Consider the following 115,343-nt stretch of genomic DNA (forward strand, 5'->3'; position numbering starts at 1 on the left):
GTGCACTTTTTTGGTGGTAACGAGAGGAAACCCCTCCTGCAGGTTAAAGCGCATCTGGTGACCAAAAATACTGATGGTGCCTGTACCCGTTCTGTCTTCTTTCTTTACCCCGTGGTCGAGGATGTGCTGCATCAGGTCTAAATATTGTTTCATGCGGTATATGTGCTTGTGTGGAAAGTTAAAGATAGAAGATTTTTAAATTAGTTCTGCCTGCGGATTTATACTTGCCCGATAGGTTTAGAGCTCGCACAGCAGCTGCAAATGCTTAGTGCCCTGACATACCATACTTCAGCAATGAAAAAAATTAAAAGCGCCGAAGAATACAGGTTCGAACAAAAAAGACAGATTGAGGTTAAATGAGCGTTATCTAAGACAAATAGCACAAGCTTCCATCTCCTTGAACTACAGAAAAATAAGTTACCTTGTTCTGCTTGGTGTAGCCCTGCTCACTGCCTGCAGCATTTACTTTGCCTCCCGCCTGCGCTTCGACTACAACTTCGACAACTTTTTCCCAAAAGGCGACCCGGACCTGGCTTACTATTTCAGCTTTCGCGAAAAGTTTGGCAACGACAACGACTACCTGCTGATTGGACTCGAAAACAAAGGCAAAAGCCTGTTCGACAAAGATTTCCTGACAAAAGTTGACAGCCTGACTTCTTTTCTGCAGCGGCAGCCGAACGTGGAGTCGGTGCTCTCCCCCACCACCGTGGCCAGTCCGGTAATTGAGCAATTCGGCTTTTTCGAAATCCCGTACCTGCACCCCGAAGAGCCGGAGCGGTACCAGCAGGACTCCCTCAATATTTATTCCTCTAAAGAATTGATCGGCACTCTTTTCTCGGAAGACGCGAAAGCCGTTTCGCTGTTTGTGCAGACAACGGATGATTTGGGCAAAGGAGCCAGTGACACACTTATAACGGCGCTGCACCAGAAGTTGGAGCAGCTGCAACTAACTGAGGAGCACGTGGCAGGAAAGGCGCTGGCGCAGTCGGTCTTTGTAGATAAGATGAAGATTGAACTGGCGGTGTTCATGTCGGCCTCCATTGTGCTGGTGGTGTTCTTTCTGTGGCTCACCTTCCGGAGTGCCTGGGGCATTCTGGTGCCGCTGGTGGTGGTATTGCTCTCTGTGCTTTGGGCGATGGGCGTAATGGGCCTTTTCAATAAGCCAATCGACCTGATGACGGTGCTACTCCCAACCATCATGTTTGTGGTGGGCATGTCAGATGTCATACATATTCTCTCGCGCTACATTACAGAGACTGGTAACGGCATGGAAAAAATTCCGGCCCTGAAACTGACGCTGCGGGAAGTGGGTCTGGCCACATTGCTTACCTCCTTCACCACGGCCATCGGCTTTCTCACGCTCCTGACAACGGCCATTACGCCTATTCGCAACTTTGGCCTGTACACCGCCATCTCCATTGGGTTGGCTTTTATACTTGCTTTCACGGTTCTGCCGGCAATCCTGTTACTCATTAAGCGACCAGCCACCACGCCGGCTCAGAAGGCTTCCTTTGCCTGGCCGGTGCTGCTACGCCGCATGTTTCGCTGGGTGCTCGTGCATCCCAAAGCCATACTTGCCAGCAGCCTGGTGGTGGTGCTGTTAAGTATAACCGGCATCAGCCAGATAAAATTGGACACTACCATGCTCGAAGATCTGGGAGACGATGACCCTATCCTGCGGGATTTCCAGTTCTTTGAGCAAAAGTTCTCGGGTGTTCGTCCCTTCGAAATGCACTTGATGGCTGCAGAAGGCCATACCATGTACGACCTGGAGGTGCTGCAGGAAGTAGACCAGCTGGAAGATTACCTCTACCAGACGTACGGTCTTAACTTCATCACCTCCCCCACTACGGTGGTGAAAACGCTGAACCGCGCACAGAATGGCGGTTTACAGGAAAGCTATACTTTACCAGAGTCGGAGCGGGAAATGCAGCGCATCAAACAGCGGCTGCAGGCATTTAAAAACCGCAGTGAGCTCCGCAGCTTTGTGACGGCCGATGCCACCGAAGGAAGGTTAAGCGGCAAAATGAACGACATTGGCAGTGCCAGTGCAGCTGAATTGAACGACTCCCTTATGCAGTTCATCGCGCAGCAAATTAACCCCAACCTGCTCCAAACCCGCCTGACAGGAAGCTCCCTGCTGCTGGACAAGAACAACACCTACGTTACCTCCAACATGATGCAGGGCCTGCTGATAGCCTTTGCCGTAATCGCGGTCATTGTCGGATTGATTTTCCGCTCCTTTAGAATGGTGGTCATCTCACTGATTCCGAACATCATTCCGCTCCTGATGATCGGTGGCCTAATGGGTGTGATGGGCGTAAAGCTCACCGTTTCCATCTCCATTATTTTCACCATTGCCTTCGGTATAGCCGTGGACGACACCATCCACTTTTTAAGCAAATTAAAACTGGAACTGATGGCAGGAAAGTCGCTGCCCTACGCCATGAAGCGCACCTTTATTTCGGCAGGCAAAGCCATTATCATCACCTCCTGCATCCTGGTGGCCGGCTTCCTGACGCTGGTGCTCTCCACGTTTGATGCGACCTTTTATGTAGGCCTTTTTGTCAGCCTCACGCTGGTGTTTGCCGTGGTGGCCGACCTTTTCCTGCTGCCCGTGCTGGTGCTCCTCTTTTACAAGCCAAACAAAAATAAATTGGCCTAATACAGGAAGGATAACCATATTTGCATGTAAATTGAGAAAAAGGACGGAGAGCAATGAAGAAGAAACTGTTGGCATTGGCTATACTTTGCCTGTCGCTGGTACAGGTGCAGGCGCAGGAAGATGACAAGTTATCGCGGCTGATGAGTGACCGGGAGCAGCTGATATTGGAATACCAGTACTATAACCAGCAGAACAGCAGTTTCTGGGGCACTCAGTCCAAAAAAGACCTGATCAGTGTCATCGAAACGCTGAAGAAGATCATCAATAAGGATTCTGAGCTGATTGGCGCAGTGAAAGAGGCCAGTATTCGTAAAATAGCCCAAAGTACGGTGCAAAGCCAGCGCGAGGGAAAGCTCACCCTCGAGGACCAGCGCAATTTCGAGCGGCAGATCAGCAGCCTGAAGAGTGAGGTGAAAATCATGGAGGTGGCCATGAAAAAGCGCGAAAAAACCCTTGCCGACCTACAAAACCAACTCGAGTCGGGAGAAGAACTGCGTTACGGAAAAGACAAAGTGATTACGGTACTGGCGGTGGCAGCCTTTATCCTGCTGCTCTACGCAATTTTTCTGCAGGTGCGCGTCAACAGCCTCAAGGCAAAGACAGTTCGCCGTAAAAAGAAAGTATAAAATCAGCAAGTATGGATTTTCTGCCGTATATCTTTTGTTATACTAGCTGCAACAGATTAAGAAATAAATAAATAAGCAAGTTAAGCTAACTTTATACTTGCACTTCCATAAAAGCACAAAGGCTGGGGCATATCGACCAGCCTTTTTTATTGACATTCATGAGCGAGATACTATACGAACTGAAGCAGGTACAGGAACTGCTTAAAATTGAACAGGAGGAAGACCGCCAGCAGTACAAAATCAAGAGCCTGAAGAGCACCATTACTGAGCGCAAGGCCATGGGCTTTTGCTGGTACCCTGTGGTCATATCAAAAGAGGAGCTTGGCTTTGGCAATAAAGTAGTGCTAGAGCTTGAGCGCACAAAAGACCGCGATCACCTGCACCTGTTTCAGGTAGGTAAAACGGCAGCTTTGTTCAGCAACGGCGGAGAGCGGCAGAACCTGAACGGGGTCATTGTGGGCCTCAAACGCAACAAAGTGCTGCTGGCCACAAACAAGGAAGACCTGCCGGATTGGATTGACGATGGCCGCCTTGGTATTGATCTCACCTTTGATGAGATGAGCTACCGGGAGATGGAGATTGCCATGAAAAAGGTGATGGAAGCCTATAAAACGCGTCTGGCAGAGCTGCGTGACATCCTGCTGGGTGATATGCCTGCTCGTTTCACTGACGTCACCATGGATGAAATTCCGTCGCTGAACCCCTCGCAAAACGAGGCGGTGCGCAAGATTGTGCAGGCAAAGGATGTAGCCATTATTCACGGACCTCCGGGAACGGGCAAAACCACTACGCTGGTGCAGGCCATTCTTAAATCTTTGGAAACACAGACGCGCCTGCTCGTAACGGCTCCCTCCAACACAGCAGTGGATTTGCTGACCGAGAAGTTGGCTAATGAGGGCGTGAATGTGATACGGATCGGCAATCCCTCCCGCGTGTCAGACGTGCTGCTGGAGCATACGCTGGATGCGCAGGTAATGGCGCACCGCTCCTATAAGAACCTGAAGGAGTTTCGCCGCACGGCCGAGGAATACCGCCGCATGGCCTTTCAGTTTAAGCGAAAGTTTGGGCACGAGGAGCGGGCGCAGCGGCAGCTCTACAAAATGGAAAGCAAACGCCTGCTCGAGGAGGCTGACCGGGTGGAGGAATACATTACCGAGGACCTGCTGAACCATGTGCAGGTGATCACGTGCACGTTGGTGGGTGCAGCCAACAGAACCATCCGTCACCTGGAATACGATACGGTATTTATAGACGAGGCGGCACAGGCCCTGGAGCCTGGCTGCTGGATACCGATTTCAAGGGCAAAGCGTGTGGTGCTGGCCGGCGACCACTGCCAGCTTCCGCCAACGGTCAAGTCGTTTGAAGCGGAAAAGGGGGGCCTCGGAAAAACGCTTTTTGAGAAGTGCATCGAACGGCAGCCGGATGTAGCCGTGATGCTGAAGACGCAGTACCGCATGCACCACCAGATCATGCAGTTCTCGAACCAGCAGTTTTACAACGGCGAGTTAACAGCCCATGAGAGCGTGCACAGCAGCGACCTGCACTCCTATGATCCGCATTTTGCACCGGGCCTTGCCGTGGAATTTATCGACACCGCCGGCTGCGGCTACAACGAGGTGGAAACGCCCGAGAGCAGCAGTTCGGCCAATCCCGACGAGGCAAACCTGCTCCTCAACCACCTGGCGCACCTGCTGAAGGATTACAACCCGGATGAGGAAACGGAGCCGTTGCGCATTGGCGTGATAGCCCCTTACCGGGCGCAGATAAACTACCTCGAGGACCGCGTGGAGCACATGCCGCAGTTGCATGATCTTCGGATAAAGCGCCAGTTGTCTGTGGGCACGGTGGACAGTTTCCAGGGCCAGGAGCGCGATATCATCTACATCAGCATGACGCGCAGCAACGAACAGGGCGAGATTGGCTTCCTGGCCGACATCCGCCGTATGAATGTGGCCATGACGCGTGCGAAGAAAAAAATGGTGGTTGTAGGCGATAGTGCCACATTAAGTAACAATTCCTTCTACGCTTCCTTCCTGGAATACGTAGAGCAAATAAATGCCTACCGCAGCGCCTGGGAACTGCAGGACCTGATGGTGTAGGACTAGAAAAGTTGTACAACGGTTAGAGGTCTGGATATAAATTCCTAACTTTCTAATCTCGCTAACAAAAGAACACGAAATGAAAATTGAAAAAAACAAAGTAGTAGCACTTACTTACGAGCTAAGCATAGCCGGCGAAAACGGCCAGAACAACCTGGTAGAAACTGCCGACACAGCCAACCCAATGACGTTCATCTATGGAATGAGCGGCCTGCCGGAGCAGTTTGAGGAGCAGCTGGATGGATTGGAGCCGGGCAGCACGTTTGACTTTAAACTGGAAGCCGAAGAAGGCTACGGCGATTTGGATGAGAACGCATTGGTGGACCTGCCAAAGCAGGCGTTTGAAGTGGAAGGCGCCATCCCGCAGGACATGCTGGAGATAGGAAACTTTATTCCAATGACAGACAGCGAGGGCAACCAACTGCAGGGCCGCGTGGTGGAAGTTACGGATGATACCGTGAAGATGGACTTCAACCACCCGCTTGCCGGCAAAGATTTATACTTCAAAGGCAAAGTGGAAAGCGTACGGGATGCTACTCAGGAAGAGATCGCCCACGGCCACGTGCACGGCGAAGGCGGCCATCACCATTAAGACCACACTTCATATGGATACATAAAAGAGCAGCCTTCACAGGCTGCTCTTTTGATTTAGTGATGTTTAGTGGTTGTGAAGGAAATGCCTGTGAAAAGATCACTATTGCAAACCCACCCCAGCCCCTCCGAGGAGGGGCTGGGGTGGGTAATCCACTGCTGAGAATTAATGCATACTAAATCATCACCTTTTTGCCGGTTCTCGCGGCCTCATAAATGGCCATAAGTACACGCACGTCCCGCAGTCCCATTTCGCCGGGCACACTTGTCTGTTTGTTCTCAAGAATACAGTTGGCAAAGGCATCCATCTGCCGGGCCTGCTGGTTCACGTTGGGCAGGTTCATGGGGCCTTCGCTGGTTTTGCCCTGTATGCCCGAGTAACTGAATGCTGGATTAAGCTCCCAGGAACCTTTCGTGGCTCTGCCAAAGAGGCGGTTGCCGCGCCCATTGTAGCTGGTGCTGCAGTTTGCCACTGCGCCCCCCGGAAACTCCATCTGCCAGGTAATTGTCTCCTCTACTTCATCAAAAAAGGTTGGCTTTGTTACCTTCCCAAACTGAGCGGTAACAGCTGCAGGCGTTTGCCCTACGGTGTAGGTGGCTCCCTGCACGCAGTAGATTCCAAGGTCCATGAGTGGGCCACCGCCAGCCAACTCTTTATCGAGCCGCCACTGGTCAGGGTCATCCGTTACGAAGCTGAAATTAGCCTCTATATTTTTAACCGGCCCGTAAACCTGCTGCTGCCCGAGTTCCATTACCCGCTGGTGGTGCGGCTCAAAGTGCAGGCGGTAACCGATAGAGAGCTTCACGTTGTTCTTGTTGCAAGCATCAATCATACGCTGGCAATCTTCTACGGAGGTAGCCATTGGCTTTTCGCAGATCACGTGCTTCTTTGCCTGGGCTGCCCGTATGGTATACTCGGCATGCAGGGCGTTAGGCAGCACCACGTAAACAATATCTATATCCTTGTTTGAGGCAATTTGGTCGAAGTTATCATAGTTATAGACGTTCTTATCCGGGATGTTATACTTCTGCTTCCATTCCGTGACTTTGGATGGCGTGCCGGTAACAATTCCTGCCAGGTAGCAGTAATCAGTTTCCTGCAGGGCTGGCGCCAGTTGCCCGGTACTGTAGTTGCCCAGGCCAACCAGGGCAATGCCAAGTTTCTTACGTTGTGGGGAGGTTCCAAATTGGCCAAATGCAAGGGGAGCACCTAAGGCCGCAGTGCCCATAGCCAGGGAAAAAGTCTTCAGAAATCTTCTGCGGTTGTTTCGGAAAAGGAATTCGCTTGTCGTCATAGGTCCGTTGTTAAGAATCAATCCATGAAGTATAAGGGGTGCAAGTCAAAAGGTTCTGAAAAACGGCTGGAATTTACAGCTGCTCCCTTACTTCAGCCACATACTGTTCCAACTCCGGAAAAAAAGCCCTGAAGTCTGCTAAATAAAAATCATAATTCACCTGCAGTTCGGCTACTGCCGTTTCCATGCCTGAGGCAAAGGTGGTGCGGCGGCTCATGCCTTCCAGCGCCTGCCCGATGCCCTGCACCTGGGCATAAGACTCCAGCCAGTTTTGCCGCTGCATGTAGGGGAACAGGTACTGCATGCGCGGCGGCAACAACGCGAAGTGCTTTTGAATGATATGATAAGCCTGCGCGACAAAATCTGTCAGGGAAACACTGGCATAGGCATTGAAGTGGCGGGCAAGAAAATGGTCGTAGTACATGTCGGCTACCACGGGGGCGTATTTTTTATACTTTGGCCGGAGGCGGATCTTGGTTTGTGTTACTACAGGGTGCGTGTCGGTGTAGGTGTCGATCAGGCGGTGCAGCCGGATGCCTTTGGCAATGCCCTCCGGGTAATTTTCAACTTGTTTTCCCTTCACAGCATCAGCCATGAAATTGCCCAGCAGTAGCTGCTCGTCGGTTCCGGAAAGGTATATGTGCGCGAGGTAATTCAAATCAAAACGGGTAAGGTAAGAAGTATAAACAGGCTGCCGTGCTGTTTGTTTTTGGTTTTTTTGACGCTTTCCTAAGTATAAACCCTAGGCCTTGGTGCCGCGTACTCAAACAGAAAAAGAACATAAAATTATGAACAACGACCATAATACGCAGGAAAACCTAAAAAACCTGCTGGATAAAATTAAAGACGTAAAAATTGCCATGATGACCACCGCGGAAGCAGATGGCAGCCTGCGCAGCCGCCCGATGAAGACGCAGCAGAGTAAGCCGGACGGAAACCTGTGGTTTTTTACGGGCTATGAATCAGGCAAGACACATGAAATAGAGAATGACTTCCACGTGAACCTTAGCTATGCGGAGCCCAGCGATAACCTGTACGTGTCTGTAACCGGTAGAGCGAGGGTGTTGCGCGACCAGGAAAAGATAAATGAGCTCTGGACAGCAGATATGAAGGCCTGGTTTCCGGATGGCAAGGAAGACAGTAACATCGGCCTCATCAAAGTAACAATCGACAAAGCCGAGTATTGGGACACTCCTAACAATACATTGGTAACCCTGTACGGCATGGCCAAGGCAGCTGTTACCGGAGAGCCAGCCAAAGGCGGTGAAAACAAAAAGATAAACCTGTAGGCAAGCTTCAGGCAATGTAAAATGACACCACGGCACCTGCTGAACATTTCTGTTTGGCAGGTGTTTTTTATTTTTGAACAGAAGTATACGTATTTTTTTCGCTCTTTCTGTACATCGAATCAAGTATAAAAGAGCTTATTTAGCCTTTTCACAAGTATAGCCGGACCAGCTGTTTAATATCACCCTAAACGTACTCCACCCTGTGGCTCACACCTCACCCCGCCTTACCACCCTTACCCTATTCGGCATCCGCAGCGGAAGCATGCGCTGGGGGCTGGCACAAATGGGCACTTCCGGTCCGCACCTTAAGAAAGTGCCGGGGCTGTTGTTTTACAAATTGCTGGGTAGCGGGCATGGCAGGGGGTTCAGCCTGAAGCCAAATTTCTGGCGCTACGGCCTGATGTGCACCTGGGAGAGCGAGGAAGCCGCTGATGCTTTTCTGCAGCAATCAGGATTAATTGAAGAATACCAAATGCACACGGAGGAGATTTGGACGGTAAAATTACTACCGTACCAGCAACACGGCCTCTGGGACAAGCAAGCCCCTTTTGCCCCTGCCCTGCCGGAAAAATACAGCAGCGGCCCGATTGCCGTGCTGACGCGGGCAAGTATAAACTGGCTGGCGCTGCCGAGCTTCTGGCGCTTTGTGCCTAAAACAAGTGCAGGCCTGGAAACGGCAGAAGGTTTGATTTGCTCTATCGGATTGGGTGAACTGCCGCTGGTGCGGCAGGCAACCTTTAGCGTGTGGGAATCGGGGGAGGCAATGAAACAGTACGCCTATCGGCACCCGCTGCACCAGGAAGTGATGCGGCGGACACGGGCCGAAAAGTGGTATGCAGAAGAACTGTTTGCCCGCTTCAAACCCATCAGCAGTCAGGGCACCTGGAATGGTGTTGATCCGCTGCAGGAGGTGCTGGCACAGCAGCTTTGATCTAAGTATACTTTTATTTGTGCTTCTTGAATTTCTGTGAGATCTCTCCTATCGTCGAGAAGACAATGGTATAGGAAGAAAAATCTTGTGTCTTACGTCCTGATACTTGTGTCTGATTTAGTCCTTCAGCGGGTTTTCGTCAGGAGCCAATTGCTGCAGCACACGGTTCAGGTGCGCCTGCATGCCCTCGTAGGGTCGGTATCCCCGCGCGATCAGGTGAATGTTTGTGCCATTGAGCAAGTATAAACTCGGGAATGCTGTGGCCTGCAAGTGTTTAGCAATAGTGAAATCCTGCTGCGTCTTTTCCTTCATTTCCTCCGACTCGAATTTCTCTAAAAACGTGTCTTCATCCACACCGAAGGTACTTGCTATGCTTGCCAGCACCGCGGGTTTTGTTACGTCGTTGTTGCGGGCATAAAAAGCGCTTTGCACTGCGGCGGCCATTTCAAACTCCTGCTCAGGCTGCAGGTAGCGCACAGTCACCGTAGCGCGGCAGGCAGGCTCAGTGTCGTAGACAAAATCCTCCCGCTCAAAAAAAGAATAGTCGAATGGCTGCCCTGTTACCTGCTCCACGTCCTCCCAATGCTGGCGGATGCTCGCTTTCAAATGATCATCCAGCGGCTTCTCGGTGCCGGGGCGCAGGCCGCCCAGTACCAGTTTGAACTGCAGCTTTCCCTCCTGCTCCGCCACCAGGCGCTTAATCACCGGCGCAAAGCCGTAGCACCACGAGCACATCGGGTCCATCACATAAATCAGGTGCATGATATCGAGTAGGTCGTGCTTCTTTTCCATGGTATGCCGGTTTTTACGCAAAGGTAAGATTTTTGCTTTTTTTGCTTTCATGTTTATACTCCATTTTAAACTTGTAAACGGGCCTCAAAAGCAATTTTGCCCCGACTGCAGTCAACATTTAAAAGATTAACAATTATCTTAGCAGCTTAACCAGGAATCAGATAACACAGCTATACCAAATGTCAGAGTATAATTTCAAAGATATTGAGAAGAAGTGGCAGCAGTACTGGGAAGAGAACCAGACCTTCAAAGCGACTGCCACCAGCGATAAACCAAAGTACTACGCCCTGGATATGTTCCCATATCCTTCTGGTGCCGGCCTGCATGTGGGCCACCCGCTCGGTTATATTGCCTCTGACATCGTGAGCCGCTACAAGCGCCTGAAAGGATTTAACGTGTTGCACCCGATGGGCTTTGATGCCTTTGGTTTGCCCGCCGAGCAGTATGCCATCCAGACAGGCCAGCATCCGGCTATCACCACAGAGCAGAACATCAAGCGCTATGTGGAGCAGCTGAAGAACATCGGTTTCTCATTTGACTGGGAGCGCGAGATCCGCACTTCAGAGCCCGATTACTACAAGTGGACTCAGTGGATTTTCATGCAGCTGTTTAACTCCTACTACAACTACAGCACCGACAAAGCCGAACCGATTGATGCGCTGGTGCGTGTGTTTGAGCAAAGCGGAAACGAAAAAGTAAACGCCGCCTGCGATGAGGATACGCCCGCTTTCTCGTCTGCCGACTGGGCTAGTTACAGTGAGCAGCAGCAGGCCGAAATGCTGTTGAAGTATAGACTGACATACGTGGCCGAGGCCGTGGTAAACTGGTGCCCTGCCATGGGCACGGTGCTCGCCAACGACGAAGTGGTGGGCGGTGTGTCGGAGCGCGGCGGCTATCCGGTGGAGCGTAAGAAAATGCGCCAGTGGATGATGCGCATCACTGCCTATGCCGAGCGCCTGCTGCATGGCCTCGATGACATCGACTGGCCGGAGCCGATCAAAGAAATGCAACGCAACTGGATCGGCAAATCAGTGGGTGCCGAGCTTGATTTTAAGGTAGAAAATGCTGCGGATAAGATTAAGGTATTCACTACCCGTATCGATACGATTTTCGGAGTTTCGTTTGTGGTGCTGGCGCCGGAGCATGACTTAGTAGCGCAGATCACCACAGATGCACAGCGTGCCGAAGTGGAGGCGTACGTGAACGTGGCTAAAAACCGTTCGGAGCGCGAGCGCATGACGGACGTGAAAGCTGTGAGCGGGGTGTTTACCGGCGCCTATGCCACCAACCCAATCTCGAATGAGCGTGTGCCGATCTGGATTGCCGATTACGTGCTGGCTGGATACGGTACAGGTGCCGTGATGGCCGTTCCGGGTCACGACTCCCGCGACTACGCCTTTGCGAAGCATTTTAACCTGCCGATCCCAGAAGTGGTGGCCGGCGGCAACCTGGAAGTGGAGGCCTACGGTGCAAAAGAAGGCAAGATCATCAACTCCGGTTTCCTGAACGGCATGGACGTAAAGGAAGCTATACTTGCCGGAATTGCCAGAGCCGAGGAATTGGGCGTGGGCAAGGGCCGCACCCAGTTCCGCATGCGCGACGCTGTGTTCAGCCGCCAGCGCTATTGGGGGGAGCCGGTGCCAGTGTACTACAAAAACGGTATCCCACACCTGATCAAGCAAGAGGAGCTGCCGCTGGAACTGCCGAAAATAGATGCGTATCTGCCAACTGAAACAGGTGAGCCGCCGCTTGGCCGCGCTGTGGATTGGAAGTATGAAAACGAATATGAGTATGAGCTGAGCACCATGCCGGGCTGGGCTGGCAGCAGCTGGTACTGGTACCGCTACATGGACCCCCAGAACGACAGCGCCTTCGCTGATGAGGATATCGTGAAGTACTGGCGCAATGTGGACCTGTACATCGGTGGCTCTGAGCACGCCACGGGGCACCTGCTGTACTCGCGCTTCTGGAACAAGTTCATGTTCGACATGGGATTGGTGGTAGAACAGGAGCCTTTCAAGAAGCTCATCAACCAGGGCATGATCCAAGGGCGCTCTAACTTTGTGTACCGCATCAACGGCACAAACAAGTATGTTTCATTTGGGCTGAAGGAGCAGTATGAGACTTCACAGCTGCACGTGGACGTAAACATCGTGGAAAACGATGTCCTGGACCTGGAGGCGTTCAAGAACTGGCGCCCTGAAAATGAGGATGCCGAGTTTATATTGGAGGACGGCAAGTACATCTGCGGCGTGGAGATCGAGAAGATGTCAAAATCCAAGTATAACGTGGTGAACCCGGATGACATTGTGGAGCGCCAGGGAGCCGACACGCTGCGCATGTACGAGATGTTTCTGGGACCGCTGGAGCAGTTCAAGCCATGGAATACCAACGGCATGGACGGCGTGCATAAATTCCTGAAGAAGTACTGGAGGCTGTTCTACGACCAGGAAGGCAACCTGCAGGTAACCGACGAGCAACCGACAGCACAGGAATTAAAAGCATTGCATAAGACGATCAAGAAGGTGGAGGACGACATCGAGCGGTTCTCCTTCAATACCTCCGTTTCTACCTTCATGATATGCGTGAACGAGCTAAGCCAGCTTAAGTGCAGCAAACGCGCCATCCTGGAGCCGCTTACGGTTATACTTTCACCCTACGCGCCGCACATTACAGAAGAGCTGTGGCAGCAGTTAGGCCATAGCGAAAGCATCAGCTACGCCAGCTTTCCGGAATTTAAAGAAGAGTACCTGTTAGAAAACACGTTTGAATACCCGGTGTCGGTGAATGGCAAGATGCGTGCAAAGCTGGAGTTTGCGTTGGATGCGCCACGGGAGGATATAGAAAAAGCCGTGCTGGCTGAGGAACAGGTAACAAAGTTCTTTGAAGGCAAGGCTCCTAAGAAAGTCATACTTGTGCCCGGCAAAATCATTAACATTGTAGTATAAATACAGCTTTAGCTAAACAAAAAAGCCGTACAGGATGAACCTGTACGGCTTTTTTGTTTAACCTGATCAGGAGAGATACGGCAGGTAAAATGTATGCCGCTCTATGATCAGAAAAAGAGGTTAGATTAGTTTAGAATAGATCAGGCGTTTATGCTCTCTGTAGTAATTGTTTTTTCATCCGCTGCATTTATAGATTCTCTTACTTTGTAAAGAAGGTGCACCAAGGTTGTCGCCTCTTCTTCTGTGAGCCCCTTCAATAAGTTATCCAACTCCCCCAGGTCAGCATCAATGTTATTTATTAATTCCTGCCCCACCGGAGAAATGAGGATGTTAACCAAACGCTTATCAGCGGGATTCTGGGTAACTGTTACAAGACCTTTTGCACTTAATCTGCTTACCAACCGCGACGCATCCGACATCTTATCAAGCATTTTTTCACGCATGAAGGAAGTAGAGACAGGTTTTGGATGTTGATCGCGAAGAATACGCAACGCATTGTACTGTTGCGAGGTAATGTTATGTCTTTTAAAAAAGGTTTCATACCCATTGCTCAGAAAGCCATAGGTGTACAGGATGCTAACACTGGCTTTCTGCCATTCATTCCGGAAGCTTTTGATTCCGACTTCGTTCTCTAGAATCATATTATTTGTAAGGTGAGTTTCTCAATAATAATAAAAAAAAACCTTTTTTCTGAGCCTGTCAGCAGCTTTTTTTATCCTGCGGTAAGGTACGGCGAAAGTTATTTAAATCTCTTTCCAGCAAAAAGCACCTGATAAGCTAATGTATGTACATAAAATAGCCATTGATTTAAACGCGGCTTCCCGCTACAGTACTACTGAAAAACAGGCGTTTCTTGTTTATTGGGTGTTATAAAGATGCAGAAAACGCTATTTTTAAACATTTAATAGTAGCTGAAACACCTCAAGTTCTGCTCGTACCACAAAAAAATCCCCGGCTGCTAAAACACGTAAGCAAACGGGGATTTCTGTCTTAGAGCACTTAAGGCTAAATATGTGTCACAATAAAATAAATAATACCAGCCAGAAACATCAACATCGAAATTTTATTGATGGTGTGCATGGTGCGCAAATTGAAATTCGTCTTGCGGTTTGGGTCTTTCTTTCGGAAGAAGTAGTTGGCCACCTCCGACAAATCAAACAATCCCTTTTTCATATATTAGGTTTAAGTTGTTACGTAGTTGCTCCGGGCACTAGCAGTTAAACTCCTGCCCTACTGTTACATTAACAAAAAAATGAGGCAAACTATTTAAAAAAAATCAATTATTTAGACAGTTTATTCCTCCAGATGGATGGGTTCAATCCACTTGTCATCCTCCCGAATAAGGTCAATCAACTCATCCACGGCACGATCAGCCGGAACCGCCTTTTTGATTACGTTCTGCCCGCGGTACAAGGCTATTTTGTCTTTACCAACGCCTACATACCCATAGTCTGCGTCAGCCATCTCACCGGGGCCGTTTACAATGCAGCCCATAATCCCGATTTTCACTCCTTTCAGGTGATCGGTGCGCTTACGTATCATCGCGGTGGTCTCCTGCAGATCAAAAAGGGTGCGGCCGCAGCTCGGGCAGCTGATATACTCGGTTTTGCTCATGCGCGTTCGCGCCGCCTGCAGAATACCGAAGCTTAGGTTGTTCAGTTGCTCAATTGTCTGCAGTTCCTCCGGCTTCTCCTGCAAGGGCAGCAGTTCGGTACCCAGCAGCACGCCATCACACAGTCCGTCAATCAGCAGGCCGCCCACGTCGGTAGCGGCATATAACTGCACTTCGTCAGGCGTTAGCTGGCCATAAGCGCGTTTGATAATACACGGCGTCTGCACCCCATTGTTCACGAGCCTGAAGAAGCACTTGCGCAGCTCCGGCATGGCGTGCTCGTTATGCGTGTGCAGCACCAGTACTGCAGTTATATCACGCTTTAGTTGCTCCAGCAGTTCCGGAGTTAGCTCGTGTATGGTGGCAAGTATGAAATTCTGTGTCGGATGGCGCTCAGCGTTGGAGAGGTAGGTTGCCGTATCCATCAGCGGATGCCGTCCTTTGCGCTCCTGAATTTTGGTCCAGGCAGTATAATTAACAATCTCCTGCAGGCCGTTGGGCAGCATAAAATTAATGGCGGTATCACCTGTATAAATAAAATCCGCCCCCAGGTCGTTCATGTTAAATTTGTCGAGCAACATGGAGTACAGGTGACCCACGCTTTTCAGGTCCGCATACTTTACATCCTGCAGTCGGCTAAGATCCGCCACCACGCGGGGAACATTCAGGGCACCGATATTCTCCACTTCCGTTGTCTCGCGGCGGTGGTATTGAAAAGGATTGATCGGCACATGGCAGATCGGCTCGATGGGCTGGGCTTTCTCGGCACGGTGAGTATAACGATTGATCAGCGCCTGGGCAACTGGTGCCTCAGCCTCCGGTGCCTCTGTCAGCGATACACGCACGGTGTCTCCCAATCCATCCTCGAGCAGGGTTCCTATTCCAACGGCTGATTTGATTCGACCGTCCTCTGCCTCTCCGGCTTCGGTTACCCCAAGGTGCAGCGGATACGGCTGCAGGCCTTCCTCTTCGAGCTTCTGCACCAGCAACCGGTAGGCCTGCACCATTACCTGTGTGTTGGAGGCCTTCATCGAAATCACGATGTCGTAATATGCTTCTGCCTCGCAGATACGAATAAACTCCAACGCACTCTCCACCATCCCCAGCGGCGTATCGCCGTAGCGGCTCAGGATGCGGTCGGAAAGGGAGCCGTGGTTGGTGCCGATGCGCATGGCCGTCCCATACTCCTTGCAAATGCGCACCAGCGGCTCAAAACGCTCCCGGATGCGGTCCAGCTCTGCCTGGTACGAAACATCATCGTATTCTATTACCTGAAACTTCTTTTTATCGGCATAATTACCTGGGTTCACGCGCACTTTCTCAATAAGGCGGGCAGCCACCTCGGCGGCATTCGGAGTAAAGTGTATATCGGCGATAAGCGGCACACTGTAGCCGCGCCGCTTCAGCTCGTCTTTTATATTCTTTAGATTTTCAGCCTCTTTTATACTTGGGGCCGTGATACGGATGTACTCACAGCCCGCCTCGATCATGCGAATGCACTGCTCCACAGATCCGAGCGTGTCCATGGTGTCCACGGTCGTCATCGACTGCACGCGAATGGGATTATCGCCTCCCACAGGTACTCCCCCGATATTAACCACGCGCGTTTTCCTGCGCTCGTACGCCACCAGGCTCGGGCTATAGGTTTTATTCATTTCTTGCAATTGCTGCTCCATCTGTTTCTTTAACTAAAGTCGCATGTGCTTTGTTCAAAGGGCAAAATACGTAAATTTATGCGCAACCTCCCGCAGATTCTGCTATTTCCGCAGCCTGTGGGCCGCTGCTGAATTTATACTTATCAAGAACATACATTTATGGCAGAAATCAAGCCGGATAAAAAGCCGCTCGTACTGCTCGCCAGTGCCCGCTACGCTAGTGCTACAGAGCGCCTGGTGAAGCTGTTGCTGGCGCAGGAGAAGTATACTTGCATTAACCTGCTTGACTTTGAGATCAATTCTTACTCCTATAGTGGCGAGTATGCGGAAGCAGATGCGTTTCTGAAGGTGGTACGGCAGATGCAGCAGCACGAGAAGCTGATTTTCGCTACGCCTGTGTACTGGTACGCCATGAGCGGCCTGCTCAAAATTTTTTTCGACCGGCTGACGGACCTAGTAACAATAGAAAAGCAGATGGGCCGCAGCCTGAAAGGAAAGGAAGTATACGTACTTGCCGTAGGCTCAGACGAAGCTTTGCCCCTTGGTTTTGAGGAGCCTTTCCGGTTAACCGCCGCGTACTTCGATATGACCTATGCAGGCTGTTACTATCGCCCTGAAGCAAAACTGATAGCCCCTCTTCCCGGTTCGGCCGATTTTTTGCGTAGGTTATACTTGTAAGCGGGCTATATTGTAAAAGATCGGGTAGTTTACTTATTGCCTACTATAACTTCTCTTTTCAGTGTCTTTCCTGAAGTTATACTTTAAGTATACGCAAAAAAGCACGGGCATCCTGTTACAGATGCCCGTGCTTTTTCAACCTAAATTATCTCTTTGTACTTTCGGCTCTTAATGGCGGAACAGGAGCTCGCGGTACTTCACCAGCGGCCAATCCTCATCGTCCACCATCAGTTCTAACTTATCAACGCTGTAGCGGATTGTGTCGAAAAAGCCGAATATCCTCTCATTGTACATGATGGCACGCTCACGGGGATCATCGATTTTATTTGCAACCTTACGTGCCTCGATCATCTCATTCACGTTTTTCTGAATGGCCGTGATGTGGCGCGACATGGTTTTGATTGCCTCGATGGTGCTGTCGGTGTATGCATCCTCCAGGCCGATTTCCTTCAGACCGCGAACATTCTGGATCAGTTTGTTCTGGTAAGCAATAGCTGTGGGCACCACGTGGTTTACAGCCAGGTCGCCCATCACACGCGATTCGATCTGAATTTTCTTCACATACTCCTCCAGCAATATCTCATGGCGCGCCTCCAGTTCCACCTCGGTGAAGATCTGGTGCTTCGTGAAGATATCTTTCACTTCCTTGCTTGCCAGCACGTCGAGTGCCAGCGGTGTTGATTTGATGTTAGACAAGCCACGAGTTGCCGCTTCGTCTTCCCACTCCTTTGAGTAGCCGTTGCCTTCAAACCGGATAGCCTTGGAGGCAGCCACGTAATCCCGCAGCACCTGAATAATGGCTATTTCCTTTTTCATGCCCTTGTTGTTGATGAGCTCCTCCACAGACTGACGGAACTCGAACAGCTGATCTGCCACAATGGTGTTCAGCACCGTCATCGGCGAGGAGGAGTTGGCAGAGGAACCCACGGCGCGGAACTCAAACTTATTACCCGTAAAGGCAAAAGGAGACGTGCGGTTGCGGTCTGTGTTGTCGCGAAGCACTTCCGGAATGCGGTCGATGCCCAGTTTCAGGTACATGTTATCACCTTTCTCGATAGGCACTTTGGAAGTACGCTCAAACTCATCCAGAATGGCCGTTAGCTGCTGCCCGATAAACACCGACACGATGGCCGGCGGCGCTTCGTTGGCACCCAGGCGGTGATCGTTACTGGCAGAGGCAATTGAGGAGCGTAGCAGATCGGCATGCTTGTGCACCGCCATAATGGTGTTGATAAAGAACGTCAGGAACTGGAGGTTCTCTTTCGGGCGCTTGCCAGGGCTGAGCAGGTTAACACCTGTGCTCGTGCTCATGGCCCAGTTATTATGCTTTCCGCTGCCGTTCACGCCCTTAAATGGCTTCTCGTGCAGCAACACTTTCAGGTTATGGCGGTCTGCCACACGGCCCATAATATCCATCAACAGCTGGTTGTGATCTACCGCCAGGTTCGCATCCTCAAATGTGGGAGCACATTCAAATTGGTGCGGAGCCACCTCGTTGTGGCGGGTGCGCAACGGAATACCCAAACGAAGGGCTTCTTTCTCGAACTCCAGCATGTACGCGTGTACACGGCCCGGGATGCTGCCAAAGTAATGGTCTTCCAGCTGCTGCCCTTTGGCTGGTGAGTGTCCAAACAGCGTGCGGCCAGACACTACCAGGTCAGGTCGTGCCTCATACAGGGCCTTATCCACCAGAAAATATTCCTGCTCAATGCCGAGCGTGGTATTTACCTTCGTTACTTCTTTATCAAAGTACTGGCAAACCGGCACAGCTGCATCGTTCAACAACTTCAGCGACTTCAGCAAAGGTGTTTTATAATCCAGGGCTTCGCCAGTGTAAGAAACGAAGATAGTAGGGATACAAAGGGTTTTGGTGCTGGCATTTTCTATAAGAAAAGCCGGCGAGGAAGGATCCCAGGCGCTGTAACCGCGGGCTTCAAATGTATTGCGAATACCGCCACTTGGGAAAGAGGATGCGTCCGGCTCCTGCTGCACCAGGGCGCTGCCCTTAAAGCTTTCAATGGCTTCCCCGTCACTTGTCAGGTCGAAGAAGGAATCGTGCTTTTCGGCAGTGGCACCGGTTAATGGCTGAAACCAGTGCGTATAGTGGGTGGCCCCTTTGCTGGTAGCCCACGTTTTCATGGCGGCTGCAACGGCATCGGCTAATTCCCGATCCACTTTGTCGCCGGTGTCGATGGTGCGGAGCAGGCGCTTGTAATTTTGCGAAGACATGGTAGAACGCAATGCGTCCTTGGTAAATACGTTCTCTCCGAAATAGTCTGATATTTTAGGGGAAGGCAGAGAAACCTCCTCTACTTTGCGCTGGCTTACAATCTCCAGTGCCTTGAATCTAAGAATTGCCATGGGGTTGGTGGGTTTGGGTTGTTTTCTATGGCAAAGATAGAGATAAAAGAACAACTCCAAATAAAAGGGTGTTAATTTTGAAGGGTATTTTTAATAAATTATCAAAATTTCAAAAATACCCCCTGTAAAATTATGGGCTAAAGTTCTTTCAAGCTTATATATTCCTGGAACACCCCCTCTATTTTAAACCCACCATACTTCAACTACAATTTTTAGCTGTGTTATAGAAGGCGTACTTATACGTTATATTTGCACTGTGAAAAAGCGAATTACTTTTCAGCCTTTATACTTCCTGTTCTGGGTCCTGTATTTTTTGGTGGCTCGGGCCATTTTTCTGGTCTACCACCTGGATAGCACTGATGAGTTGACTTCATCAGAGGTTATATCCACCTTTCTCTACGGCTTGCGGCTAGATGCCTCATTTGCAGCTTATATCAGTGCACTGCCGTTTCTGCTGGTGTTGCTAGGCTCTTTCTGGTCTAAACTTCGGGCAGCCCCAGTAATACGGTACTATACTATCCTACTGCTGGTTATACTCTCACTCCTGCTGGTGGCCGACCTGGAGCTCTACAGCCACTGGGGCTTTCGGTTAGATGCCTCTCCGTTGCAATACCTCAACTCACCCGCTGAAATGGCCGCATCTGCCGGAGGAGCACCGGTTTTCCTGCTGTTTCTGGTTGCTTTTACTGTCTCGGTGCTGTTCCTGCTGCTACACAGGAGCTTTTTTGATTTTAAAAGGTTCTCACGAGCTACAAATAAATGGCAGGACTGCGGCCTTAGCCTGCTTTTCCTGGCGCTGCTCGTGTTGCCCCTGCGTGGCGGCTGGCAGCAGATTCCGATAAACCAGAGTGTTGTATACTTTTCTGATAAGCCATTTGCCAACCATGCAGGCCTAAACATGCCCTGGAACCTGATGCATGCATTGCTCAAGTATGACCAGACGAGCCATAACCCTTACCAGTACATGGCTGCTGAAGAGGCTTCAGAACGCGTGCAGGCATTATACTCAGCCGTAGCAGCTGATTCAATACACAGTCTGGTGGATGCAAAGCGGCCAAATGTGCTTTTTATTATACTGGAGAGTTATACGGCAAAACTGATCTGGAGCCTTGGCGGTGAGGCTGGCGTTACGCCCACGCTGGACAGTTTAGCCAAGGCCGGCGTTAACTTCACCAACCTCTACGCAGCCGGCGACCGCAGTGAGAAAGGCATGGTGGCGCTGCTGAGCGGCTATCCGGTGCAGACAACCACGTCCATCATTAAATATCCGCAGAAAACGGAGAAACTGCCCCAGTTAAGCCAGATGTTTGAAAAACAAGGCTATAGCACAAGCTTTTTCTATGGCGGCGAACTAGAGTTTGCCAACATCAAATCTTACCTGCGCAACGGGGGCTACACCCGTCTGGTGGACAAATATGATTTTGACCCCAGCACCTACAACTCCAAGTGGGGCGCGCATGACCATGTGCTGTTTGAGCGGGTACTAAAGGACCTGAAGCAGGAAGAGAAGCCATTTTTCTCGACGGTTTATACCTTGAGCAGCCATGAGCCTTTCGAGATCCCCATACCAGCCAGATTCCCCGGCACCACCGATGAGGATCAGTTTAAGAACAGCGTTTATTATACTGACTGGGCTTTAGGCAAATTTATAAAAGAGGCAAAGAAACAGCCCTGGTGGCAAAACACGCTGGTAGTGATCACCGCTGACCACGGACATCAGCTGCCCGGCCACGACCCAAACCACCTGCCCCGGAGGTTCAGGATTCCTTTTATACTTACTGGCGGCGCCCTGACTAAAAAAGAAGTTATTGTAGATGCTATCGGAAGCCAAACAGATATAGCCGCCACCTTGCTGGCTCAGCTGCAGTTGCCACACGAGCAGTTCAAGTGGAGCCGGAATATAATGGCACCATCCACCTCTCCTTTTGCCTTTTATGTATTCAAGGATGGTTTTGGCTATGTAACACCGCAGGGAATCCTTACCTACGACAATGTAGCTCAAAAGCCGATCTCTTCTGACGAGGGGGTAACGGAGGAACAGATTCAGAATGCAAAAGCGTACATGCAATACTCTTTTGAAGACTTCATACAGAAATAGGCTCAATGCAAGAGAGTAGAAACCGTGCTCGCAAAAGTTATTTGATAAACTGACTTTCAGACTATTAGACCCTTTACAGCTTTTGTGCCTGCCGCTACTCAAATCATCTAATCATATGGCTTGGTATCAGGCCTTTCAGAATTAAATTTCGTATCTTTGCCCCCTGATTATGAAAAAAGTAGCATTTTATACTTTGGGCTGCAAGCTCAACTACTCCGAAACCAGCACGATTGGGCGTATTTTCCAGGAGCGTGGTTTTGAGAAGGTGGAGTTTACCGATACACCGGACATTTATGTGATTAACACGTGTTCGGTAACTGACAATGCGGATAAAAAATGTCGTAAGATTGTAAAGGAGGCGTTGAAGCATTCTCCTGACGCATTTATTACGATAGTGGGCTGTTATGCGCAGTTAAAACCGAAGGAGATCTCTGACATACCTGGCGTGGATGCCGTTCTAGGCGCTGCCGAGAAATTTCAGCTGGTGGATATTCTGGAAACGTTTGAGAAAAAGGACAAGGCACAGGTTTTTGCCAGCCCGATTTCCGAAGCAAACACCTTCCACAACTCCTACTCTTTCGGCGACCGTACCCGCACATTCCTGAAGGTACAGGACGGCTGCGACTACTCCTGCTCTTTCTGTACCATTCCGCTGGCACGTGGCAACAGCCGCTCCGACAGTATTGCGAACGTGGTTCAGTCAGCGAATGAAATCGCGGAATCTGGTGTGAAGGAAATTGTGCTGACAGGTGTGAACACAGGCGACTTTGGCTTGAAGGATGGAAAACGCGTAGAGTCATTTTACGAACTGGTGCAGGAGTTGGATAAAGTAGAAGGAATTGAGCGCTTCCGCATCTCCTCCATCGAACCAAACCTGCTGAAAGACGAGATCATCCAGTTTGTGTCGCAGAGCCAGCGCTTTATGCCGCACTTCCATGTTCCGCTGCAGTCAGGCTCTAACAAGATCCTGAAACTGATGCGCCGCCGCTACCAGCGCGAATTGTATGCCGACCGAGTGGCCACTATCAAGTCGCTGATGCCGCATTGCTGCATCGGGGTGGATGTGATTGTAGGTTTCCCGGGCGAAACAGAAGAAGATTTTCTGGAAACATACAACTTCATCAAGGAGCTGGATATGAGTTACCTGCACGTTTTCCCTTACTCAGAGCGCGAAAATACGCTGGCCCCTGACCTGGCAGGCAAGGTAAGTATAAAGGACCGCAACCGCCGCGCGGACATGCTACGCATCCTTTCAGAGAAGAAAAAGCGCCACTTCTACGAGCAAAACATCGGGCGTGAGTTTACGGTGCTGTTCGAGGATGATGTGAAAGACGGCGTGATGGAAGGCTGGACAGAAAACTATGTGCGCGTGGCGGCCAAGTATGACCCGGTGCTGGTGAACGAAACGAAGCACGTACGCCTGACGCAGTTGAATGCCAACGGGCTAATGGAAGCCGAAGAAACTTACCAGGAAGTGCTTAGGCATTAGGTTTCTGTTCGAAAATACACTTATATTTAAGCTGCTAAATCTTCCAACCAACCAAAAATTAGATAAAGCGTGAAAGTTTTAAAGATGACTTTAGGATTAGCTGCAGTTTCGGCCATGATGGTTTCCTGCGAGCAAATGCCTAAAAATGACACGGCCACTACCGCAACTACAGCGACTGCCGCAGGCACACCGGAAATAGTATATGTAAACTCTGACTCGCTTCTAAGCAACTACGAATACTTCAAGGATGTTCGTGACCGCCTGCAGGGCAAAGCACAGCAGAAAGAGAAAGACCTTCGTGCCCAGGCAGAGTCTTTCCAGAAAGAAGTACAGCGCTTTCAGCAGAATGCAGCTGGCATGTCGCAGCAACAGGCACAGGCCACCGAGCAGCGTTTGATGCAAAAGCAGCAGCAGCTGCAGGCCCTGCAGCAAAGCTCCGGCAACGAGCTGGTGAGCGAAGAGTCGGAAGAAATGAAGAAGATATACGATCGTGTGGAAGAGTATCTGAAGCAGATCAGCCAGGAAAGAGGCTACAAAATGGTATTAACGTACCAGCGCGGCAACAGCGCCATCCTCTACGGTGATTCAACGCTTGATATCACCGAAAGTGTGGTAGAGGAGCTGAACAAGAACTACCAATCTGAAAAAGCGGAAACGGCTAAGCCTAAAGAAGAAGCCGCAGCCAAGAAGAAATAGTAAAAGCTGAAGCTATCAAGTATAAAAAGCCCTCTGCTGATTTCAGCAGAGGGCTTTTTTGACTAAGTAAACACGCATCATCAAGATACAGGGCGCTTTAGCTTGATTGGCCCGTAGCTTCTCTTTTTCATGATGATTGGAGCAACATACAACGCTGGAATCAGGACTAGCAAAAGTAAAGTACTGTAAGGATAAATGTAGGTTGTTTCACTTAACTTGATCTTCCACAAACTATTAAGGTAAGCTCCAAATGGCTTGAACAGGATAATGAGTAGTATATGAAAAGAAAATACCTCTAAAGAATGTTTTCCTAAATAATTGATAGGCTTATACTTAAACCAGCTTCTGAACCTGAAGGAAACAAAGGTTACAATGGTGAATATTGCTGCAAAATTCAGTAGCCTTAAAGGTCTTAAATGCCCTTTCTCTGTCCAGAATCCTAAGTTAAAGTTAAGGAATGAAACATCCAGCAACTTCAGTAGGAAAAGAGTAATAGTTATAATCAAGGCTACCGTAAGCAGGGGTATGTTTTGCTTTAGGCGTTCTACCTTTTTGTAGTAGGCTAGAAACCCTATAAAAATTCCTATTACAAACAGAAACTGCCAGCTCAGCAAGTTAAAGTAGCCGAGATTCACACGCACCTGAAAGAAGTTTGGCCCCATCAAGGGAGACACTAATTCGAATGTACCTATAAGATAAAGCAGGAAGGAAATGGAAAGGAGTAACAAATGATTCCCATTTCGAAAAGACCTGATTGCCAGCGGAACGAAAAGCAGAAATACAGCATACATCGGCAGTATGTCAAGATAAAGCGGCTGGTAAAGCAATAAAAATCCTTTCAATGTAGCTAACATAGGCTCATGCACTATGTCGCTGAAAGTACTCATCCAGAAGAGCCGAATGGGTTTATGTGAAAACAAGATCAGCAGTGTCAGCAGGAACAAAATTGTGTGGTATTTATAAATATCCAATGCCCTTTTTGTAGCTGCTTTTTTAATGTAGGCCTCTCCTTTGTCTGCAAGCTTATAGGTATAAACCAAGCCTGCCGTTAATCCCGACAAAAAAACAAACGCCTCTGCCGCCGATACCCAACCTATGAATTCGGAAGTAAACTTCATCACTAGGTTGTCCCATGTCAGGTAGTGATCTACAAGGATGAGGATGAGAAAAAGACCCCTAAAGAAGTCTAATTGGTGGCTTCTGTTCATATATAATTTCATATATAGATATTGCCACATCTATACGCAAAAATTATAATATGTTTTTATTTAATTAATACGTTTTTTAAGTGATAAAAAAGAGAGCCATTGCAGGGTATACAATGGCTATCTAAACGTTGATCATCAGAAAAGACTATAGACTACTCGTAGCGCAGCGATTCGATTGGATCTAGCTTGGAAGCTTTGAAAGCGGGATAGTAGCCGGAGACAACCCCCACTAATACGCAGATAGTAAGGCCGGAGAATACCCACAGCCACGGCACAAAGAAGCCGCCACCCTCTGCTATCAGCGCGGCGATGGCGTTCCCCATCATAATGCCCAGCATGATCCCGACGATGCCACCAAGCAGGCAAATTACGATAGCTTCGATCAGAAACTGCTGCCGGATCTGGAAAGCAGTTGCCCCCAGCGCTTTGCGCACCCCTATCTCGCGCGTCCGCTCGTTTACCGATACCATCATAATATTCATCAAACCCACAGAGGCACCGAGCAGAGTGATCAGCCCAATAACGGAGCCGCCAATTTTAAGGTAACCGGAAATCTCCTCCAGGCTTTGAAGGGCCGAGTCAGAACGGCGAATCTCAAAGGAGTCTTCCTGGCCCAAAGGGTCCTGCCGGATGCTGCGCATTTTACCGGTGGCCTCGCCCATCACATAATTCAACTCCTCTGCTTTATATATGCCGGTTTTGATGTCAAAGTTAAGCTGGCTGTTGCCGTTGCGGGGAATCTGACGCCCTGTTTCCAGCGGTATAAGAATGCGTCGGTCGCTGCTGCCGCCCATGCTGCTGCCTTTGGTTTCTAGTTTGCCGATAATTTTGAAGCGGCGCCCCAACATGGTAATGTACTCTCCGATAGGATCCTGGTTTTTGAAGAGGGCTTTAACTACCTCACTTCCCACAATGGCAACGTTCGTTCCCTGCTCCTGCTCAAAGGTGGAGAAGTCACGGCCGGTTTCGAGGTTGATGTTGTTGTTGAGCATGTAATTCTCATCCACACCCACCACACTGATGTTGGGATTGGTCTTCTCCGTCGCGCTTTTCACCACTGTTGCCCCCGAAACAAAGGCAGCAAGGCTGACGCGGGCTTTATCCTCCATCATTTCCTTGTATTTCTTTGCCTCTTCGTACGAGATGTTGGGGTATACTTTACCCGCGCGCCCATCCTGGTTGCCACGGTTGTTGCCTCCCTTCTTGCGTATATCAAAAGAGTTAGCGCCAAGGCTGGAGAAAGTTTGCGTCAGGGAGTACTTCATACTATCCACCGCCGTAAGTATACCCACCAGCGACATGATGCCTAGGGAGATAATAAGGCCGGTGAGCACAGTGCGGAGCAGGTTGCCTTTTATGGAGCGTAGGCCTTCGCGTATATTTTCAAGTAGATTCATCTGTGGGAAAAGATGTGCGGTTTTGTTAACTTAAGCGTTAGTAGTAAAAACTGGCAGCAATGCTTCTAAGATAGAAGCAATTTCTGAAAGATGAAGCAGTTTTAGACGTTTCATTACAATTTAAAGACGAACCTGATGTTTTTCCGTACCACTGCGCTTTTGCTCTGCCTCCTGATGCTGTTTTTACCCGCCTGGGCCAGCACGATTCTGGTGCCGATGGATGAGGTGCAGAAAGACCATTTGAAATCATACGGAGCGGCCTACTGGGTACTCAGCAAGGATGTGCCCGTAGACTGGCTGCTGAACTACCGGGGCGGCAGCTTTGCCTTCCAGCATGTGCCGCAGCTGGAGAACGAGCTGATCGTGCGGGGCATCAGCTACAACGTAATCTCAGATGCCCAGTACAACGGGATCCTGACCCAGATCAGCAACCCGGATGCCAACATGGACATCATGAAGCTGGAGAAAGTACCTAAAGTAGCCGTTTACTCCCCGAAGTCTAAGATGCCTTGGGATGATGCAGTTACGCTGGTGCTAACCTATGCCGAGATTCCGTATGACGTGATTTACGACAAGGAGATTGTGCAGGGCGAATTGCCAAAGTATGACTGGCTGCACCTGCACCACGAGGATTTCACCGGGCAGTATGGCAAGTTTTACGCCAGCTACCGCCACTACCCTTGGTACCAGGAGCAACAGCGCGAAGCTGAGGAATCTGCCACTGAACTGGGCTTTGCCAAAGTATCGCAGTTAAAGCTGGATGTGGTGAACAGGATAAAGGAGTTTACAGCCGGCGGGGGCTTTCTGTTTGCCATGTGCTCAGCCACCGACACGTACGACATTGCACTGGCTGCCGAGGGGGTGGACATTGTAGAGGCGATGTTCGATGGGGATGCCGCCGATCCAAATGCCCAGAAGAAACTCGATTACTCTAAAACATTCGCTTTCCGCAATTTCAAGCTGTCGCGCAACCCAATGGAGTATGAGTACTCTGACATTGACATTCAGCCACAGGAGCGCCCGGTAACTGAGGCGAACGACTATTTTCAGCTGTTCACCTTCTCTGCCAAGTGGGACCCCATCCCGACAATGCTCACGCAAAACCACACCAAGACGATCAAAGGATTTATGGGACAGACAACCGGCTTCAGAAACAGCCTGGTGAAACCGGAGTCAATCATACTTGGAGAGAATAAAGAATTGGGTGAAATACGCTACATGCACGGCACCTTCGGCCGCGGTACCTGGACCTTCTACAGCGGCCACGACCCGGAAGATTACCAGCACCTAGTGGGCGAAGACCCAACGGACCTGGCGCTGCATCCGAACTCTCCGGGCTATCGCCTTATCCTCAACAACATCCTTTTTCCTGCAGCCAAGAAAAAGAAGCAGAAAACCTGATTTCAGTTATCATTTGACAATTAACAATTATCATGATATAAAAATAAAGTGAGGTCAAGATAACCCTACTTTGACCATCCTATGATGATTGATAAATGATCAATGTTAAATGATTAGTGCATTCTATCTGCCCGTGGTTCCAGGTTGCGGATAATGTCGGCTTCGATGGCCAGAAGCTCATTCAGGCGTGCGTCTACCTCTTCGGCGGGCATGTACTCTTTGGCCAGCTTCACAAAGCTTACATAGTGGCCGGCCTCAGAAACCATCAGCTCATAATAGAACTTCTGGAGCTCCTCGTCTTTGATGTTCTTCCAGAGCAGCTTGAAGCGCTCACAGCTCCGTGCCTCGATTAGGGCATTCACCAGCAGGTGGTCCATGAGCTGGCGCTCGCGCTTGTTGCCTTTGCGTATATGCTTTGTCAGTTCCGCCACATACTCATCAGGTCGGTTGCGGCCAAGGCCGAACCCACGCTTTTTCAGCTGCTCCATCACGCGTTCAAAATGGCTCCACTCCTCTGCCACCAGCTCTGTCATCTCCTCCACCAGCTTTGTTTTGTCCGGGTACTTCACAATGAGTGAAATACCGGAGGTAGCAGCCTTTTGCTCACAGTAGGCATGGTCCACTAGAATCTCCTCTATGTTTTTCTCAGCAATATTCACCCAGCGCGGGTCGGTCGGGAGCTCTAGCCGAAGTATGGTTTTGGTTGGTTGTGTAGTAGACATTTTCTAAAGAATAAATACTTTATTTCTGAAGACGTGAAGTATGGCTTAGTCAAAAAAGCGCCACTGCACCCCAAATACAAAGCTGCGGCGCATGCCCGGGTAGTAAGGCGTGATAAAGTTAACAGGCTCGGTGAGACCATAATTGATATGACTCATCTTCAGAAACACGTTAATGGTTTTAATATCAGCATTCACGAAAACGTCAACTACCGGATAAGCCTGCACCTGAAAATCGTTCTGCACAAAGAACTGCTGCGTCACCGGCATGTAGCCATAGGCATAGTAATCGCTGTTGATGGTGCCGTGCAGGCCAAGCTGAGTGTAAAGCGCTCCCTTGAAGAGGGGGCCTTCTATGTATACTTTCGAATCCCAAAGCCACTCTGGAATTATTACTTTGTCGGCTTCATCCGTGTTGGTGTACGAAACAAAGTTCTCGAAATGCACCGGCCCGAAATTAATGTTGTGCGATAAAAGGCCTCCCCAGAAACGTTGGTTTTCCCCTGCACGCTCAGGCTGGGCTCGCTCATTGAAAAACACCCAACGCTTAATGTTGGTGTAGTTGGCATTGAATTTAAAATACTGTCGTTTGCCGATCCTTTGGTTTATCCCCGCCTCAATGCGATCAATTACCATGTTGCTGCGGTCATCGTCCCACTTATAGTGATTGCTTAGCATATAGCGTTGCACCAGCGAGGGCGTGTACAACACCCGCTCCAGGGAACCGTAGGCCCCGCCCAACCTGGCCATCCCCTTGATTTTATAATCACCCGCTAACTGATACTCCGCATTACCTGTAAGTTCGGCCAGTTCCTTGTAAAAGAGCCTTATACTGCCTCCTAAAAAAACCTGGTTGTAACTGCTCTCACTTGTTAGTGTCTGAAAATAATTTCCTTTTGCACGCACCGTGTCAGGCAACCCCTCAATAGAATCTAAAACACTATAGAGAATACTGGAATTTCTGACTCTCATGTAGGCTTTGTAAGAGGAAAGCCTGTTGTTGCCCGTCATTCCTACCGTGTTTTCCAGCTCCTTGTACGCTGTAGCATCTTCGGTGCGCTCTTTACTGTAGTAGAAATTGGGATAAAGGTAAGATTTGCCGTCCAGTAAGTATGAAGGGATATCGTTATCGGAGTACTCGTTGCGCTGTCGGTAATAGTCTAAGGTATGGTAGGCCTTCAGGTTCTCCTTTGCTACTCTGTAGATGTGCGTGAGGTGCAGGTTATTTCTGGATTCCTCGTTGGCTGCCTGTGTCAGGTTTACATTTTCCTGCTGATAACCGGCTATATCTGCCTGTACATTATCGTCTTCTCCAGGCCTTATGCCGCCTGTCTCGATCTGCTCTACCTTCATGAAAGTATAATTGAAGAACAGGTCATACTTTTCGTTCTCGGAGCGGTAGTGGGTAAAGAGCTTTACGGCCTGGTTATCCAAAAAACCTTTGTTTCGCCGATCCTGAGATGCCGGACCAATCTGCTGATCGGCGGAAAGTATCTGATAGGCAAGACCGAAATTCCAGCGTGGGTTAATGTTCCGGGTGTGCAGTGCCTCAAAGGTTTGCTCTCCGCGGCCGCCCTGCACGTAGTATAGGTGCGTGTAAGGCGATCGCGTGTTATAGTAGTTGATCCGCTGTGGATCGTAAGCATAGCGGTCGAAGATGTTCTTGCCCAGCCTGACTCCTATTTTATCCGGCATCTGGAAGAGCATAGGCGTGGCGGCGGTGCCTACATTGCCGAGGTGCTGGTAAAAAGTGGTGTCGTTAAACCAGTAGCGCTCGTTCTGCATGTTGTTCAGCGAGGTATCAATAGGGAGTTCGGTATAGTCTCCCTCCAGAACATTTCGCTCGTATAACTCCAGCGTTGTTTTGGGGCTGTAGAGCAATCTGGTGGAGTCATCTATGATCTGGGCAACAGCAGCCTCTTTTGCCAGCAGCAGAAGCAACGTTACAAGTATAAATGCGGATATTCTTCTTTTCACGTTTCAAAAATAAGGAATTAATACGGGAAATTACGCGCCCCGGCGGTTAAGCGAAATCCTGCACATGCCCCAGCACCAAGCCATCAAAAGCAGCCTGATCAGCCAGAAACTGCACCTCAATGGGCACATAGAAAACAGGCAGTTGTTCCGTTAGGCTTTTCAGTGAAGCATCAGTCAGTTTAACGGCATCTTTGCGGGTAGTTAGTATAGCAGCACCTGCATTTGCCGGATTTTGCAGCAGGCGCTGCAGCGAACGCAGGTTTTCTGCGGTGTAGGTATGGTGATCGGGGAAAGCCAGGTGCTCCACCACCTGCATGTTCTGTGCTGTGAGGTACTGCTTCAGCGGCTTGTCATTTGCGATGCCCGTTACAAGTATAACTTTAACTGAAAGATTATTGCTGCTGCCTATGCGTACAGGCTGGCCATAGGCAAAAGTCGAGAAGAAAACAGGAACGCCAGCCGAAGTATACCTGGCTACCTGCTGCTTTATTTTCTCCTGCTCCTGCTGGTTCAGCATGGGCGGGCACTTGCTAACAATCACCGCGTCTGCCCTTTTTGCCCCACTTCGCGGCTCGCGCAATCGTCCCGCCGGCAGCACAAAGTCTTTGTAAAAAGGTCGGTTGAAATCAGAGATCAGGATGTTGAGCGAGGGCTGTACCGGACGGTGCTGCATCGCATCATCCAGCACGATTACGTCCAGTTCCGGCACCCTTGCCTGTAGTTCAGCAATGCCCTTCACGCGTTGCTCGCACACTGCCACCGCCACCTCCTTAAAGTCAGCATGATACTGGTAAGGCTCGTCTCCTATAATTGCGGGAGTTGCCTGGGCATCGGCAAGTATAAAGCCTTTGCTTTGGCGTTTGTAGCCGCGGCTAAGGGTAGCCACTTTATAGGGCTGTAGCAGGCGCAGCAGGTATTCTACATGCGGCGTTTTGCCTGTTCCGCCCACCGTCAGGTTGCCCACCGCTAGCACAGGCAAACCGAAGCGCGTGGAGGCGAGCAGGCGCTGGTCGTAGAGGTAATTGCGCAGGCGCGTGATGCCGCCGTAGAGCTGCGAAAAGGGCCTGAAGAGTATTTGTGCCGTTTTTTGCATAGTTTGTAACGAAAGCAAAGTTAAACTAATTTTAACGTGCCGCTGCGAACGGCACGACGAAAGAAAAAAACTATGGCAAAAATACACGAAGTAACGACGCTGCTGGAGCAACTCGCTCCCCTGCGCTACCAGGAAAGCTACGACAACGCCGGCCTGCAGACAGGTGATGCCAATGCTGAGGTAACTGGCGTGCTGGTAACACTGGATTGCACGGAGGCCGTGCTGGACGAGGCACTGGAGAAAGGCTGCAACCTGGTGGTCGCCCATCACCCCGTCATCTTCAAAGGACTGAAGCAACTGACAGGGCGCAGCTACGTGGAACGCACCATCATCAAAGCCATCCGACACAACATCGCCATCTATGCCAGCCACACGAACCTGGACAGTGTTGTGAATGGCGTGAATACCAAAATTGCAAACAAGCTCGGTCTGCAGCAGCAACGGATGCTGATTAATAAGCCAAACACGCTGCTGCAGCTTGTTACTTTCGTGCCTGTCGCCCATACCGAAGCAGTGCTGACCGCCTTACATGCAGCCGGAGCGGGAAATATTGGAGAATACAGCAGCTGCAGCTTCAGTGTTACCGGAACGGGCCGCTTCACCCCTTCCGAAAGCGCCAACCCTTCGATTGGCGAGAAAAACAAGCCGGAGCAGGTGGAGGAAAACCGGCTGGAACTGATCTTCCCCGCCGCCTTGCAAAGCAAAATTATGGCAGCATTACAGCAGGCACACCCTTATGAGGAAGTAGCGCACTACCTCTACAACCTGGAGAACCAGAACCAGGAGGTGGGCATTGGCGTGATAGGTGAACTGGAACAGGAAAAGACTGAGCAGGAGTTCTTGGCTTACCTGAAGGATTGCATGCAGCTGCAGGGCCTCCGCTATACTTCCATCGGAGGCAGAAAGGTTAAAAAAGTAGCTGTTTGTGGCGGCTCTGGCAGTTTCCTGATTAAGGATGCCCTCCGGCAGGGGGCTGATGCCCTGGTAACGGGCGACGTGAAGTACCATGAGTTCTTCGATGCTGAAAACCGCCTGATGATCGCAGACATCGGCCACTACGAAAGCGAAGTGTTTACAAAGGAGATATTTTATGACACTATTTCAAAAAGTTTTGCTAATTTTGCAGTCTTAATATCAGAAGTAAACACAAACCCCGTCAGATACACTTTTTAATACATGGAAAGTACTGTAGCCAGCAAATTAGAAGCGCTTTCAAAGCTTCAAAGCATCGATTCGCAGCTTGATGAAATTAGACGCGTAAGAGGAGACCTGCCGGAAGAGGTGCAGGATCTGGAAGACGAAATTGAAGGCTATGAAGTGAGGGTTCGTAAGTTTGATGATGAAGTTGCCAACCTGAACGAGTCGATCGCACAGCGCAAGCAGGCCATCAAGGATTCCGAGAGCCTGATCAGCAAGTACGAAGACCAGCAGCAAAACGTACGCAACAACCGTGAGTACGACGCTATCACTAAAGAAATAGAACTTCAGAAACTGGAAATCCAGATCTCTGAAAAGAAAATAAAAGAGGCGCACTACCAGATCGACCAGAAGAAGAACGAGATCGAAGGCACCAAGAATCGCCTGGAAGAACGCCGCAAGGATCTTGAAAATAAGAAAAAGGAGCTGAACCAGATTGTTGGCGAAAGCGAGGAAGAAGAGCAGCACCTGGAGCAGGACCGCGCAAAAGCGGCCAGCAACATAGAAGACCGCTTGCTTAGCGCCTATAGCCGCATCCGCAAGAACGTGCGCAACGGCCTGGCTGTTGTTCCGGTAAAGCGTGATGCTTGTGGCGGTTGCTTTAACACTGTTCCGCCTCAGCGCCAGGCTGACATTGCCGCACAGAAGAAAGTTATCGTTTGCGAGCACTGCGGCCGTATTCTGGCTGGTGTGGAGCAGCGCGTATTCTAATAATACCTTGACATTGGGCGTTCTACGCTTGTATACAATAGTAAAAAGGATGGCTAAACCCCATCCTTTTTTTTTGCTGACCGGGCTTTTCCTCCTAAGCCTTCCGGCCATGGCCGCTCCTGCCCTTTCGCAGCAGCAAAAAAAGATATACCAACAGGTAATCCAGCTGAAAGTGCACCAGGTAAGGGCGTTGGCTCAGCAGCAGCTGCAGCAGGCGCCCAATAGTGCAGTAAATTTGCTGCTGGCAAACTACCCAGACTTCTTTGAGCTTTGTGTGCAGCAGGACCAGCGGCTATATGCGGCATTGCTTGGAAAGCAGGAGGCGCGCCTGGAAAAGCTGGAAAATATGCCGCAAAACAGCGCCTGGACATCTTACGCTACAGCTGAAGTGGGAATGCAAATAGCAATGTGTAAGCTGTTATTTGGCAACCGCTTATCTGCAGCCTGGGGATTCAGAAATGCTTATCAGCAGTACCGCCAAAACGTGCAGAAGTACCCAGACTTCATTCCCAACAGAAAAAATCTGGGCGTGCTGCAGGTGCTTATCGGCTCGGTGCCGGACCAGTATAAGTGGTTCCTTAACATTATTGGATTGAAGGGAAGCGTGCAACAGGGAATGCAAAATCTGAAATTGGCCGCCACTTCCGAAAATCCTTTTCAGCAGGAAGCACAATTGCTGTACGTGGTGCTGCTGCACATGACTGAGCAGGAACAGGAACCACACGCACTGGAAAAAGTCACCCGTTTGGCCAAGGCGCAAAAGGATAACCTGTTAACAAGCTTTGTAGCGATGCATCTGCTCAAGAAAAGCAAGCAGGGAGAGGCAGCGCTACAGGTGTACATGAACAGACCCACTGGGCCAGGTTATCTTTCGTTCCCCTACCTCCATCACATGGCCGCAGATTTATACTTGTATAAAGGGTTATACGAGAAATCGGTGCAGGAAAACCGTTTGTTTCTGGCCCAGCACCAGGGGCGCCATTACCTAAAATCCGCCCATTTCAAGTTATACTTAGCTTACGCCCTGGATAACCATCTCCCGCAGGCGGCCTGGTACCTGCAGCAGATTCAACAAGTAGGGATCGCGGAGGCAGAGGAAGACAAGTATGCCGACCGCTTTGCCGTAAACAGGGAGCCGCTTGTAAAGCCCCTCATGCAGGCACGGCTGCACTCAGACGGCGGCTATTACGACCAGGCACTACAGGAACTGCAAGAATCAAAGTTGAACGGCACTAGCCCCCCCGTCATACAGGCGGAGTATTACTACCGAAAGGCGCGCATTTACCACGGGCAGGAGTTGCTGCAGCAGGCAATTACTAACTACGAGAAAACGATTTCCCTTTGCAAAGGGACAGATTTATACTTTGCACCCAATGCGGCGCTGCAACTGGGGTACATTTACCAGCAACTAAAACAGCCGCAGCAGGCAAAGGCGCACTTTCAGCAAGCCTTGAGCTTTAAAAACCACGCGTATAAAAATAGTATCGACGCCAAGGCAAAGCTGGCGCTGTCGGCTATGTGATTTATGATGTGCAAGACGGAAATATTTGCGGCTGATCTTCCCGTAAGTTTGGAGGAGCTCCGGCTGAAGGCATTGGCCTGGGCGGATGCTTTTCCACTGGTTGCCTACTACAACTCCAATAACATCCCATACCCGCACCAGGGTTTTATGCACTTACTGGCTGTTTCAGCCGGAGAGGTGTTAGAACTGGAGCAGGGTGCAGCTTTTGAAAGCCTGCGTCACGAATTGCAGCAGCACCCGCTTCTCTGCGGCTATTTAACTTATGACCTGAAGAACCAAATAGAAAAACTGCATAGCAACAATACGGATCATCTAGGATTCCCTCTGTTGACATTCTTTATGCCACAGGTGTACGTATACTTCAACACAAAAAGTATAACTATTTACACTTCAGCGGATAATGAAGAAGCTGTGCTTGCAGCCATACTCTCTTCTTTGCCTCCCGTTCCTGCCGCCCCTGTCGGGCTGGAGATAAAGCAGCGTGTGTCAAAAAACAAGTATAAAGAACAGGTAGAACAGATCAGGCAGCACATACTGGAGGGTGATGTGTATGAGTTAAACTACTGCATGGAATTCTATGCCGAGCAGGTACAGGTGCAGCCGCTGGCTTTGTACCTAGCCTTAAATGAGGCCTCGCCCACTCCTTTCTCCGGCTACCTTAAGTTGCAGGACAAGTACCTGCTGTGCGCTTCACCGGAGCGCTTTCTGAAAAAGGAAGGGCAAAAGCTCATTTCTCAGCCCATCAAAGGCACCATCCAACGTGGCCAAACGCCAGCAGAAGACGAACAACTGCAGCAGCAGCTGCGGCATGACGAAAAAGAACTAGCCGAGAACATGATGATCGTGGATTTAGTGCGCAACGACCTAAGCCGCTCCTGTGCCACCGGAACCGTGCAGGTAGAAGAGATGTTCGGCATTTACGGCTTCCGGCAGGTGTCGCAGATGATATCCACAGTGGTTGGAGAACTGAAGCCAGAAAAAAACCTGGTGGATGCGCTGATCGGCACTTTCCCTATGGGAAGCATGACCGGTGCGCCCAAAATAAGCGCCCTGCAGTTAATTGAGGCGTTGGAAGACACTAAACGCGGGCTGTACTCGGGCGCTTTCGGCTATATTACCGATACCGGCGACTGCGATTTCAACGTGGTGATCAGGAGCATGCAGTACAATGCCAGCAACGGCTACCTTAGCTTCATGGTCGGCAGCGCCATCACCTACGACTCTGACCCGGAGCGCGAGTACGAAGAGTGCCTGCTGAAGGCGCAGGCAATCCTGAAGGTGCTTGGCGCTGGAAATTATGTGTGATAGTATGGAGGTGCTGGTTGTAGCGCTTGTTGTACTTGCTCTATTTCGTCATTCATAATTCTTAATTCATCATTGATTAAAGCTGCCATTCTGTCACACTTTTGAGAACATTATAGTATATTTGCAGCTGTAATAGATAGTAACATGGAGCCAATACTAGATTTAAATTTCATAGATAACCGCACACCCGAGCAAGCGGCCGCCTGCGACACGCACGTAACACAGGAGACAAATACCGGAAAATCACGCAAACTGTACATTGAGAGCTATGGTTGCGCCATGAATTTCTCAGATAGCGAGATCGTTTCGTCCATCATGCATGAGCAAGGCTTCGATACCACTTCAGAGATTGAGCAGGCGGATTTGGTTTTCCTGAACACCTGCTCCATCCGTGAAAAGGCCGAGCAGACGGTGCGCAACCGACTGGCCCAGATCAACTATCACAAAAAGAAAAAACCGGCTATGATGATCGGGGTGCTGGGTTGTATGGCTGAGCGACTGAAGAAATCACTGCTGGAAGAAGAAAAAATTGTGGACCTTGTAGTGGGCCCTGATGCGTACCGCGACCTGCCCAACCTGATCAGTGAAGTGGATGGCGGGCAGAAAGCAGTGAATGTGCTCCTCTCCCGTGACGAAACTTACGCCGATATCAGCCCAATTCGCCTGAACAGCAACGGCGTAAGTGCTTTTATTTCTATCATGCGCGGCTGCGACAATATGTGCTCCTTCTGCGTGGTGCCGTTTACCCGAGGCCGCGAGCGCAGCCGCGACGCGCATTCCATCGTGCGGGAGGCAGAAACACTGGTAGCGCAAGGCTACAAAGAAGTGACGCTGCTTGGCCAGAACGTAGACTCGTATAAATGGACTTCCGAGGATGGCGCAGAGCACGTAAATTTTGCCCAACTGCTGGAGAAAGTGGCCCTGGTTGATCCGAACCTGCGTGTGCGTTTCTCCACTTCACACCCGAAAGACATCACAGATGAAGTGCTGCATACCATCAAGAAGTACGACAACATCTGCAAGTACATCCACCTACCGGCACAAAGCGGTAACTCCCGTGTGCTGGAACTCATGAACCGCACCTACGACCGCGCCTGGTACATGAACCGCGTAGATGCCATCCGAACTATACTTGGAGAGGACTGTGGTATTTCTTCGGATATGATTGCGGGTTTCTGCACCGAAACCGAGGAGGAGCACCAGGATACGCTGTCGCTGATGGATTATGTACAGTACGACTACTCCTATATGTTCTTCTATTCCGAGCGACCGGGTACACTGGCGGCACGGAAGTATGAAGATGATATTCCGCTGGAGGTAAAGAAACGCCGCCTGGACGAGATTATCACGAAACAGCGCGAAACATCGCTTGCCCGCAATAAGCGCGACGTAGGCAAAGTACACCGCGTGCTGGTAGAGAATTTCTCTAAAAAATCTGATGAGCAACTGAGCGGCCGCAACGATCAGAACAAAGTGGTCATCTTCGACAAAAAACACTACAAAAAAGGCGACTACGTGAATGTATTCGTGCACGACTGCAGTGTAGGCACCCTCTTCGGCGAAGCGATAGATTAAATTTGTTTGGAAATTTGAAGATGCTTAAGCTGAATTAGAAGGCATCTTCAAATCTCTACATTTCCTGATCTGCAAATTCAACTAATGCGCAATATCGATATTCAAAGTATAAAACAGCGCTTCGGCATCATCGGCAACTCGCCCCTGCTCAACTACGCCATACAGGTGGCGGTGCAGGTGGCCCCAACCGATATGACCGTGATGATTACGGGCGAGAGCGGCAGTGGCAAGGAGTCCTTCTCTAAGATCATCCACCAGCTGAGCCCTCGCAAGCACGGGCAGTTTATTGCCATCAACTGTGGCGCCATTCCCGAAGGAACCATTGACTCAGAGCTGTTCGGGCACGAAAAGGGCTCCTTCACTGGCGCACAGGATGCCCGCAAGGGTTATTTTGAGGTAACGGATGGCGGCACGATTTTCCTTGATGAAATCGGTGAGATGCCGCTCGGCACTCAGGCACGCCTGTTGCGCGTGCTGGAAAACGGTGAGTTTATCAAGGTAGGTTCCTCTAAGGTGCAGAAGACGGATGTGCGCGTGGTGGCTGCCACCAACGTTAACCTGATTAATGCCGTGGAGAAAGGTAAGTTTCGGGAAGACCTCTATTATCGCCTGAACACGGTGCCGCTCACAGTTCCACCTTTACGTGAACGCGGCGATGATATCTACCTGTTATTCCGCAAGTTCGCAGCCGATTTCTCTGACAAGTATAAAGTGCAGCCCATTGTGCTGACACCTGATGCCATTCAGAAACTACAGGCTTTCCGCTGGCCCGGCAACATCCGACAGTTGAAAAATATTGTGGAGCAGATTTCGGTGCTGGAGTACGAGCGAGAGGTTAGTGCCGAAACACTGCAGCGCTACCTGCCCAACAACCAGGGCTCCCTCCTGCCAAGTATCATCGCGAAAGAGCAGGGCGCAGATGGACAGTTTTCAGAGCGCGACCTGCTCTACAAGGTGCTGTTTGACATGCGCCGCGATATGTCGGATCTGAAGAAGCTGGTGTTTGAGATGATCACGCACCAACCCGATGATGAAGACCTGCTTCGGGAACACGGCCACCTGTTCGAGAACATTGAAACAAAGCCTGCCGCCGCATACAATGGCCGTGGCTACCAGCCACAGGAGCAAACACAGAAAGAGCCTTACTACCTTCCTATTAAACATGCCCATGCTAATGAGCCCGAGTATGAGGACCAGAAAGTGGAGGACATTGCGCATGAAACAGAGGAAGAAAGTTTATCTTTAGAGGATAAGGAAAAAGAGCTTATTTTAAAGGCGCTGAAAAAGCACAATAACAAGCGCAAGTATGCTGCCCAGGACCTGGGGATTTCGGAGCGTACTCTGTACCGCAAATTAAAGCAGTATGACATTGAAGAATAATTTTCGTCGCCTGTTAGGCCATACTTTACCGCTGCTGTTGCTGCTTGTTTGCAGCAGCTGTGGCATCTACTCCTTTACCGGCACTACCATCTCGCCGGATATCAAAACAATATCCATTCAGACCATCGAGAACAGCACGGGCGAAGGCCCATCGAACCTGACGCAGGTGGTAACGAACAACATGATCGATTACTACCGACGTAACACCAACCTGGCGGTAGTACAGGATGAGGGCGACTTGCAATTGGAAGGCCGTATTGTTAGCTTTACTTACTCGCCGGCCGCGATACAGCGCGAGGGCCAGCAGGACCTAGCTTCCCTGAACCGCCTGACATTGGGCGTGCAGGTTCGGTTTGTGAACGTGAAGCAGCCGGAAAAAGACTTTGACCAAACATTCACCATCTCGCAGGATTTCCCGCAGAACGTGGAGATTACGCAGTTGAGCACAGCACAAATTGAGCAGCTTTCGGAGCAGCTGGTGGTAGATATTTTCAATAAAACGGTGGCAGATTGGTAAGCCGATTCTATTTAAACGACAGGCACGCATGAACAAATCCGCTTTTCTACAACTAATACAGCAGGTAGCCAACATCTCGGACCAGCAAACGGAAGAGCTGGAAAAGGTGGCTACCACTTTCCCCTATTGCCAAACCGCCCACTTATTACTCGCTAAATCAGCTTACGACAAAGGCAGCATGCTCTCTACGCAGCGTATGCGCCGTGCCTCGGCCTACGCCACCAACCGGCAGTTGCTCAAACGTATTATTTATACTTCTCCGACGGCAGCCCCGGTTTTCGATGAGACAGCCGTAGAAGTTCAAACTGTCGCCGTTGCTCCAGAGCCAGAGGTTCAAGCCGCTACTCTACTTCCAGTGAAAGAGGAAGTAGTTATAGTTAACGCTCTTGAAGAAGTGTCTTTTATAACGCCTGACGACGAAACCTCTATAGTAGCTCATGAGGAATACGCTGAAGAGTTTTCAAGTGACATGGCGGAAGAGCCACAGGAATTGGCACAACACTACCTGCCGCATGATCAGCTGGAGCAGGTGGAGACGCCGGAGCCTTCACAGCCAGAGGCAAGTATAGAAACGGAGTCGCGCCAGGAGGAGGTGCAGGCAGATGTGCCGGAAGCCAACATGGACCTGCCTACAGACTTAAACTTCCTGGAGCAGCCCATGGAAAAGCTCGATTCAGAGCTTGCCCTGCTCCTCACCATCAAAAGCCTGAGTCCCTCCTTTACCGATTTGCTCACCCAAAAGCCTGATGTAGATTCAGAGATTGCGCCGGAGCATGAAAATGGTACTGTGTCAGACAAACTCCACGCATTCTATGCGAATACGGCATCAGAGGCAGAAGCACCATCAAGCATAGAAGAAATTACTGGTTCTGAACTGGAAGCGCCTGAAGAGGCTCTTCAGGCGGATTATACTTCAGAAGATAGTTTTACAGCTTCCTCTACCGCTGAAACTGCGATAGAAAACGAAGGGCCTACTGCACATGCTGTGATTGCCAGTGCCCCGGCAGAGGCTGAAGTAAAGTATGTTTTTGATGAGATTGAGCAGATGTATGCTCAGGACGTGCTAGGGTACTGGATGGCCTCCAGCCGGATGGGCGAAGCACTTCAATTGAAGGAAACAGAGGAAGTTACAAGAGCGAGGCCGCAGGGCTTCCATCCAGAACTGATCCTGGAGTATAGCAAGACGCATGAGATTCTAAAACAGGAAACACAGGCGCAACCCACTTTGCACGCTCAGATTGATCTGATCGATCATTTCCTGAAGCTGAATCCACGGCTCAAGGCTATGCAAAACATTAAGATGAAGCCTGAACCGCAGGAAGACCTTTCATTGAAAAGCTCAAAGATTAAACGCGGCCTAGCCTCAGAAAGCCTTGCCAATATCTTTGTGCAGCAGGGAAAGACAAAAAAAGCCATCAAAATATATGAGCAGCTCATTTTGAAAAATCCGGAAAAAAAGAGTTACTTTGCCGAACAGATCGAAAAATTACAAAACCTAAGTTAACATGTATATCGCCCTTATTAGTATCATTATCTTTATTTGTGTGCTGCTTGTACTGGTGGTACTTGCGCAAAATCCAAAAGGAGGCGGACTCTCCAGCCAGTTTGGCGGTAGCACAAGCCAGCTAATGGGCGTAAAACGCACTGGAGACTTGCTGGAGAAACTCACGTGGGGTTTTGCCATCGCCTTGGTAGTGCTTACACTTGGAACGCACATGGTGCGTGACGCTGGAACAGACACCATGCGCAGTGTAAACGAGGAACGCGCACGTCAGTCACAGTTGCCAGCGGCTCCGGCAGGAGCTTTGCCAGGCGTTGTAGACAGCACTGCGGTTATTCCTAGTGCAGCCGAAATTCCTGCAATGATTGACACTGCCAACGACTAATCAAGAGATACCGAACTATACGAAGCCGATCCATTGGGTCGGCTTTTTTGTTTATTTCTTGTTCCAAAGCCTGACAGTTTAGCGAGAAAAAGTTCCCGAACCTGACAGAATTTGTCATGACTGACAGCGCAGAAAGTGCCATAAACTGAAAATTTGGCTTATTCAGGCTGCTTTAGACACTTGGCACAGGAAATGATAAGACACCTATGGATTACAGAACATAACAACATAATTAATAATCATAAACTATGTCAATCAACATCAAACCATTAGCAGACAGAGTAATTATAGCTCCTGCTGCAGCAGAAGAAAAAACCAAATCTGGTATTATCATCCCTGACACTGCGAAGGAAAAACCACAGCGTGGTGAGGTTGTAGCCGTTGGCGAAGGCAAGGTATCTGAGCAAGGTGCGCTAATGAAGCCGCAAGTGAACGTGGGCGATGCTGTGTTGTATGGCAAGTATGCCGGTACTGAAATCTCCGTGGACGGTAACGATTACCTGATCATGCGCGAGTCGGACATCCTGGCAATTCTTTAATTTAAAACTGATCAGTTTAACCTAATCTGAAAATCATAAACTATGGCTAAGAACATCACATTTGATACAGACGCGCGCTCAAAAATAAAGAGTGGCGTTGACAAACTGGCGAATGCCGTTAAAGTAACTTTAGGCCCTAAAGGCCGCAACGTAATCATCGACAAAAAATTCGGTGCTCCAACCATCACAAAAGACGGTGTTTCTGTTGCCAGAGAAATCGAGCTTAGCGACCCTATCGAGAACATGGGCGCGCAACTGGTAAAAGAGGTTGCCTCTAAAACAGCTGACCAGGCCGGTGACGGTACTACTACGGCCACTGTACTTGCCCAGGCAATATACACAGCTGGTATCAAGAACGTAGCCGCTGGTGCCAACCCAATGGACCTGAAGCGTGGTATCGACAAGGCGGTACACGCCGTTGTGGAGAACCTGCGCAAGCAGTCTAAGAAAATTGAGAACTCTTCCGAGATCTCCCAGGTAGGTACGATCTCTGCCAACAACGACGCTGAAATCGGTAAAATGATTGCCGATGCGATGGATAAAGTTGGCAAGGACGGCGTTATCACGGTAGAAGAGGCAAAAGGCACTGAAACTGAAGTGAAGACAGTGGAAGGTATGCAGTTCGACCGCGGTTACCTTTCTCCATACTTCGTGACGAACGCGGAGAAAATGGAAGCTGACTTCGACAACCCATACATCCTGATTTACGACAAGAAAGTTTCTACCATGAAAGAACTGCTTCCAGTATTGGAGCAAGTTGTTCAGACTGGTAAGGGCTTAGTGATCGTGTCAGAGGACGTGGATGGCGAGGCGCTTGCTACACTGGTAGTGAACAAGCTGCGTGGTTCTTTAAAAATCGCTGCCGTGAAGGCTCCGGGCTTCGGCGACAGAAGAAAAGCTATGCTGGAAGACATCGCCATACTTACAGGCGGTACTGTTATCTCTGAAGAAAGAGGTTACAAGCTGGAGAACGCTACGCTGGAATACCTTGGCCAGGCTGAGAAGGTGATCATCGACAAAGACAACACTACTATCGTTAATGGTGGTGGTACGAAAGATGATATCGTTGCCCGCATCAACCAGATCAAAGCTCAGATGGAGACTACTACATCTGACTATGACAAGGAGAAGCTGCAGGAGCGCTTAGCAAAGCTTTCTGGTGGTGTTGCCATCCTTTACATCGGTGCTTCTACGGAAGTGGAGATGAAAGAGAAGAAAGACCGCGTAGATGATGCTTTGCATGCGACACGTGCTGCCGTTGAGGAAGGTATCGTAGCCGGTGGTGGTGTTGCCCTGATCCGTGCAATTGAGGCATTGGAAAACCTTGACCTGTACAATGCTGACGAAAAGACTGGTGTGCAAATCATCCGCACAGCCCTGGAGGCACCGCTAAGAACCATCGTTTCTAACGCTGGCGGCGAAGGCTCTGTAGTAGTTCAGGCCGTGCGAGAAGGCAAGACTGACTATGGTTACAATGCTCGTGACGACAAGTATGAGAACATGTTTGCAGCCGGTATTATTGACCCTACTAAGGTAACGCGTCTTGCCCTAGAGAACGCTGCCTCTATCGCAGGTCTGTTGCTGACTACCGAGTGTGTGGTTTCAGAAGATCCTGAAGAAGAAAAAGGTGCTCCAGCTATGCCAGGTGGCATGGGTGGTATGGGCGGCATGATGTAATCAGCCAACCGCACTTAACCTATAAAAGCCCCGGCACCACAATGGTGCCGGGGCTTTTCCTTTTATCGCTCAAGAAGCTGCTGCAACATACCAGACAAGTTGGGCCTTACTTCCGTGTAAGGCTTCTCTATACCTGGAAACTAAGTTAACCAAAGCAGCAAGAGCAAGGCCTGTCGCATTTTAAGCTTCTACTGCTGCTCCTTTATCTTGATAGTTATAGCGTGGGGCGCTGTTTCGTCACCACCGAAGTATGGATACAACTGGTAGCCCACCATATCACCGTCACAAGCCCTTGGCATAGATACCGTTTTGCCATCCATGCTGAACGTATACTGCTGGCCCTCTGCCTTTATTTCGCAGGCTACTGCTTTACCGATAGGCACAGCTCCAAGCAACCTGTACTCCCACTTTTTGTTTAGGTAAGTATAAGCCAGCAGTTCGAGCTGGTTTTTGTACCAGCGCCATCCAAAGCGTGCGCTGTTGGTGTGGTGGCTGCTGTTACAGTCAGACAAACCAAAAAGCTTATTGATATCGCCTTGATTGCCAGCCAACGCCGTAGTGTACACAGCCGAACTATCGAAAATTACTTCAAACTTAATGTAGTTGGTCCGTACTTCTTTGTACGTGTTCTTATCGCAGTAATGCGCTCCTTCCGGAATTGTATAAAGCACATGCGTCTGCGCGGTTTCTGTTTCTTTTGGGCTGATTTCAGTGATGGTATCACAGGAAGTGAGGGCACAGCAAAGTACCCCAAAGGACGCTAGAAATCGCCCGCAGTTAATGGTAAACATGAAATAAATGTATTTTGGCTAAAAGTTATTGTCTCCTTCATCAGAAGATAATGCTAAAGTATATCACGCTAGCCACCTACACAAGAAATATAACAAAATAAAGCATATTCATCTCATAGTGCCATGGATATATAACTTAAGTTATACTTCGCCACATCAAGGGCAAGTTTTGAGTGACCGTTTCACAATAAATACTACAACAATGCTGCACAACATTAATCAATGGAGCAGCCTGCATGAAATCAAAAAAGGCAAAAAAAGAAGGGCTACCAGATACTGCGATCTGATAGCCCCTTTTGTTTAGTTAAAATTGAGATTAGCTAGCTTCTGCCTGTAGCAACTGGCCGGTCTGGGCCTGCTCCTCGTCCTTATGATTGTCTTCCCTGCCGTGGGTTAACTTATTGATGCGCTTGGTCAGCACCATCAGTAAAATACCGAGAACAATGGTAAACCCTGCGATATAGGCAAAGATCTCCAGCTCACCCAGGCGCTGTGCCCAAATTCCGATCCAGGCGGCTACGTAGTTACCTGCGCCTGTCACAGCGAAGTATAAGCCCATCATAGAAGCCACGATTCGCTTCGGAGCCACTTTGGTGATGAATGACAGGGAAACAGGAGACAAGGCAAGCTCGCCTAAAGTATGGAACAGGTAAGCAAACACCAGCCAGTGCAGCGATGACAAGCCATCGGCTGATGAGTTACGCTGTAGCGAGGCGAACACCATAAAAATAAAGCCTATACCCAGCACAGCAGTACCTAAACCCATTTTGAAAATAGAAGGAGGATTTTTACCTTTTCTAGCTAGGGCCATCCAAATAGCAGCCACAACACCACCAAAGGTAAGTATAAAGAAAGCGTTCAAGCCTTGCAGCCATGCTGTAGGAACTTCCCATCCAAACACAAAGCGATCTGTGTACTGCAGCGCGTAGAGGTTCATTAGACCGCCTGCCTGCTCGAAAGAAGCCCAGAACACAAGCACGATGATAAAGGAGATCAGGATAACGATAATACGGTCCCACTCATTTTTGTTAAAGCCAAGGAAGCCTGAAGAAACACTGGAAGACTCCTCTTTGGTAAATATTCTATCAACATCCTTTTCATTCTTCACCAGGTTACCCACGCCTTTCAGGTATTTGCGGCCCCAGATAAACACGGCTTGTCCGAGCATCATACCAAAGCCTGCCAGGCTGAACCCGTAATGCCAGCCGTACGCTTCGCCCACATAGCCCACGATAAGCGAAGCCAACAGGGCACCCAGGTTGATACCCATATAAAAGATGGTAAAGCCTGAATCGCGGCGACTGTCGCCCTCGTTGTAAAGACCGCCAACCATGGTAGAAATGTTTGGCTTCAGCAAACCGGTACCTGCCACAATAAGGCAGAGTGCGGTATAGAAAGCCCACTCTGGCGGGTATGCCATCAGCAAGTGGCCAGCTACGAGTGTAAAGCCACCAATGATAACGGCCTTTTTCTGTCCTAAGAATTTATCTGCCAGAATACCTCCAGGAATGGACATAAGGTAAACGAGCGCCGTATAGGTGCCGTACAGTTCCAGCGCCTCCACGTTCGACCAGCCGTAACCGCCGTTGGTGGTTGATACCAGGAAGAGTACGAGAATACCCCGCATGCCATAGTAACTGAAGCGTTCCCACATTTCAGTGAAGAACAGAATCATCAGGCCCTTTGGCTGTCCAAAAAAAGTGCCTTGCGAATCTACAAAACTGGGGGCCCGGCCTCCAGAGATATTCTGATGTGTTGACATAAATGTGATTAGTTGCTAAGAATTTATTGAGCACTCAAAACTAAAAATACATTCCCTGAACCATTAAAACAAATTTCATTTCCCGCTGTAGACACCTATACAGGGTTTAAGTCAAGTTATGACACAGCACTTACAATCCGGTGCAACTTCATTCTTAGGCGCCAACTAAACGCGTATCAGGCAATTGCCAAGTTGCACAAAGGAGAGATAAGTACGGCAGCGAAGGGTATAAATCCCTATATATATTTTATGTGTTAATATGCGCCGATAATAAGAACTAAGGCAAAGCAGAACACGTAAAAAAAAAGCTACACGAACAGTGAAGCCAAAAAAAGTGAGTAATCAACTACTATTTATGCCTTACATACGCTAAGAATATCCAAATTTCTCTATTTTTGTATCAAAATTTCGTTACATCCTCAACACTATTCAACCTAAATCATTAATGAAACAATCTGGAAATAAATCAAATACAGTAGGCCTGGAAAGCATAGGCATTACAGCGGCAAAAGAGGTGCTATGGAATCTTAGCCCTGCCGAGCTGGTAGAAGAAGCCTTGAAAAACGGTGAGGGCCTGCTTACTGATTCAGGAGCATTGATGTGCGACACCGGCAAATTTACAGGGCGCTCTCCGAAAGACCGCTTTATCGTAAAGGATGCGAAAACAGAGAACTCTGTTTGGTGGGGTGATATCAATATCGCTTTTGACCCTGATAAGTTCGACAAACTGCATGAGAAGATGGTCAACTTTTTAAGTGACAAGAAGCTTTACGTGCGCGACGCCTACGCAGGTGCCCATCCGGACTACCGCCTGAACCTTCGTGTCATCAACACACAGGCTTGGCACAACCTGTTCTGCAACAACATGTTCCTGCGTCTTTCTGCAGAAGAAGTTAAAAACCATAACCCTGAGTTTACCATCATCTGTGCACCTGAGTTTGAGGCAGATCCTGAAGTAGACGGAACACGTCAGGCTAACTTCGCCATTATCAACTTCACTAAGAACATGATCCTGATTGGCGGCACAGGCTATGCCGGCGAAATGAAGAAAGGTATTTTTGGCGTATTGAACTACATTTTGCCACACGAGAAGAACACGCTTTCTATGCACTGCTCCGCCAATGTGGGCGCGGATGGTGATACGGCTATCTTCTTCGGCTTATCCGGAACCGGCAAAACAACACTTTCGGCCGATCCTGACCGCGGCTTGATTGGTGACGACGAGCATGGCTGGACAGAAGACAGTGTGTTTAACTTTGAAGGAGGTTGCTACGCCAAGGTGATAGACCTCACCCGCGAGAAGGAGCCGCAGATTTGGGATGCGATTCAATTTGGCTCTATTGTAGAGAACACGCGCTTCGTAGAAGGTACGCGCCAGGTTGACTACACGAATAAATCCGTTACAGAAAACACCCGCACCGCCTACCCTATCAACTATATTGATAACGCAGTAGAGCCATCAAGGGCTGACATCCCCAAAAATATCTTCTTCCTAACAGCGGATGCCTTTGGCGTGTTACCTCCGATCTCCAAACTCAATGCCAGCCAGGCCATGTACCACTTTATATCTGGTTATACGGCAAAGGTAGCAGGCACAGAAGTAGGTATTACAGAACCTCAGACAACGTTCTCGGCTTGCTTCGGAGCGGCTTTCCTACCTCTTCACCCAACTCAGTACGCCGAGATGCTAGGAAAGAAGATGGAGGAAAACAACGTAAACGTGTGGCTGGTAAATACTGGATGGACAGGTGGCCCATACGGTGTAGGGCACCGCATGAAACTGCCTTATACCCGTGCCATGATCACAGCCGCACTTAAAGGAGAGTTGGAAAACGTATCTTATACCAAGCACCCAATCTTTGGTGTAGAGATGCCGAACTCCTGCCCGAATGTTCCGGAAGAAATTCTGAACCCGCGCAATACCTGGAAGAACAAGGAAGAGTATGACACCAAGGCTGCAAACCTGGCTTCTAAATTCGTAAATAACTTCCAGAAGTATGCCGAGTATGCGAATGACGATATTTTGGCAGGTGCTCCTCAGGCAGAAGTAACTGCTTAGGTATACTTACCATATAGGAATTAAAAGCCTCTTCGCCCTGTGCGGAGGGGCTTTTCCTTTTATCAGATTTTATAAGGAAGTCCATTTTGTGTAAATTCGTATCTGCTAATTCCTTTTGAAGCAGTTATCAGTCTTAAATTTAACCAACGGCACGTGCATCTATTTTTCACCCCAGATATTGTTGCGGATACTTATACGCTAAGCGAAGAGGAGTCAAAGCACTGCACCCGTGTTCTTCGCTTGGGCCATGGAGATACGGTTTACCTGGTGGATGGCATTGGTGGCAGGTATACAGCCATCATACAGGACGCGAACCCAAAGAAATGTCAGCTGCAGATCATCGATAAGCAACCTGAGTATGGAAAGCTATCTTATACTTCTCACATAGCTGTGGCCCCAACTAAAAACATGGACCGAATGGAGTGGTTCGTGGAGAAGGCTGTAGAAATTGGCATTAGCGAAATAACGTTTTTGCTGTGTGAGCATTCTGAACGAAGAAATCTACGCCTTGATAGATTGGAAAAGATAGCCATCAGTGCCATGAAGCAGTCACAGAAAGGCTATTTGCCCCAGCTGCACAACATGACGCCCTTCCGGGATTTCATTCTGAAGTGTGAGCCAAGCCATACATTCATCGCTCATTTAGAAGATGATGCCACAAAGGGCATAAAAGACTACTTTAAGTATGGCCAGCCGCATTGCATAATGATTGGTCCTGAAGGCGACTTTTCGGCCGGTGAGATTGCTGCCGCGTATAAAACAGGTATAAAGCCTGTAACACTGGGCCAGAGCCGGCTGCGCACTGAAACGGCTGCGCTTGTCGCTTGCCATACGCTCCACGTACTGAACGACCTGTATGCACCGTTATAGAAGTATAGCTTTTAACTCAAGCCTATGAGACACCTCCTCCTGCTGTTTGTACTGCTGCTTTCTACAGCATCCCTCACCCATGCCCAAACGCATAACTTTAAAATAGCGAAGCTGAAGTACAACGGCGGTGGGGACTGGTATGCCAACAAAACCTCATTGCCCAACCTGATCAAGTTCTGCAACCAAAACCTGAACATGAACATTGCTGCTGAGGAAGCTGTTGTGGAGGTGGGAAGCCCGGAGTTGTTTTCTTACCCATTCGTACACATGACTGGGCATGGGAATGTAATTTTCTCCGATGCTGAAGCTCAAAACCTTCGAAATTACCTGCTAAGCGGCGGCTTCCTGCACATCGACGATAACTACGGCTTGGATAAATTTATCCGTAAGGAAATGAAAAAGGTGTTTCCTGAGTATGAACTTGTTGAGTTGCCCTTTGATCACCCTATCTATAGCCAGAAGTATAATTTCTCTAGTGGACTTCCAAAAGTGCATGAGCACGACAGCAAGCCACCCCAAGGGTTTGGAATTATACACGAAGGGCGGCTAGTATGCTTCTACACGTATGAGACTGACTTGGGTAACGGTTGGGAAGACAGGGAGATACACAATGACCCAGAGCAAATAAGGCAACAGGCATTACGAATGGGTGCAAACATTTTAACTTTTGCTCTGGTCCATTCAGAGTGAAAACATTGAAGATCAATTAAATAAAAACCTTTCCTTTACTTGCCTGCAAAAGTTATTAGGACTTTCTTGTGCAAAAACAAGCTCACATGTTAGGCAAAGCGTTGAAGAGAAAAGTGTCGTTGCTCACTGATACAGGAAGAAAGAAAAGGCTCCGCCACGACATCCTATCCTATTATAGTCAAGTTCCCGTCCTGCAGCTGTCTTCCGAAGAAACAGAGGCAATTGATTTCCTGAAACGAAATCGGCTGCACGTGTTTCCCTATCCTTTTGTAAATACCTACACCGGTTCAGAAGTAAATGTACTTGAGGATAAAGCCCTGGGCCTTAAATTCGTGATACATGAAGGCAAGAAGTTATACTTTAAGCGGAAATGGGGTGTGCGAAAAATAAAGCGTAATTATTCTTACCTTCTTCTGGAGCAGGATTTAGCCTCTCCGCACCGGTACCTTACCAAAGAATTCAAGGTATTACCTGGTGATGTTGTGGCTGATGCTGGCGCGGCAGAAGGAAACTTTGCTTTGAGTATCGTTGAAATTGCCCGTAAAATTTATTTGTTCGAAACAGACCCGGAATGGGTAGAGGCGCTGGAAGCTACTTTCGCGCCTTGGAAAGAGAAAGTGGAGATCATCAATAAGTTTGTCAGCAACCGAGATGATGCAGAACACCAGTCGCTGGACTCTTTTTTCTCAGAGAAAGAAACTGTTAACTTCATCAAAGCAGATGTGGAGGGTGCAGAAGCACAACTGCTTCAAGGTGCCGCTCATTTACTTTCCCAATCCTCCCCTCCCCACGTTGCCATTACTACTTACCACCAGCAACAGGATGCGGAGGACTTATCTCAACTGTTGTTAGAGCGTGGCTATCGCATTGAATTTTCAGATGGCTTCATGATCTTTCATCATGACAAGCACTTGAAAGCGCCATACTTGAGAAGAGGCCTTATCAGGGCTTCATATCAATCAAATTAAAAAGCTGTAGCTGCAACGGGGTTGTCTAATTATTTATACTTCCTGTTAAAGATCTCAGAAAGCACAAAGGCATCGCGTGCCGAGCCGGGCTTGCTCAGCATTTCAGCATAACGGTTAGGTTTAACTACCCTACCTACATCAGAAGGGGCAAAAGCAATCTTTTGCCGCAATCTGGATTGCTTGGCGGCTTCCATGGCCTCTGCCGGCTTTTCCCAGGAAAGAGCTCTGGCAGGCTTGTCTTCATACGTGTTGTATTTGTTGGCTGCTGGTGCCAACGGAGGAAGCACCTTTTCCTGTACAAACTCCTGTGCCTGCTTTACCATTGGCTTCACAGTTTCTTTTGCCTGCTCAGCTTTTGGTTGCAGTTCCCGAAGAATGTCCTCAAAAGAAGTAACCGGCTGCGCTGGCCGTGCCTGTTGCTTGGGGCGTGGCAGGTTCTCCACCTGGTCTTCTCTTTTATTGGGAGATTTAAAAGCTTTGCGCCACTGTGTAATCACAAAATATGCGACTGCAGCAAGTATGTACAATATGATTTTATAATCTTCCATGGCTTTAGCTCCTTTATCAAATATAGCGAAGTATAGGTAAAAAGAAAAATGCCATATCTGCTGTTCTTTCTACAGCAGATGATTAAACCTTTCCGATACCGGGTGCTACACAGGTTTGCGTTGTCAAGCCTACGTCTTTCTCTAGGCACAAAGCTTGGCCTGCTTTTATTCCTCTTTCTTTTCAGAAATTGATAAAAAATAGCCTTTCAAAAAACTAAGCAATATAGAGTAGCAGGTATATTACCTTTACATAAAGTCTTCTGCTTAACAAGGCCTGTTATTATGAAAATTCGTCTTATTTTTGAGTTTAGGATGAGGTTTTTTCGCACCATAGAATGCAAGTTTCAAAATTAGAGATTAGAGGGTTTAAAAGTTTTGGCGACCGCGTCGTGATTAACTTTGATAATGGCATTACGGGCATTGTTGGGCCGAATGGCTGTGGCAAATCTAATATTGTGGATGCCATACGCTGGGTGCTGGGAGAGCAGAAAACTCGTAACCTGCGCTCTGACAAGATGGAGAACGTTATTTTTAACGGTTCCAAAACCAGGAAACCAGTGCAAATGGCCGAGGTATCCATCACCTTCGACAACAACAAAGGCATCCTTCCCACAGAATACTCTCAGGTAACTGTAACGCGTAAATACTACCGCAACGGCGACAGCGAGTATATGCTCAATGGCGTTACCTGCCGTTTAAAGGATATTAATGAACTCTTTCTGGACACGGGCATAGGCTCGGACAGCTATGCCATTATCGAACTGAAAATGGTGGATGAGATCCTGAATGATAAGGAGAACTCTCGTCGCCAGTTGTTTGAGGAGGCTGCGGGTATCTCGAAATTCAGGGTGCGCAAAAAGCAGACGCTGAAAAAGCTGGAGGAAACGGATGCCGACCTGGAGCGTGTAGAAGACGTGCTGCACGAGATCGGCAAGAACATGAAGACGCTGGAGCGCCAGGCAAAGCAGGCCATCAAGTACTTCTCGCTAAAAGATGATTACAAGAAGCACAGCCTGGAATATTCACGCCGCAACATATCCCACTACCAGCAGACGCTGGAGCGGCTGGAGCAGGACGTGCAGCAGGAAATCAGCCTGAAGGAGCAGTACATCACGGCTGTTACCACAGCCGAAGAAGCAATAGCGGATCAAAAAGAGGCTTTGAACGAGACGCAGGAGCAATTGGGTGAGATGCAGCGCTCCATGCAGACGCAGACAGCCAGGCTCCGCCAACTCGAGAATGACATCAAACTTAAATCAGAGCGTGCTTCTTACCTAAAGGAGCGCATGCAGCAGTTGCGCCAGCAAATAAGCCAGGATTCGGCCAACGTGGAGCACACGCAGGAAAGCATTGTGGCACTTCGGGATGAATTGCTGGAGGTGCAGGATAATTTTGCCGGCGCCGAAGAGCAGGTAGCCGACATGAAAGAGCAACTGCAGGAGGCCAATGAGCAGAAGGCGACGCTGCAGGAGGCATATCAGCACCTGGTACAACAGCAAAAAGCAAAGCAGAACGAAGTATACCAGCTCAACAAGTCCCTGGAGATTAGCCAGGTGCAGATCCAGAACATCAATCAGGAACTGGAGCGCCTGCAACAGCAACAGCAGAATGCAGACGAAGATGGCCGTATACTTCAGGAGCAGCTAAAGGAGGCTCAGCTTATACTGGAGGAGAAAACATCGGAGCTGGTGCGCCTGCAGGCAAAAGAAGAAACACTACAGCAGAACATAGAAGCGACAGAAGTCACTATCGAAGAGCTGAAAGGCCAGATGGTGGAGCTTAACCGCACTTTAGATTCCAGGCAAAACCAGTACACGCTTACCAAGTCCTTGGTTGAGAACATGGAGGGATTTCCGGAGGCGATCAAGTTCCTAAGCAAATCAGACAGCTGGAACAAGCCTGCTCCTCTCCTATCCGACATACTTGTTTGTGAGCCTGAATACAAGTCGCTTATAGAAAGTTACCTGGAGCAGTACATGAACTACTTTGTAGTGGATGAGCTGCAGGATGCGGTAGCTGCGGTGGAGCTGTTGAAGCAGGAAAATAAAGGCCGCGCTAACTTTATCATTCTTTCTGAGATAGAGGAACTGGAGCCAACGGCCACCTACAGCGACGGTAATCTGAAGGCAGCCTATGAATTTATGTCGGCTGACAAGAAGTATAGCAGTCTGATGAAGTACATGCTCCGCAATGTGTACATTACCGATGATGCCGAGGATGAACTGTACAGCAGCGACTACAAAACGATCATCCTAAAAGACGGTAGCGCCATCCGTAAGCCATTGAGCTTGTCAGGTGGCTCTGTAGGTGTGTTTGACGGAAACAGATTAGGCCGTAAGCAGAACCTGGAGAAGCTGGCAGAGGAAGTGGCCGAATTGCATGAAAAGGTGGAACTGATGCAGAGCCGCATCAATACGCAGAACCAGATCCTGCAGAACCATAAAAACGAGTCGGAAAGGGAAACGATTAAGGCGCTGGAGAAAGAGGTAAGCAAACTGCAGCAGGACCTGCTAACAGTGCGCATTAAACATGAGCAGCACCAGCAGAATATCCGCAACTTTGACCAGAAACGAGATGAATTGCATGAGCGCCTGCTGGACCTGCGCGAGCAAAGTATGGAAGTATCGCCTCAGGCCGAGGCAGACCAGAAAGAACTGCAGCGTCTGGAGGAGGAGCTTGCTGTTTATACTTCAAATTTGGAGCGGCAGCAAGAACAGATCGCCGTTGTATCCGGCAGGTTGAATCAGGAGAACATACAGTTTCATCAACTCAAAAACCGATTTGCCAGTTTGCAGCAGGAAATCAGCTATAAGCAGAAATCGGTGGAGACAAACCTGGAACGAATTGCTGGCTTGAAGCAGGAAATGGTAACAGCCGAGGCAGAGATCGCAGAGGCGGATACTTTTGTAGAGGACAATCAGGCCGTGGTGGAAAGTATGAACGAGTCGCGGCATGAGTTTGCACAGGAGCTCGAGGAAATGGAGAAAGCCTATTTCTCGCTTCGCGGAGAGATGGATGAAAAGGATAAGACCATCCGGGAACTGCAGCGCAAGCGCCAGAACTCTGATGAGCTGCTTATGCGCATGCAACAAGGCAAGACGGATACGCAACTGAAGCTGGTGGCTATCAAAGAGCGTTTAGCTGCAGAGTTTAATATCTCTGACGAAGATTTCGCCAGTCCGGTACCAGAGGAAGAACTGCTTATACCGCTCTCTAACGAAGAGCTTAGCGAACACATTGCCAGTGTAAAAGTGCAGCTCGACAAGATGGGGCCTGTGAATGCCATGGCTGCCGAGGCTTACGCAGAAATAGAGGAGCGTGACAAGTTTATCACAGAGCAGCGCAACGACCTTCTGAACGCAAAGAACATGCTCATCGAGACCATCAATGAAATTGATACGGTGGCAAAGGAGAAGTTTATGAGCTCGTTCAACCAGATCAAAGACAACTTTAAGCTTGTCTTCCGCAGTCTGTTTACCGAGGAGGATAATTGCGATTTGGTAATATCAGATCCGCAGAACCCCCTGGATGCCAAAATAGAAATTATGGCGCAGCCAAAAGGAAAGCGTCCGCTGACAATCAACCAGCTTTCCGGGGGTGAGAAGACTTTAACGGCAATTTCGCTGCTGTTCGCCATTTACCTGCTGAAACCAGCTCCGTTCTGTATTTTTGATGAGGTGGATGCGCCGCTTGATGATGCCAACATTGACAAGTTTAACAACATCATCCGTAAGTTTTCGAACGACTCCCAATTTATTGTGGTAACGCATAACAAGCGCACGATGGCCTCTACAGATGTAATGTATGGCATCACCATGATTGAAGCAGGAATATCTCGTGTTATACCAGTAGATCTGCGCCAGATAGCTTAATTTATTTTCAATTGTTACCTAAACAGAGAGAGCCGCTATCGATAGCGGCTCTCTCTGTTTATCACTTCTTATATCAAGATCAAGAGGTAGGTTTTTGAAAAAGCCTACAGCATCATGAGATAATTGACAACTGATAATTGTTACAGCACTCCTTGCTCCGGAAACTTGCCTGTCTTGGTACGGTAGAAGGCAAGTATTTTTTCCAGATCGGCCTCCATATCTCCTGATGGATAAATGGCAGGACCGATACCTGCTTCCTTTTTTGCATAATCCAGGTAGCCTAAAACAATGGGTACGTTAGCTCCTACTGCCACATGGTAAAAACCCCTGCGCCATCGCGGCTGGTACTTTCGGGTTCCTTCGGGTGTAACCATTACACACATGTCTCCGGGCGTTTTCCTGATGATGTTGATCATCGCATCCACCATTTTTGTGTTCCTGGAGCGATCTATGGGTAAGGCCCCCATACTTCTAAGCAGTGGGCCTACGATGGGCGCATCAACAAATTCTTTTTTGATGGTAAACCGAATGGGTGCATCCATCAGGTAAAAGGCTGCCCTCGCGTAGACTAGGTCCCAGTTACTGGTGTGTGGCGCGGCAATCATTACGCAGCGGCGGTGTTCGGGTGCAAGGTTTCCTTTCAAGGTCCAGCCGGAAGCCTTGAAATAAAGCTTTGATAAAAATTTAGCGATCATTTAGAGCGTCAAGTATAAACTCGCGGATGAAGATGAAAGTACTTATCCTATGTTAGCAGGATAGAAACTGTATAGTTACTCACATCTACGCTATTTTACAAGCCCTCCCGTATGGTTTGGGAAGTTCTACGCAAAAGATAGGCTTGTACTCCGAAACCCAGTACAGGGCCTAGCGTTACGTTTGCATTCTCCCCACTCCACTCGCGGTAATACCTGAAAGACAAGATTGGCTCTACAGAGATTTTTTCGTTTACGAACAAAGCATAACCGATGCCTATAGCCCCATCAAAAAGGTCGATATCGTCCCCTACCGACAAATTTAACAGGCCTGTCTTGAGCGTCATCTCTCCAAAAACGCCATTGTCCAAGTAGTACCTTACCAGCGGACCACCCAAAAGGTAGGTTCTTTTATACCTTTGCTGCACTTCGTCAACCGTCACCTTCAGATTTTCGTGCGCAAAGCCAAGATCTAGCCCTATGCCGAAGTCATTCATTACAAAGTAAGCTCCTTTGAAGTTGAGGTTCCCGATCAAACTGCTTCCCTCCTGGGGCACCAAGGGTTTGTCAAGCGAGTTAGAGGTCGCATAATAGGCCGCCTGTAAATTTCCTCCAATCAGTACGGAGCCATGTTTGATTTTAGCCTTAGCCAAAAAGCTTTTGTTTTCCTGACCAAAACTTGTGAATGTTAAAAGCAGGAATGATAGCAAAAGGGTGAAAGTGCGCATAAAAAGGGACATGTATAGTTTAATATGCATATACGATTTTAATACAAAAAGTTCTGAAATTTATCTAATGTACCATTTTTTGAATATAGCGCTCCATGTGCATGCCATATCTATAGCCTACATCAAATATTTCATCCGCTTTACGGAAGCTTGTCAGGCGGTAATACCGTAACTCCTGCGGCTCCAGGAGCAGGTCACACTGGGGTAGCCGAAGCTTAACCGTATTGCTGATGGCCAGCAGCACCGTACGCTCAATCATGCCCCTTAGTGTTGTGACATGGGCTTTATGGTTGATCGGGTTCACATGTACACCAATTTTGATGTCGCAGTTGTTGTAAAGCGGCTCTACAGGAAGGTTGTTCAACAGGCCGCCATCATTAAGCATTTTACCGTTGAACGAAATAGGCTGGTAAAGGATAGGAACGGCAGAAGAAGCCAGAAGAGGTTTGATCACCTCACCGGTTGAAAAGTATACCGTTATGCCCTCATTCATTTCTGCAGCGCTTACCACTACAGGTATCTTCAGATCCTCGAATTTTAACTGCGGCCCCAGGTATTTATTGTAAAGCTTTTCAACCTCATCGAGGTGCAAAAGCCCTGGTTTTCCGAAAGCCGGACGCATCACCTGAAAAACACTGAGCTCCTTTATCAGCTTCAGTATCTCATCAGGTGTATAGCCGTAGCCATATAACACGCCTGCTATCGCCCCTGAACTTACTCCGGATATCATGCTTATCTTTACTCCTTGCTCGTCCAGCGCCTTTAGAATGCCTAAATGGGCAATGCCTCTTGCGCCGCCACCAGACAGCGCAACTCCTATCCGCTTGCCCATACTACAGATCAGCCAGCTTAAAAGCCTCCTTCAGTCGAACACCTTTTTCAGTGTGCTGTACTGTGCAGCATTGATTGACGGCATCGTGCTCAAAGAAAAGAACAAGTTCCTCATCAGCGGCTTTTTTCAAGAAAGCCGCCTTTTCATCCAGCGTCAGCAGTGGTCGCGTGTCATAGCCCATCACGTATGGCAGCGGAATATGCCCCACTGAAGGAAGCAAATCGGCCATATAAGCCACTTTCTTTCCTTTGTACGGTATTATCGGCACCATCATCTTATCTGTATGTCCATCAGCATACAAGATATCAAACTGTGAAAAGGGAGAAGGTGCGTTAGGTTCTACGAACTGCAGATGACCGCTCTCCTGCATGGGCAGTATGTTCTCCTTCAGGAAAGAAGCTTTTTCACGTGCATTTGGTTTTGTTGCCCACTCCCAATGGTCCGCATTGGACCAGTAGGTTGCATTAGGAAATACCAGTTCAAGATCACCATCACTACTTTTATACTTAACGCCGCCACCGCAGTGGTCAAAGTGCAGGTGCGTCAGGAAAACATCTGTAACATCCTCTGTAGAAAAGCCGGCCTGCTTAAGCGATTTGCTAAGTGAAGTGTCTCCGTGCAGGTAATAGTGATTTAGAAACTTTGCATCCTGTTTATCGCCAATGCCGTTATCTATCAGGATCAGGCGGTCGCCATCCTCTATCAGCATACAGCGCATGGCCCAGGTACATAAGTTATTCTCATCAGCTGGATTAGTGCGTTGCCACAGCGATTTTGGAACGACTCCAAACATGGCTCCACCGTCTAACTTAAAAAATCCTGTGTCGATCACGTGCAGTTTCATAGTCTCTATCTTAAAGTATCTAAAGCTTTGTTAGGGTTATAAACAAAAAAATGAACCAGGTACACCAGCTATAAAAGCGTACCTGATTCATTTACTCCATCTTTTTGTAGGGCTTAGGCTTCTATCACTACTCCCATACTTGAAAACTTCTCTATGCGTTGCATCATACGCTCTTCCGTTTCGATGCCTTCTAACTCGTCAAGCAGCTTGATGATTTCTTTCTTCATCTTGCGCATCATCTTCTGCGGCTCTGTATGTGCTCCACCAAGCGGTTCTTTGATGATACCATCAATGAGCTTGTTCTGCAGCATGTCGGTGGCGGTGAGTTTGAGGGCTTCTGCCGCCTGCTCCTTGTAGTTCCAGCTTCGCCAAAGTATGGAGGAGCAGGATTCAGGAGAAATAACAGAATACCAAGTGTTCTCCAGCATCATCACCCGGTCGCCAATGGCGATACCAAGGGCTCCTCCGGAGGCGCCCTCACCTATGATGATACAGATAACAGGAACCTTGAGCATGAACATTTCCTTCAAGTTGCGTGCTATAGCCTCTCCCTGCCCTCGTTCCTCTGCCTCCAAGCCTGGAAAAGCACCTGGTGTATCGATGAACGTAACAATTGGCTTATTAAACTTCTCTGCCATCTTCATCAGACGAAGCGCCTTACGGTAGCCTTCAGGGTTAGCCATGCCAAAATTGCGCATCTGACGCTGCTTGGTGTTGCGGCCTTTCTGCTGCCCGATAAACATGATACTGCGTCCGTCTACCTCACCGAAACCGCCAACCATGGCTTTATCATCGCTGACCGTGCGGTCGCCATGAAGCTCAACAAACTTATCGGAGATGCCATGTATGTAGTCGAGGGTATAGGGCCTGTCCGGGTGGCGCGATAGCTGCACACGCTGCCAGCGGGTAAGGTTGGCATAGGTTTCCTTCTTCAGGTTCTTAATTTTCTCCTCCAGAGCCTTCACTGCCTCCGATACATCAACCTGACTGTCTTCGGCCAGTGTCTTCATCTCACGTAATTTGCCCTCCAGGGCAGCAATGGGCTGTTCGAAATCTAAAAGCATAAGTGCGTCTCTAGTTTAGACTACAAATTTAAGAGTTTCCGGCAATGCACGTAACAGAAGTATGAATTTATACTTCACAGAAAAATTAATTTATCTGTAAATGAATATGTTCGGGATTTTATGCAGCAATATAGGTTTAAAAAGATGCAAACCACTTGCACAATTAAATCCGTAAACATACCTTTGCATCACTTTAACAGATAGTGTTGGAGAGAATTTTTTGGTCTGGTAGTTCAGTTGGTTAGAATGCCGCCCTGTCACGGCGGAGGTCGCGGGTTCGAGTCCCGTCCAGACCGCTTAAAGCGAGCGGATCTGAAGTGTATACTTCAGATCCGCTTTTTTATTTGCTATCAGTTACCTGTTGTTATTTCCTCTTACCCCTCTCTGTCTATACTTGTAGCGATCTGTAGTGGAAGGCAACTGTTTGACTTTCTGATTCCGGCTACTATTTTAAATACTTCCTTATTGGCATATACCTCTCTTAGCTGACAATATGGTGTGCTATACTTTATAATTTGAATTAGAGCTTCATCAGCAGAAACAAAAAAGGTCCGGTTGCCATGGCAACCGGACCTTTTTTGTTATAAAGTATTAAAGATTAAGACTCGTGGTGGTTTAGTATACGGTGTCCCCCTTCTACCAGGTAACTGTCGCGCTTGAACAGTTCGATATCTGATTTCATCATGTCTTTAACCAGCGCTGCCAGATCATACTGCGGTTCCCAGCCAAGCTTTGTCTTCGCCTTGGTGGCATCACCAATCAAAAGGTCTACCTCTGTTGGTCTAAAGTAGTTTTTGTCTACACAAACAACTTCTTTTCCAATTTCTACCTGGTAATCCGGATTACTGCAGGCGCTAACGTAACCTTTCTCGTCCACTCCCTCGCCTCTGAACTCAATAGAAATGCCCATTTCAGCAAAAGCCATCTTCACAAAATCACGCACAGTAGTAGTTACTCCGGTGGCAATAACGTAATCTTCAGGCTCATCTTGCTGCAGGATGCGCCACATGGCCTCTACATAATCCTTAGCATGCCCCCAGTCGCGCTTGGCGTCCAAGTTACCGAGGTACAGACCATCCTGCAGTCCCATCGCAATACGGGCGGCGGCACGCGTAATTTTTCTAGTTACAAACGTCTCACCTCTTAGCGGTGACTCGTGATTGAACAGAATTCCATTGCAGGCATACATGCCATATGCTTCGCGGTAGTTTATCGTAATCCAGTAGCCATATAATTTGGCCACAGCATAAGGAGAGCGCGGGTAGAAAGGCGTAGTCTCTGACTGTGGCACTGCCTGTACCAAACCATACAGCTCCGATGTGGAAGCCTGGTAGATTCTGGTTTTTTCAGTAAGGCCAAGTATACGGATCGCCTCGAGTATTCTCAGTGTACCTAAACCATCGGCATTTGCGGTATACTCCGGAGAATCAAAGCTCACTTTCACGTGGCTCATAGCCGCCAGGTTATAAATCTCGTCTGGCTGCGTCTCCTGAATAATACGGATAATGTTAGTGGAGTCTGTCAGGTCACCGTAATGCAGTTTAAAGTTAATGTTCTTTTCGTGCGGGTCCTGATATAGGTGATCGATACGCTCTGTATTTATCAACGAGCTGCGGCGCTTAATGCCATGTACTTTGTATCCTTTGCTAAGTAATAGCTCAGCAAGGTATGCACCGTCCTGACCGGTTACACCGGTTATAAGGGCTGTCTTCATTGGGTAAGGGTTAGTAAATATAGATGAATTGATAGATGGGTATATATACTAAACTTCTACAATTTTGTTTTTGAAATCAGCATAAGCCAGTGCAATTCCTTCTCTTAAATTTGTGGAGTGCCTAAAGCCCAAGCTATGCAACTTCGAAACATCCATCAATTTTCGGGGTGTACCGTCTGGTTTTGACGTGTCGAATTCCAATTCACCCTCAAACCCGGTAATTTCTTTTACCAGCAGTGCCAGCTCCTTTATAGTTACGTCCTCTCCAGTACCAACATTCACCAGCTCTCTTCCGTCATAATTTTCCATCAGGAAAAAACAGGCCTCAGCAAGGTCATCGGCATACAGGAACTCCCGCTTAGGGCTACCTGTGCCCCACACTGATACTGTCTTAGCGCCACTCTCCTTCGCTTCGTGAAATTTGCGAATTAACGCTGGCAAAACATGGGAATTCTGTAGATCATAGTTGTCATTATATCCATATAGGTTGGTGGGCATAACGCTAATGAAGTTGCAACCATACTGGTCACGATAAGCTTCACAAAGTTTGATTCCTGCTATTTTAGCGATAGCATAAGGCTCATTGGTCGGTTCAAGCGGTCCTGTTAAAAGGTACTCTTCCTTAAGCGGCTGTGGCGCCATCTTTGGGTAGATGCAGGAAGAACCAAGGAACATCAGTTTTTCTACGCTATTTACATAGGCAGCATGTATGATGTTAGCCTCTATCATCAGGTTATCGTAGAGGAACTCTGCCCTGTAAACATTGTTAGCGTGAATGCCGCCCACTTTGGCAGCCGCCAGAAACACATACTCAGGCTTCTCCTGTTCAAAGAACTGCCCAACAGCCGCCTGGTTTCTTAAATCTAATTCGCTGGATGTACGGGTGATGATATTAGAAAAGCCTGCAGCCTCTAGCTTACGGACAATAGCGGAACCAACCATACCTCTATGGCCAGCCACATATACTTTAGAATCTTGATGCATAAATGATGTTAACGTCAGATAGGTGTTTTACGCTACATTATTCGTTTCCACCACGGTTTTGTTTCATTATCTTCTGCATAATATCCGTAACCGTAGCCATAACCGTAGCCATAGCCATACCTAAGCTTCTCATAATTCACATCATTGAACAGAATAGCTGTATTTCTTACTTTACCCGACTCTATCTGCAGCTGAAGATTTATGAGAAAATCTTTGATGGTGTAGTCCTGCCGAACCATGAAAACGTTAGCATCGGAAATTTGCATCAGTTCCAGTCCATCAGAAAGTATACCTACGGGCGGCGTGTCCATTACGATATAATCGTAGCGCTTCTTTAGTTCTGCAATCAAATCAGACATGCGTTTGCTGAGGAGAAGTTCAGAAGGGTTAGGCGGAATGTCACCAGACGGCAGCACATGCAGGTTCTCCTGAATAGTAGTGCACAGCACCTCATCTAAACTTGCATAACCAGCAAGGTAATTACTCAGGCCATTGCTGCTGCTCACTCCCAGGTCTGAGTTATTGTTCGGCTTACGCATATCAGCGTTTACCAGCAACGTACGCTCACCGGATATTGAAATAATGTACGCAAGGTTCTTGGCTGAAAATGTTTTTCCTTCGCCACTTATAGAAGAGGTTATAACCAGAATTTTACCTTCACCCGGAATACTTTCATCCATACTTGTCATGTACCGAAGATTTGAGCGCACTGTCCTGAAAGCCTCCGCCATAGCGGATTTAGGGCTCAAGTTTGCCAGTAGGTTATCTTCTTTTGAGTTATGCCCAACCATCCCAAGCAGCGGCAAGGAGGTAAACTTAGCGATATCCTCTACAGTGTGGATTTTGTTATTCATCAACTCCTTAGCGAATATAAAGGCAAAAGGAAGACCTAAGCCTATGATAAGCGCAATACCGTAGTTTTGCAGGGGTTTGGGAGCAATCTGATCCTTTACTGAAGCTTCACGCAGGATAGTAACATCTGAAGTATTAGCAGCTTTTGCAATACCTGCCTCTGCCCGCTTCTGCATTAGGAGCACGTACAGACTTTCGCTTAGCTCGTATAGCCGTTGGATATTAATTAACTGCCGCTCAGATGAAGGCAGTTTTTGTAACTCCGCCGTAGCAGAACGAATTCGTTGATTAAGATTACGTTGTGTCAGATCGTTGGCCGCCTTTAAACTGCTAAGATTTTCTCTCAAAGAAGCCCTTACCTCCTCCAATTGCTGCCGCTTCACAATAATACCCGGATTGCTCTGCCCCTGGTTGTTCGAGGCTACATTCAATTCGGTTTGTAGCGTCACCAGTTGTGAAACAAGTGTATTTAGTACTGGATCGCTAATGCCTAGCGTAGCAGGAGCCTGAATCTGTGCACTTGAGTTTTCTTTGCTTAAATAATTTGTCAGGTAATCAAAATACCTGTCGCTCATCAACAATTCAGCACGCTCCTGTTCCAGTGTTTGTACTTCACCAGCAATCTGAGCACCCAGTGTACTCAGGTCCATCGCAGAATTTCGCTGCTTGAACTCCTCAAGCCTTGATTCAATAAAATTTAAGGAATCGCTTATTTGCTGCAATTGGCCATCTATAAAGTTAACCGTATTCACAGCATCTGCATTTTTGATGGCCAGGTTATTTAACCTGTAAGTCTCCATCAAGGCATTTAAATAGTCAATGTCTTTCTTTGGTGTTTCGCCAGTAAGAGTCAAGGTTAAAGCAGAAGCATCTCCTCCATAAGGAGCAACTTGTAGTCCGGAAGCATAGCGCTTTGCCAGGTCATTCAATTCATTTAACCTGAATAGCACCTCGTTCTCCTTAAAAGGCTCAGGCTTAAGCAAGTTGATGGTAAAGGTAAAGCCTTCTACCTCGTATGGCTGGCCAAACTTAAATTTTCGATTCCCGAATGCATTGTTCCACTTCAAGTGCTCAGTGAACAAAGAATAGGTCTCATCAGCATTTAAGTCTATACTGAAGGTAACATCATAAGGAGTATCAGCTGAAGTTGTATCAAAGGCTACTTTTATAGGTGCATCAGAGCCATATGCTTCCAGCAATTTCACATTTCCCTGCACATAATAGCTGACCTGAAAGTCTAAATTCTCTAATGCTTTGTATGCAAGGGTTTTGGTTTTCAACAAAATGGATTCATTCGTTAAACCCTGAGCTCCTTGGTATAAATCATTGCCGTAAAGTAAGGCCGCAGCTGTTCCGCCTTGTGCATCATTTGACACCATCACAGATGATGTTATCTCATACTTTGGAATAGTATAACGATTGACTAAGTACGCCGCAAAAAGAGCCATTGCAGCACTCAGTACAAATAAATACCATTTCGAAATTACAGAGTTCAGAACGGCTTTAAAATCAATGAAGCTACTTTCTTCAGAATTGTATTGTGATTCCAAAATAGGTTTAGTTATTGATTCTAGTAAACAAGATTACTGCAGAGGCGATGATACCAAAGCCTAAAGAGAAGGTTCCTAAAACATTTTCTCTAAAGAACTTAGCAGGTAGTGGATCAACAATGATCATATCATCAGGCCTCAGGTAAAAATTAGACATCGCTAAAGTATTGTCATTTAAAAGGCTAAAATTATAAAGCTTAGCTTTACCTTCCTCATATCTTATAAGTCTAACTCTTCCACGATTTGCATAATCAGAAAAACCTCCAGCAGATGCAATGGCTTCTAATAAATTGAAATCATCCTGATACGTGGTAAATTGACCTTGTCTGCTCACTTCGCCAATCATAGTGTACCTAAAGGTTAACAGGCGTAGATTTACAGTCGGATCGGCAAGAAAAGGTTTAAGTGCTTCAGTCACTTTATCACGTGCTTCAGGCATTGTAAGACCGGCTACCTGCACCCTACCTACTACAGGTAGCAGTATGTCTCCTGCTGCATCGATGGTATACCCACTAAGAACAGGATCATCAGTTCCGGATACTACTGAAGGCGTATTTAAAAAATTATATTCATCCGGCGTGGTGCTCTGCACCTTCAGCGACAATACATCACCGGCTTCCAAGGTATAAATTGGCTTCTGCAACGAAATTGTCTTCAGGAGTTCATCGGCATTGCCCTGGTTTTTTATTTCAGGGTTCTCCTGCAGCAGGATCAACTTTTTCTGGGGAACACAGGAAGTGAAGAAGATCAGTCCCAAAAGTATACCCCATGCAATTAAGGTGTGGCGCATTATATTTTTCTTATTCAATTACCGGAATTACAAGCCATAGCGCGGCTGTAACCATATTTCAAATGGTGAAATTATGAAATTATTGTCTGAGTAAATATTTTGCCAGCAATTAAATTTGAAGCTCTACACTAAAATTGTACCTGGATTCCATTGGACAAAGTATAAACAAACCTTGTTACAGGAACGATTGGCTCATCCTCGAATGTACCGCTGAAACCTGCCTTGAAAGAAAGCCGGGTATTTAGTTTGACCTGTAAAGCTACGTCCCCACTTACACGGTTACGCCATTTATCGATCATTTCGGCATACCCAGTTTGGTAATAAACGATACCCTCGGCACTTACATTGCTGTTTAAAGCCGCCTTTGCGCTTATATAGTTTGTTGACTTCAGCATATCGGAGTCCGTAAAGTTGTTCTCCTCATCAGGATCTTCCCACGTCTCATGCTCGTGCATTATGCCTGTTCCCACATATATGCCACTGTTCTCTCGCTTCAGCAGCCTATAACGCAATCCACTTCCTGCCAAGGTACGAATCTCAAGTCCTCGGGCTTTGTCTGTTTGCACCTGTGTGAACAGTTCATAGGACAAACGCCTTTTCCGCAGCAGATTTACCCGGAAATGAGAATACCCGTTGCTTGCAACGGTATTGCGCAATTCATCTGAATCGTAGTTCACCAACAGGTAATTGTAAAAATTGAGTAGCAGGTAGGAATGCTTTTCTGATACATAGGCCACATCCCCGTTGAAAGTAAGCTGCAGGTAGTTGTTTGGGTTGTTCTTGCCCGCATTTCGGTTAAACATGGAAAAGTTAAGGCCTACTTTGCCTGTAAAATAATCGGCAGAGTCCCTCTCAACCCGCGAACGCTCCACATTTAGGATCTGGGCGCTGGCAGAATTAATTAATAACAAGAAAGTTAAGAGAAAAAATAAAGCTGTTCGAGAGGCTGCTTTAAACGGCATGAGCGTATTATATAGAATCAACAAGAATTTATGTGAGAAAACATTTTGGATGCCTTTTCACTTATTAAAAGGTAGTGCTTTTGGCCTAAAGCCGTATTAAAAACTCGCAATGACTGTAAGAGTCACTAGCACAAAACTAGAGTATATAAGTTAAAATTCACATCAACCGCCATGCAAAGAGATTCAGCAGCGTTGGTTCTGGCGCTTCGGGAGACAGCAGCCAGAATAGCAAAAGGTGCCCGTTACGAGTGGGGTCATATGGGAAGTTGCAACTGTGGTCATCTGGCGCAAACCATCACAAGGTACAGCAAGGGCGAAATACACGGGGCAGCTATGTGGCGCTATGGCGACTGGCGCGAACAACTCAGGGATTACTGCCCTCAAAGTGGCTTGCCAATGGACCAAATTATAGATCACATGCTGGATTTTGGATTCAAAAGAACTGAGCTGGCACACTTGGAAACACTGTCGCACCCCGCAGTAACAGCCAGGTTACCAGTTGAACGTAAATACCTGAAGCATAATGTAAGGGATGATGTGGTTCTTTACCTGAACACATGGGCAGAAACCCTTGAGGGGGAAGAAAAGCCAAAGAATAAGGTAAGGGAGCTTGAAAATGAACTTCTTCTCGCTTTATAAATATTAAACCGTAAAATAAATTATTTCATAGCTTTGGGCGTAATTCACCTCCCAAATAACTATGAACAAAGCCCAGATAATATCCGCTGCTGAGGAATATGTGAAAGAACTACTTTCCGGTGAAGGCTCTGGTCACGATTGGTGGCACATATTGCGTGTTTGGAACAACGCCAAGCACATCGCCGGATACGAACAGGTGGATACATTTGTCGTAGAGTTAGCGGCCCTTCTTCATGACATAGGAGACCATAAGTTTTATAATGGCGACGCCTCTGTTGGACCACGTATGGCCCGGGAGTGGCTAGAGTCTCAGCTGGTTCCGGAGGAAATAATAGCCCATGTGTGCAGCATTATCAGGGACCTCTCCTATAAAGGTGCCGGTACTAGCTCGGCAATGCCTACTATAGAGGGGCAGGTAGTGCAGGATGCCGATAGGTTGGATGCTATTGGAGCCATCGGCGTAGCTCGTGCTTTTGCCTATGGCGGCCATAAGAATCGCGAAATGTACAATCCTGCTATCACACCCGTTCTGCACAACTCGTTCGAGGAGTATAAGTCGAGTACAGCCCCTACCCTCAATCACTTCTACGAGAAGCTTCTGTTGCTGAAGGACCGCATGCATACCGAAACGGCTAAAAAATTAGCCGCACAGCGCCACCACTTTATGGAGCAGTTCCTGGAGCAGTTTTACGCCGAGTGGAATGGTAACCGCTAATCATCTCCTACGCGTATAGAATGCAAGGCAGCATGAAATTAGACTAGCTAACAGAAACTTAATACTTATCTACCACTGCATGGAGATTCCATTACTCTCAGATATTGTGATTATACTTGGGTTGGCAGTAGTGGTGATTCTGCTTTTCCAGCGGTTTAAGCTTCCCACCATACTTGGTTTCCTGGCTACGGGTGTTATTGCCGGTCCTCACGGACTTAGCCTGATCAAGGCAACGCACGATATCGAGATTCTGGCAGAGATTGGTGTTATACTGCTGCTCTTTATAATCGGCATGGAGTTTTCGCTTAAGCAGCTCGCGCTGATAAAGCGAACAGTTTTGCTGGGTGGCACTACACAGGTGCTTGCCACTATCGGACTGGTATGCGTCGTGATGGTGTTATTGCGCTACTCCTGGGCAGAATCAGTTTTTATGGGCTTCCTGATTGCCCTTAGTAGCACAGCCATTGTTCTGAAACTACTGCAGGACAGGAGCGAGATCAACAGCCCGCAGGGGCGCGTAGTGCTGGGCATCCTTATTTTTCAAGACATCGTGGTGGTGCCGATGATGCTGCTGGCTCCGCTAATGGCCGGGGAATCAGAGGATATTGGCACAGCACTGCTGATAATGGCGCTGAAGGGCATATTTGTGATTGTGTTTGTACTGGTTAGCGCCCGCTACCTGGTGCCGCGCCTGTTGTTCCTGGTGGCACAGACTAAGAGCAAAGAGCTTTTTATACTTTGCGTGGTGGTTATTTGCTTTGCAGTTGCCTGGCTTACGTCCAACCTGGGACTTTCACTAGCACTTGGTGCGTTTATGGCTGGCTTAATCATTTCAGAGTCAGAATACAGCCACCAGGCCACCAGCAACATTCTGCCGTTCCGCGAGATTTTTACCAGCTTTTTTTTCGTTTCAATCGGTATGCTGCTGGATTTTGGCTTTATGCTGCAGAACCTTCCGGTTATACTTCTTTTCTCTGTCTTAACATTTATTCTGAAAGGGACGGTTGCAACGCTGGCCGCTCGTATTTTACAATACCCTATGCGTATTTCCCTGCTGGTCGGGCTGTCGCTGTTTCAGGTAGGAGAATTTGCCTTCATACTTTCTAAAACGGGATTAGCCAGCGGATTGCTTTCTGAAGAAACATACCAGTACTTTCTGTCCGTTTCGCTGCTGACAATGGGCGTGACGCCATTCATCATTGGTTCGTATCGCCAACTCGCGGACTTTATTGCGAAACCAATATCCTCCTCGAACGGAGATTCCGTCTTCAGCAACGAAACGACAGCAGCACATGGTGACCTGCCAGACCTTAACGATCATATTGTAATTATTGGTTACGGCATTAACGGCCGAAATGTGGCCAAGGCTGCCCGCCATGCAGACATTCCGTATGTGATTACTGAGTTGAACGCCGTAACGGTGAAGCAGGAGCGAAAACTGGGGGAGCCGATTGTTTACGGGGATGCCGTTCACCCAATGATCCTGGAGCACATAAATGTGCAGAAGGCGCGCGTGGTGGTTATCGCCATATCAGACCCTGAGGCAACCCGGCGTATCATTGCCACTGTGCGCGGTATTTCAGACAAAGTACACATAATCGTGCGAACGCGCTTTGTGCAGGAAATGGAGGAAAACTACCTGATCGGGGCTGACGAGGTGATACCGGAGGAGTTTGAGACGAGCATCGAGATATTCACCCGCGTGATGAACAAGTACCTGATGCCACGGGATGAGATAGAGCGCTTTACGCAAAAAATTCGCTCCGACAACTACGACATGCTTCGAAGCCTGGCCTCCGGACGCATACCCAATAACTCAAAGATAAGCCTTGATCTACCCGATATAGAAGTAGCCAGCCTGCGCGTGTACACCAACGACAGCGACATTATTGGTAAATCGTTGCTGGAAGCAAACATCCGCAATCGCTTCCAGATTACCATAGTAGCGATGAAAAGGGAAAGGGAAACTATCTTGAATGTAGATGGACACACCCGCATTTTAAGGGGCGATGTGCTTTATGTGGTCGGCAAGCCGAACGATGTAATGCGCTTTAACGATTACCTGAAAGACAGCTTTTAGCGAAAGAGAAGTATACTACAGCTGCTCCATCACCTCCTCTACCCTTTTCTGCACTGTGCTGTAGCCGGCGTTAAATTTCTTTATTGCGCCTTCCGTCCACCCACGCCAAAGCAGCAGATCTGTTTTAGGGTTTATCAAATCAATAATCAGTGTGCCTTGCTTAAAGAGGTCTACGTTGCGGTAACCGGGCATATCAGAGTGGCCGTAAGTATAGCGATAGCCGCCCATGTAACCGTAGCTGTACCCAAACCCCTTAGCGAAGTTCTCCGGCTTGTCCTTTTCCAGCGGCACCGAAACACTCACATCATATGCCACCAGCACATCCGGATTCTGCGCCACCTTTGTATAGCCTCTTTCCTGTAGTTCCTGCTCAATGGCCTGGCGCAGGTGTTTGTTTAAGCTCGCGCTGAACCCACGGTCATAAGCAGCTTCGGCCGGTGGAACATCCTGGTACCAGGCATAAGTCTTATAGCTCCTCAGGTTTGTGGCATAAGGTGCTTTAATAGCATTCGCGCCAAGCGAGGCTGAGGTGGTCACGCAACTGGGTAAGTATAGCAGGCTAATAAGCAGTAGGAGAAGAAGGGGGAGCTGACGTGTGTGCTTCATAGTTTAGGCGTGTGACAGTAGCTAAAATGCTTTTCTAGTAGTTCTGGGCCATACTTTTGCCGCTTTAAATATACACAATTGATATGGATAGCCAATTGTTTTGGATCCAAGCTACAAAGAGCAGGCTATTAATGCCAGCATAGGTATGGGATAACTCATTGGCTTTTTACAAAGTATAGCTACTGTACATTTAAAGGTTTAGAATGAAATACATAACTGCCGAAGAGGCCCTTTCAAGTATAAAATCAGGCAACCGTGTTTTCCTGCATGGCAGCGCCGCTACGCCTCAGCACTTAATAAATAAGTTGGCCGAAAGAGCCCATGAACTGCGTGACGTGGAACTGGTAAGTATCAGTACCTTCGGGGAGATGGCCTGTGCCGATCCCCGCTATAGTGAGGCTTTTTTTATTAATTCCCTTTTTGTCTCCGCTAACGTACGGGAGGCGGTAAACAGCGGGCGGGGCGACTATGTACCGATCTTCTTAAGTGAAATTCCACGGCTTTTCCGGTCTGGCATTATGCCCTTGGACGTAGCTATCGTGCACGTGTCCCCACCCGACCGCCATGGCTTCTGCTCTCTGGGCGTGTCTGTTGACATAGCGAGGGAGGCTGTTAAAAGCGCCCGGCACGTAATAGCACAGGTAAACCCTCAGATGCCGCGTACGCATGGTGATGCACTCATCCACACCAAACGCTTTGACGCGCTGGTGCAAGTGGATGAACCATTGCCGGAGGTGGACTACAGCCAGAAGATAACAGCCGTAGAGGAGAAAATAGGGGCTTATGTCGCAGAATTGGTTGAAGACCAGGCCACGCTGCAGTTAGGTATTGGCGGCATTCCGGATGCAGTGCTCCGCTGCCTCACCAACCACAAAGGACTGGGCATCCACACCGAGATGTTTTCCAACGGTGTACTGCCTTTGATTGAGAGCGGCGTTATTACTAACGAGCACAAAAAAAAGCACCGAGGGCGTGTGGCTACCGGTTTTATAGTTGGAAACAGGCGCCTCTATGATTTTGTGGATGACAATCCTCTTATTACCATGCTTAGCTCCGACTATGTGAATGATGTAACGGTCATCAAGACGAACCCGAAAATGACGGCCATCAACAGCGCCATCGAAATAGACTTAACCGGACAGGTTGTTTCTGACTCAATTGGCACCTACCAGTATTCAGGCATCGGCGGGCAAATGGATTTTATTCGAGGGGCGGCTTTGTCTAAGGGAGGCAAACCTATAATTGCCTTGCCCTCGGTCACACATAAAGGCATTTCGCGCATTACGCCGTTTCTGAACCAGGGTGCGGGTGTGGTAACCACAAGGGCGCACGTGCATTACGTGGTAACAGAGTATGGCGTGGCTTACCTGTACGGTAAAAACTTACGGCAGCGGGCACAGGCATTGATCAACATCGCACACCCCGACCACCGGGAGCGCCTGGAGCAGGAAGCCATTGCACGCTTCAGACACTTATAGCGGGCACAGAAGCAACATTAGAGAGTCCCTTTGCGTGTAAGCACTATACTATATATAAAAAATAAAACTATGGCAGACATATCAACTCATGTTCCCAATCCACCGCCTAAATGGATTGAAAATTTTGCAAAGTTCGGCCTAACCGCCAAAGGTGTAGTATACTGCCTGATCGGCATTATCGCCTTCATGGCAGCCTTCGAACTGCAGGGCAAAACAACAGAAAGTGCGGGAAGATCAGGTATATTAAGAACTATACAGGACCTGCCGGCAGGAAATGTGCTGCTGGGTATTGTGGCGCTTGGCCTTTTAAGCTACGCCATCTGGCGCTTCATCCAAGCCTTCAAGGATACGGAAGCCAAAGGAAGCGGTGCGGAAGGAATTGGAAAACGACTGCGCTATCTTTTCAGCGGGCTTATTTACGGCGCTTTTGCCTACTTAGCCGCCAAGATCGTATTAGGCAGCGGAGGCAGCGGTGGCGGTGATTCGCGCGAGACGCTTGTTTCCAAACTGCTTCAGCAGCCTTTCGGTCAGTGGCTGGTGGGTATCGTTGCCGTGGCAACCATTGCAGCGGGCTTATACCAGATTTATTACGGCTACTCGGAGAAGTATAAGAAGAAAATACAAAGCGGAGGGTTGAAGCACGATATCGAGCAAAAGATGATCCGTGCCGGTAAAGTAGGATATATTGCCCGTGGTGTTGTCTGGATCGTTATAGGGTACCTGTTCATTAGAGCCGCTTTGCAATCCAATCCGCAGGAGGCAGGCGGAAACACAGCTGCTTTCCAGTTCTTAGAGAACTCCACTTATGGTTCCTTTATACTTGGTGCCGTGGCACTGGGATTGATCTGTTACGGTGTGTTCATGTTTATGCGTGCCAAATATCAGCCCATTCATACTTAACAAACTGTTTTACCAGATCAAAGCCAGCCCCTGTAGTTCATATACTGCAGGGGCTGGCTTTTTTATGCGTAAACCGGCCTCTGCATGAAGTATAAAATGCAGGGCCAGTTTCCCGTCGATATATTGTTGTAACATCAGATTCAAAACATTAAGGTAATATAATTTTTCTTTGAATAAAAAGGCTTTACAGCACTTTAAATATGTTTTTTTTATCATCCGGGAATAAAATTCAGATTCTTAATCATACATTTGTTATTACTGTAGTTGGCTAATCCCAAACACTGTTTCTGAAGCATTTGCACCTCCTATCTTACTACTAGTCAGCTTAGTGCCTAAAACAAACTAATGAAGAATACCCCCTTTAAAATTTTTATACTGGACGATGATATCTGGTACAGCGAATTGCTGGAATATAACCTTTCGCTCAACCCGGATTATGAGCTAAAGAAGTACCACTCCGCTAAAGACTGTTTAGGTAACATGCACCAGCGCCCAAACGTCGTGACACTGGACTATTCTTTGCCAGATAAGAACGGAGCTGAAGTTCTGAAGAAAATAAAAGAGCAAAACCCAGATACGCAGGTGGTGGTAATCTCCGGGCAGGAGGACGTGGCAACCGCAGTGGAACTGCTGAAACTTGGTGCTTACGATTACATCGTCAAAGACGAGGATACACCAGAGCGCCTTTGGAACACCATTAACAAAATCAGGGAAAACGTTTCGTTGCGACAGGAGATTGCCCATTTGCGCGAAGAGATCGGGCTAAAGTATGATTTCTCCAACTTTATACTTGGCAACAGCGATGTGATGAAGAAGGTGTTCACTATGATGGACAAAGCGGCCAAAACAAACATTACCGTATCCATCACAGGAGAGACAGGTACAGGAAAGGAACTGGTTGCTAAGGCCATTCACTACAACAGCTCCCGAAAGAAACTCCCTTATGTGGCCGTGAACGTGGCAGCAATCCCAAAGGAGCTGATTGAGAGTGAGCTTTTCGGACATGAGAAAGGAGCCTTTACCGGCGCTGCCTCCCGAAGGCTGGGCCGTTTTGAGGAGGCGCATAAAGGCACTATATTCCTCGATGAGATCGGCGAACTGGACATAAGCCTGCAAGCCAAGCTGCTACGCGTACTGCAGGAAAAAGAAATTACCCGCGTGGGCGGCAACAGCATTGTACCGGTTGATGTGCGCATTGTGGTGGCGACACATAAAAACCTGGCAGAGGAAGTGAAAAACGGTAACTTCCGAGAAGACTTGTACTACCGGCTGTTAGGACTTCCCATTCAGCTCCCCCCGCTCCGCGAACGCGGAGCCGACATTATCGTGCTGGCAAAATCGTTTGTGGATGCCTTTGCCAGCGTAAATAGCATTGGCAAGAAGACCTTTACCGCTGATGCCCAGCAAAAGCTGCTTTCTTACAACTATCCTGGAAACGTGCGCGAACTTAGGGCCGTTGTGGAGCTTGCCGTGGTGATGTCGGAAGATGACAAAATCAAATCAAGCGACATTAACCTTAACACCACCAGCAACAACAGTGATTTCCTGGCTCAGGAACGAACCCTTAAAGAATACTCCACAGAAATCATTCAGCGTTACCTGGACAAGTATGAGGGCAACGTACTGCTTGTTGCGGATAAACTGAATATTGGCAAATCCACCATCTACCGAATGATTCAGAACCAGGAGTTGAAAATAAGTTAATAACAGGCCCTCCGCAGTGCTGCGCGTATACTTGCATTAATATTAAGATTACACTATATTACTTAGGCAAATTGCATTACCTTTTCTTTGCAAGCGCCAGTGTTATAATTGTTACCTCTGCCTCAAATGCTTACACTAGATCTCTGTTAAATTAAATGGAAATGGTCGACATACAAGAAAACCTCCAGCAACAGCTGCAGGAAGAGCGCCAGGCCAGGTTGGCAGCGGAAGCATTGGCTGAGGTGCGGCAGCAGGAGCTTGAGCACCTGAAGAAGTCCTTACGCACACCGCTATCTTCTCCCTGCACCATGGCACAGTGCTGGCTGCTGCAGGGTCTGTCTTACGCAGGGGCCGTTACCGATGCGTCGGGCTGCATCCTAGGACTTAACGAGGGCTTTCGTGCGCTTTTCAGTCTTCCGGAGTCCATTGATTTCTATGTAGGCCAAAACCTGGCTAACCTGGACCAGTATACGCTCCTCTCCTACTCTGATGAACATCCTGCGCCCTCACGCCATTCGGCATTTGAGGAGGCTAAGCTGCCTGATGGCACCGTGTTGGAGCGTGAAGCTTTGCCCTTGTTCGAAAATAACCTGCGCGTAGGCACTGCCTGGTTTTACCGCGACATCACCTCTAAGCGGCAGAAGCATAGCATGATGGAACTGCAGTCGGAGTTACAGGAAGAGTATCCCAACCCGGTACTGCGCCTGAGCTTTGAAGGTGACATTATTTTCGGGAACCGCGCCGGCCATGAATTCCTGCAGAAACGGATTACGCCGCAACGGTTTGATGGCTTAAAGCGCTTGTTCCGCATGCACATTTCCAGCCTGAAGCTAAATTCAAAAGCAGAGCCAGCTTATTTTGAATCGCATATTGCCCGGCGCCACTTCAACAACCTTGTTATTCCTATTCCGGATAAGGGCTATTGTAATATCTACATGTCTGACATAACCGAAAGGCGTCAGGCTGAGGTAGCACTGAAGGAAAGCCAGAACTTCATACGCAACATTGCGCACACTATCCCCAGCATTGTCTACATCTACGATATAGATGATGACAACTGCATCTACCTGAATGAGCAGGTACAAACCGTGCTGGGCTATACTGCCGAAGATATCAGGGAAATGAACGGGCAGTTTATGGGCTCTGTGGTGGCACCCGAAGACAACAGTAAAATTTTCCGGCAGACGGAAACTATGCGGGTTGCCAGAGACGGTGACATTGTAGAGTTAGAGTACCTGGTGCAATGCAAAGACGGCACCTTGAAAACGCTTTATTGCCGTGAAAGTGTGTTTAAGCGGAAGGACAACGGCCAGGTGAAGCAAGTTATCGGCTCGGCTGAGGATGTAACGAAAGTGCGCCAGCAGAGCCAGGAGTTGCAACGGCAGAAGGACTTTTACGAAGCCATCCTAAACCATATTCCTTCGGATGTGGCCGTTTACAATAAAGACCTGCAGTTCCTGTTCCTGAACCCTGCTGCCGTAGGAGACCCGGTGCTCCGCGAATGGCTCATCGGTAAGTCGAACGAAGAATACAGCAGCTTCCGCAACATCCCAGTCGAGCGCATGGAACTACGCAGCAGAAACCTGCAGCAAGTGCTGCAGGACCAGAAGCGTGTGGAGTTTGAGGAGAAGCTGATCGACAAAAACGGAAACGCTACCTACCATATCCGGCGCCTGAACCCTGTTCTGGATGAAAATGGAGAAGTGCAGCTGATTATCGGCCATGGCCTTACGATTACAGAGCTGCGCAGAGCCCAGGAAGAAATTTTAGCGACAGAGGCAAAGAACAGTGCTATCCTGGCAGCGATTCCAGACCTGATGTTCATCAACGATGAGCACGGCGTTTACCTGGATATGAAGAATGTGGACCAACAGCACTTGCTGGTGCCCAAGGACGAGCTAATCGGCAAGAACATGTACGATGCCTTGCCTGAAAAACAGGCAGCGCAGATAATGGAGCTTGTTAGAAAGGTGCTTGCAACCGGCAATTACGAGAAGTTAGCCTATGATCTGGACTTCCTGGAAGGCAAGAAGCACTATGAGGCACGCATCCTGAAGTATAGCGAGAAAGAAGTTCTGACTATTGTAAGCGATGTAACCGCCGAAAAGGAAGTATACCTGGAGGTGCAGGAGAAGAACGAGTTCATCCGACAGGTGCTGGATGCCAGCCCGAGCTTGATCTATGTGAAAGACGGAGCGGGCAAGTACATTATGGCGAACCTGGAGTTTGCCAGGCTCTTTAACAGGAGTCTGGACGAAATAATTGGCTCAGGCGGACTGGAAATTCACCAGGATGTGGAAGAGGCGCAGTTCTACATCGACGTGGACCAGCAGGTGATCAGGGAAAACAGGGAAATTAAACTGCAGGAGCGCTACACAAGCCCAAGCGGAGAGGTGAAATGGTTCAATACCACCAAGAAGCCCATCACCACCAGCAACGGACAGGTGCACGTGCTGGGCATCTCCACCAACGTAACGGAACAGCGACAGGCAAACAAAAATCTGCAAAACAGCGAAGAACTGCACCGCCTCCTGTCAGAGAACTCCAAAGACATGATCAGCCTGCATAATCCTGACTCCTCGTATATCTACGTATCGAAGGCGGTGGAGGAAATGCTGGGCTACACGCAGCAGGAAATGCTGCAGATTTTACCGCGTGAGGTTGTACACCCGGATGATTTAGACATGCTGAAGGAAGCAGGTTACTTTAAAGCCATCAAGCAAAAATCAAACGCAACGCTGGAGCACCGGGCTATCCGTCGCGATGGTTCAGTTATCTGGGTAGAAACAAACCTAAGACCGATTGTAGATGAAAAAGGGCAGCTAACCAAGATACAGACATCCGCACGGGATATAACAGCCCGCCGCCTGGCCGATGAAACGATCAAGCGCAGCGAAAAGAAATACCGCGACCTGATCAACTACAGCCAGGCCTACATCTGTACGCACGACATGCAGGGCGTAATTCTGTCGGTGAATCCATACTTGCTGAACATGCTGGATTACCGCTCGGAGGAGATGATCGGCCGTTCGCTGTACGATTTCTTCCCGAAGCAGCACCAGGATAATTTTGAAGTGTACCTGCACCAGTTCGACGGTAAAAACGTGCTGGATGGCGTACTCACACTGCTCAACAAGGCAAATGAAGAGCGCTACCTGTATTACCAGAACTACAAGGTGGAAGAACCGGACATGGCTCCTTACATTATTGCCATCGCTCAGGATATTACCGACAGAATGCGCACTGAGCAGCAACTGAAAAAAGCAAAGGAGGCTGCTGAGGAGTCGGCGCGGGTGAAAGAGAACTTCCTGGCTAACATGAGCCACGAGATCCGAACACCAATGAACGGCATTTTGGGCATGACGGGTCTTTTGCGCAAGACCCAGCTTAGCGACACACAGGTAAATTACCTGGGCATCATCCAGCAATCTGCCGACAACCTGCTGGTGGTTATTAACGACATATTGGACATTGCCAAAATTGAGGCCGGAAAGCTGGACCTGGAGGAGATTACTTTTAACCTGCAGGATGCCGTGCAGGCGGCCTATCAGACATTTATTTACAAAGCAGAGGAAAAGGAAATTGCTTATATCCTAAAACCGCTGAAGCTTTCACATCCTGTAGTAATTGGGGATCCTTACCGCCTGAACCAGATCCTGCTGAACCTGCTCAACAATGCCATCAAGTTTACCGACGAAGGAAGTATAACCCTTAGCTGCCAGTTGCTGGAAGAAAGTGCGGATGCGCTCACATTGGAGTTTGCCGTTTCGGACACGGGCATAGGAATTCCGGCATCCAAGGTGAATTACATCTTTGAAGGATTTACGCAAGCCTATTCCAGCATCACACGCAGGTATGGCGGAACCGGGCTTGGCTTAAATATATGCAAGAACCTGGTGGAGATGCAGAAAGGCCGCATCTGGGTGGAGAGCCATGAGAAACGCGGAAGTATTTTCAAGTTTGTGCTCACCTACCCGAAATCGATGGAGAGCGAGCCTGAAGTTGTGGAGAATGAAATTGACTTTGGAAGTCTGGGTAAAATAGATGTGCTACTGGCGGAGGACAACGAAGTAAATATCTTTCTGGCTGAGTCAATATTAAATGGTTGGGGGGCACAAGTGGATGTAGCACGAAACGGACGAGAGGCTGTGGAGTTAGCCGAGAAAAAGCGGTATGATGTTATTTTGATGGACATCCAGATGCCAGAACTCAGCGGAATCGACGCTACCCAGTTTATCAGGGAGTTCTCTGATAAGGCAAAAGCAAGTGTTCCGATTATCGCGCTCACCGCGAATGCACTTAAAGGAGATGCTGAAAAGTACATACATGCCGGCATGAACGACTACATCTCCAAACCGTTTGAAGAAGACAAATTATTTATGAAGGTCTCTGCCCTGTTGCCACAGCAAAGGTCGCAGGATTCAATTAACCAGGCTGCATCAGCTACTAATTCTATGCAACAGGCAAGTTCTCCCCCCCTTTACGACCTGACACTTTTGGAAAAGATGTCCCGGGGCAACGAGGTATTTATCAAGCGGACAAAACAGCTGTTTATTGATACAGTGCCTGCCTGTGTATCGGAGATGCAGCAGAAGCGCAACGAGGCCGCTTGGAACGAAGTAAGTGGGCTGGCACACAAGTTAAAGCCAACCATTGATACCATGCGTATCGAATCGCTTAAAGAGGTGGTGAGGCAAATTGAAAGTGATGCGAAGCGGCAGGAAGATTTGGCCAGGGTCAGTAAAAATATTGATTTGCTGACGGATGTGCTGAACAAAGTAGTCGACCAGTTGCAAAGCGAATTAAACTAACAACTAAACTTCTACAACAAAGGCCCTGGTTCTACAATTGGACCAGGGCCTTTGCTGTTTTCAGTCAGATCCGTTAACATTCAACGGATTGATTATACTTGTACTGGCTTTAACCTATACTTATTTTCTAGGGCTGCAGCAACTCCACTTGCGTTGCTGCCTGCAAGAATGCCTGCGCACTTACCCTATTTCTATAACCTCTCCTCTTGATTACGTAATAAGGGGTAGTTTAAAGTTCAGCTTAAAGTACAACCTCAATGCAGCACCCACAACTCGAGAACCTATCTGAGCTGGTAGCCTTGCGCCAGGAAATCCATCAGTTTCCGGAAGTTTCCGGCGCGGAACAAGGTACGGCAGCACGTATTGTAGCGCATCTGCAGCGTTACCAGCCCGACGAAGTGCACACAACTGTAGGAGGAACAGGAGTTGCAGCCGTGTTCTATGGAAAGCAGCCTACTGAAGGGCCAACAGTGTTGTTTCGGGCAGAGCTGGATGCGCTCCCTATCGCCGAAACAAACCATGATCTTAGTTACTGCTCCACAGCAGAAGGAGTTGGGCACAAGTGCGGGCACGACGGACACATGGCCATACTTACAGGTATGGCCAGCCTGCTGCACCGCCACAAGCCAGCACGGGGAAAAGCAGTGCTGCTGTACCAGCCAGCGGAGGAAACAGGAGCCGGTGCCTTTGCCGTGCTCCAGGACGAGCGAATGGAAAGATTAAAGCCTGATTTCGTTTTCGCCCTGCACAACCTGCCCGGCGTTAAGCTGCACCAGGTGGTCATCCGAAACAACGTTTTTGCAGCAGCCTCCACGGGTATGGTTATAGAACTGCACGGCAAGTCCTCGCATGCGGCCGAACCTGAAAATGGGTTGAACCCAGGTAAAGCGATGGCTGAGATCATACTTGCCTTCGATCAGATTATACAGCAAAAAGAGCAGTTCCGCGACCTGGCATTGCTGACCGTCATACACGCTAAATTAGGCGATGTGGCATTTGGCACCAACCCTGGCTTTGCCACCGTAATGGCTACACTACGCGCCTATCAACCAGAGGACTTTGCACTGCTAAAGCAGTTGGCAACAAGGATTGTGGAAGAGCGGGCAGCAAAGTATAGCTTGTCGCATACCATAAGTTTTGTAGAGGAATTTCCGGCTACCGTCAATAATGCAGCGGCGGTGGACGTTGTAAAGAAAGCGGCGCAGCAACTGAATTTTGATGTCCGGGAAGCGGTGCATCCGTTCCGCTGGTCCGAGGATTTCGGGCATTTCACGGCCCAGGCGCCTGGTGCCTTGTTTGGGCTTGGCTCCGGTATGGGGCAACCGCAACTCCACCACTCCGACTACGATTTCCCGGATGAAATTATACCCACAGGGGCTTCCCTGTTTTACCAGATTTTCCAAGCACTTCAGACTCCATAAACCCATATGTTCCATTCCTCTTACATAGAGATAAGTAAATCAGCACTTCAAAATAATATCGCCTTCATAAAGCAACTAATCGGGCAACAGGTTCAGTTTTCCTCTGTGATAAAAGGCAATGCCTACGGCCATGGCATTGAGCAGTTTACTTCTATTGCCCAGGAAAGCGGTGTAGACCACTTCTCTGTTTTTAGTGCGGACGAAGCGCAGCGCGTGCTGCAAACCGTATCGGCACCCACTACCATCATGATCATGGGCTACATTGACAATCAGGAATTGGAATGGGCTGTAGCACATGGCATCGAGTTCTATGTTTTTGAGATGAGCAGGCTGGAGGAAGCCGCAGGCGTAGCGAAGAGAATTGGAAAACGCACCCGGATTCACCTGGAGTTGGAGACCGGCATGAACCGCACGGGTTTTGAGGGAGAAACGCTGGCACGGGCAGAAGCGGCGCTGGAAAAGCACAAAGATTTTTTAGAGCTAAAAGGACTTTGCACGCACTTCGCGGGTGCCGAAAGTATACAGAACCACGACAGGGTAATGGCACAGCAGGAAAAATTTCAGCAGCTAACCCAGCGCCTGCAGCGTAAAGGTCACATTCCGGTACAAAGGCACACCGCCTGCTCTGCCGCCATGGTAGCCTATCCCCATACGCACATGGACATGGTTCGCATTGGCATTATGCAGTACGGTTTCTGGCCCAGCCCCGAAACGTATGGGCAGTACATGGCGCAGCAGCAGGATAAAACAGATCCGCTTCGCCGGCTCATCAATTGGAAGAGCCGCGTGATGAGCCTGAAAACAGTGCAGCACGGGGAGTATATTGGTTACGGCACCTCCTATCAGGCTCCCCGCAAAATGACGCTGGCTATTGTGCCTGTAGGCTATTCCTGGGGCTACAGCCGCTCCCTCAGCAATGTGGGCAATGTGCTGATTAAAGGCATGCGGGCCAGTGTGGTTGGCATTGTAAACATGAACGTGATGATGGTGGATGTAACGGATATCCCTGGCGTAGCCAAAGACGAGGAAGTGGTGTTGCTGGGCAGGCAAGGCAACGAAAGTATAACCGTGGCCTCATTTGGGGAGCTTAGTACGCAGCTAAACTACGAATTGCTCACCCGGCTTCCGGTCAACATCCCCAGAATTATCGTTGCTTAGCCTACTTCCGGTCGCAGTGCTTAACTTATGTGATTCAATTATCGAATGTGATAATTCCTGTTCCTGCTTCAGCTCGTTGCAGCACCTTTGCTATACTTGCCAAGCATACTCTTAAGTTGTAACTTACTAGGTATAACCCAACAACTGCACCATGAATTCACCAAAGTGGCTCGACAGTATCCTGTACCCGTTTGCGCACCATACCTTGCAATTGCCACAGGGCCGGATGCATTATGTAGACGAGGGAACAGGAAACCCCATCGTGTTTGTACATGGCACGCCCACCTGGTCTTTTGTTTGGCGCCAACAGATAAAGTCTTTAAGCAGGCAGTACCGCTGCATTGCACCAGACCACCTCGGCTTTGGTTTATCGGATAAACCTGCAGACTATACTTATTCGCCGGAAGTCCATGCGGATAATCTGGAAAACCTGATTGAGCACCTGCAACTGAAAAATATTACCTTGGTGGTACATGATTTCGGAGGACCCATCGGCCTGCGATATGCTCTGCGCCACCCCGGGAACGTAAAAAACCTGGTAATTCTGAATACCTGGATGTGGGGGTTGGAAGAGGAAAAGACGATGATGAAGATCAGCAGGTTTATGAGCGGAAGCGTTGGCCGCTTTTTATACCTGCAGGGAGGCTTCTCGGCACGTGTGCTCCTGCCACAGGGTTATAACGAAAGCAAGCACCTTACCAAAGATATTCGCCAGCACTACCAGAAACCGCTCTCCACCGCTGCAAACCGCAGAGGCACGTGGCAATTTGCCAAGGCACTGCACGAATCCAACTTATACTTTGCAGAGCTGTGGGCGCAGCACGAGCAGCTACGCAAAATAGACAAACTCATACTTTGGGGAGAGAAAGATAAACTGCTGCCCCTGCGCTTTCTCGATAAATGGCAGCAGGCTTTTCCAGAGGCAAAGGTCATCAAACTGAAGGCAGGACACTTTCTGCAGGAAGAAAAAGGGGGCGAGGTGGCAGATGTAATAAAAGCTCAACTGCAGGCAAAATAAAAAGCAGCGACTAAGTTAAAACCGGCCGCTGCTTTTCAGGAAGTATAAAGTCTAGTTCTTATGCCGCTCCTGCAGCACTGCTACTACATCTTTCAGGCTTAGCCCCGAAGCAGAGAGCAATACCAGCAGGTGATACAGCAGATCGGCCGCTTCGCCCTTCATAGTATCCAGCTTTCCTGCTACGGCGTCAATAACAGTTTCCACCGCTTCCTCCCCTACTTTTTGGGCAATTTTGTTGATGCCCTTGTCATACAAAAAATTAGTATAAGAGCCTTCTACAGGATCAGACTTCCGCTGCTGAATCACCTCCTCCAGCTGGGCAATAAAGCGGATGGCGGCAGAACGGGTAGCGGCCTCTTCCTCCCCGAAACAACTGGTGGAGCCGGTGTGGCAGGTAGGGCCGTTTGGTTTCACTTTGATGAGCAGCGAATCTACATCGCAGTCGCGCATGATACTCACAACCTCTAGCGTATTGCCCGATGTTTCACCTTTTGTCCAGAGGCGGTTTTTGGTACGGGAGAAAAAAGTTACCAGTCCCTCCAAACGCGTCTTGTCCAGTGCCTCCTGGTTCATATAACCTAACATCAGCACCTGACCTGTTATATCATCCTGTATCACGGCTGGCACCAGGCCGCCTGCTTTTTCAAAGTCTAATTCCACTTCTTTTTTGTTTTTGGTTATCAGTAAAGAGTGCTGAGTATTCATTCACTCAAACACTCAATCACGCATTCAAAATTTTATCCGGACGTCTACACCCTGCTCTTTCAAGTATGATTTCAAGTCGGGGATGGCCAGTTCGCGGAAGTGAAAGAGGCTTGCAGCCAGAGCGGCATCGGCATGCGCTAGATTGAATGCATCTGCAAAATGCGCCATACTTCCGGCGCCTCCGGAGGCAATAACGGGAACAGAAACTGCTTTGGCAACCGCTCCTGTAATGTCAAGGGCAAAACCTGCTTTGGTGCCGTCGTTGTTCATACTTGTCAGCAGAATTTCACCTGCCCCCAAATCCGTCACCTGTCTGGCCCAGTCCACGGTGGCGTGTTCTGTTTCGATCGTTCCTGCACGAGTGAATACTTTCCAGCCTGTCGCGTCCGTATGCTTTGTATCTATGGCCACCGTCACGCACTGACTGCCAAAGTGCTTGGCGAGTTCGGCTACCAACTGCGGGTTCTTGATGGCGGAGGAGTTGACGGACACTTTGTCAGCCCCAGCATGCAGCAGCACTTCTACATCGGCCACGGCACTGATTCCGCCGCCCACTGTGAATGGGATATCGATATGGCGGGCAATGTCTCGTACGAGCGCGGCAAAAGTCTTGCGTTCTTCGTTGGTGGCCGTTATATCGAGGAACACCAGTTCATCGGCGCCCTGTTCGGCATACCACTTCGCCAGTTCCACGGGGTCACCCGCATCACGTATGTTCTCGAACTGCACGCCTTTTACCGTACGGCCGTTCTTAATGTCGAGGCAAGGTATAATGCGCTTGGTTAGCATAAAAATCGCTCTAAGTCTTTTAATTCTATAGTGCCCTCATAGATGGCTTTCCCGATAATGGCGCCGGTTACACCTATTTCCTGCAGTTCCTCCAGGTCCTGTACGGTTGTTACGCCGCCACTGGCAATCACGTCGGCCGCAGGCAGCGTCAGCTTCAGGTGACGGTAAGTGTTGGTGGAAGGGCCCTGCAATTTACCGTCTTTGCTAACATCAGTGCAGATAAAAAGTCTGGCCCCCGTTTCCAGGTAGCCCGACATAAACTCCTGCAGCGGGTATTTGCTCTCCTCGGTCCAGGCGCTGATGGCAATGTTGGTGCCTTTGAAATCAGCTCCGATGATGATCTTATCAGGACCGTAGGTTAGCAACCAACTTTTTACCAGGTCCGGCTCACGCACGGCTATACTTCCGGCCGTAATTTGGGCAGCCCCGGCATCAAACGCCTGCTTCACCGCCTCCTCCGACTGTAAGCCTCCGCCAAAGTCGATGGTGAGGCTTGTGTTGGCGGCTATACTTTCCAGCACGTGCAGGTTTACGGGTTTGCGGGCACGCGCGCCATCCAGGTCCACCAGGTGCAGGCGCTTAATGCCGTGGCTCTCGAAACGCTTCGCTACCTCAAGTGGATTGCTGTCGTAGGTGGTTTGCTGGGCAAAATCGCCTTCGGTGAGGCGCACACACTGGCCTCCAATCAAATCTATGGCTGGGATTATCTCCATCATAAGGCTAAAAAGTTCTTTAGGATTTGTGCGCCGGCAGGTCCACTCTTCTCGGGGTGAAACTGCGCGGCGTAAAAGTTCTTGTACTGCAATGCAGCTGAAAATGGCTCGGGATAAGCAGATTGGGCAATGGTATACTCACTTTGCGGCACATAATAGCTGTGCACATAGTAAACGTACTCCTGTTCAGGTATGCCCGCAAAAAGCGGTGAGTTGAGCTGCTCCAACTGGTTCCAACCCATGTGCGGCACTTTCAGCTCTGTTTGGAAACGCTTTACCTGCAGCGGGATAATGCCCAGCAATTCTGTGTCGCCCTCTTCGGAGTGCTGGCACAGCAACTGCATGCCCAGGCAAACCCCGAAGAACGGCTGCTCCAGCGTAGGCAGGAGCTTGTCCAGATTGCGCGCCTTAAGCTGAGCCATAGCCGAGGAAGCCTCTCCCACTCCCGGAAATATAACTTTATCAGCCGCTTTGATCGTCTCAAAATCGCTGCTCAGGTTAGCCTGCACGCCCAGCCGCTCCAATGCAAACAGAACCGACTGCACATTACCTGCTTTATAATCAACTATAACTAAGTTCATCTATTTAGATGTTAGATATTAGACGTTAGACATAAGACCTGAATTGAGTATTATAATTTGCTCCTTTAAGTTGAAGAAACACCTTACAAATTCTTTCTTTCGAAGTACCAAAATATAATCCTGTGCATCCCCACATCCTGTAAATCCTGATTCAGACAACAAAAAAAGCCTGACTCTGTTCGGAGTCAGGCTTTTGGATATGTATAGCTTATACGTTTAGCAAATCCATAGGCAGGCGGCTCCGAAACTTATGCTTCGTGCATGATGATGGTGCAGATGAGCCTGTGTGCCTTTCATGATAGGACAAAGATATACGTTCTGAAGTATAAAGTACAGCCAATGCGGAAAAGTTTTCATCACAAACATGCCTGCACTACAACAACGTGCCACTTAGGATGCTGGCCGCAATGGAGAAATAGATGATCAACCCGGTCACATCCACCAGCGTTGCCACGAAAGGGGCTGATGAGGTGGCGGGGTCCAGCCGCAGCTTTTGCAGCAGAAACGGGATCATAGAACCTGAAATTGTTCCCCAGAGTACAATACCGATCAGCGATAAGCCGACGGTTACACCAATAAGAGTGGCATAATCGCCGTAATCATAAAAGCCTGCCTGCTGCCAAAGTATAATGCGCAGAAATCCAACAGCACCAAGTATAATACCAAGCAGCAAGCCCGAAAAAACTTCTTTCCTCATTACGTACCACCAATCTTTGATACCGAGTTCCTTGATGGCCATGGCACGCACAATGAGGGTGGCGGCCTGTGAGCCGGAATTGCCGCCGCTGGAGATAATGAGGGGTATAAACAGCGCCAGCACAACCGCCTGTGCAATCTCCTCCTCAAAAAAGCCCATTGCTGAGGCTGTAAGCATCTCCCCCAGAAACAAAATAAGAAGCACACTTGCCCGCTTGCGCACCAGCGTGAGCAGCGGCGTTTCGGTGTACGACAGCTCCAGGGCTTCCAAACCACCGAACTTCTGAATATCCTCCGTATCCCTGCGCTCTATTTCGTCAAAGATATCGTCGAAGGTCACAATGCCCACCAGCACCCCCTTCTCCGACACCACCGGCATTACGGCGCGGTCATACTTATTGAACTGCTCAATGGCCTCTTCGCGGCTCATAGTTGTTGTGAGGCTCAAAAACTGGTAATCCATCAGCGACTCCACCGTCTGCTGCTCCTCTGCCATCAGCAGTTTACCGATGCGGATATCGTCTACCAGCACATTGTTTTTGTCCACCACATACACATGGTTCAACGTCTCCGCTTTTTTCCCATACTTCCTGATGTTATCCAGCGCCTGCCGCACAGTCCACCCTTTCTTTGCCTGTATGTAGTAAGGCGTCATCAGGCGGGCTATACTTTTCTCCGGGTATCCCAACAGGTTGAGCGCGATACTTTTCTCCTCCGGCGAAAGCAGGTTGATGGATTCTTTGATCAACAGGTCCGGGAAGTTCTCAAATATCTCAGTTCTGTCGTCCGGAGCCATGTTCTCCAGCATGGCAGCTGTGTCGGTGGAACCCAGTTTCTTCAGAAGCTCCTCCTGGTTGGAGTAGTTAAAGTAGGTAAACACCTCCGACTTAACCTCGCCCGGCAGCAACAGGAAAGCTAGCAGCCGCTCCTTCTCGTTCATCCCGCCCAGTACCTCTGCAATATCGCTGGGGTGGTTGTGCCTTAAGTCTCTAAGGTTTATAACTGTGCTGACTTGATTCATATTGCGCTGTACTTAGACATGCTAATTCAGGTTAAGGCCGACGGCAAGCCCTACCCAAGGCTTGTGCTGATAAATCCAGTCATTTCTGTTTTCGTCGAATAAATGATCTATACCGACAGCCAAACCTAATGTAAAGTTATTTATTCCTACAATTCCGGCTACTCCGTTTAGCAAAACCACTCCTTCGTATTCATATGGTGTAGCTCCCTGTGTTACCCACTCATTCATAGTAGTTGCGCCTAAACCAGAGAAGAAACCAACGCTATAGCCAAAGTGATTTTCGCTCTTGTGGAAATCCCCTACAGGTGTAGGCCTATACTTCAGTCGGAATATGTCTTTACGGGCTCCTATATAAATAGCTCCCTGAAAGGTTGTGGTGAGCTGCTGCGGAAAGCCCGAAGTACCTGGTCGATATTTAAAGGGGATAGTTAGCACATCTAAATCAAATGATGATTTAGAGAAAGTGTATACATGCTGCACAGGACTATGCTGTACTTCCGGAACAGCAATAACTATATTTGAGGCCGTATCTGTGTTGAAATATCTCCCCTTATCACGCACAGTAGACAAAATAAGGGTGTCTTCCTCCACATCTACATAGGCTCTGATTGCTGCACTTCCTGTAGAAGTCACTTTAAAAATGCCAGACGAAAATTCATACTTCGGGGACTCCCTAAGAGAAGCACAGGAACTAAAAATCAATAGCAGCAAAAAACAGTAAAGAGAATTATAAGATGTAGCTTTTTTTCCCATCATCCTTCTTTAGAATTCAAACAAATGACTTTTGATCTGATGAACGATAAAATTTCGGCAACAAGTGAAAACCAAAACGCCTGCTCCTTGTACAGGAAACAGGCATTTTAGATTCAACTCTTTACAGACATAAAATAATTGGACTTCTCTTTTAACCAGACAACAATAAGATCTGCCATGTCGCAACTTCAAACTACATTTACAGCAGATTAAACTTAGAAGCTTTCCCGCAGCTCAAACGCCTGGCGCATGCGCTGTATCATTCGCTCCGACTCCCGGAAGTCAACGGTTTGCTGTGCATCTGAAAAGGCTTTCTCCGGTGTCTGGTGCGTTTCGTAGATCACACCGTCTGCACCGGCCATTACAGCCGCCAACGACATCTGCTCCACATAATCACGCAAGCCAATGCCGTGCGACGGGTCTACAATCACCGGCAGGTGCGTTTTTTCTTTCAGCACCGGAACGGCGTTCAAGTCCAGCACGTTGCGGTACGCATTTTCGTAGGAGCGGATGCCGCGCTCACACAACATGATTTTCTCGTTGCCATGCGAGAAGATGTACTCCGCCGCCTGCAGCAACTCTTCCAGCGTACCGGAAATACCGCGCTTCAGCAGCACCGGCTTCTGCGATTCTCCAAGAGAATCAAGTAAGTTGAAGTTCTGGCTGTTGCGGGCGCCCACCTGGAACACATCCACATAGTCAATCATCTCCTCAATCTGAGACACCTGCATCACCTCGGTAATTACCTTGATGTCATTTTCGCGGCAAATGCGGTGGAACATTTTGAGGCCGTCCATGCCCATACCGCGAAAGGCATAAGGAGAGCTGCGGGGCTTGAAAACGCCGCCACGCATGATCTTCACATTATTCTTTCTTAGGTGCGCCACCACGCTCTCAATCTGGGCCTCGCTCTCGATAGAGCAAGGGCCGGCCATGAGGCTAAGGCTGCCCTCCCCGATGACCACGCCATCTCCTAAATCGATGCGGGTAGGGTTTACGCGCCACTTGCGGGAAATAAGCTTGTATTCCTCCGATACGCGGTGAATGTCCGCCACGCCCGGCAACTGGCCGATGTGGCGGATGTCGAACTCTTTTTTGCCGATGGCAACCAAATAATGGGCCTCCTGCGTCTGCACCTCGTTGGCCTTATAGCCGATTGCCTTCACCTGCTGCAGGATATTCTCCTTCAGCTCCGCCGGAATTCCTTGCTGGAGTTGTATGATCATGTTAGTTTCTGATGCTTTGGATGAATGATGATATGTTCTCTTGCAGGCTTCCCTCCTGCGTTAGCGCCTTTACAAAAGCACTGCCGATGATGGCACCGCTGCCATGGTTGCAAGCAGAGGCAAAGGTTTCGCGGTCGTGGATGCCAAAACCGATAACGCCGGGGTTCTGCAGTTTCATGCCTGCCACGCGCTGGAAATATGCCTGGCTCTGCTCTGCCAAACCGATCGTTTTGCCTGTGGTGGAAGCCGTAGACACCATGTAAATAAAGCCATTGGTGTGGCTGTCTATTTCACGGATGCGCTCCTCCGGTGTCTGCGGTGTGATGAGGAACACTTTGCTCAGGTTATACTTGGCAAACAGCTCCTTGTACTCCTCCACATACTCGCGCAGCGGAAGGTCAGGCAGAATAACGCCGTCTATGCCTACTTCACTTGCTTTTTGGCAGAAGGGCTCCACCCCATACTGCATTACCGGATTCAGGTAGCCCATCAGCACCAGCGGTATCTGAGTTTTCTGCCGTATATCCTGCAGCTGCTCGAACAACTTGGAAATGGTCATGCCATTTTGCAGCGCCACCGTGCTACTCTGCTGAATGGTGGGTCCATCTGCCAACGGATCAGAGAAAGGCATTCCCACCTCTATCATGTCCACGCCGTTTTTCTCCAGTTCGAGTATGATGGCTTCCGTATCGTTCAGGTTGGGGTACCCAGCCGTAAAGTATACCGACAGCAGCCCCTTCGGCTTCTGCTCAAAAAGGTTTCTGATTCTATTCTTCATCGAAATTGAAATGCTTAAGGTAGGTAGAAAGGTCTTTGTCGCCACGGCCCGAAAGGTTGATGACTACAATATCCTGGGGCTTTGCCTGCAGCCGCTCTAGCACTGCGAGGGCGTGTGCTGTTTCCAAAGCCGGAATTATTCCCTCGAGCCGCGTCAGCTCCAGTACCGCCTTCAGCGCGTCATCGTCGGTTACGTTTTCAAAGCGAGCGCGCTTGCTAACGAACAGGTGCGCGTGCATCGGGCCAACACCAGGGTAATCCAGACCGGCAGAGATAGAGTATGGCTCCGTTACCTGTCCGTCCTCTGTCTGCATCAACAGCGTACGGCTGCCGTGTATGATGCCGTCTTTCCCCAGCACTGAGGTAGCCGCCGACTCACCGGTGTCAACGCCCTTGCCAGCTGCCTCCACGGCCACCAGCTCCACTGTTGGCTCATCGAGGTAATGGTAAAATGCCCCGGCGGCATTGCTGCCACCGCCCACACACGCAATCACGTAGGTTGGCAGTTCAGTACCCTCCTTCTCCAGCAGCTGATACCGCATTTCCTCTGAAATCACAGATTGGAAGCGTGCGACCATGTCCGGGTACGGGTGTGGACCAACTACTGATCCAATGATGTAATAGGTGTCTTCCGGATTATTAATCCAGTCTCGGATAGCCTCATTGGTGGCGTCCTTTAAAGTTCTGCTTCCGCTGGTAGCCGGCACTACCTTAGCGCCGAGCATTTTCATGCGGGCAACGTTCGGCGCCTGGCGCTCAATGTCTACCTCGCCCATGTACACAATGCACTCCAGCCCCATCAGTGCGCACACGGTAGCCGTGGCCACGCCATGCTGGCCAGCACCGGTTTCAGCAATAATGCGTTTCTTCCCCAGCCGCTTTGCCAGCAGTACCTGACCAATGGTATTGTTAATCTTATGGGCACCCGTGTGGTTCAGGTCCTCGCGCTTCAGGTATACTTTGGTATTGTACTTCTCCGACAGGCGCGGGGCAAAGTATAATGGCGTTGGCCGTCCCACGTAATCCTTCAGCAGCTTTTGCTGTTCTTCCTGAAATTCTGGCTGCGCCATGATAAGCAAATAGTTCTGACGCAGCTCCTCCACATTGGGGTACAGCATCTCGGGCACGTAGGCCCCGCCAAACTGCCCATAAAAACCTTTTTCGTTAACGTGATAGCTCATTTTTAGAGACGTTAGATGTAAGACGCTAGATTCTAAACTTGCACTAGCTTTATTATGTACACATAAGCACAAGATTAAAACTGCGCCATGCTTAACTCTACAATTTATTTGTTTCTGATCAAGCCAAACAGCTCATTCAGCGTTTCGATGTTCTTCAGCCCCGGCTCCTGCTCAAAGCCACTGTTCACATCAATGGCAAATGGTTTTGGCCGGACTTTATCCAGGTGCGGCACGTTTTCAAGGCTGATCCCGCCGCTCAGGAAGTATGGCTTTGGTGACAGGTAGCCTTGCAGCAATTCCCAATCAAAGGGAATTCCGTTGCCGCCATGCTCTTTGCCCTTCGTGTCGAACAGGAAGTAGTCTGCGCAAGACTCATAGAGCAGCGTGTTCTCGAACACAAAACGGTCATCGACCGAAAACACCTTAATCACCTCCACCTCGAGCGCCTGCACCTCCGCGCACTGCCTCGCCGACTCGCTGCCATGCAGCTGCACCGCGTCCAGTTTAAACCTGGCTACAGTGGCTTTGATGGTGTCAGTCGTGGCATTTACAAACACACCCACCTTTTTTATACTTGCCGGTAGTTCGGCCAGCAGTTCAGGAGTGATATGGCCCTCGGCGCAGCGCTTGGAGTTTTCGTAAAATATAAAGCCGATGTAGTCGGGTTGTAGCGCCGCCAACTCCCGCAGGTTCTCCGCTTGCCGCATGCCGCATACTTTTATTTTCATACCTCTAAGTATAAATGCTTAGCTTCTCACCAGTTCCCCGGCCTCTAGCTTATCGCGCAGCTGCCGGTACTCACGAATAAAATCGGATGCGGCACGCTCAGGGCGGCTGTTGTACATAAAGTTCTCCCCAATCAGAAACCCGTTGAAACCAGCCTGTCGCAGCTCCAGCAAAGTTTTGGGCTGACTGATGCCGCTTTCCGAGATCTTCGTCATACCTGACGGGATGTGGTGCGCCAGCTCAAACGAGGCATTGATATCCGTTACAAAGTCTTTCAGGTTGCGATTGTTTACACCCACCACGTTTACATTTTCAGAAAGTGCGGCGTCCAACTCTTCTTTATCACGCACCTCCAGTAGCACCTCCAACCCGAATGAACGGGCAAAAGCAGCCAGTTCTTTCAGACGCTCAGGCTCCAGTGCAGCAGCTATCAACAAAATTGCATCCGCGCCGATGGATTTAGCCTCCACAATCTGGTACTCGTCCACTGTGAAGTCTTTGCGCAAAATTGGGCAGTAGTTATACTTCCGCGCTGTCATCAGGTCTTCGTTTTTTCCTCCAAAGTATGTCCCATCCGTTAATATAGAAAGCGCTGAAGCGCCCGCTTGCATATAGCCGATAGACGTGCGCTCCACCGACACATAAGGGTTGATGTCTCCCCGTGAAGGTGACTTACGCTTGATTTCAGCAATGATGCCGCTTTTGTCGGGGCGCAGCAGGTAGCGCTCTAACGAGATGCACGGCGTTTCGAAGTACAGGCTCTTTTCCAGCAGCTTCACCGGATACAGCTCCTTGCGTTCGGCTACCTCCTTGTATTTGGTGGCGATTATTTCGTCTAGTATGTTCATGTTGTTCTAACTTAAATTATAGAAATGTGAAGGTCTGAAAAATCAAGCCTCCACCAGTTTCTGATCATTTATTAACTTGTTGAATAGCGCGTAAGCTCTTCCGGATTCAAGTGTTTCCTTAGCTAAATTTACTGCTTCTTTTAGCTCCAACTCCGGCCGTGCGCACTGGAGTGCCATTCCTGCGTTTGCAGCTACAACGGCTGTCTGCGCCTCGGTGCCCTCTGCTTTCAATACCTTCAAAAATATTTCTGCTGAAGAGGCCACATCCGAGCCGCCTTTTATCTGTTCGTGCTGCAACTGCGGCAAGCCAAGCGAAGTTGCATCTAACAGCGCTTCCCGGGAATCAGAAATCACTTTGAAAGGACTTGTCAGGGAGATTTCGTCGTAGCCGTCTAATGTATGGAGAATAATATAGCGGGTGTCAGTTTGCTGATAAAGATAACCATACATGCGCGCCAGTTCCAGGCTAAATACGCCCACTAACTGCCGCTTCGGAAAAGCAGGATTCACCATAGGGCCAAGCATGTTAAAGAACGTCTTCACACCCAGCTCCTTCCGAATAGGTCCCACACTCTTCATGGCCGGGTGAAACAGGGGCGCATGCAGAAAACAAATGCTGTACTTCTCGATGCTCCGCTTTAAAGCATCGGTATCAGTGGTGAACTTTACACCTAACGCCTCCAGCACGTTAGAAGACCCGCAGGACGAAGAAACGCCATAGTTGCCGTGCTTTGCTACTGCCACCCCGTTAGCCGCCACTACAAAAGAAGCCAGCGTAGAGATATTGAAAGTGTCTTTGCCGTCACCTCCAGTTCCACACAGGTCAATCGGGTTGTAGGCATCCAGGTCTACGCGGTGGCACAGGTCCAGCAGCGCATCGCGAAAGCCCTCCAGTTCATCCACCGTAATGCTGCGCATCATAAATACGGTCAGGAAACTTGAAATCTGGTTCTGGTTATACTTACCGGCGGTCACATTCACCAGCACCTCCCGCGCCTCAGCTTTCGTCAGGGTCTTATGCTCAAATAAGTGGTTCAGTATTTCTTTCATGTTATTATTAGATGTTAGACTAAAGACGTAAGACTCAAGACTTTTCTTTTCTAGTCTACAAACATTGTGTCTTGCTACTTGTGTCCTGTGCCCAGTTTAGCTGTCTAACCAGTTCTTAATCATTTCCCTGCCATGCTCAGTTAGCACCGACTCCGGGTGAAACTGTACGCCGCGCACGTTGTGCTCCCGGTGGCGCATAGCCATGATGTGTCCCTGCGCATCGACAGCGGTTGGTTCCAGGCAAGCCGGCAGTTCCTGCTCCACCAGCCAGGAGTGGTAGCGGCCCGCCTGAAATCGCGTTGGAAGGTTCTGGAACAGCGGCTCCTGCGTACTCACCACCTGCACCGGCACCGCCACGCCATGCCATACTTCCTTGCTGTTAAACAATTTACCCCCGTATACCTCGCCTATTGCCTGATGGCCGAGGCAAACTCCGAACAGGTCTTTGCTGGAGCCATAGGTGCGGATGACCTCTTTCAACAGCCCCGCTTCGTCAGGAATTCCAGGGCCGGGCGAAAGCATGATTTTGTCGAAGGTTCCAACTTCCTCCAGCGTGATCTTGTCGTTTCTCCGAACCGTTACCGTTGCCCCCAGCTCCTGCAGCAAGTGCACCAAATTGTAGGTGAAAGAGTCGTAGTTATCTATTACCAGAACGTTCATATCAGTTAATTTCTTGGGCCATTTCCAGTGCGCGGCGCAAGGCCATTAGTTTGTTGTCCACCTCCTGCAGCTCGCTCTCCGGATCGGAGGCCGCCACAATGCCTGCACCTGCCTGAAAATATAATTTGTAGTCTTTGCTCAGGAAAGAGCGAATCATGATGGCACTGTTAAAGTTGCCGTTAAAGTCGAGGAAGCCAATGCAGCCACCATAAAAGGCACGGTTTGTTGTTTCGTAGCGGTCGATCAGTTGCATGGCCATGTGCTTGGGGGCGCCGGAAAGGGTGCCTGCCGGAAACGTGCTGGCCACCATCTGGAGTGCATCCTCCTGCCGGTGCAAAGTACCTGACACTTTAGACACTAAGTGAATCACGTGCGAGTAAAACTGTATCTCCCGGAACGTCTCCACCTGCACGCTGTGTCCGTTGCGGCTCAGGTCGTTACGAGCCAAATCTACCAGCATCACGTGCTCGGCATTCTCCTTTGGGTCGGCCAGCAGTTTCTCGGCAAGTGCCGCGTCAGCCGCATCGTCGCCTGTTCTTCGGAACGTGCCGGCAATCGGGAATATACTGGCCTTCTTGTCCTTAATCACCAGCTGGGCCTCCGGTGATGAGCCGAAAATCTTGAAGCTGCCGTAGTCGAAGTAAAATAGGTAAGGTGAAGGGTTGATAGAGCGCAACGAACGGTATACATTGAAATCATCACCCTGAAAACTCTGGGCAAACCGGCGTGAAAGCACCAGTTGGAATACATCGCCGCGGTAGCAGTGCTCTTTGGCTTTGGCGATATTCTTCAGAAAAGTTTCCCCGCTGATGTTATGTTCTTCAGCACCGCTTGTCCTGAAAGTATAGCTCGGAATGTTGCGGCTATTCAACAAGGCCTCCAGCTGCGCTATTCCATCATCCTCTCCTTGGTTATAGTTATGTGCGAAAATATAGGCCTCGTTAGTGAAGTGGTTGATGGCTATGATGTGGCGGTACACCGCATAATATAAGTCTGGAATCTCTGCGCGACCCTCCCGCATGTTCAACTGAATGTCCTCATAATAGCGCACAGCATCATAGCTCATGTACCCGAACAGGCCGTTGTGGATGAAGCTGAACTGCTTGTTCTCCTCCACCTCAAAGCTTCTGGAAAACTCCCCCAGCAGCACCGGCACATTTGTGTCTTTGGTAATATCGGTGGTGCGGACACTGCCATCCGGGAAAACCTCTGTCAACACCTCGTTCTCGGCTTTTATACTTGCCATAGGGTTGCAGCAGATATAGGAAAAGCTGTTTTCGGCACCGTGGTAGTCGGAGCTTTCCAGTAGAATGCTGTTCGGGAATTTGTCGCGCAACTTCAAATAAACACTGACAGGTGTAAGCGTGTCTGCCAGCAGCCGTTTGAAAGTGGTATGTAGGGTATACTTTTTCATGCAGTTTTGGGGTGATGGAAAAACAAAAAGGCCTGCTATTCGGGTTGAACAGCAGGCCTTTTATACCTTTATCGTTTGTGCTTTTATCTCTTCAGTAGGGATATAGCAGTGCTGTTCACGTTCGTTTGCATAACGTGCCACCACCAAGCTGCCAAATGAAGAATATGAGCCATAATTTCTATTTAAGTGAGAAAACAGGATTTCTGCCTTTTCTCTCCTGCAAAAGTATAGGGTAAAACGAGAACTCCAAACACTTGTTTTAATTTATTTTCGATCTGAAAGGTTTTAGGCCACATCCGCCTTCATCATTCCCTAGTAAAATCGCCTTACCTGAGATAATACATCGTGAGTTTGATTGTTAACCGCCCTTTCCCTCCTTAAAAAATTTTACTTCTAAACTCAGGTATGATTAATAATTTCTCCCTTTAGCATAACTGCTTCTAAAACAATAGCGCAGAATACTTTAACGTTTAGTAGAAGTATAAGCAAACTAAAAAGTGCACACCCGCTTCGACTAAAAAGAATCAGCCTATCTGTTACCCAAAAACTAGATTCAACCGTAACAGATTTCTGGGCAATAGGAAACAATCAGGTCATAGCTGCTGTCTCATGGACAATACTATATCTATAATTGCTATATTTGTGCATATTTAAATAAATTTGATTTGCTGAGGCATGTTATGCTTAAGCATCCCGGGCTTCGAAAACCAAATATTATTCGTAGTAGAACGGGCTCCATACTAGTGTGCTTGCTGGATTTGAAGAAGAAAAAATACTTGCTTAGGAGAAGCGTTTACTATAACCTTAACACCTACTTATGAAAGTATCGCGTAACGAACTCCTTTACAGAGAGAGCTACATTGTGATAGAACATAACCTGGAGGATGAGTGGATCTATGTGAACTGGCGCGGCTATGTGAACTATGATACGGTTACTGCCGGTTGCGAAAAGATACTTTTCTACATGGATGCCAAGCAGTGCTTCCGGATTCTGAACGATAATACGAATGTGGAGGGCATCTGGTCAGGAGCCTCCCGATGGGTTGGCGAGAATTGGATGCCCCGAATGAAACAGGCTGGAATGGCTTGTTTTGCATGGGTTTATTCCCCCAGCACCCTTAGCCGCCTCTCCACCGACAAATCACTCAGGTACATGGAGAAGGACGTGCAGGTGGAGACATTTGATGATATAGAGGCCGCACGGGATTGGCTGAAACTTAACTGATATAAAAGCAAAAGGAGCGGTTTTACCCGCTCCTTTTGCTTTAGAAGCTTTCCGTTCTACAAAATTCCCTTTGTGCTCGGAATAGTGTTGTCCTGCAGGTCGCGCTCCACAGCCATGCGAATGGCACGGGCAAAGGCTTTGTAAATTGCCTCAATCTTGTGGTGCTCGTTTTGGCCATCCACTTTAATGTTTACGTTCGCCTTTGCGGTGTCGGAAAAGGATTTAAAAAAGTGGTAGAACATCTCGGTTGGCATGTCGCCTACTTTTTCCCTGTTAAACTCTGCCTGCCAAACGGCCCAGGGCCTTCCGCTGAAATCAATTGCCACTTGCGCCAGCACATCGTCCATGGGCAAAAGGAAAAAACCATAGCGACTAATGCCCCGCTTATCCCCTAGTGCGGTTACAAAAGCCTCGCCCAAAGCCAGTGCTGTATCCTCTATGGTATGGTGCTCGTCGATGTGCAGGTCGCCCTTTACCTGTATGTGTAGGTCGATTCTGGCGTGCTTGGCCACCTGCTCCAGCATATGGTCAAAAAAACCTAGCCCGGTTTTGATATCCATTTTGCCGCTTCCATCCAGGTTCAACTCTACCTTAATGTCCGTTTCAGATGTGCTGCGGTGCACGCGGGCGGTGCGGGTTGGGCGCTGCTGCTTCAGGAAAGTATAAATCGCATCCCAATCGGTGGTGCTAAGAGCTGCTCCCTCGGCGGCCGTCTCACCAATAAAAATAGCTTTTGCACCCAAATTAAGAGCCAGTTTCACATCCGTCAGCCGGTCACCGATCACGAAACTATTGGACAGATCATACGCACCTGTTTCCAGGTAACGCTTCATCATGCCTATACCCGGCTTGCGCGTTTCGAGTCCTTCATGCTCAAAGCTGCGGTCAATCAGTATGTCATCAAACTTAACACCCTCTGTTTCCAGGATCTCCAGCATCTTGTTCTGGTAGGGCCAAAAAGTTTCCTCCGGGTATGAATCAGTTCCCAAGCCATCCTGGTTTGTCACCATCACAAACTCGTAATCCAACTCATGGAAAATGCGCGCCAGGTTGGTGATAGATTTGGGAAGGAAGGCAAACTTCTCCAGTGTATCCACCTGGTAATCTGTTTTTGGCTCTTCCAGAATGGTACCGTCACGATCTATAAAAAGTACTTTTTTCATTTAAATTATAAGTGTCAAATATTACGCATTAAGAACCGAAACATAATTAAAATAAAATCGTGCTACTTTATACGAGCTTTGTGATAGGAATTAAAATTCTGCTATAGCTTTAAGCAATTCTTGGTTCTCCTCCAGTGTGCCAACTGAGATGCGCAGGCAACCTTCACATCCCGGCAAACTTGACCTGTTCCGAACCACTATCCCTTTACCCAGTAGAAACTTATACAAACCATCTGCATCTTTTACTTTAACAAGTATAAAGTTCGCGTCTGAAGGATACACCTGCTCTACAGTTGGCAAATCAGGCAGCGATTGTAGCAGCAACTCACGCTCCTGCACAATTTCCTCCACCATATCCTTTAGGGCCTCCTCTCGCTCCAGCGCCTCCAGTGCAAGGGCTTGTGTCGATTCGTTGATGTTGTACGGCGGCTTTATTTTATCCAATACAGTGATTAATTCTTCAGAGGCAAAAGCAAGTCCTAAGCGTAAGCCTGCCATGCCCCAAGCTTTGGAGAACGTCTGTAGTACGACCAAATTCGGAAACTCCTTTAGTCGTGTAGTCCAGCTCGGCTCATCTGAAAAATCAATGTAGGCCTCATCCACAACCACCAACCCATGGAAGGATTCAAGGATGTCCTCTATACTTTCTGCTTCTATTAGATTACCGGTCGGGTTATTAGGAGAGCAGATAAAGATGATTTTAGTTTCTGATTTTACCTGCAACAGAACCTCCTCCACCGGCACCTGGAAATCAGCTGTCAACTGCACCGCCTGCATCTCCACCTCATTCAGGTTGGCCGATACTTCATACATGCCATAGGTTGGCGGCAGGTGCAGCATGCTGTCCTGCCCGGGGCGGCACACCATGCGAAACAGCAGGTCAATGGCTTCGTCGGAGCCATTGCCTAAAAAAATCTGCTCCGGACGGACGCCTTTGATTTCGGCAATCCGGGATTTCAGCTTTTTCTGGTGCGGATCGGGGTAGCGGTTAAAGCCTTCACCGGCCAGGCTGCCCAGGTTATTCTCATTGGCATCCAGAAACACACTGGCAGCGCCTTTAAACTCATCTCGGGCCGATGAATAGGCGCGCATTTTCAGCACATTCGGCCGAATAATATCATTCAGGTTAAACACGGTTCAATTCGTTAAGGCGTATACTTACTGCGTTTTTGTGTGCCTCCAGCCCTTCAGCCTCAGCCATGGTTTCGATGGTTTGGCCAATATTCTGCAACCCTTCACGGGTGATGTACTGGAACGTTATCTTTTTGACGAAGCTGTCTAACGACACGCCACTGTAAGCGCGGGCGTAGCCGTTTGTAGGCAACGTGTGGTTGGTGCCGGAGGCATAATCCCCGGCAGACTCAGGGCTATAGTGGCCCAGGAATACGGAGCCGGCATTGGTAATGCCATCCAGCAGCTGCTCAAAATCAGAAACTGAAAGAATCAGGTGCTCGGGTGCGTACAAGTTGGAGAAACGTAGCATCTCCTCCACGCCTCCAAGTACAATGCCGAGGCTGTTGTTTAACGCTTTGGCAGCAAATTCTTTCCGTGGCAGCACCTTCAATTGTGCCTCCAGCTCCTGCTCTACCTGTGCCAGCACTGCTTCTGAAGAGGCCAGCAGCACCACCTGCGAGTCAGGACCGTGCTCAGCCTGTGAGAGCAGATCGGCAGCTACGAAGGCTGGGTTTGCTGTCTCATCCGCCATTACCAGCACTTCCGAAGGACCGGCAGGCAGATCGATGGCTACACCGGCTTTGCTTACCAGTTGCTTTGCCACCGTAACATACTGGTTACCGGGCCCAAATATTTTGTAAACAGGCGGCACGCTCTCTGTTCCGAAAGCCATGGCCGCTATTGCCTGCGCACCACCCGCTTTAATGATGCGGGAAACACCAAGCAGCGAGGCGGTATAAAGTATAGCCGGGTGAATGTTTCCGTCTTTGGAAGGCGGCGTGCACAGCACCAACTCCTGGCACCCTGCAATGCGCGCCGGCACGCCCAGCATCAGCAGCGTAGAAAACAATGGGGCCGTGCCACCGGGTATGTACAGGCCAACCTTTTCAATCGGTACACTCTTACGCCAGCAGGTAACGCCAAACATCGTTTCTACCTGTTTTACCGGCTCAGCCTGTTGCGTATGAAACAGTTGTATATTACTATATGCCTGCAAAATGGCTTCCTTCAGCTCCTGAGATACTCCAGACTCAGCAGCAGCAATCTCCTCTGTTGAAGCTACGAGGGAACTGAGTTTTACACCGTCATACTTGTCTGCCAGCTGTAGCAGCGCGTTATCGCCCTGCTCCTGTACCAGCTTGAATGTTTCCAGAATGCCAGGCTCCAGGTCCTCCAGATTTTTTGTAGGCCGCTTAGCGAGTTCTGCCCAAATTTCAGGAGCAGGATCAATTATTTTACGCATGGCGTTAGATTATCATTTTTTCGATTGGCACCACCAGGATTCCCTGTGCACCGGCATCTTTGATCTTCTCGATGATCTCCCAGAAATCGTCTTCGTTCACTACGGAGTGCAGTGAGCTCCAGCCCTCCTCTGCCAAGGGGAGCACGGTTGGGGCCTTTACGCTTGGAAGCAGGTTGCTTATTTCCTGTATCTTATCGTTCGGGGAGTTAAGAAGGATGTATTTCGCTTTGCGAGCGCGCTGCACTGCATGAATGCGAAACAGTAGCTTCTCCAGTATTTCCTGCTTCTCCTGCGAAAGATCTTTTGTAGCAATAAGCGCCGCCTCCGACTTAAACACGCGCTCCACCTCCTTCAGCCCGTTGCTGATGAGCGTGCTTCCAGAACTCACGATGTCGCAGATTGCCTCTGCCAGGCCTATACTTGGCGCAATCTCCACGGAGCCACTGATGGTGTGAATATTAGCCTGCACCCCCTGCTCCTGCAGGTATGCCTGCAGCAAGTTTGGGTATGAAGTGGCGATGTTCTTGCCATTAAGGTCTTGGATGGAGCTGTAGGCCATACTTTTCGGCACCGCCAGCGACAGGCGGCATTTAGAGAATCCAAGCTTCTCAACGGTCAATTCCTGCTTTCCTTCCTCCACCAGCACGTTCTCTCCTACTATGCCAATGTCAGCCACGCCGTCGGCCACATAGCCGGGGATATCATCGTCGCGCAGAAACAGTATCTCCAGCGGGAAGTTGGTGCATTCTGTTTTGAGTTTTAGAGAGGAGTTTACAAAGGATATGCCGCACTCGCGGATCAGGTTCAGGGAATCTTCACTTAACCTGCCGGATTTCTGTATTGCTAATCGAAGCATTGGTATCGTCTAAAATGAGATTTTTAAGAATAGGGTATAGTGTTACACTTTGCTCAAAGCTAAGTATAAATAGGGCCAACGCCCAGTGGGGGCAATATGTTGTTGTTATTCCTCTTACGAGGAATGGTGGATGTGATGGAAATGTACAGGCGCAACCAGGGCAACAGGCGCTGCCAGGGAGATAAGGGTGCTATGTGTATAGGTCTTGCTCATGTACTTGCTACAAAGTAAGGATGATTTTTGTTTATATAAAAGTATAATTCTATATAAATCTCCTACTCTGCATAAAAAGAAAAAAACACCTCAAGCTGCTAACCTGCTTGAGTGGAAGCTATTCAGCAATCAATTTAATAAGTTTTCTGAAAATTATTCTGCAAACGATCATAATCATTGGGTTGTGTTTGTTTCTCAAAACTGCTTTGCAACGCAAAAGCAGCACATCAAGATTCTGACTACTATACCCCCGGGAAAATAAAAGGTTGCTGCTGCCAATAGCACTTTCTACCACACACGTTCAAGTTATACTTTATCTTAGCTGTAAGTAACAGGTAAATCAGCCGCAATAGCTAAGTATAAATCAGCCACATATAACATTAGTTAAAATCGTTTTAAATCAGGACGGGATAGCATCGGCTGCAGGAAAATATTTTTGGTTTTTTTCCTACGATTGTCATGTAAGCTTTTCTGCCGTTCCTCCCAAATGTAACGATATAAAAAAGCCTTGTTCAAAGAGAAAGCGCCGGCCACCTCACGGGCACCGGCGCTTTCTCTTTAAACAAGGCTTAAGACCTGGTATTAGCGCTTAAGCACCATCTTGATTGTCTGTACACCTGAACTTGTCATTAATCTGGCAAAGTACATCCCCTCGGGCATATTACGGCTATCAAGGTCATACTCATACGTTTTGCCAGCTTCTGTCACGCCCATGTCTAGTTTTCTCACAAGCGCTCCCTTTACGTCATACACTTCCAAAGCAAAGCTTCCTTCCTTTTCGGCAGTGAACGCAATGGTTGTTCTGTCGTTGTAAGGGTTCGGGTAGTTGAGGAATTTAGTTGCAGAAACTTCTGGTTGTGGTTTATCTTGCGCAACAACCTTGCTCGTAGTCGAACCGGCTTTTACGTTTGCAGGCTGGTGGATTACAATAGAACCAGTAACTTCCGTAACGATAGCTGCATCATCAGCTAATCCTCTCTGATTGTCATACACTATAGTTCCGTCTGTATTAGTAATCTTAATGCGGAATTTATCAGTTCCACCTCCACCGGACACTTGTCCGTCGATGGCTGTCAAAATGAAATCAAATGAACCCACACCATTGATAGTACCGGTACCTTTGAACTGCGCTCTTGCACCAGATACTGTCAACCATTGGTAGTTAGTGCTCTTAAAGTTAAGATCACCAGCCTTGAACTGGAATTCAGTATTACCAGTTGGCTTGTTTGCTCCCTTTTCATATTTAGATACAAAACCAAAGTTAGCCCTTCCAACTGCATCAGGATAAGCAGTACTAGCACCTGCTGGAGAATCAATCCAGCCGCCGCCAGTTACAAAGCCAGCTGTAGGGTCGAAGAAGACGGAGAAGGCTTTTTCAGAAAATGGTATACCTACACCATTGGTGTAAGAAAGAGTAACTGTATATACTCCAACTGTAGTACTTGTTATTGTATAGCTATCATCTGTAGCTGCATAAGTAGCTACAGCACCATTAGGAGACACAACACTCCATATCTTGTTTAGTACATCTCCTCCGAAGATAGCTGTAACGGTTGAAGAGTTATTAACTGCTACCGGATCAGACGCTCTTAGAGTCACAGTAGGTGCATTGTAGATGTACAAGGTACCTGTTGCATTTGTAGCTGAATAGTTGCTGTTGTTCAATGCTGCTACCACAGCATAAGTGCCAGCAGCGGTTGGAGCAGTGGCAGAAGCCGTGCCTGTCACACCACCTACAATCGGAGCATACGTCACATTTACATCTATGCCAGCAGGCGAAGTAGTTACAGTAGCCGATTTAGCAGAGCCATCAAACATATACTTAAGGTTGCTAAGTGCCAGCATAGCAGGTGCCGGATTGATAGTAACAGTAGCAGTTGCGCTGCTTCCAGTATGGTTGGCACCACCCGCGTATGTAGCCGTCACGCTGTAAGTGCCTGCATTGGTTGGGGCAATGGCACTGGCTGGAAAGGTGGTTTCACCGGTTCCTACGTAGCTATAGGTAATGTCTTCAGTTGTATTAAGACCACCAGCACCAGTTGCCGTAGCAAAAGCAGCGTGAGCGTTTCCATTGTAAGTAGCAGTTACATTTTCCATGCTTACAACAGAAGAAGCCTTGCTGATATTGATCGTGCCGCTCACTGCAGTAGCTTCGTAGTTGGCATTGTCAAGAGAAGCACTAGCGGCATATGTCCCGAAGTCAGTACCAGAACCACTTACAGTTACACCAGTTAAGCCTGCTGGTGTGGTAGTAGCCGTAGCTGACTTCAAAGTGCCATCGTAGGTGTGAGTCAGGTTGCCCAAAGCCAGCGTAGCAGGCGCCTTGCCAATAGCGAATGTCTTGCTGTCAGAAGAACCTATGTGGTTGTCATCACCAGCGAAAGTGTAGGAAGCCGTACCCGTACCTGCATTCACATTGTTCGCATAAGCAGCGGCTGGAGTTAGATTTAAACCGCCTGCACCTGTTACTGTTACTGTCGCTGGCGTGATAGCCGAACCGGTGTAAGTGAATGGACCGCCAACAATTGTTACCACTGTCGTAGTAGTTGCCTTGTCAATAGCAATAGCAACACTGCCGTTGGCGTTGTTGTAGTTGCCGGTCGCGTCAGTGAATGTCCAATTAGCTGTCCCACCCGGTACGTTTGTGAAGCTTGCGCCTAAGTCAAGACCAGCTAAAGTCTCACCTTTCACACCTTTAGCAGAACCAGTTGCACCGTGAGCAGCACCGTCATAAGTAACGGTCTTGCCTTCAACTGCGATAATAGCATTGGTTTTCTCAATAACCAGGTTAGCTGTAACAGGAACCGCTTCATAGTTAGTGTTGCTTAAAGAAGCAGTCACCGCGTAAGTACCAGCGTTTGTCTTGCCATTATTGCTGATGCTCACACCAGTCAGGTTAGCAGGTGTTGTAGTAGCCGTAGCTGACTTCTCATTACTGTCATAAACATAAGACAGGTTGCCAAGAGCTAACGTAGCAGTTGCTTTGTTGATTACAATAGCAGCAGTACCGTTAGCTACGTTGTGGTTAGCGTCACCTGCAAAGCTCCAAGAAGCTGTTCCACCCGGAACGTTAGTAAAGCTTGAGCCAAAGTTCAGCAAGCTGTTCAGGTCCTCATTTCTCGCACCAGTTGCTGTACCAGTAGCACCATGAGCATTACCATCGTAGATTACATTTTTGCCAGCTACATTTATAACGGCATTAGCTTTGTCTACATTGATGCTTACCGTTGCAGTTTTAGCATTGTAGTTGGTTGTTGCTGCAGCAGTTACACTTAGCGTTTGGTTATCACCTGCATCCAAGAAAGCGTCAGCAGCTGGTGAGTAAGTTAAAGCACCATCACCAGTTGTTAAAGAAGCATTCAACTGCATTGCAGAAAGAGCAGTACCATAAACGATTTTAGCTGGAGCAGTCCAAGAGATAACCTGATCAGCCTTGTTAATTACGATAACAGCAGTACCGTTAGCTATGTTGTAATTGTTGTTGCCAGCAAATGTCCAAGAAGCTGTACCACCTGGTACATTAGTGAAACTTGCGCCAAAGTTCAGCAGGCTGCTCAGGTCTTCATTATTCACGCCTGTAGCAGTTCCAGTTGCACCATGAGCATTACCATCATAGGTCACAGTCTTGCCTGATACTGCGATAGTAGCATTGGCCTTACCGATATTGAAGGTCTTGCTGTCAGTTGAAGCAAGGTAGTTAGCAGATTCTGCATAAGAGTAAGAAGCTGTAGCTGTACCTGAATTTACATTTTTAGCATATACTGCAGATGGAGTCAGCTCCAAGCCACCCGCACCTGTTACTCTTACTGTCGCTGGCGTAATAGCCGAACCTGTATAAGTAAAAGGTCCGCCAACGATAGTTACAACAGTAGTGGTAGGTGCTTTAGCGATAACAAGTGTACCTGTTCCGTTGGCAGCAGTATAGTTGCCATTGTTCAGGGCAGCCACTACAGCATAAGTACCAGCAGCAGTTGGAACAGTGGCAGAGCCTTCATAAGTAAAATTAACCGCTAAACCAGCTGGTGAGGTAATAACGGTGGCCCCTTGGGCAGATCCGTTGTACGTCTTAGCTAAATCAGCCACACTGATTGTAGCAGGTGCCGGATTGATAGTTACAGTAGCAGTTGCGCTGCTTCCAGTGTGGTTGGCGCCACCCGCGTATGTAGCCGTCACGCTGTAAGTGCCTGCATTGGTTGGGGCAGCAGCACTGGCTGGGTAAGTGGTTTCACCGGTTCCTACGTAGCTGTAGGTGATGCCAGCAGTAGTGCTCAAGCCTCCGACACCAGTTGCCGTAGCTGAAGCAGCGTGAGCGCTTCCATTATAAGTAGCCGAAATATCATCCATGCTCACAGCAGAAGGAGCCTTACTGATGCGTAAAGTACCGCTTACAGCAATGGCCGTGTAGTTGGCATTGTCAAGTGAAGCGCTGGCTTCGTATGAACCAAAGTCAGTACCGGAACCGGACACACTCACACCAGTTAAGCCTGCTGGAGTGGTAGTAGCCGTAGCTGACTTCAAGGTGCCATCGTAGGTGTGAGTCAGGTTGCCCAAAGCCAGCGTAGCAGGCGCCTTGCCAATAGCGAATGTCTTGCTGTCAGAAGAACCTATGTGGTTGTCATCACCAGCGAAAGTGTAGGAAGCCGTAGCCGTACCTGCATTCACATTGTTCGCATAAGCAGCGGCTGGAGCCAGATTCAAACCACCTGCACCCGTTACACTTACAGTGGCTGGCGTGATGGCCGAACCGGTGTAAGAGAATGCACCTTTAGCGATAGTTACTGTAGTCACAGAAGTTGCTTTGCCAATTACCAATGTGCCGGTGGCTGAACCTGAGTAGTTTGCATTGTTAATGGTACCCACAACTGTGTAAGAACCTGCTTCGGTTGGCTCAGTAGCAGAACCGCTGTACGTAAATTCTACTGTCAGGCCAGCTGGGTCTGTAGTAGCAGTAGTATGCATAGCAGATCCATTATATACTTGACCTGTCAAGCCAGCTAAAGTAACAGTGGCAGTGGCTTTATTTACGACTTGGCTAACAACGTTCGATGAACTCATCTCGAAACTGTCTGCACCTTGATAAACAGCAGTAACATAATGACCACTTATAGTTACAGCAAGGGTACTTGTTGTAAATGTTGCTCTTTGTGCACCACTTACAGAAGAAAGAGCTACAGTACCTATTATATCGCTGCCATTTTTGAACACTACGTTACCTGTAGGGGTGCTTGATCCACTGTTAGGAGCTACAGTTGCAGTAAAAGTTACAGCTTGAGCATAAACTGAAGGGTTTACAGAAGTAGAAAGAGTTGTTGTAGTCGCAATAATACTATTAAAAGTAATGGTAACATCATCAGTTGACGTACAAGCACCATTGGTGATAGTCCATCTTAAAACATAAGTTGAACCTGCAGTACCATTGAAGGTAGCTGCAGGATTTGAAGATGTTGAAGTAGCAGTTGTACCGAATGACCCGCCTGTACCACTTACTATACTCCATGCACCTGTCCCAACAGAAGGCGCATTTCCTGCTAAAGTGGTTGAAGTTCCAGTAATATTAAGATGATCAGGTCCTGCGTTAGCATCTTCTGGTTTAGCAGATATAGAAAAAGATGCAGTATTGAGTATTGTTCCTGAGTTAACTATAGGATCACTTGAAATAACTCTAATAATATATGCTGCTCCAGGTGTTGCATTAGCTGGAATTGTGGCTTCTATGTCATGAAAAACATTAGAAACATCTGATTCTAGCATACCAATATTTATAGGAGCTGTAAAACTGCCTGATGTATTACTTATTTGAGCAGTAAATATATTTCCCTTTTTGAAGGCGCCGCCAGCACCTGCAGAAATTGCTTCAAAGTTTACCTTGATATTTTGCCCTGCACAAAATGAGGTACCAGCAACTGTTACATTTCGTATTCCAGCATCTGTAAAATTTGTAACAGCCGTTAAACCTGAAGACTGGCCTGTAGCTGTCAATACAAAAGAAACTCCTAAATGCTTCTCATTGATCAAAAACTGGCTATACAGAATACTGCCATCAGCATTAGCAATGGTATTTCTCACATGATGGTCGCTGGTGCAAACCTGCGGAGTCTCATGAAAGTCAAAAGATACTGTTTCACCGGGTGTCCATCCGGTTCCGGTTACTATAACATATTGGCCGGGGGAATAATCGTCCTTATCCGTAGTTACCGTTTGCGCCTGCGCCCCGAAGGCCGTGAGCAGGAAGAACACCAGCACCAGCAGCCCCCGCTGGAAGTTTAGGTAATCCCGCACGTGTTGATTGTGTAAAGGTTTTACATTCATGTGTAATTTCGTGATAAAATTGTTGGAAGAGGTGAAAAATTGACACAGCAATAGCCTCACTAAACCACCGGCAGATGGCATGAAGCGAATTATTTTTTCCCTTGGGTCTTCCTGGAAGCCGTGGAGACTACTTTTGAAGATGTTTGAAAATGATTTTAATATAGGATTGAATTATCTGACTATCATGAAGGGACAACTACTTATCCTGCTTGAATAGTTTCAAATTTTCGTTAATATAATACTAAATATTTAAACTAAGGTTTCATTAACTTATATATTTAATTATTTAATTTATACTTTCCCTAATCTTCCAGTACCTTCTACCCAAGATTGTATTTAATCAGCTAAAACTATTGAGGCGTACTGTTCAGTAACTTTAAATCTGGAGCGATGGCGTATAAATGCTAAACAAGTATAAATTGATACCTTTGCTGGCGAAATAGCCACATTTTTTCTGGCATAATTTTTTCACTTAAACTGGTAAAACATAGATTCAATGTTATATACTATGAAAAGATATTTCTCCTGCCTCATATTCTTCCTCTTCGGCTTAAGCGTCTCTGCAGCTCATGCGCAGGTACAATTGCCACAGGCCAGCCCGGCTGCTATGATTAAGCAAACAATCGGTTTGACTGATGTTACAGTAAATTATCATGCGCCTAGTGTTAAAGGCCGTAAAGTTTTCGGAGGGTTGGTGCCGTACAAGCAGCTATGGCGTGCCGGAGCTAATGAGGCTACATTGATTACTTTTCAGGATGAGCTTTTCCTAAACCATGAGCGAGTACCCGCTGGAACCTACTCGCTATTTATACTTCCGCAAAGCGATTCTTTGTGGCATGTGGTGCTAAATAGGGACACGACACTTTGGGGACTTGAAGGATATAATGAACTGAATGACGTGGCTTATCTGGAGGTGAAACCTACAAAGGCACCTTTCACCGAAACACTGCTTTACTCCTTCTCAGACATCAGCACAAACAAGGCAAAGCTGAACCTGGCTTGGGAGAATACAAGGATTACTTTGAACATAGAAACAGAAATTGAGAAGAAAGCCCTGCAGAATATAAACAAAGCATTGGCCGCTGCTGCACCGGATGACTGGTACACCTGGGCCCAGTGTGCCGAATACATGCTATCGCGGAAAGAACACCACGAGAAGGCACTGGAGTGGATAAACAAGTCTATTGCCATCAAAGACAACTTCTATAACAACTGGATAAAGGCTAAGCTTTACGCCCACAACAACGAATTTAAGGTAGCTGCCACGCTTTCCGCGAAGGCCATACAACTAGGCAGTTCAGAGCCTGAGTCGTATCAAACCTATGCCAAACAAATTGAGACGGCGTACAAGGATTGGAAAAAGCGGAAATAAGAAATGAAGTATAAAATAAAAAGGGGAGCCACTAGAACTGGCTCCCCTTTTTATTTTAAGGTAAGGCTAAAATTTAGCCACGAAGCGCAGATTCAGCCTACGGCCAGTCAGGTAATTAGGCACAGCGTAGGTGACACCGTCCACATCCTGCACATAGGTATAGGAAACACGGTTTTGAGCGTCAATCAGGTTCAGCACCTCCAAACCAATCCATAGACTTTCCAACCCCAGCTTTTTGCGCTCTACCAAATCACTCTGCACAATTATCACTTTAGAAAAACCTATATCAACCCGCTTGTATGATTTTCCATCAAAAGCGTTGCGGTAGTCTGGCTGACTGGGAGGACCAAAAGGAAGACCGCTGCCGTACACCAGGTTCAGGTACATGCGCACAGTCGGGTTGTCGGGCAGGTGGTCCTGAAAGAAAACACCCAGGTTAAGGAGCTGATCAGTTGGGCGGCGGATATACCCCTGCTCCTGCCTTCCGATAGTCTCGCCTTGCGCATTGAAAACGGAGATGGAATCTCCTTCCACATTCTCCCGTGTTCTTAATACCCCCAAGCTAAGCCAGGACTCGGCACTTGGAATAAACTCCCCGTTTACGCGCACATCAAAACCTGCCGCATAGGCTTTGGCGTTGTTACGTGCATAATACCGCAAGCGCACATTATCCAGATCATACGGAATCACGTTTGTCATTGCTTTATAATAAGCTTCCGTCGTAAGTTTGAAATCACGTCCCCATGCCTTAAACAGGTAATCGCTGCCAACAATGGCGTGCAGGGAGCGTTGTGCCTTAATGTCTGAATTAAGCTCTCCGGCGAAATTGCGCAGCTCTCTGTAAAAGGGCGGCTGATAGTATACGCCCAAAGCAGCTTTGAAAGAAAGGTTAGGGTTGCGGCGGGTAATAAAGGAATATTGCACCCGTGGGGAGACGTTCAACTCACCATTGAAATCCCAGAAAGTTGCACGGATCCCGTAGGTAAAAGTCTTCAGCGAGTCCAGTTCTATCGTGTGCTGCAGGTAGCCGCTGTAGCGCATGGTGTTTAATTCAAGCTTTGAATCCAGAAAATAATCCTGCGTTACAAATTCTGCTGAATCTTGAAAGCCATACTCCTGCAGTTTGTCCTGAATGTTCTCTGAGCCTGCTTTAGCTCCGAACTGCAGATGACTACGCTGGCTAAGCAGTAGGCTATTACGTACTTCTGCTGTTACCATGCGCGCCAGCAAGGCATTTCTGGCGTAATTGTACTCGCTGCCAATACCCCGGTCCTGCAGGCATTCGCCGTAGTTATTGCCGGTGGTGCTCACGTCGCAAAGACGGTAGCCTGCCTCCACATCCCGAAACTCCCGCTCCCGCGACTGCACCCCGGAAACAATCACTTCTGCCAGGTAATTGGCAGAAAAACGATGCGCCAGGTTTAGTCCGGTCTGAAACGTGTTGTACGCCATCAACTCGCGGCCATCAAACCCGACAGTAAGCCTCAGGGCGGCCTGCCGCGTTCCAAAGGTAGTTTCCTGCGATTCCGGCTCCACTGTAAAGTCATTGCTGGCGTAGCTGCTGAGCACTCCCAAAGTTGTGTTTCCAGTGGCCTCGCCTTTGCTTAGATCAAAGCTGATATAGGCTTGCGCATCTGTGAAAGTCGGCTGGTAGTTTCCGTCTACCTGCAGCCCTTGTAAAATGTAGCGCCCGTTTTTATGCCGAACACCCAGCAGGTATGAAACTCTATTGTTTGTGGAAGCCTCCTCCAGGTGCACAGAGCCTCCTGTTAATCCACCCGTGACTGAGGCTGCAAACCTTTCGGGTTGCTTGTATTGGATGTTAAGAACAGAAGAAAGCTTATCGCCATACTTGGGCTGCCAGCCGCCAGAGGAGAACTCAATGTTTTCGACCAAGTCAGGATTTACGAACGACAGCCCCTCCTGCTGTGCCGCGGAGATAAGGAACGGACGGTAAATTTCGATGTTGTTGACGTAGACTAGGTTTTCGTTGTAGTTGCCCCCACGCACTGAGTAGGTGCTGGATAGCTCATTGTTGCTTACCACGCCGGGTAGCGTTACAAGAACTTTGTTGAAGTCGCCGTAAGCGGAAGGCAGGTTGCGGATGTCGCGCGGATCAAGTTTGGTAACACTTACCTGGTCACGGGTGTCGCCTTCGTTTTTGCCCCGCACATCAATGGTTTTTAGTTGCTGTGGGTCTGCCTCCAGCACGAGTTGCAGCGTCCGCGATTCTCCCGGTTGAAGGGTAACTGCCAACTGCAACTCTCTGTAGCCCAGGTAACGTACCACCAGCACCAGATCTGGCTGCGCCGGCACCTGAAGTGTAAATTCTCCTGCGGCGCTTGTTTGTGTTCCGACAGCAGTGCCTTTGATGGCAACTGTTGCCAGTTCCAGCGGCTCCCGCTGTTCGTTCAGCACTTTGCCACGCAGGGTTGCCTGTTGTGCTGAAACACCTAGCGGAAAGAGCAGAATAAAGCACACCGTCAGATACTTCAGCATCTTTCTAGTTTTTTAGCTGATGGACTTTAAATTGGAAATTGTCTGAACAGGGTCAGCGGCAGAGAACACAAAGCTTCCTGCAACAAGCACATCAGCCCCTTTTTCCAGGAGCAGGGGTGCATTCTTCTCATTTACCCCTCCGTCAATCTCTATCAGTGCCTTTGAACTCCGCTGTATGATCAGGTCTTTGAGCGCCTCGATCTTTCGATAGGTGTTTTCGATAAACTTCTGGCCCCCAAAGCCAGGGTTAACAGACATGATACAAACCATGTCCACATCAGCGATCACATCCTCCAGCAGCTTTACTGACGTATGAGGGTTAAGGGCAACACCTGCCTTGGCACCCGTTGCCTGAATCTGCTGCACTATGCGGTGCAGGTGCGTACAGGCCTCATAATGCACCGAAATCGTATCAGCACCAGCTGTCCTGAACTGTTCAATGTACTGCTCCGGTTCCACAATCATCAGGTGTACATCCATGGGTTTCTTCGCGTGCCGCTTAATAGCCTCCATCACCGGAAATCCAAATGAAATGTTTGGCACAAAGCGGCCATCCATAATATCGATGTGCAGCCAATCAGCCTGGCTTTTGTTCAGCATCTCTACCTCCGACTGCAGGTTAGCAAAGTCAGAAGCGAGTACAGAGGGTGCAATGATTGGTCTCATACTTGCAAAGGTAGTTTTTTTAACGAGTTTTCAGGAATGAAGCCTCGGGAATTATCAGATGCGGCTACAGGCAAAACTCCATAATGCTATATTCGCAGCAAGAAGCTTCCTTTACGTTCAGCCCATAAGCAGAAGCTTGCATATTTTGTGTAACAGGAAAAAGACAAGCTATACTTGCTGCTGGCGCTAGAGCTTCACAAACCGGAGGGTGGCCGCGCGACTTCCTGACCGTATGCGGCACAAGTATAAGCCTTTCTGCAATTGCTGCGGCAGTAAACTCAGCTGTTGTTCTGCCTTTGCGCGCTGAATGGACTGGCGGTAGATTAATTTGCCTGTGGCATCCAACACCTGCACCTCGACAGGCTGCTCGAGCCACTCCTGCCCCAATGCTATAATGATAGGATCTTTGCTTACCGGATTGGAGATATATACCCGCTCCTGCAGGCTCACGCCCGGAAGGGATGTGACGATGCGGCTATAGTTGGGAATGCCATAGCCGGTACTGTTATTAGGATTATCGTAGTTACTGCCCAGCTGGCGCAGCAACTGTATCATCTCCATGTTAGACTTCGAAAGGTTCGCTTGCCATAAGCTGGTGGTGAAGCCCGCCATAATGGGGCCAGCGAAGGATGTGCCATTGGCCTGCACCACGTTTCCGGCTGAATTAAGTATATAGGCATTCAAGCCGAGCGCTACCACATCTGGTTTTACCTGGCCATCTGCTGTGGGGCCGAAAGAGCTGAAAGGCGCACGTACACCCAAAGAATCTACTGCACCTACGGCAAGCACAGAGTCTGCATCGGCCGGGGCACTGATGTACTGCCAGGGTTTGTTTCCATCGTTTCCGGCACTTACCACCACCAGTATTCCCGTGGATGCTGCATAGTCGGCTGCTTTTGAGACCAAGGTGGTGTTGCCGTTCATATCCTGGTATGTATAACTCACCGAAGGTTCATCAAATGTAGTATAGCCCAGGGAAGAGTTTATAACATCGGCGCCCGCGCTGTCGGCATATTCAGCGGCCAGCAGCCAGTTTATTTCCTCAATGTTGTGCTCGGAAGCAGCATCCTCGGTGCGTAGCAGCAGGTAATTAGCACTATAAGCGGTACCAATATACTTGCCCGGAGCGAAGGCGGCCATCGTAGCTAATACGGAGGTGCCATGCGAGCTAGAAGAGTACACGTTCTCCTGCTTCCGCACAAAATCGAAAGTGCCCTTTAATTGATTATTTTGATAGAGGTGGGAAAAAGCAGGAATGGTGTTTACGCCGGGAAAGCCCGCATCAAACACGGCAATGGTCATTCCCTGACCAGCAAAGCCAGCAGCATGCAGTTCATCTGCACCCAGCATGTCCGCCTGGTGGAATGCAAGACCGTAGTCTTCGCTCTCAAATAATGGTGACGCCACAACAGCAGAAACAGCCTCCAGTTTTTGGCTTGCCACAAGGTTCTGCTTTCCCGTAGGTGAGGCTATTCTATTGAGGGTGCGGTTTCCCTTAACGAATGGCAGTGCTTGCAGCGCCGCCAGCTCTTCTTCGGAGCACTGCACCACGGCAGCATTAAACCAACGGGAAGTATACCAGACGGTAACTCCAGCCTCTTTTAAGCCGGCAACATAGGCGGGATTCACAGGCAGGTCGCGGGGAATCAGCGGAATTGCCTGCCGTTGCCGACGCTCTATTGATTTTGGGGATAGGAACTCAAGGGGTCTTTCAAGGGAATAGGGCGAACTCGCCTTATCGGTAAAGTAAATGAGACGCTTCTGTTCTACTGTAGGCTGCTGCCCAAACCCAGGCATGTATAGCAACAGACCAAATAAGAAGAGCAGTTGCCGCATGGCTTATTCTTTTCCGTAAGAAATTAGCTCTTCGTGCCGCTCGTGGCCAAAGAGTTTGTAACCCATGGCATATTCACAATTTATGGACTCTGTTTCGTTGCAATATACTATGCGTGTATAAAGTCTGTAAACCATGCCAATGTCCTTTACATAAACTTCCTTCCGGTCATCAAGCCCAACCCATGTTTCAATTGGCTCGCCTTGGATTACGGTTAAGGAATTTTGGTAAGTTGTTCCATTAAGTGTGTAAGGCTCCCCTACATTTTTATAGGTATAAGGCTCTTTGCTTCGGTAATAATCTGATCGCCTATCCTGATCGCGATTGTAGCTACTCAATATGTTGCTGTTGTATGCGTCGCCTAACCATTGGGTACCTTCATCCACAGGAAACACAAGTTTAACACGAGGGGTATTGTTCTTTGTTTCAAGCAGCATCGAGTTGGGACGAGTAACCACATACACCGAGTCATCAACCCAATTGCTTTTTTCGTTAGGACGTATTGATCGGACTACTTTATAGACAAGTGCATTGGTTTGATCAGTAAAGGAAGTATCGATCCGCTCACGCATCTGGAAGCGGGTGGTATCGCCGATATCGCTTTTAAATCGAATATCAG

The 115,343-nt window shown here is 48.6% G+C and carries 91 protein-coding genes and 1 tRNA gene (2 of these 92 running past the window's edge); 41 read left to right on the top strand and 51 right to left on the bottom strand.

The window, feature by feature from the left end; translation table 11 throughout:
* Positions 1 to 153, bottom strand: partial view of a thymidylate synthase gene (locus A0W33_RS19065; protein ID WP_068839675.1) — the 5' portion only. The gene continues 642 nt to the left of window position 1, outside the view; the window shows 153 of its 795 coding nt (coding positions 1-153); the start codon lies at positions 151 to 153; the stop codon falls past the left edge of the window.
* A gap of 244 nt (positions 154 to 397) precedes the next feature.
* Between A0W33_RS19065 and A0W33_RS19070 the strand changes: the two genes are divergently transcribed.
* The 4 genes from A0W33_RS19070 to A0W33_RS19085 all read left to right on the top strand — a co-directional run bounded on the left by A0W33_RS19070 (position 398) and on the right by A0W33_RS19085 (position 5,982).
* Positions 398 to 2,665, top strand: a complete 2,268-nt coding sequence (locus tag A0W33_RS19070) for an efflux RND transporter permease subunit (protein ID WP_068839676.1) — start codon at positions 398 to 400, stop codon at positions 2,663 to 2,665.
* Between the two features lie 53 nt (positions 2,666 to 2,718).
* On the top strand, positions 2,719 to 3,291 hold the full coding sequence (locus tag A0W33_RS19075) for a hypothetical protein (protein ID WP_068839677.1): 573 nt from the start codon (positions 2,719 to 2,721) through the stop codon (positions 3,289 to 3,291).
* Positions 3,292 to 3,449: 158 nt separating this feature from the next.
* Positions 3,450 to 5,390, top strand: a complete 1,941-nt coding sequence (locus A0W33_RS19080; protein ID WP_068839678.1) for an AAA domain-containing protein — start codon at positions 3,450 to 3,452, stop codon at positions 5,388 to 5,390.
* Positions 5,391 to 5,469: 79 nt separating this feature from the next.
* Positions 5,470 to 5,982, top strand: coding sequence for an FKBP-type peptidyl-prolyl cis-trans isomerase (locus A0W33_RS19085; RefSeq protein WP_068839679.1), 513 nt, complete (start codon positions 5,470 to 5,472; stop codon positions 5,980 to 5,982).
* Between the two features lie 175 nt (positions 5,983 to 6,157).
* Here the strand turns inward: A0W33_RS19085 and A0W33_RS19090 are convergent, their stop codons facing one another.
* A complete protein-coding gene (locus A0W33_RS19090) occupies positions 6,158 to 7,276 on the bottom strand; it encodes a Gfo/Idh/MocA family protein (protein WP_068839680.1) in 1,119 nt (372 codons plus the stop codon).
* Between the two features lie 73 nt (positions 7,277 to 7,349).
* A complete protein-coding gene (locus A0W33_RS19095) occupies positions 7,350 to 7,934 on the bottom strand; it encodes an acyl carrier protein phosphodiesterase (protein WP_068839681.1) in 585 nt (194 codons plus the stop codon).
* 130 nt (positions 7,935 to 8,064) lie between these two features.
* Between A0W33_RS19095 and A0W33_RS19100 the strand changes: the two genes are divergently transcribed.
* Positions 8,065 to 8,565, top strand: coding sequence for a pyridoxamine 5'-phosphate oxidase family protein (locus A0W33_RS19100; RefSeq protein WP_068840244.1), 501 nt, complete (start codon positions 8,065 to 8,067; stop codon positions 8,563 to 8,565).
* A 202-nt stretch (positions 8,566 to 8,767) separates the two neighbouring features.
* Positions 8,768 to 9,496, top strand: a complete 729-nt coding sequence (locus A0W33_RS19105) for a spheroidene monooxygenase (protein ID WP_229802029.1) — start codon at positions 8,768 to 8,770, stop codon at positions 9,494 to 9,496.
* Positions 9,497 to 9,613: 117 nt separating this feature from the next.
* Here the strand turns inward: A0W33_RS19105 and A0W33_RS19110 are convergent, their stop codons facing one another.
* A complete protein-coding gene (locus A0W33_RS19110; RefSeq protein ID WP_068840246.1) occupies positions 9,614 to 10,288 on the bottom strand; it encodes a DsbA family protein in 675 nt (224 codons plus the stop codon).
* A 179-nt stretch (positions 10,289 to 10,467) separates the two neighbouring features.
* Between A0W33_RS19110 and leuS the strand changes: the two genes are divergently transcribed.
* On the top strand, positions 10,468 to 13,236 hold the full coding sequence (gene leuS / locus A0W33_RS19115) for a leucine--tRNA ligase (RefSeq protein WP_068839682.1): 2,769 nt from the start codon (positions 10,468 to 10,470) through the stop codon (positions 13,234 to 13,236).
* 140 nt (positions 13,237 to 13,376) lie between these two features.
* On the opposite strand, the gene A0W33_RS19120 is transcribed toward leuS, so the two are convergent.
* From A0W33_RS19120 to ispG, 3 genes are all read right to left on the bottom strand, one after another.
* Positions 13,377 to 13,877 carry a MarR family winged helix-turn-helix transcriptional regulator gene (locus A0W33_RS19120; RefSeq protein WP_068839683.1) on the bottom strand — a complete coding sequence of 167 codons (501 nt, stop codon included), beginning with the start codon at positions 13,875 to 13,877 and terminating at the stop codon, positions 13,377 to 13,379.
* Positions 13,878 to 14,241: 364 nt separating this feature from the next.
* A complete protein-coding gene (locus A0W33_RS21120; RefSeq protein ID WP_172798141.1) occupies positions 14,242 to 14,409 on the bottom strand; it encodes a DUF6728 family protein in 168 nt (55 codons plus the stop codon).
* Between the two features lie 120 nt (positions 14,410 to 14,529).
* On the bottom strand, positions 14,530 to 16,503 hold the full coding sequence (gene ispG / locus A0W33_RS19125) for a (E)-4-hydroxy-3-methylbut-2-enyl-diphosphate synthase (RefSeq protein WP_068840247.1): 1,974 nt from the start codon (positions 16,501 to 16,503) through the stop codon (positions 14,530 to 14,532).
* Positions 16,504 to 16,662: 159 nt separating this feature from the next.
* Between ispG and A0W33_RS19130 the strand changes: the two genes are divergently transcribed.
* Positions 16,663 to 17,181: a flavodoxin family protein gene (locus A0W33_RS19130; RefSeq protein WP_068839684.1), complete on the top strand. Its 519-nt coding sequence runs from the start codon at positions 16,663 to 16,665 to the stop codon at positions 17,179 to 17,181.
* 168 nt (positions 17,182 to 17,349) lie between these two features.
* Here the strand turns inward: A0W33_RS19130 and A0W33_RS19135 are convergent, their stop codons facing one another.
* On the bottom strand, positions 17,350 to 19,542 hold the full coding sequence (locus A0W33_RS19135; protein ID WP_068839685.1) for a glutamine synthetase III family protein: 2,193 nt from the start codon (positions 19,540 to 19,542) through the stop codon (positions 17,350 to 17,352).
* A 256-nt stretch (positions 19,543 to 19,798) separates the two neighbouring features.
* On the opposite strand from A0W33_RS19135, the gene A0W33_RS19140 reads away from it, so the two are divergent.
* From A0W33_RS19140 to A0W33_RS19150, 3 genes are all read left to right on the top strand, one after another.
* Positions 19,799 to 21,640, top strand: a complete 1,842-nt coding sequence (locus tag A0W33_RS19140; RefSeq protein WP_082815309.1) for an LTA synthase family protein — start codon at positions 19,799 to 19,801, stop codon at positions 21,638 to 21,640.
* 169 nt (positions 21,641 to 21,809) lie between these two features.
* Positions 21,810 to 23,129, top strand: a complete 1,320-nt coding sequence (mtaB, locus tag A0W33_RS19145; protein WP_068839686.1) for a tRNA (N(6)-L-threonylcarbamoyladenosine(37)-C(2))-methylthiotransferase MtaB — start codon at positions 21,810 to 21,812, stop codon at positions 23,127 to 23,129.
* A gap of 84 nt (positions 23,130 to 23,213) precedes the next feature.
* Positions 23,214 to 23,825 (top strand): OmpH family outer membrane protein, encoded by a 612-nt coding sequence (locus A0W33_RS19150; RefSeq protein WP_068839687.1) that lies wholly within the window; start codon positions 23,214 to 23,216, stop codon positions 23,823 to 23,825.
* An 80-nt stretch (positions 23,826 to 23,905) separates the two neighbouring features.
* Here the strand turns inward: A0W33_RS19150 and opgC are convergent, their stop codons facing one another.
* Both opgC and A0W33_RS19160 read right to left on the bottom strand, forming a co-directional pair.
* Positions 23,906 to 25,063 carry an OpgC domain-containing protein gene (gene opgC, locus A0W33_RS19155; protein ID WP_068839688.1) on the bottom strand — a complete coding sequence of 386 codons (1,158 nt, stop codon included), beginning with the start codon at positions 25,061 to 25,063 and terminating at the stop codon, positions 23,906 to 23,908.
* A 122-nt stretch (positions 25,064 to 25,185) separates the two neighbouring features.
* A complete protein-coding gene (locus A0W33_RS19160) occupies positions 25,186 to 26,430 on the bottom strand; it encodes an ABC transporter permease (protein WP_068839689.1) in 1,245 nt (414 codons plus the stop codon).
* A 135-nt stretch (positions 26,431 to 26,565) separates the two neighbouring features.
* Between A0W33_RS19160 and A0W33_RS19165 the strand changes: the two genes are divergently transcribed.
* Positions 26,566 to 27,831 (top strand): asparagine synthetase B, encoded by a 1,266-nt coding sequence (locus A0W33_RS19165; RefSeq protein ID WP_068839690.1) that lies wholly within the window; start codon positions 26,566 to 26,568, stop codon positions 27,829 to 27,831.
* Between the two features lie 113 nt (positions 27,832 to 27,944).
* On the opposite strand, the gene miaE is transcribed toward A0W33_RS19165, so the two are convergent.
* Genes miaE through lpxK form a run of 3 tightly spaced genes read right to left on the bottom strand, consistent with a single transcriptional unit; the run spans position 27,945 to position 31,620 of the window.
* Positions 27,945 to 28,553, bottom strand: a complete 609-nt coding sequence (miaE, locus tag A0W33_RS19170; protein WP_172798143.1) for a tRNA-(ms[2]io[6]A)-hydroxylase — start codon at positions 28,551 to 28,553, stop codon at positions 27,945 to 27,947.
* Between the two features lie 45 nt (positions 28,554 to 28,598).
* Positions 28,599 to 30,527, bottom strand: a complete 1,929-nt coding sequence (locus A0W33_RS19175) for a putative porin (protein ID WP_082815310.1) — start codon at positions 30,525 to 30,527, stop codon at positions 28,599 to 28,601.
* 46 nt (positions 30,528 to 30,573) lie between these two features.
* On the bottom strand, positions 30,574 to 31,620 hold the full coding sequence (gene lpxK, locus A0W33_RS19180) for a tetraacyldisaccharide 4'-kinase (protein WP_068839692.1): 1,047 nt from the start codon (positions 31,618 to 31,620) through the stop codon (positions 30,574 to 30,576).
* A gap of 72 nt (positions 31,621 to 31,692) precedes the next feature.
* Between lpxK and A0W33_RS19185 the strand changes: the two genes are divergently transcribed.
* From A0W33_RS19185 to groL, 11 genes are all read left to right on the top strand, one after another.
* The gene (locus tag A0W33_RS19185) at positions 31,693 to 32,793 is read left to right on the top strand and encodes a Nif3-like dinuclear metal center hexameric protein (protein WP_068839693.1); all 1,101 of its coding nucleotides are present in this window, start codon (positions 31,693 to 31,695) and stop codon (positions 32,791 to 32,793) included.
* Between the two features lie 3 nt (positions 32,794 to 32,796).
* Positions 32,797 to 33,528 (top strand): zinc ribbon domain-containing protein, encoded by a 732-nt coding sequence (locus A0W33_RS19190; protein ID WP_068839694.1) that lies wholly within the window; start codon positions 32,797 to 32,799, stop codon positions 33,526 to 33,528.
* Between the two features lie 49 nt (positions 33,529 to 33,577).
* The gene (locus A0W33_RS19195; RefSeq protein WP_068839695.1) at positions 33,578 to 35,050 is read left to right on the top strand and encodes a tetratricopeptide repeat protein; all 1,473 of its coding nucleotides are present in this window, start codon (positions 33,578 to 33,580) and stop codon (positions 35,048 to 35,050) included.
* Between the two features lie 3 nt (positions 35,051 to 35,053).
* Positions 35,054 to 36,355 (top strand): anthranilate synthase component I family protein, encoded by a 1,302-nt coding sequence (locus A0W33_RS19200; RefSeq protein WP_229802027.1) that lies wholly within the window; start codon positions 35,054 to 35,056, stop codon positions 36,353 to 36,355.
* A 144-nt stretch (positions 36,356 to 36,499) separates the two neighbouring features.
* Positions 36,500 to 37,930: a tRNA (N6-isopentenyl adenosine(37)-C2)-methylthiotransferase MiaB gene (gene miaB / locus A0W33_RS19205; protein ID WP_068839697.1), complete on the top strand. Its 1,431-nt coding sequence runs from the start codon at positions 36,500 to 36,502 to the stop codon at positions 37,928 to 37,930.
* Positions 37,931 to 38,014: 84 nt separating this feature from the next.
* A complete protein-coding gene (locus A0W33_RS19210; protein WP_068839698.1) occupies positions 38,015 to 39,310 on the top strand; it encodes a sigma-54 interaction domain-containing protein in 1,296 nt (431 codons plus the stop codon).
* Positions 39,294 to 39,827: an LptE family protein gene (locus A0W33_RS19215; RefSeq protein WP_068839699.1), complete on the top strand. Its 534-nt coding sequence runs from the start codon at positions 39,294 to 39,296 to the stop codon at positions 39,825 to 39,827. Before A0W33_RS19210 ends, A0W33_RS19215 begins: the two co-directional genes overlap by 17 nt.
* Before the next feature lie 28 nt (positions 39,828 to 39,855).
* A complete protein-coding gene (locus tag A0W33_RS19220) occupies positions 39,856 to 41,331 on the top strand; it encodes a hypothetical protein (protein ID WP_068839700.1) in 1,476 nt (491 codons plus the stop codon).
* A 1-nt stretch (position 41,332) separates the two neighbouring features.
* Positions 41,333 to 41,713, top strand: coding sequence for a preprotein translocase subunit SecG (gene secG / locus A0W33_RS19225; RefSeq protein ID WP_068839701.1), 381 nt, complete (start codon positions 41,333 to 41,335; stop codon positions 41,711 to 41,713).
* A gap of 248 nt (positions 41,714 to 41,961) precedes the next feature.
* On the top strand, positions 41,962 to 42,252 hold the full coding sequence (gene groES / locus A0W33_RS19230; RefSeq protein WP_119570421.1) for a co-chaperone GroES: 291 nt from the start codon (positions 41,962 to 41,964) through the stop codon (positions 42,250 to 42,252).
* Between the two features lie 42 nt (positions 42,253 to 42,294).
* Positions 42,295 to 43,929 (top strand): chaperonin GroEL, encoded by a 1,635-nt coding sequence (groL, locus tag A0W33_RS19235; RefSeq protein ID WP_068839702.1) that lies wholly within the window; start codon positions 42,295 to 42,297, stop codon positions 43,927 to 43,929.
* A gap of 188 nt (positions 43,930 to 44,117) precedes the next feature.
* Here groL and A0W33_RS19240 read toward each other — a convergent pair whose 3' ends face one another.
* Both A0W33_RS19240 and A0W33_RS19245 read right to left on the bottom strand, forming a co-directional pair.
* A complete protein-coding gene (locus A0W33_RS19240; RefSeq protein WP_068839703.1) occupies positions 44,118 to 44,720 on the bottom strand; it encodes a hypothetical protein in 603 nt (200 codons plus the stop codon).
* Positions 44,721 to 45,036: 316 nt separating this feature from the next.
* A complete protein-coding gene (locus A0W33_RS19245) occupies positions 45,037 to 46,482 on the bottom strand; it encodes a peptide MFS transporter (RefSeq protein WP_068839704.1) in 1,446 nt (481 codons plus the stop codon).
* A gap of 445 nt (positions 46,483 to 46,927) precedes the next feature.
* Here A0W33_RS19245 and pckA point away from each other — a divergent pair, with 445 nt between their 5' ends.
* The 4 genes from pckA (at position 46,928) to A0W33_RS19265 (ending at position 51,069) form a co-directional block, all read left to right on the top strand.
* The gene (gene pckA, locus A0W33_RS19250; protein WP_068839705.1) at positions 46,928 to 48,541 is read left to right on the top strand and encodes a phosphoenolpyruvate carboxykinase (ATP); all 1,614 of its coding nucleotides are present in this window, start codon (positions 46,928 to 46,930) and stop codon (positions 48,539 to 48,541) included.
* Positions 48,542 to 48,694: 153 nt separating this feature from the next.
* Positions 48,695 to 49,411 carry a 16S rRNA (uracil(1498)-N(3))-methyltransferase gene (locus tag A0W33_RS19255; RefSeq protein WP_068839706.1) on the top strand — a complete coding sequence of 239 codons (717 nt, stop codon included), beginning with the start codon at positions 48,695 to 48,697 and terminating at the stop codon, positions 49,409 to 49,411.
* 24 nt (positions 49,412 to 49,435) lie between these two features.
* Positions 49,436 to 50,101, top strand: coding sequence for a DUF4159 domain-containing protein (locus A0W33_RS19260; RefSeq protein ID WP_068839707.1), 666 nt, complete (start codon positions 49,436 to 49,438; stop codon positions 50,099 to 50,101).
* An 86-nt stretch (positions 50,102 to 50,187) separates the two neighbouring features.
* Positions 50,188 to 51,069, top strand: coding sequence for an FkbM family methyltransferase (locus A0W33_RS19265; protein WP_074937147.1), 882 nt, complete (start codon positions 50,188 to 50,190; stop codon positions 51,067 to 51,069).
* Between the two features lie 29 nt (positions 51,070 to 51,098).
* Here the strand turns inward: A0W33_RS19265 and A0W33_RS19270 are convergent, their stop codons facing one another.
* Positions 51,099 to 51,617, bottom strand: a complete 519-nt coding sequence (locus A0W33_RS19270; protein WP_068839709.1) for a hypothetical protein — start codon at positions 51,615 to 51,617, stop codon at positions 51,099 to 51,101.
* Positions 51,618 to 51,952: 335 nt separating this feature from the next.
* Here A0W33_RS19270 and smc point away from each other — a divergent pair, with 335 nt between their 5' ends.
* On the top strand, positions 51,953 to 55,489 hold the full coding sequence (gene smc / locus A0W33_RS19275) for a chromosome segregation protein SMC (RefSeq protein WP_068839710.1): 3,537 nt from the start codon (positions 51,953 to 51,955) through the stop codon (positions 55,487 to 55,489).
* A 140-nt stretch (positions 55,490 to 55,629) separates the two neighbouring features.
* Here the strand turns inward: smc and A0W33_RS19280 are convergent, their stop codons facing one another.
* The 5 genes from A0W33_RS19280 to A0W33_RS19300 all read right to left on the bottom strand — a co-directional run bounded on the left by A0W33_RS19280 (position 55,630) and on the right by A0W33_RS19300 (position 59,649).
* Positions 55,630 to 56,184, bottom strand: coding sequence for a 1-acyl-sn-glycerol-3-phosphate acyltransferase (locus A0W33_RS19280; protein WP_172798144.1), 555 nt, complete (start codon positions 56,182 to 56,184; stop codon positions 55,630 to 55,632).
* Positions 56,185 to 56,279: 95 nt separating this feature from the next.
* Positions 56,280 to 56,834, bottom strand: coding sequence for a hypothetical protein (locus A0W33_RS19285; protein WP_139237085.1), 555 nt, complete (start codon positions 56,832 to 56,834; stop codon positions 56,280 to 56,282).
* Positions 56,835 to 56,973: 139 nt separating this feature from the next.
* The gene (locus A0W33_RS19290) at positions 56,974 to 57,741 is read right to left on the bottom strand and encodes a patatin-like phospholipase family protein (RefSeq protein WP_068839712.1); all 768 of its coding nucleotides are present in this window, start codon (positions 57,739 to 57,741) and stop codon (positions 56,974 to 56,976) included.
* Between the two features lies 1 nt (position 57,742).
* Complete coding sequence (locus A0W33_RS19295) at positions 57,743 to 58,585, bottom strand: MBL fold metallo-hydrolase (protein WP_068839713.1); 843 nt, start codon at positions 58,583 to 58,585, stop codon at positions 57,743 to 57,745.
* 113 nt (positions 58,586 to 58,698) lie between these two features.
* On the bottom strand, positions 58,699 to 59,649 hold the full coding sequence (locus tag A0W33_RS19300) for an acetyl-CoA carboxylase carboxyltransferase subunit alpha (RefSeq protein ID WP_068839714.1): 951 nt from the start codon (positions 59,647 to 59,649) through the stop codon (positions 58,699 to 58,701).
* Between the two features lie 222 nt (positions 59,650 to 59,871).
* Between A0W33_RS19300 and A0W33_RS19305 the strand changes: the two genes are divergently transcribed.
* A tRNA-Asp gene (locus A0W33_RS19305) sits at positions 59,872 to 59,945 on the top strand.
* A 302-nt stretch (positions 59,946 to 60,247) separates the two neighbouring features.
* Here the strand turns inward: A0W33_RS19305 and gmd are convergent.
* From gmd to A0W33_RS19330, 5 genes are all read right to left on the bottom strand, one after another.
* Complete coding sequence (gene gmd, locus A0W33_RS19310; RefSeq protein WP_068839715.1) at positions 60,248 to 61,363, bottom strand: GDP-mannose 4,6-dehydratase; 1,116 nt, start codon at positions 61,361 to 61,363, stop codon at positions 60,248 to 60,250.
* A gap of 48 nt (positions 61,364 to 61,411) precedes the next feature.
* Positions 61,412 to 62,347 (bottom strand): GDP-L-fucose synthase, encoded by a 936-nt coding sequence (gene fcl / locus A0W33_RS19315; protein WP_068839716.1) that lies wholly within the window; start codon positions 62,345 to 62,347, stop codon positions 61,412 to 61,414.
* A 32-nt stretch (positions 62,348 to 62,379) separates the two neighbouring features.
* Positions 62,380 to 64,749 (bottom strand): GumC family protein, encoded by a 2,370-nt coding sequence (locus tag A0W33_RS19320; RefSeq protein ID WP_071890940.1) that lies wholly within the window; start codon positions 64,747 to 64,749, stop codon positions 62,380 to 62,382.
* 7 nt (positions 64,750 to 64,756) lie between these two features.
* A complete protein-coding gene (locus tag A0W33_RS19325) occupies positions 64,757 to 65,539 on the bottom strand; it encodes a polysaccharide biosynthesis/export family protein (protein ID WP_139237086.1) in 783 nt (260 codons plus the stop codon).
* Positions 65,540 to 65,667: 128 nt separating this feature from the next.
* Positions 65,668 to 66,450 (bottom strand): DUF481 domain-containing protein, encoded by a 783-nt coding sequence (locus A0W33_RS19330; RefSeq protein WP_172798145.1) that lies wholly within the window; start codon positions 66,448 to 66,450, stop codon positions 65,668 to 65,670.
* 222 nt (positions 66,451 to 66,672) lie between these two features.
* Here A0W33_RS19330 and A0W33_RS19335 point away from each other — a divergent pair, with 222 nt between their 5' ends.
* From A0W33_RS19335 to A0W33_RS19345, 3 genes are all read left to right on the top strand, one after another.
* The gene (locus A0W33_RS19335; protein WP_068839720.1) at positions 66,673 to 67,140 is read left to right on the top strand and encodes a hypothetical protein; all 468 of its coding nucleotides are present in this window, start codon (positions 66,673 to 66,675) and stop codon (positions 67,138 to 67,140) included.
* Between the two features lie 61 nt (positions 67,141 to 67,201).
* The gene (locus tag A0W33_RS19340) at positions 67,202 to 67,855 is read left to right on the top strand and encodes an HD domain-containing protein (RefSeq protein ID WP_068839721.1); all 654 of its coding nucleotides are present in this window, start codon (positions 67,202 to 67,204) and stop codon (positions 67,853 to 67,855) included.
* Between the two features lie 79 nt (positions 67,856 to 67,934).
* Positions 67,935 to 69,935: a monovalent cation:proton antiporter family protein gene (locus tag A0W33_RS19345; protein WP_068839722.1), complete on the top strand. Its 2,001-nt coding sequence runs from the start codon at positions 67,935 to 67,937 to the stop codon at positions 69,933 to 69,935.
* A gap of 15 nt (positions 69,936 to 69,950) precedes the next feature.
* Here A0W33_RS19345 and A0W33_RS19350 read toward each other — a convergent pair whose 3' ends face one another.
* A complete protein-coding gene (locus tag A0W33_RS19350) occupies positions 69,951 to 70,541 on the bottom strand; it encodes a DUF4136 domain-containing protein (protein WP_082815312.1) in 591 nt (196 codons plus the stop codon).
* 203 nt (positions 70,542 to 70,744) lie between these two features.
* Here A0W33_RS19350 and A0W33_RS19355 point away from each other — a divergent pair, with 203 nt between their 5' ends.
* Both A0W33_RS19355 and A0W33_RS19360 read left to right on the top strand, forming a co-directional pair.
* Positions 70,745 to 72,019 carry an acetyl-CoA hydrolase/transferase family protein gene (locus A0W33_RS19355; RefSeq protein WP_068839724.1) on the top strand — a complete coding sequence of 425 codons (1,275 nt, stop codon included), beginning with the start codon at positions 70,745 to 70,747 and terminating at the stop codon, positions 72,017 to 72,019.
* Between the two features lie 69 nt (positions 72,020 to 72,088).
* Positions 72,089 to 72,919 (top strand): DUF1206 domain-containing protein, encoded by an 831-nt coding sequence (locus tag A0W33_RS19360; protein ID WP_068839725.1) that lies wholly within the window; start codon positions 72,089 to 72,091, stop codon positions 72,917 to 72,919.
* A gap of 9 nt (positions 72,920 to 72,928) precedes the next feature.
* Here the strand turns inward: A0W33_RS19360 and A0W33_RS21285 are convergent, their stop codons facing one another.
* Complete coding sequence (locus A0W33_RS21285) at positions 72,929 to 73,054, bottom strand: hypothetical protein (protein WP_262502134.1); 126 nt, start codon at positions 73,052 to 73,054, stop codon at positions 72,929 to 72,931.
* A gap of 210 nt (positions 73,055 to 73,264) precedes the next feature.
* On the opposite strand from A0W33_RS21285, the gene A0W33_RS19370 reads away from it, so the two are divergent.
* From A0W33_RS19370 to A0W33_RS19390, 5 genes are all read left to right on the top strand, one after another.
* Positions 73,265 to 74,623 carry a sigma-54-dependent transcriptional regulator gene (locus tag A0W33_RS19370; protein WP_068839727.1) on the top strand — a complete coding sequence of 453 codons (1,359 nt, stop codon included), beginning with the start codon at positions 73,265 to 73,267 and terminating at the stop codon, positions 74,621 to 74,623.
* 161 nt (positions 74,624 to 74,784) lie between these two features.
* Positions 74,785 to 79,434 carry a PAS domain S-box protein gene (locus A0W33_RS19375; RefSeq protein ID WP_172798146.1) on the top strand — a complete coding sequence of 1,550 codons (4,650 nt, stop codon included), beginning with the start codon at positions 74,785 to 74,787 and terminating at the stop codon, positions 79,432 to 79,434.
* 257 nt (positions 79,435 to 79,691) lie between these two features.
* Complete coding sequence (locus A0W33_RS19380; RefSeq protein WP_068839729.1) at positions 79,692 to 80,855, top strand: amidohydrolase; 1,164 nt, start codon at positions 79,692 to 79,694, stop codon at positions 80,853 to 80,855.
* 6 nt (positions 80,856 to 80,861) lie between these two features.
* Positions 80,862 to 82,013: an alanine racemase gene (alr, locus tag A0W33_RS19385; RefSeq protein WP_068839730.1), complete on the top strand. Its 1,152-nt coding sequence runs from the start codon at positions 80,862 to 80,864 to the stop codon at positions 82,011 to 82,013.
* A 151-nt stretch (positions 82,014 to 82,164) separates the two neighbouring features.
* Positions 82,165 to 83,031 (top strand): alpha/beta fold hydrolase, encoded by an 867-nt coding sequence (locus A0W33_RS19390; protein ID WP_068839731.1) that lies wholly within the window; start codon positions 82,165 to 82,167, stop codon positions 83,029 to 83,031.
* 51 nt (positions 83,032 to 83,082) lie between these two features.
* Here A0W33_RS19390 and hisIE read toward each other — a convergent pair whose 3' ends face one another.
* The 14 genes from hisIE to A0W33_RS19460 form a co-directional block, all read right to left on the bottom strand.
* Positions 83,083 to 83,736 (bottom strand): bifunctional phosphoribosyl-AMP cyclohydrolase/phosphoribosyl-ATP diphosphatase HisIE, encoded by a 654-nt coding sequence (gene hisIE / locus A0W33_RS19395; protein ID WP_216637167.1) that lies wholly within the window; start codon positions 83,734 to 83,736, stop codon positions 83,083 to 83,085.
* 24 nt (positions 83,737 to 83,760) lie between these two features.
* Positions 83,761 to 84,525 (bottom strand): imidazole glycerol phosphate synthase subunit HisF, encoded by a 765-nt coding sequence (gene hisF, locus A0W33_RS19400; protein ID WP_068839732.1) that lies wholly within the window; start codon positions 84,523 to 84,525, stop codon positions 83,761 to 83,763.
* Complete coding sequence (gene hisA, locus A0W33_RS19405) at positions 84,519 to 85,241, bottom strand: 1-(5-phosphoribosyl)-5-[(5-phosphoribosylamino)methylideneamino]imidazole-4-carboxamide isomerase (protein ID WP_068839733.1); 723 nt, start codon at positions 85,239 to 85,241, stop codon at positions 84,519 to 84,521. Before hisA ends, hisF begins: the two co-directional genes overlap by 7 nt.
* The gene (hisH, locus tag A0W33_RS19410) at positions 85,238 to 85,819 is read right to left on the bottom strand and encodes an imidazole glycerol phosphate synthase subunit HisH (RefSeq protein ID WP_068839734.1); all 582 of its coding nucleotides are present in this window, start codon (positions 85,817 to 85,819) and stop codon (positions 85,238 to 85,240) included. Before hisH ends, hisA begins: the two co-directional genes overlap by 4 nt.
* Before the next feature lie 373 nt (positions 85,820 to 86,192).
* On the bottom strand, positions 86,193 to 87,536 hold the full coding sequence (mgtE, locus tag A0W33_RS19415; RefSeq protein ID WP_068839735.1) for a magnesium transporter: 1,344 nt from the start codon (positions 87,534 to 87,536) through the stop codon (positions 86,193 to 86,195).
* Between the two features lie 21 nt (positions 87,537 to 87,557).
* The gene (locus tag A0W33_RS19420) at positions 87,558 to 88,292 is read right to left on the bottom strand and encodes a hypothetical protein (protein ID WP_068839736.1); all 735 of its coding nucleotides are present in this window, start codon (positions 88,290 to 88,292) and stop codon (positions 87,558 to 87,560) included.
* Between the two features lie 212 nt (positions 88,293 to 88,504).
* Positions 88,505 to 89,515, bottom strand: a complete 1,011-nt coding sequence (locus A0W33_RS19425; RefSeq protein ID WP_068839737.1) for a bifunctional 3-deoxy-7-phosphoheptulonate synthase/chorismate mutase — start codon at positions 89,513 to 89,515, stop codon at positions 88,505 to 88,507.
* 1 nt (position 89,516) lies between these two features.
* On the bottom strand, positions 89,517 to 90,293 hold the full coding sequence (gene trpA, locus A0W33_RS19430) for a tryptophan synthase subunit alpha (RefSeq protein WP_068839738.1): 777 nt from the start codon (positions 90,291 to 90,293) through the stop codon (positions 89,517 to 89,519).
* The gene (gene trpB, locus A0W33_RS19435; RefSeq protein ID WP_068839739.1) at positions 90,283 to 91,473 is read right to left on the bottom strand and encodes a tryptophan synthase subunit beta; all 1,191 of its coding nucleotides are present in this window, start codon (positions 91,471 to 91,473) and stop codon (positions 90,283 to 90,285) included. Before trpB ends, trpA begins: the two co-directional genes overlap by 11 nt.
* 104 nt (positions 91,474 to 91,577) lie before the next feature.
* Entirely contained in the window at positions 91,578 to 92,201 is a 624-nt protein-coding gene (locus A0W33_RS19440) for a phosphoribosylanthranilate isomerase (protein WP_068839740.1), read from the bottom strand.
* 18 nt (positions 92,202 to 92,219) lie between these two features.
* Entirely contained in the window at positions 92,220 to 93,047 is an 828-nt protein-coding gene (gene trpC, locus A0W33_RS19445) for an indole-3-glycerol phosphate synthase TrpC (RefSeq protein WP_068839741.1), read from the bottom strand.
* Between the two features lie 42 nt (positions 93,048 to 93,089).
* Positions 93,090 to 94,097, bottom strand: a complete 1,008-nt coding sequence (gene trpD / locus A0W33_RS19450; RefSeq protein WP_068839742.1) for an anthranilate phosphoribosyltransferase — start codon at positions 94,095 to 94,097, stop codon at positions 93,090 to 93,092.
* A gap of 96 nt (positions 94,098 to 94,193) precedes the next feature.
* Complete coding sequence (locus A0W33_RS19455; RefSeq protein WP_068839743.1) at positions 94,194 to 94,757, bottom strand: anthranilate synthase component II; 564 nt, start codon at positions 94,755 to 94,757, stop codon at positions 94,194 to 94,196.
* A gap of 1 nt (position 94,758) precedes the next feature.
* Positions 94,759 to 96,171 carry an anthranilate synthase component I family protein gene (locus tag A0W33_RS19460; RefSeq protein ID WP_068839744.1) on the bottom strand — a complete coding sequence of 471 codons (1,413 nt, stop codon included), beginning with the start codon at positions 96,169 to 96,171 and terminating at the stop codon, positions 94,759 to 94,761.
* 817 nt (positions 96,172 to 96,988) lie between these two features.
* On the opposite strand from A0W33_RS19460, the gene A0W33_RS19465 reads away from it, so the two are divergent.
* Positions 96,989 to 97,396 carry a hypothetical protein gene (locus A0W33_RS19465; protein WP_068839745.1) on the top strand — a complete coding sequence of 136 codons (408 nt, stop codon included), beginning with the start codon at positions 96,989 to 96,991 and terminating at the stop codon, positions 97,394 to 97,396.
* A gap of 56 nt (positions 97,397 to 97,452) precedes the next feature.
* Here the strand turns inward: A0W33_RS19465 and hisB are convergent, their stop codons facing one another.
* The 5 genes from hisB to A0W33_RS19495 form a co-directional block, all read right to left on the bottom strand.
* Positions 97,453 to 98,559 carry a bifunctional histidinol-phosphatase/imidazoleglycerol-phosphate dehydratase HisB gene (gene hisB, locus A0W33_RS19470; protein ID WP_068839746.1) on the bottom strand — a complete coding sequence of 369 codons (1,107 nt, stop codon included), beginning with the start codon at positions 98,557 to 98,559 and terminating at the stop codon, positions 97,453 to 97,455.
* 90 nt (positions 98,560 to 98,649) lie between these two features.
* Positions 98,650 to 99,693, bottom strand: coding sequence for a histidinol-phosphate transaminase (hisC, locus tag A0W33_RS19475; protein WP_068839747.1), 1,044 nt, complete (start codon positions 99,691 to 99,693; stop codon positions 98,650 to 98,652).
* Positions 99,686 to 100,975, bottom strand: coding sequence for a histidinol dehydrogenase (gene hisD, locus A0W33_RS19480; RefSeq protein ID WP_068839748.1), 1,290 nt, complete (start codon positions 100,973 to 100,975; stop codon positions 99,686 to 99,688). The genes hisC and hisD overlap by 8 nt, the downstream gene beginning before the upstream one ends.
* Positions 100,976 to 100,979: 4 nt before the next feature.
* Positions 100,980 to 101,831 carry an ATP phosphoribosyltransferase gene (hisG, locus tag A0W33_RS19485; RefSeq protein ID WP_068839749.1) on the bottom strand — a complete coding sequence of 284 codons (852 nt, stop codon included), beginning with the start codon at positions 101,829 to 101,831 and terminating at the stop codon, positions 100,980 to 100,982.
* 795 nt (positions 101,832 to 102,626) lie between these two features.
* Positions 102,627 to 108,353: an MBG domain-containing protein gene (locus tag A0W33_RS19495; RefSeq protein WP_172798147.1), complete on the bottom strand. Its 5,727-nt coding sequence runs from the start codon at positions 108,351 to 108,353 to the stop codon at positions 102,627 to 102,629.
* Positions 108,354 to 108,861: 508 nt separating this feature from the next.
* Between A0W33_RS19495 and A0W33_RS19505 the strand changes: the two genes are divergently transcribed.
* Positions 108,862 to 109,725: a DUF2911 domain-containing protein gene (locus tag A0W33_RS19505; RefSeq protein ID WP_068839753.1), complete on the top strand. Its 864-nt coding sequence runs from the start codon at positions 108,862 to 108,864 to the stop codon at positions 109,723 to 109,725.
* A gap of 66 nt (positions 109,726 to 109,791) precedes the next feature.
* Here A0W33_RS19505 and A0W33_RS19510 read toward each other — a convergent pair whose 3' ends face one another.
* From A0W33_RS19510 to A0W33_RS19525, 4 genes are all read right to left on the bottom strand, one after another.
* Entirely contained in the window at positions 109,792 to 112,224 is a 2,433-nt protein-coding gene (locus A0W33_RS19510; RefSeq protein ID WP_068839754.1) for a TonB-dependent receptor, read from the bottom strand.
* Between the two features lie 12 nt (positions 112,225 to 112,236).
* Positions 112,237 to 112,890, bottom strand: a complete 654-nt coding sequence (rpe, locus tag A0W33_RS19515; RefSeq protein ID WP_068839755.1) for a ribulose-phosphate 3-epimerase — start codon at positions 112,888 to 112,890, stop codon at positions 112,237 to 112,239.
* Between the two features lie 186 nt (positions 112,891 to 113,076).
* Positions 113,077 to 114,726, bottom strand: a complete 1,650-nt coding sequence (locus tag A0W33_RS19520) for a S8 family serine peptidase (RefSeq protein WP_068839756.1) — start codon at positions 114,724 to 114,726, stop codon at positions 113,077 to 113,079.
* Positions 114,727 to 114,729: 3 nt separating this feature from the next.
* Positions 114,730 to 115,343, bottom strand: partial view of a hypothetical protein gene (locus A0W33_RS19525; RefSeq protein ID WP_068839757.1) — the 3' portion only. Its footprint extends 142 nt past the window's final position; the window shows 614 of its 756 coding nt (coding positions 143-756); the start codon falls outside the window, past its right edge — the gene reads right to left on this strand; it ends in the stop codon at positions 114,730 to 114,732.

Origin of the sequence: Pontibacter akesuensis, from assembly GCF_001611675.1 — a bacterium.
In the GTDB taxonomy this organism is placed as follows: domain Bacteria; phylum Bacteroidota; class Bacteroidia; order Cytophagales; family Hymenobacteraceae; genus Pontibacter; species Pontibacter akesuensis.

Coding starts and splice junctions, on each gene's coding strand:
- A0W33_RS19075 (WP_068839677.1), top strand. CDS start 2,719: ATGAAGAAGAAACTGTTGGCATTGGCTATACTTTGCCTGTCGCTGGTA.
- A0W33_RS19080 (WP_068839678.1), top strand. CDS start 3,450: ATGAGCGAGATACTATACGAACTGAAGCAGGTACAGGAACTGCTTAAA.
- A0W33_RS19085 (WP_068839679.1), top strand. CDS start 5,470: ATGAAAATTGAAAAAAACAAAGTAGTAGCACTTACTTACGAGCTAAGC.
- A0W33_RS19090 (WP_068839680.1), bottom strand. CDS start 7,276: ATGACGACAAGCGAATTCCTTTTCCGAAACAACCGCAGAAGATTTCTG.
- A0W33_RS19100 (WP_068840244.1), top strand. CDS start 8,065: ATGAACAACGACCATAATACGCAGGAAAACCTAAAAAACCTGCTGGAT.
- A0W33_RS19110 (WP_068840246.1), bottom strand. CDS start 10,288: ATGGAAAAGAAGCACGACCTACTCGATATCATGCACCTGATTTATGTG.
- leuS (WP_068839682.1), top strand. CDS start 10,468: ATGTCAGAGTATAATTTCAAAGATATTGAGAAGAAGTGGCAGCAGTAC.
- A0W33_RS19120 (WP_068839683.1), bottom strand. CDS start 13,877: ATGATTCTAGAGAACGAAGTCGGAATCAAAAGCTTCCGGAATGAATGG.
- A0W33_RS21120 (WP_172798141.1), bottom strand. CDS start 14,409: ATGAAAAAGGGATTGTTTGATTTGTCGGAGGTGGCCAACTACTTCTTC.
- ispG (WP_068840247.1), bottom strand. CDS start 16,503: ATGAATAAAACCTATAGCCCGAGCCTGGTGGCGTACGAGCGCAGGAAA.
- A0W33_RS19130 (WP_068839684.1), top strand. CDS start 16,663: ATGGCAGAAATCAAGCCGGATAAAAAGCCGCTCGTACTGCTCGCCAGT.
- A0W33_RS19135 (WP_068839685.1), bottom strand. CDS start 19,542: ATGGCAATTCTTAGATTCAAGGCACTGGAGATTGTAAGCCAGCGCAAA.
- mtaB (WP_068839686.1), top strand. CDS start 21,810: ATGAAAAAAGTAGCATTTTATACTTTGGGCTGCAAGCTCAACTACTCC.
- A0W33_RS19150 (WP_068839687.1), top strand. CDS start 23,214: ATGACTTTAGGATTAGCTGCAGTTTCGGCCATGATGGTTTCCTGCGAG.
- opgC (WP_068839688.1), bottom strand. CDS start 25,063: ATGTGGCAATATCTATATATGAAATTATATATGAACAGAAGCCACCAA.
- A0W33_RS19160 (WP_068839689.1), bottom strand. CDS start 26,430: ATGAATCTACTTGAAAATATACGCGAAGGCCTACGCTCCATAAAAGGC.
- A0W33_RS19165 (WP_068839690.1), top strand. CDS start 26,566: ATGTTTTTCCGTACCACTGCGCTTTTGCTCTGCCTCCTGATGCTGTTT.
- miaE (WP_172798143.1), bottom strand. CDS start 28,553: ATGTCTACTACACAACCAACCAAAACCATACTTCGGCTAGAGCTCCCG.
- lpxK (WP_068839692.1), bottom strand. CDS start 31,620: ATGCAAAAAACGGCACAAATACTCTTCAGGCCCTTTTCGCAGCTCTAC.
- A0W33_RS19185 (WP_068839693.1), top strand. CDS start 31,693: ATGGCAAAAATACACGAAGTAACGACGCTGCTGGAGCAACTCGCTCCC.
- A0W33_RS19190 (WP_068839694.1), top strand. CDS start 32,797: ATGGAAAGTACTGTAGCCAGCAAATTAGAAGCGCTTTCAAAGCTTCAA.
- A0W33_RS19195 (WP_068839695.1), top strand. CDS start 33,578: ATGGCTAAACCCCATCCTTTTTTTTTGCTGACCGGGCTTTTCCTCCTA.
- A0W33_RS19200 (WP_229802027.1), top strand. CDS start 35,054: ATGATGTGCAAGACGGAAATATTTGCGGCTGATCTTCCCGTAAGTTTG.
- miaB (WP_068839697.1), top strand. CDS start 36,500: ATGGAGCCAATACTAGATTTAAATTTCATAGATAACCGCACACCCGAG.
- A0W33_RS19210 (WP_068839698.1), top strand. CDS start 38,015: ATGCGCAATATCGATATTCAAAGTATAAAACAGCGCTTCGGCATCATC.
- A0W33_RS19215 (WP_068839699.1), top strand. CDS start 39,294: ATGACATTGAAGAATAATTTTCGTCGCCTGTTAGGCCATACTTTACCG.
- A0W33_RS19220 (WP_068839700.1), top strand. CDS start 39,856: ATGAACAAATCCGCTTTTCTACAACTAATACAGCAGGTAGCCAACATC.
- secG (WP_068839701.1), top strand. CDS start 41,333: ATGTATATCGCCCTTATTAGTATCATTATCTTTATTTGTGTGCTGCTT.
- groES (WP_119570421.1), top strand. CDS start 41,962: ATGTCAATCAACATCAAACCATTAGCAGACAGAGTAATTATAGCTCCT.
- groL (WP_068839702.1), top strand. CDS start 42,295: ATGGCTAAGAACATCACATTTGATACAGACGCGCGCTCAAAAATAAAG.
- A0W33_RS19240 (WP_068839703.1), bottom strand. CDS start 44,720: ATGTTTACCATTAACTGCGGGCGATTTCTAGCGTCCTTTGGGGTACTT.
- A0W33_RS19245 (WP_068839704.1), bottom strand. CDS start 46,482: ATGTCAACACATCAGAATATCTCTGGAGGCCGGGCCCCCAGTTTTGTA.
- pckA (WP_068839705.1), top strand. CDS start 46,928: ATGAAACAATCTGGAAATAAATCAAATACAGTAGGCCTGGAAAGCATA.
- A0W33_RS19260 (WP_068839707.1), top strand. CDS start 49,436: ATGAGACACCTCCTCCTGCTGTTTGTACTGCTGCTTTCTACAGCATCC.
- A0W33_RS19265 (WP_074937147.1), top strand. CDS start 50,188: ATGTTAGGCAAAGCGTTGAAGAGAAAAGTGTCGTTGCTCACTGATACA.
- A0W33_RS19270 (WP_068839709.1), bottom strand. CDS start 51,617: ATGGAAGATTATAAAATCATATTGTACATACTTGCTGCAGTCGCATAT.
- smc (WP_068839710.1), top strand. CDS start 51,953: ATGCAAGTTTCAAAATTAGAGATTAGAGGGTTTAAAAGTTTTGGCGAC.
- A0W33_RS19280 (WP_172798144.1), bottom strand. CDS start 56,184: ATGATCGCTAAATTTTTATCAAAGCTTTATTTCAAGGCTTCCGGCTGG.
- A0W33_RS19290 (WP_068839712.1), bottom strand. CDS start 57,741: ATGGGCAAGCGGATAGGAGTTGCGCTGTCTGGTGGCGGCGCAAGAGGC.
- A0W33_RS19295 (WP_068839713.1), bottom strand. CDS start 58,585: ATGAAACTGCACGTGATCGACACAGGATTTTTTAAGTTAGACGGTGGA.
- A0W33_RS19300 (WP_068839714.1), bottom strand. CDS start 59,649: ATGCTTTTAGATTTCGAACAGCCCATTGCTGCCCTGGAGGGCAAATTA.
- gmd (WP_068839715.1), bottom strand. CDS start 61,363: ATGAAGACAGCCCTTATAACCGGTGTAACCGGTCAGGACGGTGCATAC.
- fcl (WP_068839716.1), bottom strand. CDS start 62,347: ATGCATCAAGATTCTAAAGTATATGTGGCTGGCCATAGAGGTATGGTT.
- A0W33_RS19325 (WP_139237086.1), bottom strand. CDS start 65,539: ATGCGCCACACCTTAATTGCATGGGGTATACTTTTGGGACTGATCTTC.
- A0W33_RS19335 (WP_068839720.1), top strand. CDS start 66,673: ATGCAAAGAGATTCAGCAGCGTTGGTTCTGGCGCTTCGGGAGACAGCA.
- A0W33_RS19340 (WP_068839721.1), top strand. CDS start 67,202: ATGAACAAAGCCCAGATAATATCCGCTGCTGAGGAATATGTGAAAGAA.
- A0W33_RS19345 (WP_068839722.1), top strand. CDS start 67,935: ATGGAGATTCCATTACTCTCAGATATTGTGATTATACTTGGGTTGGCA.
- A0W33_RS19350 (WP_082815312.1), bottom strand. CDS start 70,541: ATGAAGCACACACGTCAGCTCCCCCTTCTTCTCCTACTGCTTATTAGC.
- A0W33_RS19355 (WP_068839724.1), top strand. CDS start 70,745: ATGAAATACATAACTGCCGAAGAGGCCCTTTCAAGTATAAAATCAGGC.
- A0W33_RS19360 (WP_068839725.1), top strand. CDS start 72,089: ATGGCAGACATATCAACTCATGTTCCCAATCCACCGCCTAAATGGATT.
- A0W33_RS21285 (WP_262502134.1), bottom strand. CDS start 73,054: ATGTTACAACAATATATCGACGGGAAACTGGCCCTGCATTTTATACTT.
- A0W33_RS19370 (WP_068839727.1), top strand. CDS start 73,265: ATGAAGAATACCCCCTTTAAAATTTTTATACTGGACGATGATATCTGG.
- A0W33_RS19375 (WP_172798146.1), top strand. CDS start 74,785: ATGGTCGACATACAAGAAAACCTCCAGCAACAGCTGCAGGAAGAGCGC.
- A0W33_RS19380 (WP_068839729.1), top strand. CDS start 79,692: ATGCAGCACCCACAACTCGAGAACCTATCTGAGCTGGTAGCCTTGCGC.
- alr (WP_068839730.1), top strand. CDS start 80,862: ATGTTCCATTCCTCTTACATAGAGATAAGTAAATCAGCACTTCAAAAT.
- A0W33_RS19390 (WP_068839731.1), top strand. CDS start 82,165: ATGAATTCACCAAAGTGGCTCGACAGTATCCTGTACCCGTTTGCGCAC.
- hisIE (WP_216637167.1), bottom strand. CDS start 83,736: ATGAATACTCAGCACTCTTTACTGATAACCAAAAACAAAAAAGAAGTG.
- hisF (WP_068839732.1), bottom strand. CDS start 84,525: ATGCTAACCAAGCGCATTATACCTTGCCTCGACATTAAGAACGGCCGT.
- hisA (WP_068839733.1), bottom strand. CDS start 85,241: ATGATGGAGATAATCCCAGCCATAGATTTGATTGGAGGCCAGTGTGTG.
- hisH (WP_068839734.1), bottom strand. CDS start 85,819: ATGAACTTAGTTATAGTTGATTATAAAGCAGGTAATGTGCAGTCGGTT.
- mgtE (WP_068839735.1), bottom strand. CDS start 87,536: ATGAATCAAGTCAGCACAGTTATAAACCTTAGAGACTTAAGGCACAAC.
- A0W33_RS19420 (WP_068839736.1), bottom strand. CDS start 88,292: ATGATGGGAAAAAAAGCTACATCTTATAATTCTCTTTACTGTTTTTTG.
- A0W33_RS19425 (WP_068839737.1), bottom strand. CDS start 89,515: ATGATCATACAACTCCAGCAAGGAATTCCGGCGGAGCTGAAGGAGAAT.
- trpA (WP_068839738.1), bottom strand. CDS start 90,293: ATGAAGAATAGAATCAGAAACCTTTTTGAGCAGAAGCCGAAGGGGCTG.
- trpB (WP_068839739.1), bottom strand. CDS start 91,473: ATGAGCTATCACGTTAACGAAAAAGGTTTTTATGGGCAGTTTGGCGGG.
- A0W33_RS19440 (WP_068839740.1), bottom strand. CDS start 92,201: ATGAAAATAAAAGTATGCGGCATGCGGCAAGCGGAGAACCTGCGGGAG.
- trpC (WP_068839741.1), bottom strand. CDS start 93,047: ATGAACATACTAGACGAAATAATCGCCACCAAATACAAGGAGGTAGCC.
- trpD (WP_068839742.1), bottom strand. CDS start 94,097: ATGAAAGAAATACTGAACCACTTATTTGAGCATAAGACCCTGACGAAA.
- A0W33_RS19455 (WP_068839743.1), bottom strand. CDS start 94,757: ATGAACGTTCTGGTAATAGATAACTACGACTCTTTCACCTACAATTTG.
- A0W33_RS19460 (WP_068839744.1), bottom strand. CDS start 96,171: ATGAAAAAGTATACCCTACATACCACTTTCAAACGGCTGCTGGCAGAC.
- A0W33_RS19465 (WP_068839745.1), top strand. CDS start 96,989: ATGAAAGTATCGCGTAACGAACTCCTTTACAGAGAGAGCTACATTGTG.
- hisB (WP_068839746.1), bottom strand. CDS start 98,559: ATGAAAAAAGTACTTTTTATAGATCGTGACGGTACCATTCTGGAAGAG.
- hisD (WP_068839748.1), bottom strand. CDS start 100,975: ATGCGTAAAATAATTGATCCTGCTCCTGAAATTTGGGCAGAACTCGCT.
- hisG (WP_068839749.1), bottom strand. CDS start 101,831: ATGCTTCGATTAGCAATACAGAAATCCGGCAGGTTAAGTGAAGATTCC.
- A0W33_RS19495 (WP_172798147.1), bottom strand. CDS start 108,353: ATGAATGTAAAACCTTTACACAATCAACACGTGCGGGATTACCTAAAC.
- A0W33_RS19505 (WP_068839753.1), top strand. CDS start 108,862: ATGAAAAGATATTTCTCCTGCCTCATATTCTTCCTCTTCGGCTTAAGC.
- A0W33_RS19510 (WP_068839754.1), bottom strand. CDS start 112,224: ATGCTGAAGTATCTGACGGTGTGCTTTATTCTGCTCTTTCCGCTAGGT.
- rpe (WP_068839755.1), bottom strand. CDS start 112,890: ATGAGACCAATCATTGCACCCTCTGTACTCGCTTCTGACTTTGCTAAC.
- A0W33_RS19520 (WP_068839756.1), bottom strand. CDS start 114,726: ATGCGGCAACTGCTCTTCTTATTTGGTCTGTTGCTATACATGCCTGGG.